128 protein-coding genes and 1 tRNA gene (2 of these 129 cut by a window edge) are annotated in these 112243 nt (G+C 37.7%); 64 read left to right on the forward strand and 65 right to left on the reverse strand.

Annotated elements, in window-relative coordinates:
- The 10 genes in view from gatC to pyk are tightly spaced (at most 49 nt apart) and all read left to right on the forward strand, a layout consistent with a single transcriptional unit that may run on beyond the window.
- A protein-coding gene (gene gatC / locus CCAL_RS02110) for an Asp-tRNA(Asn)/Glu-tRNA(Gln) amidotransferase subunit GatC (protein WP_170016191.1) crosses the window boundary here: on the forward strand, nt 1-218 show its 3' portion. Its footprint begins 70 nt before the window's first position; the window shows 218 of its 288 coding nt (coding positions 71-288); its start codon lies beyond the left edge, outside the window; it ends in the stop codon at nt 216-218.
- A gap of 7 nt (nt 219-225) precedes the next feature.
- Nucleotides 226-1299, forward strand: a complete 1074-nt coding sequence (locus CCAL_RS02115; protein ID WP_169936098.1) for a type IV pilus twitching motility protein PilT — start codon at nt 226-228, stop codon at nt 1297-1299.
- A gap of 1 nt (nt 1300) precedes the next feature.
- The gene (locus tag CCAL_RS02120) at nt 1301-1912 is read left to right on the forward strand and encodes a CvpA family protein (RefSeq protein ID WP_170016193.1); all 612 of its coding nucleotides are present in this window, start codon (nt 1301-1303) and stop codon (nt 1910-1912) included.
- Between the two features lies 1 nt (nt 1913).
- Nucleotides 1914-2381, forward strand: a complete 468-nt coding sequence (locus CCAL_RS02125) for a Fur family transcriptional regulator (RefSeq protein ID WP_169936102.1) — start codon at nt 1914-1916, stop codon at nt 2379-2381.
- Nucleotides 2382-2405: 24 nt separating this feature from the next.
- Nucleotides 2406-3917, forward strand: a complete 1512-nt coding sequence (lysS, locus tag CCAL_RS02130; RefSeq protein ID WP_236860498.1) for a lysine--tRNA ligase — start codon at nt 2406-2408, stop codon at nt 3915-3917.
- Nucleotides 3914-5158 (forward strand): serine hydroxymethyltransferase, encoded by a 1245-nt coding sequence (locus CCAL_RS02135; protein ID WP_169999839.1) that lies wholly within the window; start codon nt 3914-3916, stop codon nt 5156-5158. The genes lysS and CCAL_RS02135 overlap by 4 nt, the downstream gene beginning before the upstream one ends.
- A complete protein-coding gene (locus CCAL_RS02140) occupies nt 5158-5700 on the forward strand; it encodes a DUF1882 domain-containing protein (protein WP_170016197.1) in 543 nt (180 codons plus the stop codon). Before CCAL_RS02135 ends, CCAL_RS02140 begins: the two co-directional genes overlap by 1 nt.
- 9 nt (nt 5701-5709) lie before the next feature.
- Complete coding sequence (locus CCAL_RS02145) at nt 5710-6522, forward strand: SPOR domain-containing protein (RefSeq protein ID WP_170016199.1); 813 nt, start codon at nt 5710-5712, stop codon at nt 6520-6522.
- A complete protein-coding gene (locus CCAL_RS02150; RefSeq protein ID WP_170016201.1) occupies nt 6522-7310 on the forward strand; it encodes a shikimate dehydrogenase in 789 nt (262 codons plus the stop codon). The genes CCAL_RS02145 and CCAL_RS02150 overlap by 1 nt, the downstream gene beginning before the upstream one ends.
- A 49-nt stretch (nt 7311-7359) precedes the next feature.
- A complete protein-coding gene (gene pyk, locus CCAL_RS02155) occupies nt 7360-8808 on the forward strand; it encodes a pyruvate kinase (RefSeq protein ID WP_169936113.1) in 1449 nt (482 codons plus the stop codon).
- Between the two features lie 67 nt (nt 8809-8875).
- On the opposite strand, the gene recR is transcribed toward pyk, so the two are convergent.
- The 3 genes from recR to CCAL_RS02170 are packed head-to-tail and all read right to left on the reverse strand — an operon-like array spanning nt 8876 to nt 11369.
- A complete protein-coding gene (gene recR / locus CCAL_RS02160) occupies nt 8876-9448 on the reverse strand; it encodes a recombination mediator RecR (protein ID WP_169936115.1) in 573 nt (190 codons plus the stop codon).
- 5 nt (nt 9449-9453) lie between these two features.
- Complete coding sequence (locus CCAL_RS02165; protein WP_169972099.1) at nt 9454-10701, reverse strand: ArsS family sensor histidine kinase; 1248 nt, start codon at nt 10699-10701, stop codon at nt 9454-9456.
- Nucleotides 10698-11369: a response regulator transcription factor gene (locus tag CCAL_RS02170; protein ID WP_169936119.1), complete on the reverse strand. Its 672-nt coding sequence runs from the start codon at nt 11367-11369 to the stop codon at nt 10698-10700. Before CCAL_RS02170 ends, CCAL_RS02165 begins: the two co-directional genes overlap by 4 nt.
- A 118-nt stretch (nt 11370-11487) precedes the next feature.
- Between CCAL_RS02170 and dnaJ the strand changes: the two genes are divergently transcribed.
- Nucleotides 11488-12603 carry a molecular chaperone DnaJ gene (gene dnaJ, locus CCAL_RS02175; protein ID WP_170016203.1) on the forward strand — a complete coding sequence of 372 codons (1116 nt, stop codon included), beginning with the start codon at nt 11488-11490 and terminating at the stop codon, nt 12601-12603.
- Nucleotides 12604-12653: 50 nt separating this feature from the next.
- Here the strand turns inward: dnaJ and CCAL_RS02180 are convergent, their stop codons facing one another.
- Genes CCAL_RS02180 through CCAL_RS02195 form a run of 4 tightly spaced genes read right to left on the reverse strand, consistent with a single transcriptional unit; the run spans nt 12654 to nt 18574 of the window.
- Entirely contained in the window at nt 12654-15548 is a 2895-nt protein-coding gene (locus tag CCAL_RS02180; RefSeq protein WP_170016205.1) for an ATP-binding response regulator, read from the reverse strand.
- A 1-nt stretch (nt 15549) separates the two neighbouring features.
- Nucleotides 15550-16293, reverse strand: a complete 744-nt coding sequence (locus tag CCAL_RS02185) for a hypothetical protein (RefSeq protein ID WP_170016207.1) — start codon at nt 16291-16293, stop codon at nt 15550-15552.
- Nucleotides 16294-16302: 9 nt separating this feature from the next.
- On the reverse strand, nt 16303-18120 hold the full coding sequence (uvrC, locus tag CCAL_RS02190; RefSeq protein ID WP_170016209.1) for an excinuclease ABC subunit UvrC: 1818 nt from the start codon (nt 18118-18120) through the stop codon (nt 16303-16305).
- Complete coding sequence (locus CCAL_RS02195; RefSeq protein ID WP_170016211.1) at nt 18110-18574, reverse strand: hypothetical protein; 465 nt, start codon at nt 18572-18574, stop codon at nt 18110-18112. The genes uvrC and CCAL_RS02195 overlap by 11 nt, the downstream gene beginning before the upstream one ends.
- A gap of 183 nt (nt 18575-18757) precedes the next feature.
- On the opposite strand from CCAL_RS02195, the gene nhaD reads away from it, so the two are divergent.
- The 11 genes from nhaD (at nt 18758) to CCAL_RS02250 (ending at nt 31907) form a co-directional block, all read left to right on the forward strand.
- Entirely contained in the window at nt 18758-20134 is a 1377-nt protein-coding gene (gene nhaD, locus CCAL_RS02200; RefSeq protein WP_170016213.1) for a sodium:proton antiporter NhaD, read from the forward strand.
- On the forward strand, nt 20134-21669 hold the full coding sequence (gene guaA, locus CCAL_RS02205; RefSeq protein WP_170016215.1) for a glutamine-hydrolyzing GMP synthase: 1536 nt from the start codon (nt 20134-20136) through the stop codon (nt 21667-21669). The genes nhaD and guaA overlap by 1 nt, the downstream gene beginning before the upstream one ends.
- Before the next feature lie 164 nt (nt 21670-21833).
- A protein-coding gene (locus CCAL_RS02210) for an IS3 family transposase (RefSeq protein ID WP_236860491.1) occupies nt 21834-23254 on the forward strand; the annotation gives its coding sequence in 2 pieces (ribosomal slippage) (nt 21834-22320 and nt 22320-23254; 1422 coding nt in all).
- A 69-nt stretch (nt 23255-23323) separates the two neighbouring features.
- Entirely contained in the window at nt 23324-24727 is a 1404-nt protein-coding gene (locus tag CCAL_RS02215) for a relaxase/mobilization nuclease domain-containing protein (RefSeq protein WP_394346909.1), read from the forward strand.
- 149 nt (nt 24728-24876) lie between these two features.
- Entirely contained in the window at nt 24877-25098 is a 222-nt protein-coding gene (locus tag CCAL_RS02220) for a helix-turn-helix domain-containing protein (RefSeq protein ID WP_170016219.1), read from the forward strand.
- A 1-nt stretch (nt 25099) separates the two neighbouring features.
- Nucleotides 25100-26122 carry a DNA cytosine methyltransferase gene (locus tag CCAL_RS02225; protein ID WP_170016221.1) on the forward strand — a complete coding sequence of 341 codons (1023 nt, stop codon included), beginning with the start codon at nt 25100-25102 and terminating at the stop codon, nt 26120-26122.
- 13 nt (nt 26123-26135) lie between these two features.
- Entirely contained in the window at nt 26136-27092 is a 957-nt protein-coding gene (locus CCAL_RS02230) for a HaeIII family restriction endonuclease (protein WP_170016223.1), read from the forward strand.
- A 25-nt stretch (nt 27093-27117) separates the two neighbouring features.
- On the forward strand, nt 27118-27495 hold the full coding sequence (locus CCAL_RS02235) for a TIR domain-containing protein (protein ID WP_147612645.1): 378 nt from the start codon (nt 27118-27120) through the stop codon (nt 27493-27495).
- A gap of 23 nt (nt 27496-27518) precedes the next feature.
- Nucleotides 27519-28508: a caspase family protein gene (locus CCAL_RS02240; protein WP_216656483.1), complete on the forward strand. Its 990-nt coding sequence runs from the start codon at nt 27519-27521 to the stop codon at nt 28506-28508.
- A gap of 508 nt (nt 28509-29016) precedes the next feature.
- Nucleotides 29017-29847 (forward strand): DUF262 domain-containing protein, encoded by an 831-nt coding sequence (locus CCAL_RS02245; protein ID WP_172285036.1) that lies wholly within the window; start codon nt 29017-29019, stop codon nt 29845-29847.
- Between the two features lie 110 nt (nt 29848-29957).
- Nucleotides 29958-31907: an ATP-binding protein gene (locus CCAL_RS02250; RefSeq protein WP_169971915.1), complete on the forward strand. Its 1950-nt coding sequence runs from the start codon at nt 29958-29960 to the stop codon at nt 31905-31907.
- 2 nt (nt 31908-31909) lie between these two features.
- On the opposite strand, the gene CCAL_RS02255 is transcribed toward CCAL_RS02250, so the two are convergent.
- Genes CCAL_RS02255 through CCAL_RS02270 form a run of 4 tightly spaced genes read right to left on the reverse strand, consistent with a single transcriptional unit; the run spans nt 31910 to nt 35744 of the window.
- Nucleotides 31910-32881 carry a phage late control D family protein gene (locus CCAL_RS02255; protein ID WP_169971914.1) on the reverse strand — a complete coding sequence of 324 codons (972 nt, stop codon included), beginning with the start codon at nt 32879-32881 and terminating at the stop codon, nt 31910-31912.
- Nucleotides 32875-33069, reverse strand: a complete 195-nt coding sequence (locus CCAL_RS02260; protein WP_169971913.1) for a tail protein X — start codon at nt 33067-33069, stop codon at nt 32875-32877. Before CCAL_RS02260 ends, CCAL_RS02255 begins: the two co-directional genes overlap by 7 nt.
- Entirely contained in the window at nt 33062-33436 is a 375-nt protein-coding gene (locus CCAL_RS02265) for a phage tail protein (protein ID WP_169971912.1), read from the reverse strand. Before CCAL_RS02265 ends, CCAL_RS02260 begins: the two co-directional genes overlap by 8 nt.
- Before the next feature lie 10 nt (nt 33437-33446).
- Nucleotides 33447-35744, reverse strand: coding sequence for a phage tail tape measure protein (locus CCAL_RS02270; RefSeq protein WP_172285037.1), 2298 nt, complete (start codon nt 35742-35744; stop codon nt 33447-33449).
- 74 nt (nt 35745-35818) lie between these two features.
- Between CCAL_RS02270 and CCAL_RS02275 the strand changes: the two genes are divergently transcribed.
- On the forward strand, nt 35819-36079 hold the full coding sequence (locus CCAL_RS02275) for a hypothetical protein (RefSeq protein ID WP_172285038.1): 261 nt from the start codon (nt 35819-35821) through the stop codon (nt 36077-36079).
- Nucleotides 36080-36379: 300 nt separating this feature from the next.
- On the opposite strand, the gene CCAL_RS02280 is transcribed toward CCAL_RS02275, so the two are convergent.
- The 17 genes from CCAL_RS02280 to CCAL_RS02360 are packed head-to-tail and all read right to left on the reverse strand — an operon-like array spanning nt 36380 to nt 46296.
- Nucleotides 36380-36634, reverse strand: coding sequence for a phage tail assembly protein (locus CCAL_RS02280; RefSeq protein ID WP_169938951.1), 255 nt, complete (start codon nt 36632-36634; stop codon nt 36380-36382).
- A gap of 1 nt (nt 36635) precedes the next feature.
- Nucleotides 36636-37151 carry a phage major tail tube protein gene (locus CCAL_RS02285; protein WP_169971909.1) on the reverse strand — a complete coding sequence of 172 codons (516 nt, stop codon included), beginning with the start codon at nt 37149-37151 and terminating at the stop codon, nt 36636-36638.
- 12 nt (nt 37152-37163) lie between these two features.
- Nucleotides 37164-38321: a phage tail sheath family protein gene (locus CCAL_RS02290; protein WP_172285039.1), complete on the reverse strand. Its 1158-nt coding sequence runs from the start codon at nt 38319-38321 to the stop codon at nt 37164-37166.
- A 55-nt stretch (nt 38322-38376) separates the two neighbouring features.
- Nucleotides 38377-38748, reverse strand: coding sequence for a DUF1353 domain-containing protein (locus CCAL_RS02295; protein WP_172285040.1), 372 nt, complete (start codon nt 38746-38748; stop codon nt 38377-38379).
- Entirely contained in the window at nt 38741-39268 is a 528-nt protein-coding gene (locus CCAL_RS02300; protein ID WP_169971906.1) for a hypothetical protein, read from the reverse strand. The genes CCAL_RS02295 and CCAL_RS02300 overlap by 8 nt, the downstream gene beginning before the upstream one ends.
- Before the next feature lie 10 nt (nt 39269-39278).
- Entirely contained in the window at nt 39279-40514 is a 1236-nt protein-coding gene (locus tag CCAL_RS02305; RefSeq protein ID WP_170015079.1) for a tail fiber protein, read from the reverse strand.
- Nucleotides 40515-40560: 46 nt separating this feature from the next.
- Nucleotides 40561-41109 (reverse strand): phage tail protein, encoded by a 549-nt coding sequence (locus CCAL_RS02310; RefSeq protein ID WP_169971904.1) that lies wholly within the window; start codon nt 41107-41109, stop codon nt 40561-40563.
- The gene (locus CCAL_RS02315) at nt 41106-42191 is read right to left on the reverse strand and encodes a baseplate assembly protein (protein ID WP_169971903.1); all 1086 of its coding nucleotides are present in this window, start codon (nt 42189-42191) and stop codon (nt 41106-41108) included. Before CCAL_RS02315 ends, CCAL_RS02310 begins: the two co-directional genes overlap by 4 nt.
- The gene (locus tag CCAL_RS02320; RefSeq protein WP_169971902.1) at nt 42184-42471 is read right to left on the reverse strand and encodes a GPW/gp25 family protein; all 288 of its coding nucleotides are present in this window, start codon (nt 42469-42471) and stop codon (nt 42184-42186) included. The genes CCAL_RS02315 and CCAL_RS02320 overlap by 8 nt, the downstream gene beginning before the upstream one ends.
- Nucleotide 42472: 1 nt before the next feature.
- Nucleotides 42473-43096 (reverse strand): phage baseplate assembly protein V, encoded by a 624-nt coding sequence (locus CCAL_RS02325; protein ID WP_169971901.1) that lies wholly within the window; start codon nt 43094-43096, stop codon nt 42473-42475.
- Nucleotides 43077-43469, reverse strand: coding sequence for a hypothetical protein (locus CCAL_RS02330; RefSeq protein WP_169971900.1), 393 nt, complete (start codon nt 43467-43469; stop codon nt 43077-43079). Before CCAL_RS02330 ends, CCAL_RS02325 begins: the two co-directional genes overlap by 20 nt.
- A gap of 1 nt (nt 43470) precedes the next feature.
- The gene (locus CCAL_RS02335; protein WP_169971899.1) at nt 43471-43704 is read right to left on the reverse strand and encodes a hypothetical protein; all 234 of its coding nucleotides are present in this window, start codon (nt 43702-43704) and stop codon (nt 43471-43473) included.
- On the reverse strand, nt 43701-44057 hold the full coding sequence (locus CCAL_RS02340; protein WP_169971898.1) for a hypothetical protein: 357 nt from the start codon (nt 44055-44057) through the stop codon (nt 43701-43703). Before CCAL_RS02340 ends, CCAL_RS02335 begins: the two co-directional genes overlap by 4 nt.
- 1 nt (nt 44058) lies before the next feature.
- Entirely contained in the window at nt 44059-44484 is a 426-nt protein-coding gene (locus CCAL_RS02345; protein WP_169971897.1) for a DUF5675 family protein, read from the reverse strand.
- The gene (locus tag CCAL_RS02350) at nt 44468-44632 is read right to left on the reverse strand and encodes a hypothetical protein (protein WP_169971896.1); all 165 of its coding nucleotides are present in this window, start codon (nt 44630-44632) and stop codon (nt 44468-44470) included. Before CCAL_RS02350 ends, CCAL_RS02345 begins: the two co-directional genes overlap by 17 nt.
- A gap of 12 nt (nt 44633-44644) precedes the next feature.
- Nucleotides 44645-45538: a phage capsid protein gene (locus CCAL_RS02355; protein ID WP_169971895.1), complete on the reverse strand. Its 894-nt coding sequence runs from the start codon at nt 45536-45538 to the stop codon at nt 44645-44647.
- Nucleotides 45538-46296: an XkdF-like putative serine protease domain-containing protein gene (locus CCAL_RS02360; RefSeq protein WP_170015081.1), complete on the reverse strand. Its 759-nt coding sequence runs from the start codon at nt 46294-46296 to the stop codon at nt 45538-45540. The genes CCAL_RS02355 and CCAL_RS02360 overlap by 1 nt, the downstream gene beginning before the upstream one ends.
- A gap of 149 nt (nt 46297-46445) precedes the next feature.
- Here CCAL_RS02360 and CCAL_RS02365 point away from each other — a divergent pair, with 149 nt between their 5' ends.
- The 4 genes from CCAL_RS02365 to CCAL_RS02380 all read left to right on the forward strand — a co-directional run bounded on the left by CCAL_RS02365 (nt 46446) and on the right by CCAL_RS02380 (nt 49791).
- A complete protein-coding gene (locus tag CCAL_RS02365) occupies nt 46446-47459 on the forward strand; it encodes a phage portal protein (protein ID WP_172285041.1) in 1014 nt (337 codons plus the stop codon).
- A gap of 128 nt (nt 47460-47587) precedes the next feature.
- Nucleotides 47588-47914, forward strand: a complete 327-nt coding sequence (locus CCAL_RS02370; RefSeq protein WP_172285042.1) for a competence protein CoiA — start codon at nt 47588-47590, stop codon at nt 47912-47914.
- 9 nt (nt 47915-47923) lie between these two features.
- Nucleotides 47924-48235 carry a hypothetical protein gene (locus tag CCAL_RS02375; protein ID WP_172285043.1) on the forward strand — a complete coding sequence of 104 codons (312 nt, stop codon included), beginning with the start codon at nt 47924-47926 and terminating at the stop codon, nt 48233-48235.
- On the forward strand, nt 48235-49791 hold the full coding sequence (locus CCAL_RS02380; RefSeq protein WP_172285044.1) for a terminase large subunit domain-containing protein: 1557 nt from the start codon (nt 48235-48237) through the stop codon (nt 49789-49791). The genes CCAL_RS02375 and CCAL_RS02380 overlap by 1 nt, the downstream gene beginning before the upstream one ends.
- 36 nt (nt 49792-49827) lie before the next feature.
- Here the strand turns inward: CCAL_RS02380 and CCAL_RS02385 are convergent, their stop codons facing one another.
- The 17 genes from CCAL_RS02385 to CCAL_RS02460 form a co-directional block, all read right to left on the reverse strand.
- Nucleotides 49828-50142, reverse strand: coding sequence for a thermonuclease family protein (locus CCAL_RS02385; RefSeq protein ID WP_236860492.1), 315 nt, complete (start codon nt 50140-50142; stop codon nt 49828-49830).
- Nucleotides 50143-50224: 82 nt separating this feature from the next.
- Nucleotides 50225-50776, reverse strand: coding sequence for a PH domain-containing protein (locus CCAL_RS02390; RefSeq protein WP_169971888.1), 552 nt, complete (start codon nt 50774-50776; stop codon nt 50225-50227).
- Nucleotides 50777-50863: 87 nt separating this feature from the next.
- Complete coding sequence (locus CCAL_RS02395) at nt 50864-51313, reverse strand: hypothetical protein (RefSeq protein ID WP_169971887.1); 450 nt, start codon at nt 51311-51313, stop codon at nt 50864-50866.
- A gap of 52 nt (nt 51314-51365) precedes the next feature.
- Complete coding sequence (locus tag CCAL_RS02400) at nt 51366-51803, reverse strand: HK97 gp10 family phage protein (protein ID WP_169971886.1); 438 nt, start codon at nt 51801-51803, stop codon at nt 51366-51368.
- A 1-nt stretch (nt 51804) separates the two neighbouring features.
- Nucleotides 51805-52131, reverse strand: coding sequence for a hypothetical protein (locus CCAL_RS02405; RefSeq protein WP_169971885.1), 327 nt, complete (start codon nt 52129-52131; stop codon nt 51805-51807).
- Nucleotides 52128-53330: a structural protein gene (locus CCAL_RS02410; protein ID WP_172285045.1), complete on the reverse strand. Its 1203-nt coding sequence runs from the start codon at nt 53328-53330 to the stop codon at nt 52128-52130. The genes CCAL_RS02405 and CCAL_RS02410 overlap by 4 nt, the downstream gene beginning before the upstream one ends.
- Nucleotides 53327-53512 (reverse strand): hypothetical protein, encoded by a 186-nt coding sequence (locus CCAL_RS02415; RefSeq protein WP_170015087.1) that lies wholly within the window; start codon nt 53510-53512, stop codon nt 53327-53329. Before CCAL_RS02415 ends, CCAL_RS02410 begins: the two co-directional genes overlap by 4 nt.
- Nucleotide 53513: 1 nt before the next feature.
- Complete coding sequence (locus CCAL_RS02420) at nt 53514-53912, reverse strand: phage protein GemA/Gp16 family protein (protein WP_170015089.1); 399 nt, start codon at nt 53910-53912, stop codon at nt 53514-53516.
- On the reverse strand, nt 53913-54128 hold the full coding sequence (locus CCAL_RS02425) for a hypothetical protein (RefSeq protein WP_169971881.1): 216 nt from the start codon (nt 54126-54128) through the stop codon (nt 53913-53915).
- A gap of 13 nt (nt 54129-54141) precedes the next feature.
- A complete protein-coding gene (locus CCAL_RS02430; protein ID WP_169971880.1) occupies nt 54142-54510 on the reverse strand; it encodes a hypothetical protein in 369 nt (122 codons plus the stop codon).
- A 165-nt stretch (nt 54511-54675) separates the two neighbouring features.
- A complete protein-coding gene (locus CCAL_RS02435; RefSeq protein WP_172285046.1) occupies nt 54676-55164 on the reverse strand; it encodes a host-nuclease inhibitor Gam family protein in 489 nt (162 codons plus the stop codon).
- A complete protein-coding gene (locus CCAL_RS09435) occupies nt 55151-55279 on the reverse strand; it encodes a hypothetical protein (protein WP_257792143.1) in 129 nt (42 codons plus the stop codon). The genes CCAL_RS02435 and CCAL_RS09435 overlap by 14 nt, the downstream gene beginning before the upstream one ends.
- Entirely contained in the window at nt 55280-55642 is a 363-nt protein-coding gene (locus tag CCAL_RS02440; protein ID WP_169938895.1) for a DUF7768 domain-containing protein, read from the reverse strand.
- A 64-nt stretch (nt 55643-55706) separates the two neighbouring features.
- Complete coding sequence (locus tag CCAL_RS02445) at nt 55707-55925, reverse strand: hypothetical protein (RefSeq protein WP_170015091.1); 219 nt, start codon at nt 55923-55925, stop codon at nt 55707-55709.
- A 2-nt stretch (nt 55926-55927) separates the two neighbouring features.
- Nucleotides 55928-56827: an ATP-binding protein gene (locus tag CCAL_RS02450; protein ID WP_169971878.1), complete on the reverse strand. Its 900-nt coding sequence runs from the start codon at nt 56825-56827 to the stop codon at nt 55928-55930.
- A gap of 162 nt (nt 56828-56989) precedes the next feature.
- Complete coding sequence (locus CCAL_RS02455) at nt 56990-58984, reverse strand: Mu transposase C-terminal domain-containing protein (RefSeq protein WP_172285047.1); 1995 nt, start codon at nt 58982-58984, stop codon at nt 56990-56992.
- 10 nt (nt 58985-58994) lie between these two features.
- On the reverse strand, nt 58995-59162 hold the full coding sequence (locus CCAL_RS02460) for a hypothetical protein (RefSeq protein ID WP_169971876.1): 168 nt from the start codon (nt 59160-59162) through the stop codon (nt 58995-58997).
- A 107-nt stretch (nt 59163-59269) separates the two neighbouring features.
- Between CCAL_RS02460 and CCAL_RS02465 the strand changes: the two genes are divergently transcribed.
- Complete coding sequence (locus CCAL_RS02465; protein ID WP_169971875.1) at nt 59270-59470, forward strand: hypothetical protein; 201 nt, start codon at nt 59270-59272, stop codon at nt 59468-59470.
- On the opposite strand, the gene CCAL_RS02470 is transcribed toward CCAL_RS02465, so the two are convergent.
- The gene (locus CCAL_RS02470; RefSeq protein ID WP_169971874.1) at nt 59427-59624 is read right to left on the reverse strand and encodes a hypothetical protein; all 198 of its coding nucleotides are present in this window, start codon (nt 59622-59624) and stop codon (nt 59427-59429) included. The genes CCAL_RS02465 and CCAL_RS02470 overlap by 44 nt on opposite strands.
- A 141-nt stretch (nt 59625-59765) precedes the next feature.
- On the opposite strand from CCAL_RS02470, the gene CCAL_RS02475 reads away from it, so the two are divergent.
- The 14 genes from CCAL_RS02475 to CCAL_RS02540 all read left to right on the forward strand — a co-directional run bounded on the left by CCAL_RS02475 (nt 59766) and on the right by CCAL_RS02540 (nt 73421).
- Nucleotides 59766-60503 carry an XRE family transcriptional regulator gene (locus tag CCAL_RS02475; RefSeq protein WP_169971873.1) on the forward strand — a complete coding sequence of 246 codons (738 nt, stop codon included), beginning with the start codon at nt 59766-59768 and terminating at the stop codon, nt 60501-60503.
- Nucleotides 60504-60788: 285 nt separating this feature from the next.
- Entirely contained in the window at nt 60789-61199 is a 411-nt protein-coding gene (locus CCAL_RS02480) for a hypothetical protein (RefSeq protein ID WP_172285048.1), read from the forward strand.
- Nucleotides 61186-61899 (forward strand): hypothetical protein, encoded by a 714-nt coding sequence (locus CCAL_RS02485; RefSeq protein ID WP_170016229.1) that lies wholly within the window; start codon nt 61186-61188, stop codon nt 61897-61899. Before CCAL_RS02480 ends, CCAL_RS02485 begins: the two co-directional genes overlap by 14 nt.
- A 135-nt stretch (nt 61900-62034) precedes the next feature.
- A complete protein-coding gene (locus CCAL_RS02490; protein ID WP_169999830.1) occupies nt 62035-62673 on the forward strand; it encodes a cupin domain-containing protein in 639 nt (212 codons plus the stop codon).
- A gap of 50 nt (nt 62674-62723) precedes the next feature.
- Nucleotides 62724-63125, forward strand: coding sequence for an MmcQ/YjbR family DNA-binding protein (locus CCAL_RS02495; protein ID WP_170016231.1), 402 nt, complete (start codon nt 62724-62726; stop codon nt 63123-63125).
- Complete coding sequence (locus CCAL_RS02500) at nt 63112-63615, forward strand: DNA-deoxyinosine glycosylase (RefSeq protein WP_170016233.1); 504 nt, start codon at nt 63112-63114, stop codon at nt 63613-63615. The genes CCAL_RS02495 and CCAL_RS02500 overlap by 14 nt, the downstream gene beginning before the upstream one ends.
- Nucleotides 63616-63680: 65 nt before the next feature.
- Nucleotides 63681-64859, forward strand: coding sequence for a multidrug effflux MFS transporter (locus CCAL_RS02505; protein ID WP_170016235.1), 1179 nt, complete (start codon nt 63681-63683; stop codon nt 64857-64859).
- Between the two features lie 56 nt (nt 64860-64915).
- On the forward strand, nt 64916-65551 hold the full coding sequence (locus tag CCAL_RS02510) for a uroporphyrinogen-III synthase (RefSeq protein ID WP_170016237.1): 636 nt from the start codon (nt 64916-64918) through the stop codon (nt 65549-65551).
- A 230-nt stretch (nt 65552-65781) separates the two neighbouring features.
- A complete protein-coding gene (gene purD / locus CCAL_RS02515) occupies nt 65782-67029 on the forward strand; it encodes a phosphoribosylamine--glycine ligase (protein ID WP_170016239.1) in 1248 nt (415 codons plus the stop codon).
- Nucleotides 67026-67481 carry an RDD family protein gene (locus CCAL_RS02520; protein ID WP_170016241.1) on the forward strand — a complete coding sequence of 152 codons (456 nt, stop codon included), beginning with the start codon at nt 67026-67028 and terminating at the stop codon, nt 67479-67481. The genes purD and CCAL_RS02520 overlap by 4 nt, the downstream gene beginning before the upstream one ends.
- A complete protein-coding gene (locus CCAL_RS02525) occupies nt 67471-69651 on the forward strand; it encodes an LPS-assembly protein LptD (protein ID WP_170016243.1) in 2181 nt (726 codons plus the stop codon). Before CCAL_RS02520 ends, CCAL_RS02525 begins: the two co-directional genes overlap by 11 nt.
- Nucleotides 69651-70355 carry a phosphoribosyltransferase family protein gene (locus CCAL_RS02530; protein WP_170016245.1) on the forward strand — a complete coding sequence of 235 codons (705 nt, stop codon included), beginning with the start codon at nt 69651-69653 and terminating at the stop codon, nt 70353-70355. The genes CCAL_RS02525 and CCAL_RS02530 overlap by 1 nt, the downstream gene beginning before the upstream one ends.
- Entirely contained in the window at nt 70345-72549 is a 2205-nt protein-coding gene (locus CCAL_RS02535) for a polyribonucleotide nucleotidyltransferase (RefSeq protein WP_169972086.1), read from the forward strand. The genes CCAL_RS02530 and CCAL_RS02535 overlap by 11 nt, the downstream gene beginning before the upstream one ends.
- 20 nt (nt 72550-72569) lie before the next feature.
- The gene (locus CCAL_RS02540) at nt 72570-73421 is read left to right on the forward strand and encodes a universal stress protein (protein ID WP_169936159.1); all 852 of its coding nucleotides are present in this window, start codon (nt 72570-72572) and stop codon (nt 73419-73421) included.
- Nucleotides 73422-73551: 130 nt separating this feature from the next.
- On the opposite strand, the gene CCAL_RS02545 is transcribed toward CCAL_RS02540, so the two are convergent.
- Nucleotides 73552-73636 (reverse strand) — tRNA-Leu (locus tag CCAL_RS02545).
- Between the two features lie 62 nt (nt 73637-73698).
- Nucleotides 73699-74001: a F0F1 ATP synthase subunit C gene (locus tag CCAL_RS02550; protein ID WP_169936161.1), complete on the reverse strand. Its 303-nt coding sequence runs from the start codon at nt 73999-74001 to the stop codon at nt 73699-73701.
- Between the two features lie 238 nt (nt 74002-74239).
- Here CCAL_RS02550 and CCAL_RS02555 point away from each other — a divergent pair, with 238 nt between their 5' ends.
- The 9 genes from CCAL_RS02555 to CCAL_RS02595 all read left to right on the forward strand — a co-directional run bounded on the left by CCAL_RS02555 (nt 74240) and on the right by CCAL_RS02595 (nt 85586).
- Nucleotides 74240-75586, forward strand: coding sequence for a sodium-dependent transporter (locus CCAL_RS02555; RefSeq protein WP_170016247.1), 1347 nt, complete (start codon nt 74240-74242; stop codon nt 75584-75586).
- Between the two features lies 1 nt (nt 75587).
- Nucleotides 75588-76919, forward strand: a complete 1332-nt coding sequence (locus tag CCAL_RS02560) for a sodium-dependent transporter (RefSeq protein ID WP_170016249.1) — start codon at nt 75588-75590, stop codon at nt 76917-76919.
- Complete coding sequence (locus CCAL_RS02565) at nt 76919-78262, forward strand: sodium-dependent transporter (protein WP_169936167.1); 1344 nt, start codon at nt 76919-76921, stop codon at nt 78260-78262. Before CCAL_RS02560 ends, CCAL_RS02565 begins: the two co-directional genes overlap by 1 nt.
- Before the next feature lie 150 nt (nt 78263-78412).
- Entirely contained in the window at nt 78413-78658 is a 246-nt protein-coding gene (locus tag CCAL_RS02570; protein ID WP_170016253.1) for an OadG family transporter subunit, read from the forward strand.
- A 3-nt stretch (nt 78659-78661) separates the two neighbouring features.
- On the forward strand, nt 78662-80467 hold the full coding sequence (locus CCAL_RS02575; RefSeq protein ID WP_170016255.1) for a biotin/lipoyl-containing protein: 1806 nt from the start codon (nt 78662-78664) through the stop codon (nt 80465-80467).
- 5 nt (nt 80468-80472) lie between these two features.
- Nucleotides 80473-81783, forward strand: a complete 1311-nt coding sequence (locus CCAL_RS02580; RefSeq protein WP_170016257.1) for a sodium ion-translocating decarboxylase subunit beta — start codon at nt 80473-80475, stop codon at nt 81781-81783.
- 17 nt (nt 81784-81800) lie between these two features.
- Nucleotides 81801-83378, forward strand: coding sequence for a phosphoenolpyruvate carboxykinase (ATP) (gene pckA / locus CCAL_RS02585; RefSeq protein WP_194239112.1), 1578 nt, complete (start codon nt 81801-81803; stop codon nt 83376-83378).
- A 226-nt stretch (nt 83379-83604) separates the two neighbouring features.
- The gene (locus CCAL_RS02590; RefSeq protein WP_169936174.1) at nt 83605-84897 is read left to right on the forward strand and encodes a dicarboxylate/amino acid:cation symporter; all 1293 of its coding nucleotides are present in this window, start codon (nt 83605-83607) and stop codon (nt 84895-84897) included.
- A complete protein-coding gene (locus CCAL_RS02595; protein ID WP_170016258.1) occupies nt 84894-85586 on the forward strand; it encodes a cysteate racemase in 693 nt (230 codons plus the stop codon). The genes CCAL_RS02590 and CCAL_RS02595 overlap by 4 nt, the downstream gene beginning before the upstream one ends.
- A gap of 87 nt (nt 85587-85673) precedes the next feature.
- On the opposite strand, the gene CCAL_RS02600 is transcribed toward CCAL_RS02595, so the two are convergent.
- From CCAL_RS02600 to CCAL_RS02610, 3 genes are read right to left on the reverse strand one after another with little or no spacing between them, the layout of a single operon-like run.
- Nucleotides 85674-86945, reverse strand: coding sequence for a cation:dicarboxylate symporter family transporter (locus CCAL_RS02600; protein WP_169936582.1), 1272 nt, complete (start codon nt 86943-86945; stop codon nt 85674-85676).
- A 52-nt stretch (nt 86946-86997) separates the two neighbouring features.
- Entirely contained in the window at nt 86998-87492 is a 495-nt protein-coding gene (locus CCAL_RS02605; RefSeq protein WP_170016260.1) for a peptidylprolyl isomerase, read from the reverse strand.
- A 17-nt stretch (nt 87493-87509) separates the two neighbouring features.
- Nucleotides 87510-88217, reverse strand: coding sequence for a YebC/PmpR family DNA-binding transcriptional regulator (locus tag CCAL_RS02610; protein WP_169972080.1), 708 nt, complete (start codon nt 88215-88217; stop codon nt 87510-87512).
- A 119-nt stretch (nt 88218-88336) separates the two neighbouring features.
- Here CCAL_RS02610 and CCAL_RS02615 point away from each other — a divergent pair, with 119 nt between their 5' ends.
- From CCAL_RS02615 to CCAL_RS02630, 4 genes are read left to right on the forward strand one after another with little or no spacing between them, the layout of a single operon-like run.
- Entirely contained in the window at nt 88337-88891 is a 555-nt protein-coding gene (locus CCAL_RS02615; protein WP_169936183.1) for a GNAT family N-acetyltransferase, read from the forward strand.
- Nucleotides 88888-89091 carry a heavy-metal-associated domain-containing protein gene (locus tag CCAL_RS02620; protein WP_170016262.1) on the forward strand — a complete coding sequence of 68 codons (204 nt, stop codon included), beginning with the start codon at nt 88888-88890 and terminating at the stop codon, nt 89089-89091. Before CCAL_RS02615 ends, CCAL_RS02620 begins: the two co-directional genes overlap by 4 nt.
- Nucleotides 89091-91265 (forward strand): heavy metal translocating P-type ATPase, encoded by a 2175-nt coding sequence (locus CCAL_RS02625; protein ID WP_170016264.1) that lies wholly within the window; start codon nt 89091-89093, stop codon nt 91263-91265. The genes CCAL_RS02620 and CCAL_RS02625 overlap by 1 nt, the downstream gene beginning before the upstream one ends.
- Before the next feature lie 2 nt (nt 91266-91267).
- Nucleotides 91268-91816, forward strand: coding sequence for a hypothetical protein (locus CCAL_RS02630; RefSeq protein WP_169972077.1), 549 nt, complete (start codon nt 91268-91270; stop codon nt 91814-91816).
- Between the two features lie 403 nt (nt 91817-92219).
- Here CCAL_RS02630 and CCAL_RS02635 read toward each other — a convergent pair whose 3' ends face one another.
- The 6 genes from CCAL_RS02635 to mscL form a co-directional block, all read right to left on the reverse strand.
- Nucleotides 92220-93026 (reverse strand): phosphatidylserine decarboxylase, encoded by an 807-nt coding sequence (locus CCAL_RS02635; RefSeq protein ID WP_169936190.1) that lies wholly within the window; start codon nt 93024-93026, stop codon nt 92220-92222.
- Nucleotides 93027-93095: 69 nt separating this feature from the next.
- On the reverse strand, nt 93096-94211 hold the full coding sequence (locus CCAL_RS02640) for a metallophosphoesterase (protein WP_170016266.1): 1116 nt from the start codon (nt 94209-94211) through the stop codon (nt 93096-93098).
- 112 nt (nt 94212-94323) lie between these two features.
- On the reverse strand, nt 94324-95688 hold the full coding sequence (locus CCAL_RS02645) for a multiheme c-type cytochrome (RefSeq protein ID WP_169936193.1): 1365 nt from the start codon (nt 95686-95688) through the stop codon (nt 94324-94326).
- 11 nt (nt 95689-95699) lie between these two features.
- Nucleotides 95700-96266: a cytochrome c3 family protein gene (locus CCAL_RS02650; protein ID WP_169972075.1), complete on the reverse strand. Its 567-nt coding sequence runs from the start codon at nt 96264-96266 to the stop codon at nt 95700-95702.
- A 133-nt stretch (nt 96267-96399) separates the two neighbouring features.
- Complete coding sequence (locus CCAL_RS02655; RefSeq protein WP_170016268.1) at nt 96400-97038, reverse strand: Crp/Fnr family transcriptional regulator; 639 nt, start codon at nt 97036-97038, stop codon at nt 96400-96402.
- Between the two features lie 91 nt (nt 97039-97129).
- The gene (gene mscL / locus CCAL_RS02660; protein WP_169936199.1) at nt 97130-97528 is read right to left on the reverse strand and encodes a large-conductance mechanosensitive channel protein MscL; all 399 of its coding nucleotides are present in this window, start codon (nt 97526-97528) and stop codon (nt 97130-97132) included.
- Nucleotides 97529-97668: 140 nt separating this feature from the next.
- On the opposite strand from mscL, the gene gltX reads away from it, so the two are divergent.
- Genes gltX through CCAL_RS02675 form a run of 3 tightly spaced genes read left to right on the forward strand, consistent with a single transcriptional unit; the run spans nt 97669 to nt 100869 of the window.
- Nucleotides 97669-98964: a glutamate--tRNA ligase gene (gltX, locus tag CCAL_RS02665; RefSeq protein WP_169999809.1), complete on the forward strand. Its 1296-nt coding sequence runs from the start codon at nt 97669-97671 to the stop codon at nt 98962-98964.
- Complete coding sequence (locus CCAL_RS02670) at nt 98961-99254, forward strand: YggT family protein (RefSeq protein WP_169936203.1); 294 nt, start codon at nt 98961-98963, stop codon at nt 99252-99254. The genes gltX and CCAL_RS02670 overlap by 4 nt, the downstream gene beginning before the upstream one ends.
- Nucleotides 99232-100869, forward strand: coding sequence for a lytic transglycosylase domain-containing protein (locus CCAL_RS02675; RefSeq protein WP_170016270.1), 1638 nt, complete (start codon nt 99232-99234; stop codon nt 100867-100869). The genes CCAL_RS02670 and CCAL_RS02675 overlap by 23 nt, the downstream gene beginning before the upstream one ends.
- Here the strand turns inward: CCAL_RS02675 and CCAL_RS02680 are convergent.
- Nucleotides 100790-101272: a hypothetical protein gene (locus CCAL_RS02680; RefSeq protein ID WP_170016272.1), complete on the reverse strand. Its 483-nt coding sequence runs from the start codon at nt 101270-101272 to the stop codon at nt 100790-100792. The genes CCAL_RS02675 and CCAL_RS02680 overlap by 80 nt on opposite strands.
- Before the next feature lie 109 nt (nt 101273-101381).
- Between CCAL_RS02680 and mobB the strand changes: the two genes are divergently transcribed.
- From mobB to CCAL_RS02705, 5 genes are read left to right on the forward strand one after another with little or no spacing between them, the layout of a single operon-like run.
- The gene (gene mobB, locus CCAL_RS02685) at nt 101382-101861 is read left to right on the forward strand and encodes a molybdopterin-guanine dinucleotide biosynthesis protein B (RefSeq protein ID WP_170016274.1); all 480 of its coding nucleotides are present in this window, start codon (nt 101382-101384) and stop codon (nt 101859-101861) included.
- Nucleotides 101861-102718 carry a class 1 fructose-bisphosphatase gene (locus CCAL_RS02690; RefSeq protein WP_170016276.1) on the forward strand — a complete coding sequence of 286 codons (858 nt, stop codon included), beginning with the start codon at nt 101861-101863 and terminating at the stop codon, nt 102716-102718. The genes mobB and CCAL_RS02690 overlap by 1 nt, the downstream gene beginning before the upstream one ends.
- Nucleotides 102719-102723: 5 nt before the next feature.
- The gene (locus CCAL_RS02695; RefSeq protein WP_169936213.1) at nt 102724-102933 is read left to right on the forward strand and encodes a hypothetical protein; all 210 of its coding nucleotides are present in this window, start codon (nt 102724-102726) and stop codon (nt 102931-102933) included.
- Nucleotides 102934-102950: 17 nt separating this feature from the next.
- Nucleotides 102951-104870, forward strand: coding sequence for a methionine--tRNA ligase (gene metG, locus CCAL_RS02700; RefSeq protein WP_169936215.1), 1920 nt, complete (start codon nt 102951-102953; stop codon nt 104868-104870).
- Complete coding sequence (locus tag CCAL_RS02705; protein ID WP_169972070.1) at nt 104870-105853, forward strand: ferrochelatase; 984 nt, start codon at nt 104870-104872, stop codon at nt 105851-105853. The genes metG and CCAL_RS02705 overlap by 1 nt, the downstream gene beginning before the upstream one ends.
- 38 nt (nt 105854-105891) lie before the next feature.
- Here CCAL_RS02705 and hcp read toward each other — a convergent pair whose 3' ends face one another.
- The 3 genes from hcp to queC form a co-directional block, all read right to left on the reverse strand.
- Nucleotides 105892-107250, reverse strand: a complete 1359-nt coding sequence (gene hcp / locus CCAL_RS02710) for a hydroxylamine reductase (RefSeq protein ID WP_169936219.1) — start codon at nt 107248-107250, stop codon at nt 105892-105894.
- Nucleotides 107251-107460: 210 nt separating this feature from the next.
- Entirely contained in the window at nt 107461-108204 is a 744-nt protein-coding gene (locus tag CCAL_RS02715; protein WP_170016280.1) for a hypothetical protein, read from the reverse strand.
- Between the two features lie 53 nt (nt 108205-108257).
- On the reverse strand, nt 108258-108926 hold the full coding sequence (gene queC, locus CCAL_RS02720; RefSeq protein WP_169936223.1) for a 7-cyano-7-deazaguanine synthase QueC: 669 nt from the start codon (nt 108924-108926) through the stop codon (nt 108258-108260).
- A gap of 124 nt (nt 108927-109050) precedes the next feature.
- On the opposite strand from queC, the gene ybeY reads away from it, so the two are divergent.
- Nucleotides 109051-109455 carry an rRNA maturation RNase YbeY gene (gene ybeY / locus CCAL_RS02725; protein ID WP_169972067.1) on the forward strand — a complete coding sequence of 135 codons (405 nt, stop codon included), beginning with the start codon at nt 109051-109053 and terminating at the stop codon, nt 109453-109455.
- On the opposite strand, the gene mrdA is transcribed toward ybeY, so the two are convergent.
- The 4 genes in view from mrdA to yihA are tightly spaced (at most 3 nt apart) and all read right to left on the reverse strand, a layout consistent with a single transcriptional unit that may run on beyond the window.
- Nucleotides 109452-111257, reverse strand: a complete 1806-nt coding sequence (gene mrdA, locus CCAL_RS02730) for a penicillin-binding protein 2 (RefSeq protein ID WP_170016282.1) — start codon at nt 111255-111257, stop codon at nt 109452-109454. The genes ybeY and mrdA overlap by 4 nt on opposite strands.
- Nucleotides 111254-111760: a hypothetical protein gene (locus CCAL_RS02735; protein ID WP_228026737.1), complete on the reverse strand. Its 507-nt coding sequence runs from the start codon at nt 111758-111760 to the stop codon at nt 111254-111256. Before CCAL_RS02735 ends, mrdA begins: the two co-directional genes overlap by 4 nt.
- A complete protein-coding gene (locus CCAL_RS02740) occupies nt 111709-112167 on the reverse strand; it encodes an N-acetyltransferase (RefSeq protein ID WP_170016284.1) in 459 nt (152 codons plus the stop codon). The genes CCAL_RS02735 and CCAL_RS02740 overlap by 52 nt, the downstream gene beginning before the upstream one ends.
- A gap of 3 nt (nt 112168-112170) precedes the next feature.
- On the reverse strand, nt 112171-112243 hold the 3' portion of the coding sequence (gene yihA / locus CCAL_RS02745) for a ribosome biogenesis GTP-binding protein YihA/YsxC (RefSeq protein ID WP_170016286.1). The gene runs 536 nt beyond the window's last position; only the last 73 of its 609 coding nucleotides appear in the window; its start codon lies off the right edge, out of view; the stop codon is at nt 112171-112173.

The raw sequence follows: 112243 nt of genomic DNA on the forward strand, positions 1-112243 counted from the left end.
GTATGCAGATAAAGCAACAGCTTAGTGAGATCGTAAATTTCGTAGAAGTTTTAAATGAGCTTGATCTTAGCAATGATAATGCCGTAGTTAGCTCGATAAATGGCGGAACTTTACTTAGAGAAGATATTGCAAAAGACAGCCATGTGATAGACGATATACTAAAAAATGCACCTGCAAGAGAAGGAAATTTTTTTGTCGTTCCAAAGATTATAGAGTAGAGTTAAGATGCAGATAAAAACGGACATAGAGGCTTTATTAAAGACGGTTGTTTTTAATAAAGCAAGCGACTTGCACCTAGTATCAAGGGCTGAGCCGCAAATTCGTATAGACGGAGCTTTAAGACCGCTTGAGCTTGGAGTTTTAAGCGGCAAAGATATAGAAGATATCTGCTATACGCTTATAACTGACGCTCAAAAAAGTGAACTAGAAAACAACAAAGAGCTTGACTTTGCCGTTGACTTGCCAAATATCGGCAGATTTAGAGGAAACTACTATTATACTACAAACGGCGATTTAGCGGCCGCCTTTCGTGTCATACCGATCAATATCCCGTCGCTTGATGACCTTAGAAGCCCGCTGATATTTAAAGAGCTTATAAAACGTGAAAAAGGTCTTATCCTGGTTACCGGACCAACAGGAAGCGGCAAGTCAACAACTCTTGCAGCTATGCTAAATGAGATAAATTTAAATTTCAGAAAACATATCATCACAGTTGAAGATCCTGTGGAATTTGTCCATCCTAACAACAAATCACTTTTTTCTCATAGAAACGTAGGCACAGATACTCGCTCATATGCAAAAGCGTTAAAATACTCATTAAGAGAAGATCCGGATGTGATCCTTGTAGGAGAGATGAGAGATAGCGAGACGATATCTACCGCGATAACAGCGGCAGAGACAGGACACTTGGTCTTTGGCACACTTCATACAAACTCGTCTATACAAACTATAAACAGGATAGTAGATAGCTTTGACGGTGGAGAGCAACTTCAAGTAAGAAATATGCTTAGCTCTTCACTAACTGCCATCATTTCTCAAAGTTTACTTCCAAAAGCTGGCGGCGGAAGATACGCCGTGCATGAAATTTTAATTAACAACCCGGCTATTGCAAACTTGATACGCGAAAATAGAATTCATCAAATTTATTCGCAAATGCAGTTAAATCAACAGCAAAGCGGGATGAGTACTCAAACTCAAGCGTTGGTAAAAGCCATAAAAGCAGGACAGATCACAAAAGATACTGCCATGCGTTTTGCTACAAACCAACAAGAACTTTTAAACTCTATAGGAGCAATTTAATATGGATTTTGTGGCGTGGTTTGACATCATAATCGTTGCAGCGATTTTAATGCTTGGCATAAAAGGAATTTTAAACGGACTTATAAAAGAGGTCTTTGGACTCATAGGGCTTGTAGGTGGCTTGGTTGTAGCGACTAGGTTTTCTGAAGTAGCTGAGAAATTTATAAATGAAAATATATATAAATTTAATAACGCTTCTATGCTTCAGTTTGTCGGCTTTATCGCACTTTGGATAGTGTTTTGGTTTTTATGTATATTAATCGGCAAATTTATGTCAAAACTTGTTGCACTTAGTGGACTTGGATTTTTAGATAGATTTGGCGGGTTTGTAGCAGGAAGCGGTAAAATTTTTCTTGTTTTAGCTGCCGTTTGTGCGGTTTTAGCCGGAACAAATTTAAATAGCAAAGTTGCGCCGTATTTTCAAAATAGTAAAGTTTATCCTATCTTAATGAGTGCGGGTAATTGGATAATCAATGTCGATATAAAAAATATCAAAAACGAGATGGATGACCTTGGTATAAAAAGAGTCGAGCCTAATAAAACGGATATTTTTATCACAACTGATGAAAACGCAAGTAATGAAATTGAAGTAAATGCAACAAAAGGAGAGTGATATGATAGAGAATTTAGAGTATGATGCACTGCTTGATAGATTTAAAAAAGTTCTTAGAGATAACGGACTTAAGTATACAAAACAACGTGAAGTTTTACTAAAAACACTTTATAATAACGACGAACACTTCACTCCGGAAAGACTCTATCTCTTTATCAAAGAGAACTATCCTGAGTTAAATGTTGGTATCGCAACAGTATATAGGACCTTAAATTTACTTGAAGAGTCCGAGATGGTAACTTCTATTAGTTTTGGTGCACAAGGTAAAAAATTTGAGCTTGCTACAAAGCCTCACCATGATCACATGATATGCAGAAGATGCGGTTTGATAATAGAATTTGAAGATGCAACTATAGAAAAACGTCAAATCGGTATCGCAAAAGAACACGGTTTTAAACTAACCGGACATATGATGCAACTTTACGGAATTTGTGAAAAATGCAATAAAGACAATATAAAGGGAAAATAATTAAGAGAGGTAAAAGATAAGGTGATATTTGATAATCAATTAGAACAACAAAGGCTACAAAGAGCGGATGATCTGCGTGAAATGGGAGTTAATCCATACCCTCATTTCTTAAGACGTGATATGGATATTTCTAAATTTAGACTTAAATTTAATCATATAAAAGATACGGAAGATGAAAAAGCCGAGGGGCAATTCGTAAGTCTTGCGGGTCGCATTAAGCTGATACGCGACGCAGGTAAGGCGATATTTGCAAATATCGAAGATGAAGACGGAAATTTACAAATTTATTTTAGTAACAAAACACTTGACGCAGAGTGGTTTAAGGTTGTTAAGAAAAATATCGAAGTAGGTGATATCATCTTTGTTCGCGGATATGCTTTTGTTACTAAAACGGGCGAATTTTCTATGCATGTTAGCGAGCTAACACTTGCTTCAAAAGCGATATCCCCACTACCTGAAAAATACCACGGCTTGGTTGACATAGAGACAAGATATCGTCAGCGCTATCTTGATATGATAATGAACCCTGAAGTTAGAAATGACTTTAAAAAGCGCTCGATCATTGTTTCTACGATTAGAAGATTTTTTGAAGATAAAAATTTCTTAGAGGTTGAAACCCCGATGATGCACCCGATCGCGGGTGGTGCAAATGCTAAGCCTTTTGTTACTTTTCATAATGCACTAGGTGTTGATCGTTATCTAAGGATAGCACCGGAGCTATATCTAAAACGCTTGATCGTGGGTGGCTTTGAGGCTGTTTATGAGATGAATAGAAATTTCCGTAACGAGGGCATGGACTTAACGCACAATCCCGAGTTTACAAGCATAGAATTTTACTGGGCGTATCATACTTATCATGATTTGATGGGCATAACAGAAGAGCTTTTTAACGTCCTTCTCGATAAACTTGAGATGGAAAAGGTCATAGAATTTGACGGTATGAAGATCGACTTTTCAAAGCCATTTGCTAGGATAAATTATAAAAAAGCACTTGTTGAGATAGGCGGCATCGATCCTAGTATCATAGAAGATAAAGAGCAAATTTTAGCCAAGCTTAAAAAAGATGAATTTGAGGCAAACGACAAGCTTGATCTAGGGCATCTTCAAGCGGAACTTTTTGATAACTATGTCGAAGAAAAGCTTATAAATCCTACATTTATAATTGACTTTCCGATCTCCATATCTCCGCTATCAAGAAGAAGTGATAAAAACCCTAATGTGGCAGAGAGATTTGAGTTGTTTATTGCAGGTCGCGAGCTTGCAAACGGCTTTAATGAATTAAACGATCCAATAGATCAATACAACCGCTTTTCCGGTCAAATAGAAGCTAAAAACGCAGGAGATGACGAGGCGCATGAGATGGACGAGGACTATGTCCGTGCTCTTGGATATGCTATGCCTCCAACAGCTGGCGAGGGCATAGGTATCGACCGTCTTGTTATGCTACTTACCGATAAAAAGTCGATTCGTGATGTTGTGTTATTCCCCGCTATGAGACCGTTAAAAAATGAAAACCAAACAAAGGAGAGCAAATGAGTTTAGAAAATTACGATAAGTCAATATTTGATCTAGTGCAACTTGAGTTAAAAAGACAGTGTGATCACCTTGAGATGATCGCTAGTGAAAATTTCACATATCCTGAAGTAATGGAAGTAATGGGCTCGATCCTAACAAACAAATACGCAGAAGGCTATCCTGGCAAGCGTTACTATGGCGGATGTGAATTTGTTGATCAAATAGAACAGATTGCAATTGACAGATGTAAAGAGCTTTTTGGATGTGAATTTGCAAATGTTCAACCAAACTCAGGCTCTCAAGCCAACCAAGGTGTATACGGCGCACTTTTAAACCCTGGCGATAAAATTTTAGGTATGGACTTAAGTCATGGCGGGCACCTAACTCACGGCGCTAAAGTAAGTAGCTCAGGCAAGATGTATGAGAGCTTTTTTTACGGTGTAGAGCTTGACGGACGTATCAATTACGAGCGTGTTTTAGATATCGCTAGGATCGTAAAACCAAAGATGATAGTTTGCGGCGCAAGCGCTTACACAAGAGAGATCGACTTTAAAAAATTTAGAGAGATAGCCGATGAGGTTGGAGCTATACTTTTTGCCGATATAGCCCATATCGCAGGTCTTGTTGTAGCGGGCGAGCATATGCATCCATTTCCGCACTGCGATGTCGTAAGCTCAACTACTCATAAAACTCTTCGCGGACCAAGAGGCGGTATCATTATGACAAATAATGAAGAGTATGCAAAGAAAATCAACTCTTCAATCTTCCCTGGAATTCAAGGCGGACCACTTGTACATGTCATAGCAGGCAAAGCAGTAGGCTTTAAGCATAACCTATCACCTGAATGGAAAGTTTATGCAAAACAAGTTAAAGCAAATGCTAAAAAGCTTGGAGAAGTGTTAATGGGACGTGGTTTTGACCTAGTAAGCGGTGGTACTGACAACCATCTTATCTTGATGAGCTTTTTAAATAGAGAATTTAGCGGTAAAGATGCTGATATCGCACTAGGAAATGCAGGCATAACTGTCAATAAAAATACGGTTCCTGGCGAGATAAGAAGTCCGTTTGTAACAAGCGGTATTCGCGTAGGCTCACCTGCTCTTACTGCACGCGGTATGAAAGAGGCCGAATTTGAGCTAATAGCAAATAAAATCGCAGATGTGCTTAGCGACATAAATAACACATCTATCCAGGAAAAAACAAAGGCCGAACTAAAAGAACTAGCGCATAAATTTATAATATACGACAGGGCGATGTTTTAATGCAAAGTATCGATACTGCACTTATCAAGATGATAACATCGCATTATTTTATAAAACGCGACGTTATAGTTAATAAAATAGAACATAAAGGCAGGTTGTTTTTTGATAAATTTGAGCGTGTTAATGAGCTTTTAAACTATAAAGTCATACAAGATCATGACGCAGGAAGGATTATTGCCGCTCACCCTTTGATAAACGCAAACGACAAAGTTGAGAATATCGTTTTTGACTATAACGGTAGAACGCCTGAACGTTTTTGGCATCGTGCACAGTTGCTTTTGCGAGAGGAAGGTTTTATAAATTTTACCGCATATAAAAGCAAGACCGAGGGACATTTACATCTATATGTTCACAAAGGTCATACGACATTTCACGAGGCTTGCCAGCTAGCTAATATGATAAGCATGAAGCTGTCTCAGCGTCTTGCTAAAGAGTGGAGAATGTTTCCTAATACCGATATGCCAAGAGAATTTAATATATTGGCTTTGCCTTATGAGCTTTATCAAAAAGAGCGAGGGGCGAGCTGGTCGAAACACATGTAAGGAAAAGATATGCAAACAGATAATGAGCTAAAAGATATACTTTTGGATAACGACGATGAGATAAAAAGTGCAAAGATAAAGCGACTTTTAGTCTTTGTTGCGGCTCTTGTGATTTTATTTTTAATTATCGTTATGGCGATAAAAATGCTAAATTCCAGTGATGTTCCTCAAGCTCAAAATGATATAGATTCAAGGCTTGTTTTGCCACCTGTACCAACTCAAACGCCCAAAGATAACAATATCGTAGCTCAGCAGCCATCTCTTCCTATAAATGACAAAAAAGACGATCAGTTGTTTGAGCAAGTACCTATTGTTCCTGAAAGCAAGAGTAATGACGAATTTGAAGATATGGTAAAAAGGCTAAAGGAAAAAGAGAGCAATAAAATAGCCGCAGCAAATGAAGCTAAAAAAGAGGAGCTTAAGTCTGAAGTCGTAGTTGCCAAAGAGCAACCAAAGGCTCAATCAACAACTAGCACAAAAACTCAAAACGAGACAAAAGCGGCTGATAAAAAACAAGAGGTAAAACAACCTCAAGCTGCAAAACCGACTCAAACCCCGGTTGCTAAAACTCAACCAACTAAGCCTACTACTCAGGCTAGCACAGGAGGCTCTTATGTGCAAGTTTTTGCAGGACTTAAGTATAATCCAAATGCGGACTATCTTAAAAAATTGCAAGCCAAAGGCTATAAATACCAAACTGTAAAAGTTGGAGAGTTAACTAAAGTTATCGTCGGTCCTTTTGGGGCAAACGAGCTTAAAAACGCACTTGCTGATATTAGGAAAGATGTAAACAAAGACGCATTTGTATATAAGGCAAAGTAATGCAAACCTTCGCACTTTTCGGAGATCCTGTCGCTCACTCTATCTCTCCAAGGCTTCACAATAAAGCCTTGAGGGATTTGGGTCTTGATGCGCTTTATACTCGTGTTTTACTAAAAGATGGAAGCGAGTTAATGTCTAAATTTCGCTCCTTAAAGCTTGATGGGGCAAATGTCACGGTTCCTCATAAAGAGCATGCTTTAAATTTAGCCGATGTTGCTTCGCCGACTGCCACTTGTGCAGGCTCGGCAAATACATTGGTTTTAAAAAATGATAAAATTTATGCCTATAACACCGATACTTTGGGCTTTATGCGAGCTATTGCGCCGTTTGGCGATATTAAAACAGCTCTTATAATAGGAGCCGGTGGCACAGCAAAGGCGCTTGCGTATGTTTTACAAAACAACGGAGTTGAGGTTGAAATTTTAAACCGAAGCAAAGAGCGTATTCAAAATTTAAGTCAAAATTTTAACTGCTTTAGCTGGGACGAATTTAGACCAAAAGGTTATGACCTTGTTGTAAATTCAACTTCTGCAGGTTTAAAAGACGATATTTTATGTGCTCCGGTTGAAATTTTACTTCCTGTGATAAAAGGTTCAAATTTTGCATTTGACGTGATATATAATAGAGCAACCCCGTTTTTAAATTTAGCTCAACAGCATAACCTTACATGTAAAAATGGTGCGGATATGTTGCTTTTTCAAGCTGTTTTTGCGTTGAATTTATTTTATGACTCAAGTTTGGACGAGACAAAGATAGAAAAATCAATGCGTGAGGTTTTTCGTCTTTAAACTAACCTCTTAATGTGATATAATCATCAAAATCAAAAAAGGTATAAAAATGATAAAAAAGACAAAAATCGTAGCCACCTTAGGGCCTGCAAGCGACGACATATCCGTGATGGAAGAGATGGTGAAAGCAGGCGTAAATGTCTTTCGCTTAAATTTTAGCCACGGAACACACGAATACCATAAATCAAACATCGACAAAATTCGTGAAGTAGAGAAAAAGCTTAATATTCGTATAGGAATTTTACAAGATATCTGCGGTCCAAAAGTCCGTATTGGCAAGCTTGAGGTGCCATTTGAGCTAAAAACTGGCGATAGGCTTGATATATATGCTGATGAAATTTTGGGTGTTAAAGTTGATGAAAATCACTATAAAACTTGCCTAAATCAACCTCAAATTTTGGCAATGTTAAAACCTGACGAATACGTCTATCTTTATGATGGCAACATCCGTGCAAAGGTTGTTGAAGCAAGTGCAAAAGTTGTCCAAACTAGGATAGAAAACGACGGCACTTTAAGCTCAAACAAGGGCGTAAATTTCCCAAATACCAAAATAGGTATAGAGGTTATAACTCCAAAAGATCGAAGTGATATGGAATTTGGTGCTAAGTGTGGGGTGAGTTTTGTTGCGATTAGTTTTGTTCAAAATGCAGATGATGTGCGAAAAGCAAAAGAAATTTTAAGAGGATTTGGCTCAAAAGCGAGTGTACTTTCTAAGATAGAGAAATTTGACGCTGTTGAAAATATAGACGAGATCATCAAAGAAAGTGACGGTATCATGGTGGCAAGAGGCGATCTTGGTATAGAAGTCCCATACTACCGTGTGCCTACTATACAAAAACTTATAATCAAAAAAGCAAATGCAGCTAGCAAGCCTGTCATCACTGCAACACAAATGATGTTAAGTATGGCAGAACATGAAACCGCTACGCGTGCAGAGATAAGTGACGTTGCAAATGCCGTTTTGGACGGAACGGACGCTGTTATGTTAAGCGAGGAGAGTGCGATAGGCAAAAATCCTGTTGCCGTCGTTGAGGCGATGAGCAATACAATCGTGCAAACACAGAGTATATATCCGTATAATAAATTTGATGAATTTGAGTTTATGGATGAAACTGATGTAGTCTCTTCAAGTGCAGCCGCTCTTGCCGTTAGGTTAAAGCTAGATGGTATAATATCTATAACATCGTCTGGTAAATCAGCCATAAAACTTGCTAGAAATCGCCCAAATATCGACATCTATGCAGTAGCCCACGATGAAGCTACGGCGCATTCGCTAACCTTATCTTGGGGTATAACTCCTGCGCTTGTTGTTGCTAAAAATAAACTTGGTGATCTTTTGGCTGACACTATACAAAAAGCAGTAGAAGGTGGTTTTGTGGATCATGAAAAGGGGTATTTGGTAACTGCGGGACATCCGACTGGAGTTGAGGGAAGCACAAACTTTTTAAGAATTCTAAGACGCGACCAGATTGATTATTATCTATCTCAAAAGATATAAATTTACAACCTTCAAGCTGTTTTGCCAGCTTGAAGGGTTTTTAATCTATCCTAAAATAAATAAAATATCAAGTTTTTGTTCTGCTTTCAAATGCTTTTAAAAGTGATAACATATCGACATTTTCAAGGCTTACTCCGGTAGGAACACCTTGGGCTAGTTTGCTAAATTTGATGTCTGGGTTTTTTATCTTGTCTTCTATATAGATCATAAGCGCATCGGAATTTAGTCCAGGAGTAAAGGCAAAGATGACTTCGGTTGTTTGGTTTATGGTTATTGTTTTTTTTAGCTTGTTTATAACCTCTTCATTTACTTCTTCCATTACGAAGTAAAATCCATCGTATATGCCGTTTTGTTCAAAGGTTAAAATGTCTTTTGGGCTTTCAACTATAGTTAATAGACTACTATCTCTTGTCGTATCGGCACAGATATCGCAAATTTCATTCTCGCTAAGTCCTCCACATCTTTCGCAACGCTTGATAAATCTAACCGCATCTTCTATGCATTGGGCCAGCTTTAGTCCGCCAAATGTATCTTGCAAGCTTACAAAATAAGCAAATCTAGTAGCTGACTTCTTGCCTATGCCAGGCAGTTTGTTAAACGCCTCTACTAATTCGTTAAATTTCTCTAAGTCTTTTTTCATTGTGATTATTTTTTAGTGGTAGATGGAGAAATTTTAAAGCAGTGATAGCCATCTTCGTATGCATAGTTTAATTCAAATTTTTGCATTTGACAAATTTGCTCTATGATGTAAAGTCCAAGACCCATGCCTGCACTGGTGTTTTTATCGCCTCTTACGAAGGCTTGCATGTAGTGTTCTATCGGATGAGCTAGAGGGTTGCCTAAATTTTTAACAGTTATTCTGTTGCTTTCGCATATCACGATAGCCTTTTTGTCGTTGGCGTATTTTAGGGCATTGTCTATTAAATTTTTGATCGCAAGAGAAAACAGCTGGAAATCAACTCTTAAAAGCATATCCTCTTTTATCTCGCAAGTTACTTTTTCGTGAAATTTATCAAGCATAAGCATGTCTTCGACTTGTTCGAGTATCAGTGAAAAATGACACTCTTGATAGTTTAGTGCGTAGCTTTTTGATAGAAGTTGCTCGACTTTGCTAAATTCATTAATTAGCATTTCAAGGCGCTCAAAGACATTTATGAGGCGTGATTTTTGCGTATCGTTTGACACCATTTCAGAGACTATGCGACCCTTGCCTATGGGTGTTTTTAACTCGTGCATTATAGCTCGCAAAAACAACTGTCTTGAGCGTATGAGCTCTCTTATCTTGCAAACTGCGTTATCAAATTCAAGCGCGACTTGCGATATTTCATCTTGGGCTTTTGCGTTAGGTAGAGGGCAGATAACCGTGTCCATGTTTCCAGCGGCAAATCTTCTTATGTCTTTACTTAACTTTTTAAGCGGTAAAAGACTTTTTAGTACCGACACATAAAGTGATATAAGCAATGCGGAAATAACAAAAAATCCCATCCAAAGCGGGTCATTTACATGCCTTACGTCATTGCTTTCAAGTAGTAGCTGAAAGGATGGGTTTTTAATAAGCAAATAAAGGTCGTTTTTATAAAGTATGGATTGCACAAGTCCTAGCGGGGTATGTCTTGCAAAGATATGCTCTCCGTTATCCACAACTGCGTTTGCTAAATTTTTATTACCGACGTATTCAAGCCCGAAATTTTTAAAGTAGTGCTCCAGATCTTTTGGTGGATTAGCTCTTTCGTAAAGCGTTAAAAGATAACTTATGGCACTTACTTGTTTGCTTCGAAGTTTGTCCACGGCGTTGTCTCGCTGAATGTTTGCAAAAGTTAAAAACAGCAAACACATCAGCGAAAACGCGATGGCAAATATTATCGTAATTTTCGTGGTGATAGAGTATTTCATCCGATGAGTTTATATCCTATGCCGCGAACTGAAAATATATGTTTAGGTGATTTTGAGCTATCACCTATTTTTGTTCTAAGACGACCTATAATAACGTCTAAGCTTTTTGAGTCCTTATCTTTTAGACTCTTGCAGTTATAGACAAGTTGCTCGCGAGATACTGAAAAGCTGTGTTGTTTGATAAGATAATTTAGTATCTCATACTCAGCAGGAGTGAGTGTTAAAGCTTCGTTGTTAAAGTAAATTTCATGACGTTTTTCATCTACTCTAAATGCACTGTCTATAACTTCTTCTTGAACCTCGTTTGTTTTTTTGTATCTACGGATAAGACTTGTTATGCGAGCATACATCTCTTTTGGATCGTATGGCTTTGGTAGATAGTCGTCAGCACCTATTTGAAGTCCTACAACCTTATCGCTTATGTCGGAGCGAGCAGAGCTTATGATGATAGGTATGTCATATTTTTGTCTGATCTCTTTACATACTTCAAGTCCGTCTATGCCAGGCAAAGTAAGGTCAAGTATAAGTAGGTCGAAATTTTTGATGCCGGCGCTAAGACCTAAATACGGATCTTCGAAATTTGTTACTTTTATATTAAAATTATCAAGATACTCAGAGAGAATTTGTGCAAATTCCGGATCGTCTTCAATCATTAAAACATTAACCATTATTGTATCCTTATGTTAAAAATTTGTATGATTATACGCAAAAAAGATAAATTTATTTCTAAATTTTATAAAATATTAGATAGAATAACGGATTTTAATAATAAATTTAGGAAATGTTGTGGAAGTTAGTTATTATGAAATATTAGAAATTTCTCAGAGCGCAAATGCGGATGAGATAAAAAAAGCTTACAGAAAACTTGCTTTAAAATACCACCCGGACAGAAATGCCGGAGATAAAGAAGCTGAAGATAAATTTAAGTTAGTTAATGAGGCCTATCAAGTCTTAAGCGATGAAAAAAAGCGTGAAATTTACGATAGATACGGCAAAGATGGCTTAAATGGATCGGGTGGTTTTGGAGGAGGTTTTGGTGCCGACTTTGATATATCAGATATCTTTAGCTCGTTTTTTGGCGACTTTGGTTCTTCAAGGACACGTCGTAGAAATACCGATAAATACTCGGTTGATCTTGAAGTACCTATAGATATAAAATTTCATGAGGCTGTTTTTGGTTGCGAAAAAGAGATAAGTTACAAGATTAAAGTCCCTTGTGACGAGTGTAAATCAACCGGAAGCAAAGATGGCAAAACCCATACATGCCAGTATTGTAGAGGAACGGGAAGAATTTCTCAAAACAGAGGCTTTATGAGTCTTGTTCAAGAGTGTCCTTACTGCCATGGTAGCGGTCAAACTATCAGCGAAAAATGCCCTAGTTGCAATGGAAACGGCTTTAAAGAAGAGTCAAAAACTATCAAGATAAGCATTCCGGAGGGTGTTGATAGCGGCATGAGAATGAGGGTTTCCGGTAAAGGAAACATAAGTTCAAGAGGCGAGAGTGGAGATCTTTATGTAAATATAAATGTGGCCGAGGATGATTATTTTATTAGACATAATGATGATATTTATGTTGATTTTCCTGTGTTTTTTACCCAAGCGATACTCGGAGAAAGTATAACGATACCTACACTTCGTGGCAAAACAGAGCTAAAACTACCTGTCGGAGCAAAAGACAAACAGCAGTTTATATTTGAAAACGAGGGTGTAAAAAATGTAAATTCAAAGCGTATCGGTCGCTTGATAGTTCAAATTTCGATACAAAATCCACAAAAATTAACCGATGAGCAAACAGAACTGCTTACGAAACTCCAAGAAAGCTTTGATATAAAAAGTGGCACCGCGATACACGACAACGACAGCGTCTTTGATAAGATAAAAAGTTGGTTTAAAAAGTCTTAAACCAGGCTAAGAATTTACTTGCTTGTTTTTATTAACAAGCAAGTAGTGTTTTATAGGTGAGTGTCCACGGCTCCTCTTGGCCCATGTCCTAACTCTTGCCTGATAGCGTTTGCAAGCTGAATTTTGCCGATGTGTGGCGAGAACTCTTTTATGTATGATTTGCTTTTTTGCTCTTGTATCTTTTTGTTGCTAAATACAAATAGCTTTGCGTCTATTTTATGCTCTTCAATAGCCGTTTCCATAAAATTTGATAATGTTTCTATGTTAAATCCCTCTATCTCTTCATCAACCAAAACAAGACCATATATCTTATCTCTTAGATGTTGCACTACCTCGTCAAAGCTACTTGCAACAGTTAGCTTGTCGTTAAATTCTTCAAGTGCACTTACAAAAATTTTATTTTCGATAGGCGACTTTTTACAAAGTAAAATTTCCCTATTTTTTGCAAGATCGTTCTCTTTTTTTACGAAATTTTTAAAATTCGGTATAAATTTGTATAAAAGCATCTTTAAGGTTTCTGTATTAAACGGCTTTTTGATGTGAGCGTCAAATAGACTTTCGATGTCTTTTTCTGATGCGGAACTCGTGTTTGAAAGCATGCCGATAACCGGAGTTTTGGCGTTTAGAGTTAGTGCTTTAAATCTATCATACTCTTTCATTGTGGCGGTTATATCGCCGTGAAGTTGCGCTGTTATAAAAATGATGTCAAAGTAGATATTTTTAGTCATTTCAAGCATGGCTTCGTAGTTGTTTTTTAACACTATATCAACACCGTAAGCCTCAAATGCCGTAGCACACATATTTAAGACGATAGAGTTGTTGTCATATATAAGCACTTGAGGTCTATTTAGGCTAAAATCTTGCGCGTAATGCGCCAAATAATCATGCTTTAATTTGCTTAAAATGCCGATTGGAGTAAGCGGGTCTTTTACCATTGCTAAATTTTTGATATTTGTTTGTATCTCTTTGTCTTCGCGCATGAGGATCATGTTGTATTTTTTAGGGTCGTTTATCCTTGATAAATTTGACACCGTTTGAAAGTCTATGCCAAAATCTTTTAAAATCTGGGTAAAAAAGCTATTGTATTTTGCATTTATGTCATTTACAAAACACACTTGTAAATTTTTATTATACTTAGGGATGTCAGGTTTGTCGGTGGTTCTAAGCTTTATCGTATATCTAAATTCGTTACCTATGCCACCGGTGGCATTGGCGGCATTTATAAAAATTTTACTATTCATAAGCTCAAGATACATATTTGCAACTGCTATCCAAAACTCCGTATCCTCTTGGTAGTTTTGCAAATTTGCATCTGAGTTTAAAAGAGTGTGTATCTGTGACTGGGTTAAGGTGTTGGCGTCATTTTGCACACTTACGCTTAAATTTACAAACTCGCTTCCTAGCTCTTGAGGGAGGGTTTTTATTTCGACTGTGATATTTGCGTATTGGTTACATTGTGATATGGCACTTGAGATGATGTTTGAAGTGATAATTTTGATCTTATTATCATCTCCGACTAGGTATTTGTCAAGTTTCGGATCGATAAAAGTTATAAAATTTATCTTTTTATCTCTAACATCACCCATCTTGCTCTCAAGGATATTTTTAAATAAAATTTGCGGATCAAATTCCTCGTTGTTAAGGACAAAATCACTTGACTCTATATCAAGGATATTTTTGATATTTTCAAAATTTGCATATGTCAAAGTTGTGTTTTCATCAAGGGTATTTATGGCTTTTGTTTTATCTGCAGACAGGAACGACCTCTTTAAAAATGCTATACTTTGGGCATTTTGTTTATGTTTGTTTTTATGTGTTTTTATAAGTTTGTTTAGATATATATTTTTTATCCCATTAAACATCTTGTTACGGTTATACTTATCAGACAGGTTTCTATGGGTTGCTACTAGCTCTTTTAGCACGGCTTCTGGGGTGATATCTTTCTTTATCATATATTCTTTTATGTAAGATAGATCCTCGTTTAGTTCATTAAGTAGTCTTAACCTAGCAAACAGCACAATCACCGAATACACCAAAAAGCCGGTAAGTGCTAAAAATGCTATAAATTTAGAGTGCGCCTGGGAGTAAAATATACTTGCATCACGTATCAGCTTGTTTTCGACAAGATCTGAAAACTCAAGCAAGATACTAAATTTATAGTATTCGAATTGATCTATCTTTTTTATATCATCAGATGAAATTTCATGCGCTTTAGATGATACGATGTTAAGATATAGATCTGAAAATTCACTTAGCATATCTATGGTTTGCTTACTGTTTATAAGCTTTTCTATCTGGGCTTTTACTTCGTTTTGTGGCAAGAGGTTGATTTGGGATTGCTCTAAAATTTCATCATTTAGCCATCTCATGATATTTTCTTGCGTTACGATTTGGTGGTTTGACAGTGCTTCGGAAATATAACTGCGGGATTCGTTTATGAGCCCTAAATTTGAGTAAATTTTATTTAAGATCGTGATATAAATTTTTAAGTCCAAGTTGATGTCTGAATTTTGAGCTGTTAAGTAACTCTCTATCATTGAGCTATTTATGCGTTGAAAAAAGTATAAAAACGCAGTCGAATACTTTTGCTTAGCATCTTGTATGTTTTCTCTTAGAAATTTTATATTTTGTATGAGATCGGCTTTGTATTCTGGCATGTCTTCAAAAAGTTTTGAAATTTCATCGGTGATTTTTTTACTTTTTGCGTGTAGGTTATTAAAGTCTTCTTCGTTTTTAGGGGTTGGATTATTTATAAAATTTAATGCACTTCTACGTTCTTGTATGAGGGTTTGAGTCATCTGTTTAAGCAGGGTTTGCTTTTTGATGTTTGAGATTAGCTCGTTTGAGATGGTGGCTTTTTGCATGTATTCGTAACTTGTGTAGGCGCTAAACATTATCGCCACTATAATCGAGATCAAAAGTGTGTAGTCTTTAAAAAATTTCATATTATACTTTTCTACCGTATTTTCTTATTAGTCTATTTAGGCTTTTTAGGCTGTTGCGGATATTTAGTATAAACGCACCGAGGTCTATTGCATTGTCGTTTTGAGCCGACTCATAAATTTTAACAAGAGGCGTTATGTGTAAATTTACGGCAGGTTCTTTTAGTATGGAGATTATCTTTGCTACATGCGTCGTGTCGTGCGACATCAAGGCGTTATGCAAAGCTATGCTGTTTTTATTTACCCCTTTTACCAAGACATTTAGGTATGAGGCGAATTCTTCATGGCTGATGTTTAGAAATTTGCTCGTTCTTTCAAACCAAGTATCATCAAACATGGTGTTTGAAATTTTACTTTGTTCGTTCATGCTTAGGTACCTAAAAACAGGAAGTCTAAGTGCAGGAAGTTCGTCGTCGTATGTTATATTAGCAACTGGAAGTAAGTCCTCGTCTAAGAGTAAAACAACCTCATACATACTCTCGCCGCTAGCAAGGCTTAGCTGTAAAACCTTGGCGGTTGCTTCTATTTTTTTATTGTCTTTGGTGCGTAAAGTAATTGCTTTTGTGCTTTTTGGGGACTTTAAGATATCTTGAACAAAGCTTAAGTTGTCTTCTTTTTTATAGTTTTCACAAATATCGTCAAGATCGTTGTTTCTAGCCATAAAGTCATCAAAACTGTCGTAATGTAAAATTCTAAGGCTTTTATCGCCCATGCCGAAAATTTTATAAGAACTATCATAGAGTATCACAAGCTTCCTTTATGTTTCGGATTGCCTAAGGCTGTCGATCTTTCGCGCAACGCTTTTATTTGTAACGTTTGCTATTTCGTCCAAATTTGCCGTATAGATTTTATCGAAACTTCCATAAAAATTTAATAACTTCACAATCTGTCCCGCCGAAATCCCGGCTTGTGCGAGTTTTGAGTTTTGCATGTCTTGTTTTTGTTTTGTTTTACGGTGGAAATTTATAACAAAACGGTGGCTTTCATCGCGTAGCTTTTGGAAAAATTGTAGTTTTTTATCATCTGTGCCAAGGCTAAATTTGCCTTTTAATGTATAAATTTTATCTTTTGCCGAGCCTTTTGCGCGGTATGCTTTTGCGTCTACTTTTTCTTTTGAAATGGCGATAACGTCGATATTTGTCCCACTACTTGCTAAAATTTCGCAAGCTAGATTAAGTATAGCCTCTCCGCCGTCAAGCACCCAAAGATCGGGCGGGGAAAGTTTGTCAAATCTAAGCGCTCGAGCACTTAGGCTCTCTTTCATCTGGTCGTAGTCGTTTTTAGCACTTAAATGCATGTGGCGGTAGTTTTGTTTTGTCCATTCACCGTTTTCATAACGCACCATAGCACCAACTGTTGCCTCTCCAAATAAATGTGAGTTATCAAAAGCTTCGATAACATAAGGTGTCGTGCTAAGTTCAAAGTAGTTTGCGATCTCTTCAAGTAGCTCGCTTTGTGTTGTTTTAAGATATTTTTCTATGCTTATGTGGGCATTTTTGGCGGCGATCTCGCAAATTTTACGTTTTTCGCCGATTTTTGGCGTTTGTATGCTAAATTTCCTAGTAGAGTGCCTCTCGTTTAAAATTTTCTCAACCAGCGCTGCATCTTCAAATTCATCAAGGGTATAAATTTTAGTGCTTATAAATGGCTGATCAGGCGCGAAGCTTTCAAGGATAATGTGTTTATAAGCTTCGTTTATCGTGCTTTCATCGCTATCTTTTGCATTTGCGATAGATGTTTTTACTCCGTTTATCTTACCGTTTTGAACACTAAATCTAATCGCACAAAGCAAAGAGTGCGAAGCAACTACTGCGTAAGCTTCAAAGTCTTCAAGCTTGGCAAGATCGACTTCGACTTTTATCTGCATGTTTTTTAGCGTCTCTATCTGATCTCTAACAGCTGCGGCTTGTTCGTAGTTTTGGGTTTGCGCATAGCTTAACATGACTTTTGATAGGCGCTCAATGAGCAAATTTGGATTTTGCAAAGCATGCATGGCTTCCTTTACGATTAAAGCATAGTCGCTTGCTGAAATTTTAGCCTCGCAAGGTGCTTTACAGCGACCCAGTTGATAAAACAAACACGCCTTTTTGCTTTTAAGGCATGACTTTTTTTGCACAAGAGCAAAATTTAAGTAAATAGCGTCAAGTAGTTCTCTAGCTCCACTGAAATATGGTCCAAAATAGCGTATATTTGAACCTTTTACTATCTTTCGTGTTATCTCAAACCTAGGAAAATCATCATTTAAATTTATAAATATATAAGGGTAAGTCTTGTCGTCTCTTAACAAGATGTTATATTTTGGCTTAAGTTGCTTGATAAAGGAGTTTTCAAGGATTAATGCGTCAGCTTCGCTTGACGTTACGATGTATTCAAGGTGGACGGTTTCGCTTAACATCTTATGTATGCGTGGGCTTACTTTTGGGCTTGGCAAAAGTCCGTTATAAAAGCTAAAGTAGCTTCTGACACGATTTTTCAAAATTTTAGCCTTGCCTACGTATAAAAGGCGGTTTGCACTATCAAAATACTGATAGACGCCAGGTTCGTTTGGTAGAGTTTTTATCTCGTCAATTAGCATTAAATTTATCGTTTCTAGCTTGCAAAATAGCTCTTATCTCTTCAAATTTGGCGTGTATTTTTTCATCTTTGGCTAAATTTGCAAATTTTCCTTTGCTTTTTGGGCATAAAATTTTTAACTCGTTTTGTGTTGGCTGCAAAAATATAAGACTTTTTGTAACAAAAAATTTTATATCCTCTACTGAGCCTAAGTTGCTCTCTTTTTTGATGCTTGAATGCGCTTTTAATAAGCCTTTTATCATATTTATACTACTATCTCGCCTAAGTTCTTGCAGGGCTAGAGGATGTTTAAGAGCAAAGTAAAGTGTGGTGTGTTTTAGGTAGCAAAAGGCTATTAAACTTTGATGCGTTTTACTCATAAGCAAGACTAGCTCTCTGCAGTCATTGGCTTTGTGTAAATTTTTATATAGAGGATTTTTATAGATATGTTCAATCAAATTTTTAGCATCTTTCATAAGACCATTTTATCATTTTTTATTTTAAGTTTCCTAATGGGGTGCGGTTACAAGGCGGATCCGTTTTATGGAGATAAGCCTGTGAAAGAGAGCAAAACTCAAACCTTTAAATAAAATTTAAATAAATTTTATGTAGTTTTAAGTAAAATACATCGTTTTTAAAACCAAAAATAGGAGAAATTTATGAAAATTCTTTCATTAATGTTGCTGATGCTTTGTTCGCTATTTGCAAGCGGTGCAGAGTCAGCCGGTGCGGAGCACATCGACCTTAGCACGACATGGGTCGGAATACTTTGCTTAATTATATTCGTCGTCGGTTATTATTTTATCGCCGCCGAGGAAAAATACCACGTAAATAAAGCAAAGCCCGCGCTTTTTATAGGTACGTTTATGTTTATGCTAATTGGCATCTACATGGTTATCCATGGCATGGATGTCCATCCGTTAAATAACGAAGTAAATCACCTTATCTTAGAGATCGCGCAGATTGTATTTTTCTTAACAGTTGCGATGACTTATATAGAAGCACTTATCGACAGAGACGTATTTAATACCCTTAAATACAACCTTGTTTCAAAAGGTTACACGTATAAAAAATTATTTTGGCTAACAGGTGTTATTGCATTTTTCTTAAGCCCGGTTGCCGATAACCTAACTACCGCGCTTATCCTTTCAACTGTTCTTTTGACAATAGATAGAACCAACAAGCCATTTTTGGTTGCAGGCGCTATAAATATCGTTGTAGCGGCTAATGCCGGCGGTGCTTGGAGCCCATTTGGTGATATCACTACGCTTATGGTTTGGGCTGCAGGCAAAGCTCCTTTTGTGGACTTCTTGTCTTTATTTCCGGCTTCTATCATCGGTTGGCTTGTTACCGCTCTTTTACTTGTTAAGAGCGTTCCGGAAGGAAGCCCGCACTTTGACCCTGAGAACGAGCCTAAATTTTCAATTAAAAAGGGCGGTAAAGTTATCATATATCTTGGTGTATTTACGATAGTTTCGGCGGTTCTTGGACATCAGCTTTTCCATCTTCCTGCGATGTTTGGTATGATGTTTGGTATGTCACTTTTAGGAATTTACACATACATCTTTAAGAAAGTAAATAAAACCGAAGAGCCTATAGGCTTATTTCACTTTATGTCAAAGATAGAAAATGATACGTTGATATTTTTCTTTGGTATCCTTTCAGCCGTCGGCGCGCTTCACTTCCTTGGTTTCTTGGATTATCTTATCAAACTTTATGATGTATTCGGTCTTAGCGCGATCAACATCGCGGTCGGTTTCGTTTCGGCTATCGTTGATAATGTTCCGGTAATGTCTGCGGTTCTTAAATCAAACCCTAGTATGGGTCTAGATCAGTGGTTGCTTGTTACGTTAACAGCAGGTATCGGTGGCTCTATGATAAGCTTTGGATCTGCTGCTGGTGTAGGCGTAATGGGAAAACTAAAAGGCATTTACACATTTGGCGCACATATGAGCCAGGCATGGAAAATAGTTGTCGGATATGTTGTTTCGATCGCTATTTGGTATGTCCAGTTTGAAATTTTAGGGATTTATTAATGAAAACATCTGACATTATTGTTTTGGATTTTGGCTCGCAGTATACTCAGCTAATCGCTCGTCGTTTAAGAGAGCAGGGTGTTTATACGGAAATTTTACCGTTTAACGCCAAGCTTGACGATATAAAGGCAAAAGAGCCAAAAGGTATAATACTAAGTGGAGGTCCTGCAAGTGTATATGCGGCCGATGCTTATTTTTGCGATGAGGGAGTTTTTAGCTTAGGTCTTCCGATACTTGGAATTTGCTACGGCATGCAACTTCTAGCTCATAACTTCGGAGCAAAGGTTGCTGCGGCAAATAAAAAAGAGTATGGTAAGGCAGAGCTAAATGTAGTAAAAGAGCATGTTTTGTTTGCCGATACTCCAAATTCTCAAATAGCATGGATGAGCCACTCTGATATAGTTGAAAATTTACCGCAAGGGTTTGAGCCTTTGGCGACTAGCGAAAATTCACCGTTTTGTGTGTTTGGTGATGATGTGCGTAAATTTTATGCCATGCAGTTTCACCCGGAGGTCCAGCACAGCGAGTTTGGCTCTCAAATTTTAAAGAATTTTGCTAAGCATATTTGTGGTTGTGAAAGCACTTGGAATATGGGAAGCTTTGCTAAAATGCAAATGGAGCGTATAAAGGCTAAAGTAGGCGATGACAAGGTGCTTTGTGCAGTTAGCGGTGGTGTTGATAGCTCTGTCGTGGCGGCACTTTTGGCACATTGTATAAAAGATAATTTAATAGTTGTTTTTGTTGATAACGGTCTACTTCGCACAAATGAGCGTGAGCAAGTTGAGGCTACATTTAGAACTCGTCTAGGCGTTGATTTGATAGTTATTGATGCGAGTGAAATGTTTTTAAGTCGTTTAGCAGGAGTTACCGATCCTGAGAAGAAACGTAAAATAATCGGCGAGACGTTTATCGAGGTGTTTGACGCTGAAGCCAAAAAGCACACAAATGTAAAATACCTAGCACAAGGCACACTTTACACCGATATCATCGAGAGTTCGGTTGTTGGTGCTAGTAAAACGATAAAAAGTCATCATAATGTCGGTGGTTTGCCTGACTGGATGAAATTTGAGCTTATCGAGCCGTTACGTGAAATTTTTAAAGATGAGGTTAGACAGCTTGGCCTTGAGCTAGGACTTTCTCGCGATCTTGTCTTCCGTCATCCGTTCCCGGGACCAGGACTTGCTATACGCATAATGGGTGAAGTAAATGTGCCTAGCTTGGAGCTTCTTCGTAAAGCCGATGTGATACTTCGCGATGAGCTAAAAAGCACAGGCTGGTATAACAAAACATGGCAAGCATTTTGCGTGCTTTTAAATGTAAATTCCGTAGGCGTAATGGGTGATAACCGCACTTATGAAAACGCTGTTTGTATCCGTGTAGTAGATGCTAGTGATGGCATGACGGCAAGCTTTTCAAGACTTCCTTATGACCTGCTTGAAAATGTATCACGTCGTATAATTAACGAGGTTGAGGGAATAAACCGCGTAGTTTATGATATAAGCTCAAAACCACCTGCAACGATCGAGTGGGAGTAGTTAAAAACAGGCTCTAAAGCCTTATAAATAGCTGTTTTGTGAGCGTTGTGCTTGCAAAATGCTTGCAAATTTTATTATTACATGTAAAAACGCTAATCGGTATATATGTACCGACCCCCAAAAGTTAGACCAAAAAATCTAACGATTGGGAGGTCGGTATTTTTATGGCAAAATATAATTTTGAATTCAAGAAGAAAGTTGTTTTAGAATATTTGGATGGTAAAGGAGGAACGCCATATCTTTCTAAAAAATATGGATTAGGTTCTGACTCTCAGCTACGCAAATGGATTAATACATACAAAGCGTTCGGTGATGAAGGATTAATGCGTTCTCGTAAGCAAACAAAATACTCTTTCGAAAAGAAGATTTCTGTTGTAGAATCATATCTATCAAGTGAGATTTCATATCAAGACTTGGCGATTCAAGAAGGTATAACAAATCCAAGTATGATTACTAACTGGGTTAATCGCTTTCGTGTTGCAGGTCCTGATGCTTTGAGACCTCGCAAGAAAGGTAGAAAGAAAACATTGGATAAACCTAAGATAGATAACAAACCAATAACTCAAGAAAACAGCGTTGTCGACACCAGTGCCGAACACGTAAAAGAATTAGAGGATGAACTGCTTAAGCTAAGAATTGAGAATGCCTTTTTAAAAGAACTGAGGAGGCTGCGCTTAGAGGACGAGGCAAAAATGAGAGAACGGCGCTCGTCATCAACAGCCTCCGAGGAGAATTCAAACTAAAAGACCTTCTCTCTTATGTAGGCATGCCTAAGGCAACATATATGTACTGGCGGAAAAGATTTGATAGAGAAAACCCTGACAAAGAAATCGAGGAGAAGATTCTTGAAATCAGAGTGACTCACAAGGATTATGGTTATCGTCGAATGGTTGGAGAATTAAGAAATCAAGGCTACAGTGGAAACAAAAAGAAAGTACAACGTATAATGCAGAAACTAGGTTTACAGGTTACATCATTCACTCGTAAAAATCGGAAATACAGCTCATACAATGGAAAAGTCGGAACGGTTGCTCCTAATCGTATAAAGAGACGATTTAACACGCATATTCCTCATCAGAAGATTACTACGGATACTACTGAGTTTAAGTATTATGAGATTGATGTGAAAGGTCATATGACCATGCACAAGCTGTATCTAGATCCATTTATGGATATGTGTAATGGTGAAATTATCAGCTTTGGAATAGCAAGGCAACCATCAGCTAAAAATGTTATGGATGCATTAGAACAGGCAATTGCAACAACCTCTGATTGTCCATATCGAAGAACATTCCACTCAGATCAAGGTTGGGCATATCAGATGAAGGTATACACTCATCGCCTTAAGAAAAATCGGATTTTCCAAAGTATGTCACGCAAAGGAAACTGCCATGACAACTCTGTTATGGAGAACTTCTTTGGTCTGCTTAAACAGGAAATCTATCATGGTGTAGTTTACTATAGTTATGAAGAATTAAAGTCAGAAATTGAACGATACATTAAGTATTACAACGAGCAAAGAATAAAAGAAAAACTAGGATGGATGAGTCCTGTGCAATACAGACTTAGTCTCTTAGCTGCATAAAAATTGCGTAACAGATTCTAATATCTGTTACGCAATAAAAGTCTAACTTTTGGGGGTCACATCAACTATATCTGTAACGAAGATAAAACCGACAATGAAATCTATGTTACAACTCACCTGTGCAGCAGAGAAAATGCTCATAAAGAATTTGAACTTACCAAGAAACAATTTGGTTCAAAAACCAAGACCTTAGCCCATCATTTAATCCAATCCTTTGTTCCGGAAGAAGTGAGCTTTGAAGAAGCTCATCAGGTAGGAATTGAACTTTGTGAAAAGATTTTAGGCGGGAAATATGAGTATGTTTTAGCGACACATATCGACAAAGACCATATACACAATCACATCATTTTTAATTCCATAGATGTAGATGAGGGCAAGGTTTATCATTCTTATTGCGGCTCTTATATGAACATCAGAAATCAAAGCGACAGACTTTGCAAGGAGCATAATTTATCTGTAATTGACCAAGAAACACAAAAGGAAATCAACGAGATTAGGCGAAGAAAATATGTGAATTGGTATGACTGGAATGAGGATAAAAAAGGGAATAGCTATAAATCAAGGCTTCAGTTTGATATTGATAGAACTATAAAACAGTCAATCAACTGGCAAGACTTTTTAGCTAAAATGGAAAACTGCGGTTATAAAATTAAACAAGGAAAACACACAGCTTTCAGGACTAAAAATCAGCAGAGATTTACCAGAACAAAGACCATAGGAGCTAACTATACCGAAGAAAGAATTAAGGAACGAATCCTGAATAAAGATAGAGAGATTGGCAATATCGTAGATATTAAGAACAACGATAAAGCAAAGTCAAGTAGAGGATATGAACGTTGGGCGACAAAGCATAATCTTCAAACAGCGGCTTCAACGCTGGTTGAAATCAGAAATAAAGGTTTTAATTCAATGGAAGAATTAGGGCGTGGCATCAGTAGAATCTCTATTGAAAAGAACGACTTAAAGCGAGAATTTGATAAGCTGTCATTGGAGCAAAAAAGGATAAAAGAAGTAGTAAAGCATATTCAAATCTGCATCAGCAAGCGAGAACATTATGAAGGCTATCGTAAAAATCCGAACGATAAAATTTATATGATGATGAATCGAAAAGATGTAGAAGCCTATCAGAAGTCTTATGAGGAAATAGATATTTTCCTTAAGCAATTTCCACACTTAAGACATATTGTAGTAGGAGAGTTAAAGACAAAATCTGAAAAAAATCTTTTCAGAAAATTAAATGAGCATTCTAAAGAATTACGAGCTAAGCAAGAGGAGATTGCGAAGAAACATAATTCATTAGCAGCGCAGTATGAGGAATTGGAGCATCTGAAGGTTAATATGAATGATTATCTTGGTAGGGATAGAACGGAGAAGAAAAAAGATTCGGTTATTTGCGCGATTAAGAAGTATAAGGCTGAAGAGAAGGGAAATCATAAGAGAAAGAATAAAATATCGAAAGAAGCTGAAAGATAATTTTATGGTCGGTGTGGTTTTAGGATTGCACCGATTAGTCTTTGTGTAATTATGTTTGAGAAAACGGAATATAATACTGTTATAAGTTTGATTTATATGGTATAATAGAATCGATATGATATTAAGACGGATAGGACTGGAGGATAATCATGTCGAAACTTAGCTATAAAAAATTATTCAAAAGATTGATAGATATAGAAATGAAGAATACAGAGCTTATGGATAAAGCTAAAGTGAGTAGAAGTACATTTTACAAGATAAAAAATGGTGAAAATGTCACTACAGATGTGTTGTTGAGGATATGTGATGTATTGGGATGTGATATTTCTGAGATTGTAGAATGTGTTAATGATTCTTCGGAGGTAATATAGGATGAATTTAGTTAGCTTGTTTTCGGGAGCTGGTGGATTAGATTTAGGTTTTGAAAGAGCTGGATTTAATGTGGTTGCGGCAAACGAATATGATAAAACGATATGGGAAACATATGAAAAAAATCATAAAACTAAACTTATAAAAGGAGATATTTGTAGAATTCCTTCAGATATGTTCCCTGACTGTGATGGAATTATAGGAGGACCGCCATGTCAATCATGGAGTGAAGCAGGTTCTTTAAAGGGGATCAATGACCCGCGAGGACAATTATTTTATCAGTATATACGTATTTTGAAGGATAAAAACCCTAAGTTTTTCCTTGCCGAAAATGTTAAGGGGATGATGGCAAGACGACATAATGATGCCGTTGAGAATATAGTTTCTCAATTTGAAGAAGCTGGTTATGATGTCTTTATTCACTTGTTAAATGCAAGTGACTATGGTGTTCCACAAGATAGAAAAAGAGTTTTTTATGTGGGATTTAGGAAAGATTTGAAGGTTAAATTTGAACCACCCAAACCATATAAAAACAAATTAACTTTTAAAGATGCTATTTTGGACTTGAAGGATTCTGCAATACCGGCATTAGAGAGAAATAAAACTAATGGTAATAATTGCAAAGTTATGAATCATGAATACTTTGTCGGTGCGTACTCACCTATTTTTATGAGTAGAAATAGAGTTAGACGATGGGATGAACAGGCATTTACAGTTCAAGCTTCAGGAAGACAATGTCAGCTACATCCACAAGCACCAGTGATGCCTAAAGTAAAAAAAAATAAAAATATATTCGAACCTGGTAAGGAAGCACTATACAGAAGATTAACAGTGAGAGAGTGTGCAAGAATACAAGGGTTTCCAGATGATTTTAAATTCTATTATACGAATTTAAATGATGCCTATAAAATGATTGGTAATGCTGTGCCAGTAAATCTTGCATTTGAAATGGCTAAAGCAATTTCATCTACTTTAGATAATTCAAGTGTAAATAGTAATCTATTAAAAACTGGTACAGATAATTAATTGGAGGTTAGTCATGAGCAATAAAAGTAATAATCAAGGAAGAGCATATGAGTTCTCCTATTTAATTACATTATTTGATGAAATATCTAAAGTAAGACCGGCAAAGATAGAAAAAAATAGTAGTTACTTTGCAGCAGAAAGAGCGTGGAATACTTTAGCTGACTCTGAAAAAACAATATATAAAGTTAGTGCCTTGGCAGGAGTTAACACTATATTTGACCTTGAACCTTTGATTTTAGATGATGGGGATGATGAGCTTGAATTAAAAATTCAATCGGATGATAAAGGGAAGGAAGGCGATGTAAGAGATGTCTTGATTATTAGACGAGGGATTGAATGGGAAATAGGTTTAAGTGTTAAGCATAATCATTTTGCTGTTAAGCATAGTAGGCTGTCAAAGAACTTAGATTTTGGCAGAAAATGGTATGGTATCGATTGTTCCGAACAATATTGGAAAGAGATTAAACCTATATTTGAATATCTTGACGTTGAGAAACAAAAGGACTCTAAGTGGAGCGATTTACCTAATAAAGAAGATGATGTATATATTCCATTGTTAAATGCTTTCAAAGGCGAATTGGAAAGGCAAAATCATTTGTTTGGAAAAGACATACCAAAACTTATGGTGGAGTACTTACTTGGAGAATTTGATTTTTATAAAGTTATTGGAATTGATAATAAACGAACAACTCAAATTCAAAGTTATAATTTAAGAGGCACTTTAAATAAGCAGGGGAATAAGAAAAAGAGAAGCATTGAATTACCAATATCGACACTTCCAACACGAATTGTAAGTTTAGAATATAAACCGGGTAGTAAAAACACCTTGGAATTATATCTTGATGGTGGTTGGCAATTTAGTTTCAGAATTCATAATGCTTCGACTAAAGTAGAATCAAGTTTGAAGTTTGATATACAAATTATAGGGATGCCTACGACTATTATTTCAATAGATTGTAGATGGAAGTAATGGCTGTTAAAATAGGAGGATAAAAATGAAAAGAATATTTATTAGTTTTGCAATTGAGGATGAAAGATTAAGAGATTTTTTGAAAGGACAATCTAAAAATGCAAATAGTCCATTTGAATTTGTTGATATGTCAGTGAAACAACCATGGGATTCACAATGGAAAACAAATTGTAGAAGCAGAATAAAAGGATGTGATGGTGTGATTTCTATTATTACAACAAATACAAAAAATGCTAGTGGACAAATATGGGAAATGAAGTGTGCAAAGGACGAAAATATACCAATAGTTGGAATTTATGGAAATGACAATCATGCAGGTGTTAAGGTGCCAGATGAGTGTGGATATATCAGACTAATGGATTGGACATGGTCAAATATTTCAAATTGGATTAATAATATTTAATTTGCTTGGAGGGAAAAACGGTGGTGAATAATAAAGCTTTAGTAGTTGGAATAAATGATTATCCTACTTGTCCATTAGCAGGTTGTGTAAATGATGCAGAAGAAATTGGAAAGATTCTTTCTGAAAATGGTGATGGAAGTCCAAACTTTGAAGTTAAATATGCATTGGATATTAAAACGAAAGCAGAGTTATATAATCATGTAAACGCATTATTTAATGAAGGGGAAGCCGATATAGCATTATTTTATTTTTCAGGTCATGGTACGGATTTAGTTGATGGGAAGCTAGTGACTCCAGATTTTACTGGAATGGATGCTGGAATTCCTATGAGTGAAATTTTATCGATGGCAAATAAGTCGAAAAGCAAAAACAAAATTATAATTTTAGATTGTTGTTTTTCCGGAAGGTTTGGAGAGAATAGCATTTCTAATTCTACGGAATCTGTTTTAGCAAATGGAGTTACTATAATTACTGCAAGTAATAGGGATGAATATTCTATGGAGGTATCGGGTGATGATGGAATACCTGGACATGGAGTATTTACTGAACTACTAATACAAGGATTAAAAGGTGGAGCTGCCGATGTTGGTGGTAATATAACTCCAGCAAGTCTATATTCGTTTGTTGACCAGTCTTTAGGCTTGTGGGAGCAACGTCCTTTGTTCAAGACTAACATTTCCAGATTTTTACCAATAAGGACGATTGAACCAAAAGTTTCAAAGAAAACATTGAGGAAACTGAGTACATATTTTGAAAATGCTGATTCTGAATTTAAATTAGATCCTTCTTTTGAATTCACGAATTCACCAAATGAGACTCATGAAATTAAACAACCATATGCTCAAGAAGATAATGTGAAAATATTTAAGGATTTACAACTTTTTGAAAGTATTGGATTAATTGAACCAGTTGGAGAGGATCATATGTACTTTGCAGCTATGAATAGTAAAACATGCAAATTAACACCTTTAGGGTTACATTATTGGAAATTATCAAGAGATAAAAGATTTTAATGCTACAGGTTGTTGTAAAATTGGGAACAATTTGTTTTATATCCATGCTTGCAATATGCTTGCAAAAAATCGGATAAACAGAAATAAAACGGATAATAAGGCTAAAGCTGATAACAAAAACATTGATTTTATGCCATTTATACAAAACGATATCAATGGACATATTGAGTGGGAATAAGCTATTATTAAATAAAAAGCATTTAAGCAACTAGGGTTAAATTGTGTTATTTGTAAAAATAATACAGTGCAATCCTGGTTGTTTTAAAATAAAATATAAAATTACATAAATTTATTAAAAATTTTAAAAGTGGTTTTTAGTGGCATGTGCTATTGATGCAAGCCATCGTTAAAACCAATGCCATAAACAAAATTATACATCGAATGTTTAAAAATATATAATTGATGAAAATCTATTTTCTATAACCCATTGCAAAAAAGACAAATATTAAGATAAGATTGTAATAACAAGTCAAATAAGTAATTGTAATCTTTAAACAAAGGAAAGATTGTGGATAATAAAATTTATTACGGTGAGTATTCATTAAAGCATTGGATAAATTTAATTTTAAAAAGAAATATTATTTTGCCAGAATACCAGAGATATTTTGTTTGGAAACAAGAAAAAACAAAAGAACTTATAAAAGCTTTTAAAGAAAAACAATTTATTCCGCCTATAACGATAGGAAGTTTTGAAGAAGATGGAAAAAATGTTAATTTAATTTTGGATGGACAGCAACGCCTAACAAGTATATTGCTGGCATATCTTGGATTGTTTCCCGACAAAAAATCTTTTGCTAGCAAGGAGCAAATTGGTTTTGCGGACGAAGATGATAATCCTATAGACGAAGGGCTTATGGATAATATTTTAGAGTGGAATTTTAATAGTCTTGTCAAAAAAGGAAGAGAGAAGAACGAAATTAAAAATAATATAATTGACGGTAATTATGCAAATATAGATTATGAGGTTGATGATGATTTTTTTAATAATAATTTCTTAGGTTTTTCATATCTAGTTCCTAATACAAACGACCAAAAACAACAACAAAATTTTTATTCCAAAGTATTTAGAAATATAAATATGCAGGGTGAAACATTATTGCCTCAAGAAAGTAGATCTGCGTTGTATTACTTAAACAAAGATTTGACAAAATATTTTAAGCCTGAATTTGTCAACAAAATATTTGTCAATGATGCCAAGATGGATTTTGTAAGATATCTTGCCTTGTTGTCTCAATTATCCTTTCTCACTTTTTTCGTAAAAAATTTTCTCGTTTTTCACCAAAACGTAAAAAATGAGAATTTCACCCCTCAAACTCCATATCGATCATATAAAAGATAGCTTACGAACACTCTTTTGTTTTGTCGTTTTTAATGCCGATAAAAAGCTTTTAAAATGTTTATTATGTTTTATTTGTTATGATTCGATACCATTATTGTAAGGCATTAATCATGAAAAGCTTTGATACAAAAGTCACATTTCAATCAATCAAAAATGACTTTAAGCCATCCGATTCTGCTATTATAGAAGCAGTTGCGAATGCTATTGATGCCAAAAGTAAAAATGTTTATGTAAAACTATATGAAGACACTGATAATAGCGGAATGTTTCCATATAATTATTACAGTATTGATGTAGCAGATGATGGAATTGGAATACCAACAAGCGATAATGTGTTTGAGGAAGTTTTTTGCCAATATAAAGTCTCAACAAAGCACGATAAAGTCAATTATGGCAAAAGAGGCAGAGGTAGATACACCTATCTTAAAATAACCAAAGACCCTAGCGATATTAGTATATTTGTCGTAAAAGATGGTCAAAAATCTAAAATTTCATTTGAGTGCAAAGACCGACAAAGCGTCGCGATTTTAAAGGATGATTTTAACAGTCAAATAGATACAAAAATTAAGAAAAATTTCACAACGCTTATACAATTTAAAAATATCTCAACTGATTATTTTGAGACAAATGAACAAAGTTGCAATGCCTATGTAGAGTACATCAAAAATGAGCTTGTATCGTATTTTGCAGACAGGATAGCATCAAATAGTATTAATATATACGTTAATGATGAGCTTTTAGAAATTAAAAATTTTATAGAAAAACAAATGCACGAAACAGTTACTGTTTTAAACGATGATTTGAAATATAGCTTCAATGTTGATTTTTATATATGGAACGATAGAGTGAGCTTAAAATCTGACAGACAAAAACATATATTATTTTTAGATGTTAATGGATCATTAAAAGGCATAGCTCCATCTGGCAAGTCTAAACTAATGTTTCCGGGCTTTAAACAAAATCACTCCATTATAGTCAAGTCACAATATTTTAATGATAGAGATTATATTGACTGTCAAGATGACTACGATAACGTTTTTACGGATATTGTTATAAAAAATCTACGAAACCAAATAGCCGTGCGACTTGAAAGCATATTGTTTGGCATTTATAAAGACAATATTGGAAAAATTTCAAAAGAATATTTAAAATTTTTAGAGCTACGCAAAGATGAGATCGTAGAAAATACATATCAAGCGATAATATTCCCTTTTTTAGAAAAACTTGGAAATAAAAAAATATCTGAAGATGCCAAACAAATTATCGTAAGACTTATAGATGTTTTGCTTAAACAATCTCCCGATAACTATATAGACAACATAATGACTGTGTTAAATTTAAAGCCAAAAGATAGCGATAAGCTGAGATATATTGAGGCAAATTATGGCATAATCAAAGCCATATCAGAAAAAGAAAAATATATCGCTAGGCTTGATTTTTTAGAAAAACTCTCAGAGTTAGTAAATGGCAAAAATAGTAAAAAAGTAAAAGAAAGAACAATGTTGCACCATGTCGTAGATAAGCATCTTTGGATATTTGGTGAGCTGTTTGATGGCATTGATAGAGATAAATACGCCAGTGATGTGTCACTAAAAACGATACTAGAAAGTGATAAATTTTTTCAATTTGATTCAGATGAATTAGATCTCATTTCTAGGGAGCATAATTTAAAAAAAATACCAGATATTTTTATACCAGTTTTTGCAAATGATACCATTTATATTATAGAACTTAAAAAACCAGGTGTGACTATAGACCAAAAAATTCTACAAGAAATTATGAATAAATACGTAAAAACACTAAAAGAAATTAGCAAAAGATATGATAACCAGACAAGAAAAAGGATTTATGCTATAGCCGTTTCTGACACCAAAGCACCAAGTGCCTACACAGTAGGCAACATTGATAACGATGGATTTATGATAATTCCAAAAAGTTGGGATGAGATTATTTATGATGCCAAAAAACGATGCAATGAAAAAATTTCTGATATAAATAATAAAATAAAAACTAGCAAATGGAAGGATCTTGAAAGCTTTATTTTAGAGCATAATCAATAACCTTACCCCTCAAACTCCACATCCACCATATAACTTTTAGTGTTTAGATTGTGTGATACTGACTTTATACTAAACTCCACGCCATTAAGTCCATTGACGCCTAAAACTTTCAGCTTTCCGCCGGCTCTTAATTCTCTACCCGTAGCCGTAAGCGAGCCGTTTATTCCGCCGCGTTGCAGCTCATTTAGCTTTACTTCGCCTTTTTTAAAGGCTTCGTTATCGCTCTTTGGCTCGGGGATATTTAGCTTATAGGTTTGCTCTCCACTGCCTACTTTAGCCTGTTTATCTTTGCCCTCTTTGCTATCGTGCCACTGCACTATTACGGCCGTATAGCTGTTGCGATTCGCCTCTGTTATACTTAGGCTTTCACACTCGCTTAGCTCGATACTAAATTTTGGTAAATTCTCATTTTTGGCTGTATTTGACGTCTGCGTATCATCGCCCTTAGCATCTTTGCTAGTTATTATCACGGTGTTATTTGCTACTTTCATTATATAGCCATACTCAAAGCAAATTCCATATAAAAAATCAAGATCGCTAATATCGTTTTGCAGAACGGAGGCGATAGGCTGATCCGTTCCGCTTGTTTTTACGTTTAGCTTATTTTCAGCGGCTATTTTTGATGCTATGGCAAACAAGCTAGTATTTTCCCAGCTTCTACGTTTGGCGAGCTTTTGAGGACTTGCGAAATTTACGGCAGTAGCCCTAACTTCGGTTGTATTTGCCTTGTAATCACGCGTGGCTGTTTGCACGCTAAATTTGCCGCAATGGTAAAGATTATCTTCATACCCAAGCCAAAGCTCTAAATTATCGCCGAACATCGGTTTAGCGTATATGCCGTTTACTACAAACGCTATCTCATCACTTTCGCTTCCCTCTTTATCCTCGTAGCTTAGGCTTATGAGATTTGATTTGATTTTGGCTGTTATGTCGTTGCCTTTGGCTAGGAGTTTAAAATTTGGCACTCTTACCATAAACTACGCTCCTTTTTTACCACCTCTGTCTTTATCTCAGGTAAAAACACTCTATCTCCAGCCCTTGAAATAGCGTTTAAATGACTATTAAAGGCTAAAATTTCGGCAAAGTTCTCTAAAGTGCCGTAATGTTTATAAATGATAGTATCTAAACGCTCATTGTCGCTAACTATATAAATTTTATCCATCATAATCCCTTTTAAGCTCTAAACTAAATCCTTGCGTAAAAAATAGCCCGTCGTTTGTAAAAATCGCTTGGCTCTCGCTTATCTTTGCTATTACAAATTTGCCTAAATACTTGCCGTATCCAGTTACTAGCGGATAGCTTTGTCCTGTACCGGCTAGAGCATAAAGCTCTTTTAGAGCCTCTTGCTTGTCGCCTTGATACGGCAAGGTGTGTCCGTCTATCTTTATACTCTCATCTCCTAAATTCGCACGAAACAAAGCCGGATAGTTTCCTATCCTGTCATTAGAGCTTATGCCAAATTCGCTTTCACGGCTTATGCCGCCCATTTGCTTCCAATTAAATTTAAATCCACCTAACGATAAGACCATTTTTAGCCCCTTATTGTCCTATAATGCTTCTATTTTTGGCATTCATCTCATCAGTTTTTAAAGCCCTTTTTACGCTACTTACTAGCTGTCTTTCAAACTCGCTCATATCAAATTTGCCGTTGTTTGTGGCAATATTTATACCGCCACTAAAATTTACATTTATTGTGGCTCCGCTTGCAGTCATGGCTGCTGCCTGATATTGTGCGGCAGGGCTAAAGCTAGATGATATTAGTCCGCCGCCGCTACTAAATCCGCCATTTGGCGTATCATAGCTTTGCTCATCGCCACCAAGCCTCACCCAGCCAAGAGCTGTTTTAACTCCGCTTTTTATACCATCAAGTGCAGAGCCAACCCAGCTAAATTTCTCTGCCAGCCAGTTAAATAGCGGCTCAAATAGCCCCTTTATCCATTCTACGGGCTCTTGAAATACTGTTGCCATAAAATCAGCCACGCCGCTAAATATTGCTTTCCACCCATCGGTTATAAAGCTAAAAAATGAGCCGACCTCGTTCCAAATCTGCTTTATGCCGTTGATTGTCGGCTCCCAAATGGGACGTAACCACTCTATAAATGCCATAAACCACGCCTTTACCTTATCCCAGTTTGCAATGATTATTCCTGCGACTACTACGATACTGCCTAATATCAAACCCAAAGGATTAGCCATCATCGCCGCACTGATCGCTCTTATGCCGATAGCTAGAAATTTAAACGCTTTGCTTGCTGCACCGACTGTAAATTTAAGAGTGTTTAGCGCTACGTTGTAAGCTAAAACAAGTGCTTTCCCTGCAACCCAAAAGGCACCTTTTATGAATTTACCCAAAGCTTTCATAGCAGAAGTTAGTAGCTTTGTCGTGGCCGTAAGTGCTTTCATTGCTTTGTCTTTTAGCCAAAGAGCAGCCGTTAGCCTCTTTAATTTTATAGTAGCCAGCGAGGCCTCAATCTTTAAGAGCAAAAACACGTTTTTAAGCCTTAATAGCCCGCCGCTTACAAAAGCCGCTGCGTAACCTACGGCAGGTAAAATCACGGCAAAGCCCATTATAGCTACGCCAAGTCCGCTTATAATTTTACTTACGATAGGGCTTTTTTCGGTTAATTCGCTTAACCAATTTGACACCTTAGCCAGTCCGTCTGCTAGAGTAGCAAGCGGCGGCAATAAAACGCTACCGATATTTACGCCTAAATTTTTAAGCGAATTTATAAGGCGCTCTAGACTACTTTTTGTGGTTTTTAGTTTAAGCTTTAATGCCTCATCTAGACTCTTGCTGCTATCTTGCTTTATAAGATTAAAGGCATTGTTTAAAATGTCTTTATTGACGGCTAGTGAGCCCAGATCGTCGCTAAATTGTTTGCCGAACATATCGGTTAATACGCCCATTTGCTCATCGCCTTTTACGTTGCTAATGGCTAAAATAAACTCTTGCAAGGCGGTTGCGGCATCTTTTTTAAGGGCATTTTTTAGATATTGCGCGTCCATTCCCATCTTGTTTAAGGCTTTATGAAATTTCTCGTCCTGCCCGTCCAAATTCGCTAATGCGTTAAACATTGAATTTAGTGCAGTAGAGGCTACTTCTGGGGCTTTTCCTACGCTTAATAAACTAGCTCCAAGTGCTGCCGTGCTATCCGCACTGAGCCCTAAAATATTAGCATTTGATGAAGTTCTATTTAGGATATTAAATAGCTCATTTGCTTTTACCATTGACATTTTATCGTCTAAAAAGTTCATCTGGTTTCCAAGCTTTTCAAGCTCTTTTACGCTTAGTTTAAAGTTATTCATTACATAAGCTGCCGCATCGCCTGCGTCCTTACCGCTCATATCAAAAGCTACGCCTAGCTTTGTTACAAGCTTAGTGTAATCCATTATTTCATTAGCCTTTAAACCTTGTTGGCCTCCACTAGCGGCTATGTCGGCAATCTCTGTAAAACCAACTCCAAGATGAGATGATAGCTGCTTAATTTCGCTTCCAATTTGCTTAAATTGCTCTTCGCTCTCAAACTCAATGTATTTTTTAACATTGACCATGGCACTCTCGTAATCAATGGCAAATTTTACCGGCATTGCTAGGCTTACGGCTGTAGCGGCTCGCTCCATCACTTGCGATTTAAAGCCGTCCATCTGCCTTTTGATGCCGTCAAGTCTAAGGTTATTTTCTTTTATCTGCTTTAACTCTTTCATCAAATAGCGCGCCTCTTTGCCCGCTCCTTTAATAGAAAGTGCAAGCTTTTTCATAGAAGCACCGCACATATCGATATTAGCAAGCCCTTTAACTGCTAAATTTAAAGCTATGCCTACTGACGTATCAGCCATTTTTTGATCCTTTTTTGTTTTTATGTGCCATTGTCAAAAAAATATTGTATAATCTGCCAAAAAGAGAGGATAAGATGAATAGAATAAACGCCCAGCTTAATGCCGATATGTTTTTAAATAAAGCCTTTGCCGTGCTTATCGGTTTTGTTTTGCTATTTGCTTTTATAGACGAGCCTTATGCACTGCTTTACTCTCTTATCGGTGCTCCGTTTGCGGCACTTATTCTTTTTCCTTTAACCATCCCCCTATCGATACTTTGTTCTTTTATTTTTAAAAATCTATTTAAGGGCTCATATAAAACCCTAACAAAGCTGTTTTTCATAACACGCTCTTAGCCTTTAAAATCTCTTGCGAGATTTTTACAAATTGCAAAAATTCGCTAATTTCCGTATCTAAAATTTCGTTATAACCGAAATTTAGGATATGGGCCACGAGGGCGCCGCCTGCTCTGTTTTAAACATCGCTACAGGCGTATTTACAAAAAAATAACCCCTACTCAGCCATATTTTTAGCCTTAACAATCTCCACGGCACGTTTTAAAAACTCCTCATATTCATCTAAGTAAAAATTCATAATTTCACTATATGAAAAATGTAAAATATGAGCGATTATTGCAACCCCATCATAAGTCGGGGCTATGCTAAAAAACTACTCACCTCTTTTAAAATGGTCGCACAATCATTCGCTTCTAGCTCGTCAAGCTCAGCTTCGCTTAGGCAAGTTAAGCTACTTGCTAACCTAAATGTTAGCGTTGCTTCATCGCTCTTTGCCCCACTCATGGCAAACCTTAAATCTCTGCCTTTTGGATAGCGAATTTTTATCTCTTTACCATCGCTTAGCTTGATGACGCTATATTTATTACCTTTTTCTTCTATGATTTTCTTTTGCATATCACTCTCCTAAATTTGATCTAACTTTTGCCATGTAATCAACGCCTGAAATAAGGCATATCATGTTTTCAACATCCTTAACTACCATTGGCACGTTATCTATGTTTATATCTAAAAAATGAGCCGAAAGCTTTACACTTACTTCAACCTCTTTACCGCTTTCAAACTCGCTAACCTCCCAGCTTATGATATCGCCTGTTGCTGCCATTGAAAATGGCACAGGGTCGCCCTTACCACTTCTAAAAATAGAGGCTTTAAATAAAAATGGGATACGATCGGTAAATGAATTTAGTCCGATAGATACAAACTGGTTTTTATCAATCTTTGAAATTTTAAACTCAAGCTCGGTAGCTTTTAGCATACCAGTTGAGTAGTTTGTGCTTAAAGCACCTTTTGCCTCAACGGTTTCAAACTCAAGTGTTGGCACCTTTAAATTCTTTGTAACACCTAAATAGCCTTGTCCGTTAATAAAAACGTTGGCTTCTTGAATAACGTCCGGGATTTGTCGTTTTGTCATTTTTTATCTCCTTTATTTATTTAAATCATCCATTAGCCGGCTCGAGTAGCTATCCACATAGATAAAATCTAGCGTTAGCTGTTTAAGTATCGGATTATTTTGCATTCTTACGTCTAGATAGAATTTACCTGCCGTAACCGTTGCATCCGTATTCTTTTCGCTCCAAGATAGCTCATATCCAAGCAATACCTTTGCACCTACAAGCTGACGTAAAAGCTCCTCGACGCTTCTTTTTGCGTGATAGAGTTGATCTGCCTTGCGGTCGATCGCAAAGAATACTCCCTTTTGAGCCGCCTGTGAAATGCGGTCAAATATCCTAACACGGGCTAGATCCTGCCAAATGGTATCTTGGTCTGATGTTTCACCACCCCAAGTTCTAAAGCCGCTCTCTCTAATGATAGTTGAGATATGAGCCGCCCTAAGCTCATCCGCCGTGCAAGTCTCACCCGGCTCATAATCTATATCATCGGCTAGTCCTACGACTCCGCCCATTACTCGGTTTGAGTAAGAGTCTGAATAGCCAAACTCGCTTGATCCGTCGGTATAAGCTATCATGCCGGCTATTCGTGCCGATTGCGGCGCGTAAGCATAATCGTTTGTTTCATCATCCCAAATTTTAACGTTTGGATAGGCTGCGATCAGGCGATTTGTGCCAAAGTCTTTCATCTTAACTATCGCTTCGCTTGCATTGTTTGCTTTTATATCTACGATACCCGTAGCCTTTAAGCGTTTTGCTACACTTTCAAGCTTTGCTTTTATCGCATCTTCGCCCGAAAACTCAGGGGCTATAATAATATTTGGGCGGTAGCCCGTTTGCACTTTAGCTTTTTCAAATAGTCCGATCGCATTTACGCAAGCTGAAATTTCATCATTTCCATCTTCGTCCTCATCTTTTGTAAAAACAGATAGGATAATCTGTGTATTTACAGCTTGATCTGAAATGGCACGTAGGGCTCTATAAATTGAGCCTTTTTTCTTGCTTTTATTCTCATCTTTTTTATAAAGCTCGTTTAATGCGTCTATCGCTTTATCTGTTGTCATAAAAAAGTGAAGTCCGTTTTCAAGCAGTTCTTCATGTCCGGCAATCCCGATAGGCGTCGTGCTTTCAACCTGAATCGGTCTTGCTGCCTCTGCGCTGATGGTTACGTTTACTCCAAATTTTGCGCTCATAGTTTTTCTCCTTTGTTTCGGTTTATTGTTAAATTTCTCATTTTTTACTCCTTTATTATTTGTATTTTATGATGTGCCACGTACGGCATGCTAAGTAAAATACATACGCCTTCCACTTTGCTACGCCGAGTGCCGTCATCATCTCACGCAGGGTTTCGTCGGCTGTTTTAAAAAGCCTCTTTGCTGGCTCTAAAGAGCCCAGTTCAAAGATGAGTTCAGCTTCATCGCAAAGCCAGTCGTGCACCACTATCGCCGAAAGATACTCAGGGCTATTTGGTGGAAATATGCTCCAAAGAATTCTAGGTACATTCGCTCCGTTTGTCTTGTATGCTGCTGGAACTACGATATTGCCGTACTCGTATGACTCGACTAACTCAAATCGGTCTTTTGAAAAGGGTTTAAGTATCGGTCTTTTAATCTCATTCATTGCTTGCTCCTAAATCAATTTCTATAACGTCGTAAAAGACTATCGCCTCAAGCTCGTCTTTATCGTTTGCACTTGCTATTCTTGCTTCATACTCCCATTTTATAGAGTGAAGTTTTATGCCCGCTAATTCAATAGCTCTTTTAATAGCCTTAAGTCCGTTTAGGTCGATAGGTTTAAAACTATCGTCCCACATTCTAAATACTTTTTGAGGCAAAAGTTCATAGTTTTCTACCATCGCAGAGGCGTTTAGTAGGTATTTATAGCCTCCGTCTATTATTCCAAAGCCCTTAAAGTCTATTTTTGATTTGTTTTTCATTGTTTCAAACCAAAGTTCAAGTGAGCTTAGTTTGGCTTGTTTTAGCTCTTCAAGGCTAGGTTCTTTTGGTTTACTTAGTTCTTGCTCCTCTTTTTTACTTAGTTTTTTTAAGCCGAGCTCGGCTATTTTCACGTTTAGAAATTCATCGCTTACATCGTCATCGTAAGCATAGATTTGGTTTTGTTTATCTTTGTAGTATTTCATTGTTTGCTCCTTATCTTAGTTCAAGCCATAAAGGTATTGTTCCCGTATTGACTGTGGCGGAGTAGGTAGAGCCAGGCGGTATGATTCCGCAAAGAGTGATTACTTCTGATGAAGATGTTGCAAAATACTGAATCATCTTTCCATCTACCGTGAGATACCCTCCGCAGCTACCGGTTAGCGCAGATGTTCTTATTGAGACGTAAATAGATCTGCCCGTCGTGTTTGTGTATGTTATACCCCGTTTTCTTTGGCTTGTCATATCTTGCCAAGTTTGATTTATGCCTAGTGGTGTTGGTATGGCTCTTAAAACATCACTCACAGCTTTTTCAGTTACCGCTACGTCTTCAGCGTTACCCGTTATGCTGTTTTTTAATTTTGTGATGCCCGCTTTCGTTTCGGTAGCGTATATACTATCGTCTATTTGGTTTGCGTTCGGCTCTTTAACGTCTTTAGTTTTTATAAGCACGACTACGCTTATATTGTAGGGGCGGTTTTCATTTGCGGTCGGGACTACCCTAGAGGCGTCAAAATTCACGTTTGATAGTTGTCCGGGACCGCCGGTAAAATTGCCCGCACTCCCATCTACAGCAAATGCGCCTATTATTGGATTGGTGGAGCCGTCATTTCTTACTCCGCCTGAGGTTCCGGTGATATTCCTTATAGCATCTTGTTGAGCCTCTCCGATAGGTGCGGCATTTCCACCGACAGAGCGAAAGAATTTACCGTCGCTGAAATTCGGTATATTGAAATTCTCTTCACTTCCGCCATATGTATACCCAATAACCGCAAAGAGTTCTGCATACTCTGATTTTACAAGGCTTCGTCCGTCGCAAACAAGAAAACCCGAGGGCGTATGGCTTTCAGAACTCCAAAGCAGGTATGAGCCAATTTTTAGCCCGTCTGAGATTTCTGATTTTAGAGCGTATTTGTCGGCTGCTACTCCGCCGAGTTTTTGGCTATCGGCAGCCGTTTCATTTTCGCCAAGCTTAACATTTATCAGCTCATCAATCTGCGTTTTTGAGTAACTATCATTTATGTTGCGTTTTTTAGCTAGTTGGGCGTTTATATCGTTTGAACTGTTTTCAATCTGCTCCTTAAGATAGCTCGTGCGATTTGCTAGCTGTTTTGCTTGTTTGTTGCTTATGCCGTCCGCTCCGCCTACTACGGGATCGGTGGTTTCTAGCTGATAAATTCCCTCTTCCCAAGTATTTGTCTCTTTTAAGTTTGCCATTACGCTACGCTCCATTTAGAAATCTTTTTGCTTCGCAAAAAACGTTTTACTGATTTTGCCATTAATAAACTCCGTAATTGAATTGATCGTTGTATCTTATAGATCCGTCATAGGTTAAATTTGCCGCTCTACTATCGATGGTTGTTAATACGCATCTAACGGGTGCAGCGCTTTTAGCCGCATCGCTTATGCGTTTTGCTTTCTCACGAGATAGCGGAATACTTGAGATAACGCTATACTCCGCCCAGTGATCGTTGCTACCGTAAAATCTAGCCCCGCCGTGCAGTATGGAGCCGTCATATTTTTGCCCTAAATTTCCCTCTATTATCAAAGCTCCGCTATCTATCGCCTGCACCGCTTTTTTAACAGCGTAAAAGGTGCCTGAGTAGTAGTGAATAGCAAATGCGTTTTTTATCAGCTCGCGTGCGGCTATCTCGCTAAGCCCCTCTATATCCACGTCAAACGAAGCGGCTAAAATAGGCAAAAGGGATACCGGACAACTATCCGCCAGAGTGTTAATCACGCCTATATCAAACTCATCGAAACGGATGCCAAAAAGCTCGTCAAATTTCTTATCAAATTTGCTTTTATGGTTTGGAAGCAAGGTCATAGGCTAGCCTTTTTATAGCTTAGATTAAAGCTTATCCTTGCAAAGCTATCATCGCCTACCTTTGTATCAATCGTAGGAGTTTGCAAATTCACTCTATACACTCCATTTTTATGAAGCACGGAGTAGATATAACTTAAATTTAGATTTTCTCCTATCTTTAGAGTGCTTGGAGTGGCTTTTATTGCTTTATCTATCTCATCTTGCATAAACATATCGGTTAGCTCAAGTTCTGCTTTTATCTCGATATTTATAATATTTGCATTTGTTACTATCACGCTATCGGTTAGCGGTCTTACTTTTTCATCATTTAGATAGTCCGCTACGCTAGTCCTTGTCTCCTCGCTCATATCAGCTGTTTTTAGATACACTTTTACTATGCCCGCACCGCCGTTTAGCACGCTAACTTCTAGTACCTTTATATTTGCCGACATCGCTTGATAGATATAGGCTTTAGCGCTTCCTGCCGTGCTAAATCTCTCTAAGCTAAGCACGGCTCTCTCGCGCAGTCTATCGTCGCTTTCACGCTCTGCTCCGCCTAAAAATTCGCTCTCTTGCTTTGCCGTAAGCACAAAAGGAAGCGGTGTTTGAATGAGCTCACATTTAATTAGGCTTGATTTCACGTAGCTATCAAGCACGCTTACACCTATTATCTCTTTATTACCGGCTTTTATAACTAGGCTATTTTTTAGTGTGGCAGTGTCGCCGTCTTTGCTTACGAGCGTAAGTCCGGCAGGGATATAAACATCATAACCAAGCGTAGTACTTAGACTAAATTTAACGTTTGCCGTAGGTTTTTCGCCCTTTAATCTTTCTATGCCGTATATTGCTACTACGTTATCAAGGTCGCTTCCCGTCGCAAAAGGAAGTAGCATTGATTTTACGCTTTGATTTATCCTAGCTCGAAGTAGTAACTCGCGGTAAGCTAGCGTCTCAAGCAAAGCCGAGTAGCTGTCGCTCTCCAAAAGCGCGATCTCGTCATCGGTTAAATACTCTTTAAAGACGTTTTTAACGCTATTTAAAATTTCATCATAATTAAGCGTTTCGATAACATTCGGATAAGGCAAAGCTTTTAAATCAAGCATAAGCTACCTCCATACTATCGCCGCTTTCAAAGGTTATTTTAAATTTAAGGCTGTTGTTTTGCAGGCTGATTAGCCTTACTTCATCGATTTTTATGCGTTTTTCCCATTTTTCTACCGCTTCTATGACATACCAAGCAAGATCGGCTCTAAAGCTATCATCGATGCGGCGATCGATTAGCTCAAACAGACGGCTGCCGTATTCGGGCAGCATAACCCTTGAACCAAGCGGCGTTAAAAGTATGTCTTTTATGCTCTGTTCTATGCTTACTAAGTGTTTCATATTAATCTCTCGCTAGTCCGTTATTTGTGTGGTTTGTTAAATCGCCCCTGCTGTCGCTTATGCTTCCGCCAAAGCTTGCATTACCTCCGGTTGTGATTGAGCCGGTTATATTTACGTCCCCGTTGATTGAAAAACTTCCGCTACCGCCGCCTGAACCCGCCGTAGTGATAGCACCTTGTATTAGCGTATTACCTAGTAGCTTGATATTTGGGCTTTTTACGGTCGTGTCGTTTGCTTTTACGTTTACACTTTGAGCGGTCAAATTTGCATTATCGCAGGCTATATTTATCTCTTTTGGAGTGGAGATAACAAGAGTGCTATTTACCGTGTTATAGCTTATTTGCACGCCGTCCTCGTAAATACAAATTTGCTCTTTTTCGTTTGTGTCGGGAGCCGAGTGCACTTCTTGATATACCGAGCGAAGTATTACGCCGCTATTTAGACTGCCGCGAATCGGCAAGACGATTACCTGCTCGCCCACGCGAATCGGCGTAAAAGCTCTTGCGAAAGAATTTGCCAAAGCAAGCACAGGCAGAAAGTCGGTTACCATATCTCCTATAGCAACCCTTGCACGATCCGCTCTTACTTCGCTAATAATGCCGATTTCAATAAATTCCGTCTTCATATTCGCTCTCTTTTATGTGTTCGCCAAAATTTTTATTTTTACGTTTGACATTAAATTTGATCTCTTTAACATCTTCGTGAATGTCGTTAAGTTTTTGGCGACTTTCTACGCGGTCGATCTTTAGAGTTTCGATTAGGGCTCTTGTCGCGTCCGCGTTGTTGTTAAAAGCTTCGTTTGTCTTTGTGGTTACTTCGATTATCTTTTGTGAGTTTGCATTTGCGTTTTTGCTAAGTAGCCAAAAGATTATGACAAAGGCTACAAAGCCAAAAATCACCATAAAGACTAAAAACTCATTTGACCCCCAGCTTCCTGCAGAAGTGATAAGCCCGGTAGTCTCTTTTATTTCATCGCTAAAATTTAGACTATTTTCCATACTATTCCTTTATACCAAGACATTGTTTTAGCAGGTTTTCGCAATCTCGGTAGTAGATCATTTTTGCTTTGTCCGCTTCAAACGTGCCGTCGTTTTTTGGTTTTACAGGCATTAGTGCGTTACACCTTACAGGCATTAGCTTTTCTTTATATATGATATGAGGCTCTACCGCTTGTTTATCCGCACAGCCTGCGAAAAGCAAAGCAAGTAACACAAAAGCAGCTAAATTTCTCATTTAAACAACTCCTTATAAGCCTTTAGCTCCGCTTCGCAGCTTTTATCCTTGACGAAAATTTTCTTTATTCGCTCTATCTCTTTTGGCGGAGTGTTGTCGATCTTTACTGCTGCTGTTTTTATGGCTTCATTTTGCAAGGCAAGAGTAGCGTCGCAGTTAGTTAAATTTGCTTTTAGCGTAGCCTTATCAGTCGTTAGTTCGTCCGCTTTTTTGGTTAGCTCTTTGTTGCTATCTTTTAGAATTTCATTTGCAGCCGCAAGCGAGCTTATTTTTAGCCCCGTGCCGATGAGCGATATAGCCAAAAAACCGCACACGCAAAGAGCGTAAAGAAAAGGCTTGCTAAAAATACCCATCTTATACCCCTTGTAAATTTATAATCTCAACCGTAAGCGGCTTATCTTTGGTTATTTTTAAAAACGCCTCAAGTGTCTTTTTACCCTCGTAAACGCCTTTATCATCATACTTTTGTCCTAGCAAGATACATCCAAGAGTATGTTTTGGATAGTTACCTGCATGGATTAAAATTCTACGTGCCTTTATAACATTCTCATTAAAAAGTGTCGGTAAAACTCGCCCAAAACGCGGGCTATACTCCCACGCGACGTCGTATTTTCCTTGTGGAATGCGTAAATCTCTACCAGGCGTAACGCAATCATCGCCCGCAGGCTCAAGCGTGTAACCGCTAAGCAATACCCGCTCATCGGTTTGTCCTACGCAAAGTTCAAATTTACCCAGTGTGCCGTCATGTATATTTTTAAATCGCCTAATCGTCAGCTTCATCTTCTTTGTTTTCGTCCGTAGCGGGGAGAAAATCTATCATCCCCTCGTCTAAATATACGCTCGCCTCTTCAGGCTCAAGTCGCACGATCTCGCCCTCTTTTACAAAACCACCTTTTACGCAGATGTTTTTAGTCGCGATATACTCCATTTTTTTACCTTTTTAAGCTTGTTTCATATAGCTAACCCATTTTTTGATGACTATCTCGTAATCAACGTATAGGTCAAAGACGTATTTTAGTGCGCGCTCCTCCGCGTCATACCATCTGTTGCGGCGAATATCAAGCACCGTGCCTAAAACTAAATTTTTAAGCGGAGTGGCTAGATACTCTCCTTTTGGCATTAAAGGCGTTACCTCAAGCGGCACTCCTAAAATTTTATCCGCTCCGCCTTGTATTAGATGAGTCGGAGAATTTAACGCGGCAAGCTCTTTGTTATACTCCTGTGCGTCGGCCGGGCTGATAAGGATCACCGCTTGGCTTAAAATATCGGGGTGCAAAGAAGCTACAAGCGCACTTAGCCTATCTTTTACTTTCTCGTTTGACGCATAGGTTAGTTTTGTGGTCTCGCTAGAGTCTTTCGCTACGGCAACCCAGCCTTTATGAAGAGTCTTAAAGCTGCCGTCATACGTATCGCTCTCGCCGATAAAGCCAAGGAGCGCAAGGTCGTTGCCGAAAGCCTTTGCAAAGCTCTCAAACGTTTCGCTTTCAAATTTAGGGTTTGATTTGTTATCCTCTAGCGCGTCTTGAAGTATGCGAGCGAAGAGCTGAACGCTTTTTGCGTCAAGCTTTGCGCCGACTTTATTAAGTGCGGCTCTTTGGCTCTCGCTTGGCTTGTCTCCGCTTGGCACGCGCACCAAAATACCCTTAGCTACGTCCCACGCGTCAAGCTCTTTGGTTAATCTACCCATCTTTTCGGTGTGAATTTTTTGCAAAAAGCCGTTATTTTGCTTGATAACATCGACAAAGTTATGCGCTTGCTCGGGCGTTAGCGCGCCTGAAAGCGTAACGTTAGTCGCATTCATACTTGTTTTTAAAATTTCGTCTAATCCGCTCATTATAATATCCCTCCGCTAAGTGAATTTTCTTGTTTTTTGATCGTCTCGTCTTGTTTTGATTTGCTAAGCTCACTCGTGATAGCCTCAAGCTTTGCGGTTAGTTCGCCTACTGATTTTTCAAGCGCCTCAAGTTTTGCTTCGCTTGCGCTTATGCCCGCTTTTACAAGCTCTGCCACCTTGTTTTCATCCATCGTCTCTCCTTTGTTGTTTGAAGTTTGTTTTTTTAAATTTTCGCTTGAGCCGAAAAACTCTTTTAGCGCCGCCATTACGCCGCCTTTGGTAATGCCCTCATCGGCATTTTTTATAACGCCGCTTCCATACATCGATAATCCCGTTATCGCTCCGTTTTTTACCATCTGTTTTAGATCTTCATCCTCTAGCTTTATACCGACCGCCCATGCTCCGACCTCGCTAAAAAACTCATCTTTGCTTTTTACTATCCAGCTTTCGCATATATAGGCGTTTGCGATGTTAAAATCGTGATTTACGTCAACGCAGTATCCAAGATCCGCCCTTTTCATAAAGTTGTAAGCGGCCCTTTTTATTTCGTTTGCATTTGCAAAATCTCCTTGCGTATCGACTTCATCGGGCGCATACACGATCCCGTAAACTACGCCTTGCTCGTCATCGCTCTTTTTAAAATTGACTCGTAAAAGCTCGTTAAAATTCTCATTTTTGTAAATGATCTTTTTATTATTCGCTCCCGCGCTAACAAGCGAGATTAGTTTTATTTGCATATTTGTGATCTCTTTGCTCATCTATTACGCTCCTTTAAAATATTGCGTGCATTTTGACAAAAAATAAAATTTTAAAAAACCTAGATACGACATATATGTCGTATCTAGCTAGAAAGTAAAAAATTTTTATCATAAAATGGCGTTTTTGAAATAAATGTTTTAGGATATATATGCAAGTGATTTTTAAAAGTGTAGCGGGTAGCGTTCAATTAACCGATGAGAGCAAAGACGGCAGCGGACTTGTCGAGCCGTTTTTCGGCTTTGATAGGATGCTTGATCTGTTTTATGCAAACACCTATCATCGTCGCGCCATACAGCTAAAAGCCTCTCTTCTTTCAAATATAGAGGACGGCTCGAAGCTTGAAGGGCAAGGCATGACGCCGAAAGATTTTTTATACGCTTTTATACTAAATCTTGAAATTTTCGGTAACGCCTTTATGGAGATCGCCGGTAAAAACATCTATCTTTTGCCGAGCATCGAAGGGCGCGTAAATGAAAACAGAGAGGTTTTTCAACTAAAAGACGGCCGTAAAATAGCGCTAAACGCAAGACATCTATACTACTATTCGCCGCGCAGTAGGTATTACGGCGAGCCCGATTACTTAGGCACTCTTTTACCGCTTTTAACCAATCAAAAAGCCGACAGCTTTAATAATGCGTTTTTTGACAACTCGGCACGCGCGGACACCGCCGTTATTTTTGAGAACTCAGAGCCCGACGAGATGCAGCTAAACGCTTTTAAAGAGTTTTTCGGCTCAAATTTCAGGGGTGCGAACAATGCTCACAAAACGCTTATACTAACCGCAAACGGAGAAAACGCAAAGGTTCGCATCGAAGATTTAAGCAAGGTGCAAGATATTAGCTTTGAAAAGCTTAAAAATTTAAACCGAGACGAGATCATCGCCGCTCACGGAGTGCCGCCGAGAATGATGGGCGTAATAAGCTCTGGCCAACTTGGCGGCGGAAGCGAAGTTATAGGTCAGCTTCATAGCTTTAACGAGCTAACTATCATACCAAAGCAAGAGCAAATAGAGTGGTTTTTCGATAGCATCGGCTTTCCTATAAAGCTAAAACCTCTTGACGTAAGCAGCTTTAAAGACGACGGAGAGCTGGTAACTTCGCTGGTGCAAAGCGGCATTTTAAGCCTAGCCGAAGCGCGCGGGATATTAGGCTATGCAAAATAAAGCGTTTTAAGGCGTTTTGGCATTAAGGACGATAAAAGATATTAATAAAATGTTTTCGTCGTTTTTGAAGCCGTTTTGAAGCGTTTTGAAGGTGGTTTTAAAATATAAGTAAAGGAACAAAAAGCAAGATGGATGAAATTTTAACCGAAATTCGCAGATATAATAAACTCAAAATGATAGAGGATGATGAGATTATCCCATACGTTGAGATGGCCGATATGCAGATAGCGAATTTTAGCGTGGATCCTAAAAACCTGCTAAAAGCGAGGGCTTTTTACACCATCGCGCTTTTAGGGCAAAAGCTTTGGCTAAAAATTCAGCAGCGAGCAAACGAATACGACGAAAGCCTAGACACCTTTAAAGACGTTAAGCAATGGGAGGAGTATTGGATGGATAAATTTTATAAGCTTACTACAAAGAAAAATACCGGCGGATATTTTTACGCCGCAGTTTAAGGAGAGAGTATGCAAGTAGAAAATATCACGACCGAAAAAGAGTTAATAGCTCTTTGCGAGAGTCTAGTTTTAAAGCACGACGATGATTTTAAGCTGTTTATATCCGAGCGAAACGCGCTTAATCACGTAGAGTATAGAGCCGTTTTAACGGCTATCGTACCTATAGTAAGTGGTGAGGCGGTATTAAAAGAGCTTATGAGCTTAACCCCGCTTTTAAATTTTAAATCCTCAAGTGTGGACGCCACCGACGAGAGAGGCGTAGATATATTAAATTTTGATTTTACGCTTTGCTATTTTAACTCCGTTTGCATGGATGAGTGATGGCATATTCAAAACAGACCAAAGAGCTTATTTTAAATTTACTTAGCAGCGGCTACTGCGCCGTAGAAATTTCAAAAGAATACGGCATAAACGGCGCTACTCTCTCACGCTGGAAAAAAGAGCTAAAAAAGGAGGACGCCCCTACGATCCAAAATTTAAAGGCTCAAATCTCGCAACTTTCAAAAGGTAAAAGCAGCGACTCCAAAGCCAAGCAAATCGCTATGCTTAGCGCATCTCTTTCAAGACTTGAAGGGATAAAAGCAAAAGAGCGAAAGGTAAAAAATAAGAAAAAGCCGTTAATCCTAATGAATGCGGACTATGAGAGCCTAAAACAAAAGGCGTTAAGCGAAGGCGGGCTTTACGGGTATCAAAAGGATTTTATAAACGATACCTCGCAGTTTCGTATCGTGCTAAAATCTCGTCAAATAGGTTTTTCATACGCTTCAAGCCTTGATGCGCTGCTTGGAGCTGTCGCGGGTCGTAATCAGCTGTTTTTGAGCGCGAGCGAAGAGCAGGCTAGAATTTTAATGAACTATCTTGACGGCTGGGCGGCGAAATTTAACATAGCTTTCGCTAAAAATAGCGAGTATGAAAAAAGCCTTGATAACGGTGCGGTTATCCGCGCAATGCCTCATAACTTTAGAACCGTGCAGGGCTTTACCGGCGATATTTGGATGGATGAGTTCGCATGGTATCCAAACCAAAAGCGTATCTGGCACGCATTCGTCCCAAGTATCGGAGCGGTAGCGGGTCGCCTCACTATTCTATCTACGCCGTTTGAAGAGAATTCGCTATTTCACGAGCTATTTGACAACGAAACGAAATACTATATGTTTTCAAGGCATAGAGTAGATATTTATAGAGCTATCGAGGACGGGCTAAATTTCGATCTTGAAACTATGCGCGATCTTTTTGACGCCGATACGTGGGCGAGTGCGTATGAGTGCCAATTTATAGACGACGAAAACGCGCTTTTAAGCGTGGAACTTATAAAAAGTTGTATAAAAGACTATGCGCCGGCACTTCCAGCTAAAAGCGTCCCGCAATATGCGGGATTTGACGTAGGGCGCACAAAGGATAGAAGCGCTCACATAGCGGTTTTTGATGAAAACGGAGTTAAAAAGCTAAGCGTGCTTGACGTCATCGCTAAAGCAAGCTTTGAGGCGCAAGAAAATCTACTCATAGACTTTTTGCGCCTAAACCCTTTGGCTATGCAAAAGATAGATAAAACGGGTATAGGTATGAGCGTAGCCGAAAAGGTAAAAAGGCGCTTCCCTTCAAGAGTGCAAGGGGTCTATTTTACGCAAAGCAGTAAAGAAGCTATGGCTTTAAATTTAAAAAAGCACTTTGAGGATAAAAGTATAATCATCCCAAACGACCCCGCATTAATCGCCGATCTTCACGCCGTAAAGCGAAAAGCCGGCGCAAAAAGCTTCACATACGATAGCGACCGAAACGAACACGGCCACGCGGATAGGTTTTGGGCGCTCGCGCTTGCATTAAGCTATTTTGAAAAAGTTAGGGATAAAAGGGGCAAGGCGTATATAATAGGGTAGGTGGATTTATATTGAGTGCGATTCCAAAACCATGATTTATTGGGCTTTATTCCAAAGCCCTAATTTTTTATTTTTTGCATAATTTTCATCTCTTATATAGTCTTTTGAATACTTTCTAAAAGCGATGGCGTGACCATTTTTTACCATAAATTTAGAAATATCCTTGTTTCTTAAAAATACTTTTGAAACAGACCTTTTATACTTGTCGTAGTATAAATGTTCTATTTCTACTTTTTTACGGTTAATTTTTTTAGTAAGAATTTGTTTTGATTTGCCAAAATACGGTTCTTTTTTCTCCGGTGCATTTATTCCAAAAAGGCGTATTGTTTGCTCTTTATTTTTATAAAGCACCTTTATGGTATCGCCGTCAATTATTTTTAGAACCTTTGCTTCATATCCAAGACAAAGGCTTACAAGCGTAAAAAATAAGAAACTAAATTTCACTTATTATTTTTTTCTTTTGTATATCAAACTCTTCTTGGGTTAAAAATCCACCCTCTAAAAGTTTGCTAAGTTTTTCCAATCTTTCTATTTGACTATCAATACCTCCGCTTGATTGCTTAGGTTCAGTCGTTTCTTTCGGAGCTTCTTTTTTTGACCCATTGTTTGCAATATACGCCCTTAAAAATTCAGCCATCTCTCTAGCCATACTTTTTTCCATATGGGTTATTTTAGCTCTATTGCCGGATGTATAAATAGTAATCTCACCCATAAGAATGCCCGTTTCATATTCAATAGAGCTTATTTTTGAGTAGTCAAAATTTTCTACCCTTAGTTTAATAAAACCCTTATCAATAAAAATAAGTCTTGAGTTAGTAGCGACTAAAATTCCAATACCATTGTTATAAGCACCATTCGTAATTTTTTCTATTTTTTCATCTTCCCAAAGCATGTGCGGCAACTCTTTGATTTCTTTTTTGGTCATAAAAGTATTTGCATTTGAAAAACATGATATTTGACTTTGTATCTCTTCTAGGCTTGGCATAGTTTAACTCCAAAATATTTTTTTGATGCATTATATCTAAAAATTTACTATTAGATACTGATTAAAAAAACAAAAGAATAAAGGCTTTTATGCCAGCTCCATCCTGCTTAATCCATAACTAAAAAGAGCATTTACCGCTATTTTTAGACTCTCGTTTGCTCCGGCACGTGATAGCTCTTTTAGACTCTCGCCGATACTTTTGCGCTCATTATCTACGCTTTTTGGCACTACTTTTAAAAGCCTTAAGCCCTTCATCGTAAGCCTTGCGTCATAATATACTCCAAAGCCCGATTTCTTGGCCGTTATTATCTCATTTTCCATTAGCCATGTTACGGTAGCTTCTAAAAATTCAAGCTCTTTCATGTCGCCCATAGTGCCGTCAGGCGTATCTAAAAACTCTGGTCTTGTATCTTTTATGCCAAAGTCCTCAGGCACCAACTCACACTTTATAGGAAACTCCGCATAAAGTTTTGCTAAAATTTTACCTATTAAAATATCAAATTTGTCTATATTATTTCTCATTACGCTACGCTCCATTTAGAAATCTTTTTTGCTACGCAAAAAAACGTTTTACTGATTTTCTCATTTTTTACCCTTTTAGAGTTATTTTTATCTCTTTTGCGATCTCTTCGCCTACGTTTGCCGCTAGCTCGCTACTTGCACGCTTTAAACCGCCGTCTTTATATATATTCCACGCATTTATCAGGTATGGATTTGCCTTTATGCCGGGATGATTTACCTTTTTGCCAAATATTATGCCGGCTTTTTTATTGGCTAAAGCCTTTTTGTTTTTAGGTTTTATGGCATAAGGCTTTGTGCCGTTATGGACAAATTTGGCATATTTTACCTGTGCCGTATTACCTACTTTAACCTCGCTGGAAGTCGCACTAAAAACCTTGATATTTCGTTTTAAGGTGCCGCGCGTCTTTAAATTTGAGATCGGCGCGGTCTTTTCTTTGGCTACTTGCACTACTCCTGATCCTACTCTATAAAGGAAGTTTTTTAAAAATTTATCCAAATCTTTCATCTTACGCCTTAAAGTTATCTTTTATATAGTTTAATGCGTCTATGAAAGTGCCTTGAAAATTAGCCCGCTCTTTGCCGTCTGCGGTATGGACAAACTCACAAATTTCGCTAAATTCTTTGTGCTTTTTGACCTCATTCATATCTTTGTCTTTTGGTGTAAAAACATCAAAAACATAGGCTATTTTCTTATCTGCCGTCGCTTTTAAAACAGCAAAAAATTTGTAGCCCAATTGCTTCATGTCATTATAGTCATCAAGCCCATTTAATCTTATCTCCCAATCAAACGCTACATTTTTATGAAAGCCGATATTAATGTTAAATTTTCTCATATTTGCCACCATGATTTAATTATCTCTTGTTTTAATGTTACGCTGTTATCTTTAAAATATTCTTTTAAATCGCGACTCGGTCTAAAGGCCGTTACTATCTCATCTCCGTCAAAAATCATAAAAATTCCGTTATCGCTCATTGCGTTTGTGTAGTTTTGTTTTAGATTATTGGGGGCGATTTTGTTTATTGAGTTTAATGCCTTAACTATGTCGCTTTTTGTAATATCTTTATGTTTATTAAAAATATGTGTATTGCCTATTTTTAATACTCTCTCCACGCCCGTTTTATCGATATGTTTTACGATCTCATCATCGTAAAGAGGCTGTGTATTTCGCATCTTTACGCCGCCTATCTCTTCTTCATCGACCCATACCGGGATCGCTTCGGTGCGGCACCTAAAATGATACGGCGGTAAGCCAAAGTCGCTATCCATCTTATCGCTTTTTCCTAGATACGCCTTACTTTGCCACACGGCGGCGGCTTTTTTATCCGCTAGGCTTTTAGCGTTTAAAATTTTACCCGCTTGTTTTTCAAGGTGCTTTGCCGGTATTATGCGCCCGTGCATAGACCGGCATATATCAGTCGTCCTCGCGTCCATCATAGCTAAAATTTTATAATACTCCACCCCGTATTTAGCCCCCTGCGTTACGACGGCGACGTTTTGCGCCTGAAGCGTGATATGATCGCTTACGCCTTTAAAATAGCCCTCATTGGCGCTTATTATCGCGCCAAACTCTTTTTTTAGCTCTGCGCCGATGTTATCAAGCTCTATCTCACCTTTAAAAACCTGCTCGATCTTATCTTTTAATCTATTTTGTAAATTTTCATTATACTCTTTGCCCATCCAGTAAAAGCCTTTTCTCATGGCTTCCACCGCGTCCGCATCTACTTCGTCAAAGATAAATTTAAGCTCCTTACCCATGCTTTTTGCCACTTTTTGCAGCGCCTTTTTAGCCAGTATGACGTATAAACTCTCAAGCTCGCTTGGTACTACCTCTATATTTGCGGCTTTTGCCTTGTTTAAAAGCATCTTTTCAAGCGTCTGCTTGTCCGTTTTTTCGGTTGAAACGGCTAAAATTTCAGCTATTATATCCTCAAGCCGCTCTATTTGCGCAGCGGTATAGTTTTGTAGTAAAATTTGCTCGTTCCCGCTTGATTTTAGCAGCTTATATCTAGTTACGGCTTTTAAAAATCTCATTTTTTACCCTCTATTTGCTCGATATACTCGGCATATTCGATTAGCTCCTGATCTTTTAGCGGTTTTTCTTCGGTCATCCAGCTATATCCGCATGTACCGCATTTTCTCATTCTGATATTTTTTAGCCCCTTTAAGGTCTTGATGACAAATGTCTTTTCGTTAGCGCATTTGGGACACAGCATGTCAGGCGTTCTCCATCTTTTTAAGCACTATTAGCACCTTTGAAGCCTCTTTTTTCTTAAGATGCTCCACTTTTAGATATAAATTTTTAGTTACTTTTTTTATAAAAAATATCAAAGCTCGCTCGCTTGTATCTTTTGCCACCTTTTGCCAAATACTCTCTATGGCGTATATCTGAGATCTTGTGGCAAACAAGCTATCTTTTGGCTTTGGGTGCTCTTTGCCGTCCATAACGGCTATTAAATTTATAAGCTCTTTAATACCTAGCTTAGCGCAGCTTTCTGCGCCCCATGCGCTTAAAAAATCACCCCAAGCCTCGTTAGCTTTAGCGTGTTTATAAAACGGATGAGTGTGGATGATCGCTAGTAGCTGCTTTCTATAAATCTCTTGAGCCTTGGTCATTTATAGCCCCTTAAACCACAAATATTTAGTTAAAAAACTACGACTTAAGCCGCTACATCTAGCCATTTTTGAGATATTTAGCTTTCCATTTTTAAATCGGTAGAAGCTTAAGTCGTAATTTATTATGTTATTAAGCCTTGCTTGATACAAAGCTTTTTTATTAGCTGCCAGATTGTCTATGTGAATTTTTTGCTTAGTCATTAATTTTTTTACCATATTAAATCCTTTTTTACCAGTGAAAATTCAAACTGCAAATTTCATCATCTGTATATATAGGCTCTTGTTTGCCATTTGCTTGTGCAAAGGGATTAATAGATAACTCACCACGAAATTCGTTAAATTTCTTTTTGCAATATTGTTTAAATTCATACTCATTGGATAGAACAAAACCATCTGTTTTGTATCCTAATACATGAGCGTGTTCTATAAAACAATCTTTTCTTATAATTTTATCTTGGTTGTAATCTAGCGTAAAACTAGGCATAAAATAATGGATGCTCGTTCCGTCTAATTCTTCATCAAATTTATGTCTTTTAATACATATCAAAAACTCTCCATTGCTATCAGGTATTTTTAAATATTCATATTTACTTGCCATTTTAAATCCTTTTTAAAGTATCTTTAAAAGATATTTTAAAAAGGGCTTAAAGCCCCTTAACACGAATTCTTAGCTTCGCTCGCCTTACAAATCTAGGCAAAAGCCTGTTCTTGTCATCTTTTAAACTATTAAAATTACGCCATAGTCTTTGAAATACACTCTCTTTCATTTTCCTACCTCCAAACTCTCAATCTTTGGCACTATTCTAAAGTTGTCTTTTACCACTCTTTTTAGTCCAAGCTTTACCAAGTCCTCGTCTTTTAGCTCGGCAAGAGCTTCTTTGTTTGGAACTTCGCTATAGGTTATGCACTCTTTGGCCAGTCCAAACGCCTTTATAGAGCTGATTAGGCTTTCAAGCTTTGCCTTTACTTTAGGTATACTTACGCTCTTGCTTATGCGATAACCGATCTCGCCAAATGTGAATTCTTTACTTCTTTTTTCGGCAAATTCGGCTTTATTATCCTCACAAAATATAGTGATTTGTTGCTCGATAAAGTTCTTTTCGCTCTCAAGCCTTTCAACCTCGCTCTTTCTAGCCTCTTTTATTCTGTTACATTCAAGCGTTACTTCACCGTTGATTTTTTCGATCCCTACGCTTACTTCGCATAATCTTTTTAAAGCGACATCTACGTCGCTAAAACTATTTATTTGCATTTTTTACTTCCCTTTCTACTTTAAATTTCTTGATATGTCTTGCCTTTAAGACATATCCGTATTTTAGGCAGATAGCTAAATTTCTACTAGCTTTTTTAACTATCCGCAAAGCCATTTAAAAGCCAAACCCGCCGTCTAAATCAAGCTCGGTTATGCCAAGCTCTCTTGCGTATTCTCGTTCTTTTTTCATACCTTCGCTAAGATGACTATCTGGATGCAAGTCATAAAAATACGCATAAGAGCAGTGGCTAAGCAGCTCAAGCCCGGCTTCAAGCACTTGCTCTCTATCTTTTTGCTCGTCAAATATCTCGCTAAAAGCCAGTATAGGGCTAATAGGCATATATCCAGCTTCTCTTACTCTTTTGCAAGTATCTCTAGCTATGCGTTTTGCTAAGAATGGGCGATTTAATTCGCTTACACCGCGCAATCCCGCATAAGGCGTAGCTACATAGACAAGCCTCATAGTTGTTTTACTCATTTATTATCCTTTCTTAAAAATTTGATTTTATGAGACGCTCCAAGAAGCGCCCGAAAAATCAAATCTAAGCTGCGGTATCCACAATCTTGCCGTCGAATTTTCTGATGATATATCTGCCTATTTGCCTAAAAAGCGAACTTGAGTAGTCTGCCTTGTTTCCTTTTATCATTTTTCCTAGCCTTACGCCCGTTATCTCGCCTTTTGCATTTATGCTCATCTTAAAGCCCTTATCCTCGAAATTCTTTACGATCTGCCTAAGTCCCTCTGCCTGATCAACTCTCATCTTTATCTCCTTACTTGATATACTAGGTTTGCGGCCGCTCGCTCTTCGTAGCCTATCGCCATATTTAGCGCCGTTTTTTCAAAAAAGCGCGCGTTATCGCCCCCGGCTAAAAACTCGCATACATCGCTACCAAGCCCCGACATCTCGCCTATTTTTAAAAGCTCATCACGGCTTAACGTCATCTCTGGCGAATAGGTTAAACGGCTTTGCAAATATCCGCCAAGCTTATCAATTCGCTTTTTAAGCACGCTAAGTCCTACGGCTATTACCGTTATGCCAAGCTCTTTGCGTTTAGCATATTCGTAAATTTCTCTTAAAAGCTCAAATTTTCGCTCAAATGTCAAATCATTATCTCGCACGAACAAATCCGCCTCGTCTATTACGATTAGACGCGTTTTATTCGCACTTATGACCTCGCAAAAACGCTCAAATTTATCATCCGTGTTTCCGTGACCCGGCTTTTCGCCCACCGCTCTTAAAAGCAGGCTCATAAATGCGCTTGCGCTTAGGCTTTTGCGTGCTTTTACATATATGCCGCCAAGTTCGCACGTTACCGTTTCTAGCAAGTATGTTTTACCCATACCGCTTTCGCCTAAAATCAACTCAAAAAAGCTGTAATTTGTGGCATTCATCTTAAAAATCCTATCTCTGATTTTTTCTTGAGCCAGACTTAGCCAAACTTCGCTTTTAGGCACACACACGTCATTTGTAGGCGTGTTTTTAGCGATTATTTTGTCCAAAAACGCTTCGATTGATGCCCTGTAAAGCTCTGCATTCGCCGAATCGTATTTCTCGTTTAAAATACCGCTTACGGTGCCTTCTCCCTTGCCGATATGCTTTGCTAAAACTGCGTTTGTTACGCCGTAAGCCTTGCACGCTTCAAATTTCTCTTTTAAATTCATGACTGCGTTTCCTTTCTAAAAACGTTATATCTGCCAAATATCTTTTTTTTTGACACATAAAGCATTTTTTAGGTGTGCGGCTTCGTATCGCTTTGCGATATACTCCGCCTTTTCGAGAAGACACGGACGCAAAGCAGTTTGCATCCTACTTCGTGCCTTCTCTCACATTGCATTTAAAAGCTCCTCGTTGCTCATCGCTATTTTTTTATTGATTTTTCTAGTTTTCTCATTTTTCACTTTGGTTTCGTGTGCTAGGCCGCTGTAAGGCGTGATGGTATTTGTGCGTTTATATAGATTTGAGTAGTAGCTAAACGCCTCACGGACGGCTCTTACCACGCTTTCGTTTCTTGCGATTATCGCACGGACTTTTTCGTGATCTCTAGGATCGACCCTATCCATTAGTGCTGCTTCGCAGATTAGTTTATGCTTATCAATATCTACGATATTTACGTGCTCGTAGTCTTTTTCGTTTATCCTTACTTCCACGCTCTCGCCGTTTAATTTGCTTAGTTTTGGATGACTATAAGTTCGTCTTTCATTCATTATCATTAGGCTTACCGAGCTATTTTTTACCTTTATGCTTCTACGCTCGCTAAATATAAAATCAAGCGTAGTTTCGTCAAACACCGCCTTTGGTTTGCGTTCTAGTTTTTCTAAAAACGATGCCATAGGATAGATCTTGCGGTTTGCGTTATAGTGTTCGTTCCACCATCTGACCGCTTTTTCAAAATAAGCTATAAACGCCTCGAAATCAAGCGGATTTTCCTTCATATATTTTTTTAAAATTTCTTGATTTTCGCGTTTATCTTTGTGATAGCTCACCCCACCGCCGCACTCTGATATGATCATTTCAGCCATTCGACGTTGGACGTGGTTAAATATATTTTCTATCGGTTTTGCCCTCGAGTTGCCCGGCTTTGCTTTTTTGTGGCGCATATTTGGCGCTAAGTCGTCAAAGTCCTTAAATTTTATGCCGCTTAGCTGACTTCGCACCTGCTCGATGTAGTTACTTAGCTCGGGTTTGCCGTTATCGGTATATATCGCATCCGCCACCCCAAAGCGCAGAGCCATCTTTAGGCTATTTCCCACGCTTAGACGGTTATACTTGCCAAAAACTACGTCCACGCCTATTATCGCTCCGCTTCCCATATCTATCCACACGTATGCGTTTGGATTTACTACCTCTCCGTCGGGGCTTATCGCGTTAAAGTCAAACACTATCTGATCTCCGCAGACTAGCTCCATGCTCTCGTAGCAGTTTAGATCGCGTATCAAAAACGAAGCTATCTCGTTTCTGACCCCTCTATCGCCTGCGGTTGCACGAAGTAGCATGGCTTTTATCTCGGGAGTTGCGATAAGACGCGCAAAGCTCTTGTAAGAGCCTATTTTCAGGTTGTTTTTGCGTGCGTAAATTTCAAGTTGCTCGTATGTGAATGTCTTTGAGCTTAGCGGGTTATGCAGCATAAATCCCACCGCCCACTCTAAAGCGCTCATCTCAAAGCTAGAGCTTTTAAAACTAGCCTTAAAATCAATGCTTAACTCATCGTCGCTTACTTGCACTTCATCTATTTTTTGCTCTTTAGCCCACGCGTAAAGCGTCTTTAGGCTCACGCCGTATTTTTCCGCCACGCCTTTGCCCCATAGCGTTTTACTCATACCTTTTGGACAGGCGTTTAGTTCGGCTACGGCTTTTGCTTTGTTCATGTTTTCTAAATCCTTGATTTTTATGTTTATGGGGGCTTTGGTTTCGTTTTTTACCGCTAATTTTTTGCTATCTTGTGCGCATACGCAAACATTTTTATCCCCGCCAAACTCCCTATCTCGCACATTTTCCAAACAAAAGCGCTCATCATATCTAGCGTCCACGCCGCCGTCAGAGTCGGTGCGACTATCGCTATTAGTATTAACCACGCTATCCATTGCGCTAAGACCGCTTTCATTGATATTTTCCTTTTTTATATTGCTATTTTCATCGTCGATCCAGATTTGGAGGACTTTGCCGCCACGACCGATGCCATCGGTGTATGAATACGAAAAATATTTCGTATCAATAGTTAAAATTTTTTGACAGCTATTTTGGGCTTTAACTACACATCTTTGTAGTTTTCTTAAATTCACGCCCAAAATCGCCGCCGCCTCTTTGCTATTTACCCACATATTTGTCGCCTTACGCTACTTTTATCCCGTCTTTTTCAAGCACTTTTTTAGCTTTTTTGCTAATGTAGCCCTTATAAAAGCTACTTAGACTAAGCCCGCGCATCTCGCAGTAGTCTTTTAGATCGTATTTCATCTTTTGCTTTACCGCCTTTGCGACAGGCGTTACTCTCTTTCCCATCTTTTACTCCTTTACTAGAAATTTCATTACTAAACCAAATTTCCACTTTAAAGACCCCTTTGATATAATTATGCTACCAACAAATTTCACACAAAGGAGTCGTTAAAATGGAAAAATTAAGCCAAAACGCTAAAGAGCGACTGGCTCTAAATATATTAGAGAAACTTGGATGCTTTAAAGAGGCTAAACGTATAGCCTCCAAGTCAAACTTAAAATCTCACGGGCTACCCGAAGATAGCGTGAAATATCTCACAAATCGCTATATTACCGCTCTTGAGATGATTGACGAAGTTTGCGAAGCTCGTTAGCTAAAAGTATGACTACAGGGGTTAAATCATACCCCTGCAAAGCTCTTTTTTCTCTACAAAGCACGACCTCGGCATCCTCTTCTAAGAACATCTTAGCGATCAGCTCATCTCTTTGCTTAGACTGCTCTGTTCTAAGCTCGCTTATTTTACTCATACCTGCTCCTTTAAAGTTTTTTGGTTTAACAATGAAATTTAAAAGAACTCAGTTAAGAAATTTTTTGCCTTTTATAAGGTATTATTTCTTAAGTGGTTTTGAAATTATACGAAAATATTTTCGTTTTGTCAAGGGATAAAAATGGTTTTAGGAAAAAAAATTCGTTTAATAAGAGAAGAGCAAGGGTTGAACCAATCTGAATTGGCAGATAAGTTAAGTATTACAAGTCGAACTCTACAAAATTATGAATATGGCACCAGTATCCCAGACATAAAATTGATGCAAAAAATGGCTCAAATTTTTCAAGTGCCTATTGGGTATTTTTTAGATGACAATTTTGACGTTAGTAGCATAAAAAATGACGTAAGTCGTGTCGTAAGTAATGACGTTAGTCTAAAAAAAGCAGAAAAGCTGCAACACTTAAAAAACACCATAAGCGAACAAGAAAATAAGCTTATAAATTTACGCTTTTTCCCTAGCGTTAGTGCAGCCGCTGGATACGGTGCAAATAACGACAATGAGAGCTTTAAAAACATACCGATTACAGCTTCTTTTTTAACAGATGTATTACGTATACCGGCTAGACAATACGACGTTATAAATGTGCTTGGTAACAGCATGGAACCGTTTTTAAAAGACGGCGATATGGTGCTTGTCTTGCCTACGCACGAGGCCAGCAACGGCGAGATAGTCATAGCAAACCTCGGTGGTGATCTATATGTCAAAAAGCTACTTAAAGACCCGATAAAAAAGCGTATTCGTCTAACTTCCATGAATGAGCTTTATGAAGATATAGTAGTAGAGGACGACGAGCTAGACCAGCTTAAAATCGTGGGCGTAGTTAAAAAAGTGCTTCCATCAGGTGTAATCTCGGCATAAGCCCTATTTTACGTAACTTTGAAATAATTTTTGAAGTTTTGAAGCGATTTTTGAAGCAGTTTGAAGCTTAACTTTCAAAATATGAAAAAAATGCGTAAATTTTGCAAATTTTGCATTTTAGTTTCTCATTTTTTACCTTATGTCTCTAAGTCATAAAACACCGACCATTACGCTATTTGCTCCATATTTTTTACCATTCTCACTTTTTTACCTTTTGCATAAGATTTATCACAATATCAAAAAGATGGCAGTCAAGATGGTCTAGCTAAAGGATTTGCTAGAAAAATGGAAAAATATTATGAAGAGTATATTTATTCTTTAGTGGGAGAAAATACGTCTAATTTATTTGTGTCATATTATGATATTTTTAAAGATACAAATCATGAATTTGTATTTAATAGTATAGAAAAAACTTTATCTGAGCTTGGTTTATTTGCAAAATATGAATCAATTATTGATATGGACGTTAAGTTGTTTGGGTTGATCTATTTTATTATGTTTAAAAAATTTAAAATAGAACTTGAAAAGAAAGATGAGTTGCTTGGCGAGTTAAATCAAGAAATTGCAAAGTTTAAAAATGTGTATTTACATAAAAAAAATCCAAGCGCAATTAAATATCTTAAATCAAGGATCGGCAGTTCCATAGAGATATACAGCAAATATGCTATAAGGGATGTAACATATGAGCAAGTATGATGATTTTATTTTAACATCAATGTCGGTTATTTTAAAAGAGACTATTATTGCCAGTTCAGGTATAGGCGCAGGTGTGGAAACATACCCGCTATGCGACTATATAATGCAGTCTACTTTTCTAAAAATGACAGGTTATCAAGAACAAAAAATGAAATGCATAATATGGGAAATCGCAACCAACGACTTTGAATTTAGAAGAGATTTCTTAAGTAATAAATTTCAACTAGGAGAGTGCTCAACATATAAGGCAAAGAATGATATATACAAATCACTATGTAAGCAAATAAAAGATTTAAATCTTTTTGATAATGCAGATATTAAAAAAAGAGTAAAAGAGGGTTCGTTTCAATTTGTAAAGAGCGTTTTTGAAAATACAAATTTAGCAATATGGGACCAATGCTCTTTTGAAAATTTTTCTAAAAGTAATATTATAAAAGAAAATCAATATTTAAAAAATAAAAATAATTTAGTGGAAAATACAATTCAAGATAAATACGAGTTGTTATACAGTCAAAGAAACAGAATCGCACACAATACACTATCTTACCAGCAAAATTTACCAGATTTGACTGTGCTGAAGAATCAAGATGAGCATGCAAGAAATTATTTTTTATGGTTTTCTATTTTATTATTGATCGATAATATTTTTATTGAATTATATAAAATTTATCAAAAGGAATTAGAAGAAAGAATTTGGTAAAAATGATATAAATTTGAGCCAATATAAAGAAAATAATCATTAATATTTTATCTACTCCCTTGACCCTTGACCTACATCTATAAAAACATTTTTAAATCATACTATAATTATCCGAAATAAATAAAAAGGATAAAAATGGCAAAAATTTATAATTTCACCAATGATATCTTGATGGAGCATGCTAGCATAGTTAGTCAAAGATTATTTATAAATAAAATTTTACACACAGATATCTACGCTCTTGATGAAGGTGAGGAGATCGATAAAGAAAAGCTTTTTTCAGACTGCCTTGCATGGGTAGTGCACGGTGAAATTTTGCTTACCTATGACACTCGGGAAGTTATGCTAAAAACGGGCGAGAGCTGTCTTATAGAAAATGGTGTTTGGCGTAAATTTGTTGCAAAAAAGCAGAGTAAATTGATTTTGATAACTTTTAAGGAGAATGTAATGATAGAGCATTTAGATAAGGCGGCTGTATTTAGCCTAGTCCAAGCGGTAGGATATCAAGATGGCAAGGTGGTAAGTAAAACTCTTGTTAAAAACGATAAAGCAACTGTGACTTTGATGAGTTTTGGTGCAAATACACAACTTTCTACGCATGCAGCACCAGGAGACGCACTTTTGGTTGCGCTTGACGGAGAGCTTGATCTTACCATAGGTGATGAGAAATTTAACATAAAAGAGGGCGATAGTATCGTGATGCCCGGTAAAGTTCCACATGGACTAAAGGTGATGGATAAATTTAAGATGCTTTTGATCGTTACAAGGGATTAAAATAAATTTGAGGTAAAATACATTTTGTGATTATCTTAAAAGGGAAAAGTATGAGTCTAAAAGAAAGTATCGCAAGCCACATAAAAGATAAATTTGATATAAAGGGCGAAAGGGTGTTTGAAAAATACCCTAAAATCAATGTTTTTAGACATAAGGACAACCAAAAATGGTTTGCTATCATACTATCGGCAGATGCTAAAAGTCTTGATTTTAGCGATGAGGCAAGGCAGAAATTTAAAGGCGAAGTCGAACTTTTAAATTTAAAGTGCGATCCATCTCTTGCTTATCTTTTGCACGATCAAATTCGTATAATCCCGGCGTATCATATGAGTAAAAAGCACTGGGTAAGCATAAATTTAAACAGCGATATCTCAAAAGAACAAGTTTTTGACCTCATAGACGAGAGCTTTACATTAAGCGCTAAAAAGAGCAAGCGAAGTGAAAAGCGCTAGTTATACTCATCCTTTTGAGCCGATTTTTGATAAAAATTCGCAAATTTTAATACTCGGCTCATTTCCGTCAGTTATCTCACGTGAGGCCGGATTTTATTATTCACATCCTCAAAATCGCTTTTATAAAGTTCTTGCTTCACTTTTTAACGAGCAAATTCCAAAAGAGACAAATGGCAAGATAGAGTTTTTGCTAAAACATAAGATCGCCCTTTATGACGCCGCTTTGATGTGCGAGATAAAGGGTTCAAGTGACGCTGATATGAGGCGGATAATTCCTGTAAATTTAAGTCCGATTTTTGATACGGCAAAGATCAGGCAAGTTTATGCAAACGGCGGTAAAGCTTATGAAATTTGCAACAAATTTTTAAAAGACGAAATTTTACAAGCAACGGGCAAAAACGTCACGCCTCTTCCTTCGACAAGCCCTAGAAATGCCAAATTTAGCCTCGAAAGACTTATAAAAGAGTATGCGGTTATACTAAATAAGTGAAATCCAAATTTCATTTAAATTCAGTTTGAAATAGTATAATCGCCCCTTTAAAATTTGAGGAAATCATGAAACGCAAACATAATTCAAAAATATTTTTATTGCTCTTTTTGGGTGCACTTTCCGCATTTGGACCATTTGTCATCGACCTTTATCTTCCAGCACTTCCGTCTATCTCGCATTGGTTTAACGCCTCAACCTCGCTTACGCAACTCACCCTTACCACAAGTATGGCAGGACTTGCGATCGGACAGTTGTTAATCGGTCCTATAAGTGATAAATTCGGACGAAAACTGCCTCTTACGATATCGCTTATCATCTATACTATAAGCACGATTTGTATATTTTTTACCGCAAGTATCGAGATGTTTATCTTTATGAGGGTTATCCAAGGACTCTCAAGTGCGGGCAGCGTAGTTATCGCTCGTGCGGTAGTAGGTGATCTTTACAGCGGTCATGAGATGACTAAATTTTTCTCACTCATGATGGTTATAAATTCGCTAGCACCCATTCTTTCTCCTATCGGCGGATCGTTCCTGCTTAAAGTTACAGACTGGCGCGGGATTTTTGTTGTACTTAGCGTGATAGGTATTGTGCTTTTTATCGCAAATTTTAACTTCAAAGAGAGCCTTGTTTCGCATCGCCGCATGAGCGTGCCGTTGCTTGAGACATACGGTATTTACAAAAAGATAATACTTTATAAAAAATTTATGCTTTTTGTTGCGATTTTAACATTTGCGCTTGGCGGAATGTTTGCGTATATCGCTTCAAGTGCGTTTATACTACAAGAGGTATTTGGTCTTAGTGAAGTTGAGTATGCACTTTGTTTTGGTGCAAACGGCTTTGCTTTAAGCGTTGGTGCCGGTATCTCAAGCAAGCTTAAAGAAAGGCGCTCTCTTTATGTCGGAGTTATAGGACTTTTTGTTTCATGCGTGTATCTTAGCGTGGTTTTTGGGTTAAGACTTGATGTTTGGTTTGTGGTGTCTTGCTTTTTTGTCCAGATGTTTTTTACGGGCTTTTTACTGCCGATATCTTCGGCACTTGCGATGAATTGTGGCAGAGAGTATGCGGGCTCGGCATCTGCTATGCTTGGTTTTTGCCCGTTTTTCCTAGGTGGTATAGTTTCGCCACTTGTTGGGCTTGGAGATATATTTGTCAGCACGACTATAGTGATATGCTTGTGTTTTTTAGGTGTGCTTATATCGTTCGTGATGGTAAATAAATTTGGATATTTAAAGGCAAGATAGCTAAATTTATAGAAATTTAAATAAATACGTTAAAATGAGCCGACAAAAGGATGAAAATGATCTATCTAGTCGGTTCTGATTTAAAATTTGAAGGTGTTAAAACACTTGTTTTAAACGAAATTTCTTTTTTAAAATTTGATGTAAATTTAAATAATTACGACGCTCTTATTATAACTTCAAAAAACAGCATAAATGCTTTAAAATTTAATGAAATTTTACCAGTTGAAAATTTGCAAATTTACTCCATAGGTAAGGCGACAAGTAAGGCTGCGATGGAGTTTGGCTTTAATAAAATTTATACTGCCAAAAATGCTCACGGAAATGAATTTGCGCATGAAATTTTGCCGTTTTTGGCTGCGAAAAAAGTTGTTTTTTTAAGAGCCAAAACCACCGCTTCAAATATCTTTGAAATTTTAAAAAACGATGGCGTTAGCATAGATCAGATCATAGCTTATGAAAATTTATACAAGCCATTAAAAGACGAGCAGAGACCGCCAAATGGTAGCGTGATAATCTTTACCGCTCCATCTGCTGTTAGAAATTTTATCAACAATTTTGGCTTTGACGAGAGTTATAAGGTGGTTGCTATCGGTAAAACTACTGCAAACGAGCTTAAATTTGCTAAAAATTTAAAAATATCACAGCTTCAAAGCGTAAATGAATGTATCAACATAGCCAAAACGTTAGTTTAAGTAAATTTTTTATATAATTTCTAAGCCTGAGTGAAGCGAGTAAGCATTTTAACGGGGTCCAACACTATTGTATTAGCGAAGATGTATGGTTGTCTTGTGATGTGGCTTCGTTTGAGCACATTGGGTGCGAGAAGTTGCAACCGTTTGTCAGTCATCTATTTGCAAGATTGGCTTGATTTTGGGCCACTCTTTTATGCGACGCTCACTCGGGTTTTTAAAACGGAGAAGACATGAAAATCCTTATCATCGGCAACGGTGGCAGAGAATACGCCATCGGTTTAAAACTACAAAGCGAAACAAATGTTGAAAAGATCTATTTTGCTCCCGGTAACGGCGCAACTTCAAAAATCGGCGAAAATGTCTTAACGTCTGATTTTGAACAACTGGCCAAATTTGCCATAGATAACGCCATAGACCTTACTATAGTAGGGCCTGAAGCCCCGCTTAGTGCCGGCGTAGTAGATGTGTTTAAAGCACATGGGCTGGCTGTATTTGGACCAAGCAAAGCTGCGGCTAGACTTGAAGGTAGCAAGGCATACATGAAGGACTTTTTGGCTAAAAATAATATAAAAACCGCGCAGTACCTAAATACGGACAATAAGAAAGAGGCATTTAAATTTATAGATACATTAGGGCTTCCTGTCGTTGTTAAGGCTGATGGGCTATGTGCGGGTAAAGGCGTTATTATCGCTCAAACTCACGAAGAGGCAAAAGATGCGGTTAGTGATATGCTTAGTGGAGATAGCTTTGGCGATGCCGGAAAACGAGTTGTCGTCGAGGAGTATTTGGACGGATTTGAATTAAGCTTTTTTGCTATTTGCGATGGAGAAAATTTTGTAAGCTTGCCTGTAGCTCAAGATCATAAGCGTCTTCTTGATAACGACAAAGGTCCAAATACCGGCGGAATGGGCGCATATGCCCCAAGTCCATTGGCTGGTGCAAATTTGATAAAACGTCTTGAGGATGAGGTTGTAAAACCGACTTTAAAAGGTATGCAAAATGAGGGCGCGCCTTTTTGCGGAGTGCTCTTTGTAGGTGTTATGGTGGTTGGCGATGAGCCTTATGTGCTTGAATTTAATGTGAGATTTGGCGATCCTGAGTGCGAAGTGTTAATGCCTTTAATAGACGGAAACTTGAGTGAAATTTTACTAAATGCGGCAAATGGTAAGCTTGAAGCGGTTAAGCTAAAAGCACAATGTGCTGTCGGTGTTGTGATATCAAGCGAAAATTACCCTTATAAAAATTCACCAAAAGCAAAGATAAGCGTTAAGCAAATTCCTGAAAATTCACATTTAGTTTATGCAGGAGTTAGTGAAAAAGATGGTGAAATTTATGCTAGCGGTGGACGTGTTTTGGTCTGTGTAGGTCTTGGAGATAGTATAAAAAATGCGCAAGAAAGAGCATATGAGCTTTGTAAAAATGTAGAATTTAAAGGCATGCAATACCGCAAAGATATAGCTTGGCAGGCTCTTAGATGAGCGCAGATACGATAATCCAAAAGCTTGAACGAGAAAATATCTCTTTGGCAAGTTTTGCAAGACGAATTTATGCGTTTTGCATAGATGAGGTGCTTATAAGCATTTTGTTTATGGTGATTTACTGGGATAAATTTGCGCAAGTGACCACATATGAAGAGACGGTTTTATTGGCCTCGGCGCTTGTCTTTCAGATGGTGGTTTTAAAGATAATATACCAGACATTTTTTACTTGGTATTATGGTGCCAGTATCGGTAAAATCATGATGAAAATAATTTGCATAGATGTTGATGTCCTTGATAAGCCAAATTTGGCGGCTAGTCTTTCAAGGGCGGCTATGAGAGTGTTTGGCGAGATGTCTTTTTATCTTGGATTTGTATGGGCATTTGGCAACTCGGCTCGTCAAACATGGCATGATAAGTTAGCAAAGACGGTCGTAGTAAATGTTGCGTAAAGTTTTACCGCTTACATTAGCTTGCTGCTTAAATTCTTTTGCCGATATCCAAAATGTCCAGCTTTTAGCCGATAACGTAAGCCAAGAAGCCGGTGTAATAACTGCCGAAAAAAACGTTGTTGTCTACTCTCAAACATACCTTGTTACGGCTGACCGTGCTATTTATGATCAAAATAATTCCATAATAGAACTCTTTGGCAATGTAAACATGATGAAAGGTGTTGGAGAAATTTCACGCTCAAGTTATGCAAAGATAAATCTAAAAAACAACGAAAGTAGTTTTGAAGCGCTTTTTATGATGGATAAAGAGATGGAAGTCTGGATGAAGAGCGACGAAAGTAGCTCTGATGATGAGTATTACCGCACAAAAAGAGCTTTAGTATCAAGTTGTAATGTGCAAGATCCGGACTGGAGTATATCTTCAAGCTCTGCCATGTTAAATAAAGAAAGCAAATTTTTGCATATGTTTAACCCGGTTTTTACCGTCGATCTACCATTTGTCGGCGATACTCCGGTGTTTTACCTTCCGTATTTTGGATTTCCAACAGATACTACTAGAAGAACCGGACTTTTGCCGCCTGATATGGGATATAGTGCAGGCGAGGGGGTTTATTTTAAACAGCCTGTTTATTTTGCCCCGTATAACGAGTGGGACTTGCAGCTTGACCCACAAATACGAACCAAAAGAGGTGCTGGACTTTATGGTTCGTTTAGATTTGTTGATTCGCCTGATTCAAGAGGAGAGTTTAGTTTTGGAGCCTTTAGAGACCGTGAGAGTTACCGCGAAAGAGAGGCAAATAAAAACACAAAAGAGCTAAGTCTAAAAAATAAAACTCACAAAGGTATTAGCTTTGAGTATGAGCGCGATAAACTTGTAAAATACCTAACTGACGCACCTTTACAAGAGGGTTTGTGGATAAATGCTACTGATTTAAATGACATAGACTATTTAAATTTAAAGGGAAGAGAAGACGACTTTGACTCGTTGGTGACTTCTAAATTTAACTATTTTATAGCAAATGAAAAGCACTTTTTGGGAGCTTACACGAAGTATTATATAGATACTGAAAAAGTAGGTAGCAGATATGAAAACAAAACCACCCTTCAAGAGCTACCAAGTCTTCAGTATCATAAATTTACCGACACTTTAGTATTGCCAAATTTGCTTTACTCTGTTGATGTTCAGTCGCATAGATACGACCGTCATATCGGTGTAACGGCGACTCAGTATGAGTTAAATGTTCCTGTTTCATTTCACTTGCCGGTATTCGACGAAGCTGCGACATTTTCTTTTTATGAAAATTTCTATGCAAGCCGTATAGATTATAATAGAAAAGCAATCTCTGCGATTGATTTAAGCGAGGACAAGAGCGATATTTATGTAAATAATTATCACAGACTAGCGCTTCACACAGACCTTGCTAAGCCTTATGATGACTTCTTTCATGCTATAAATTTTGGTGTCGAATATATCAAAAAAGGCTATAATAGGGGTGATCTAAGTGATGAGTATATTTACTCGGGTACCGTATATGCAGGGCTTAAAAACCAATACGAAAATTTCTTAGCACAAGAAAAAACAAAAGATGAATTTTTAGCATATGCGACTCAGTATTTTTACAACTCAGAAGGCAGAAAAATTATAAGGCATACCATTTCTCAAGGATACTATACCGGCGAAGACGAGTATGGAAATTTAAAAAATACCATCGCACTATATCCGACTAAAAATTTATCTTTTTACAACAAGCTTGAGTATTCTCATGTAGATAATGAATTTAAAAAGCTTCAAAGCGGAGCAAGATACTCAAATGATAGATTTGGTGCGAGCATTATGCATACTATGTTAAAAAAAGGAAATTCTGATAAGGACAGCTATTTAACTAGCTATACATCTATAAATTTGCCTCGTCAGTATAAATTAACAGGCGCTTGGCAATATAACCTTGAGCGGGATTATACGAAGACATGGAGTGTTGGCGTGCTACATCATAGAAAATGTTGGAACTACGGTCTTATATACAAAAAAGACATAGAGCCTGTAACTACAACCGATGGTTCAGCTACAAGAAAAGTAAACGGCTTTTTATTTACTGTAAATTTTTACCCTATGGGCGGTATTAATTATGATTTCTCAGTAGAGTCTGACCCTAGCACCGGAAGTAGCTAATGGCTGAAAATATAGATAAATTTAAAGACCAGCTCGATGCGGCGGCGAAACTACTTGAAATTTTACCAAAAAAGGAGCTCGTCGACAGAAAGACCATAGTGGTTTGTATGTCGCTTGATTCTGTTTTGCTGACGGATTTTATATGCAAAGGTCTGGGGCTTAGCTACGAGATGCTGTTTAGCGAACAGATATTTGCGCCAAATAACCCGGAGTGTAGCATAGGCATAGTAAGTGAAACCGAAGATATTGTTTTAGATGATGCCTTGATAAGAGCTTTTAATATAAGTTATGACTTTGTATACGGCGAAGCACATAGAAAATATGAAGAGAAAATTTTAAAAAACGTATACAAGTATAGAAAAGGAAATTTACTTGGCAAGCTAAAAGATAGAAATATCTTGCTTATAGATGAAGGCTGCGAAACAGGGCTTACCGCATCAGTTTGCATAAAGACTTTAATGGGCTTAAAAGTAAAATCAATCGCGTATGCCACACCCGTCATAGCAACCGATGTGGCTGCTAGCTTAAATGATTTAGTAGATGAAATTTATATGATAAATAAAATAGCCGACTTTATAGATGTGGATAGTTATTATACTAAAAAGATAGCCGTAACAAGTGAAAGTATAATGTCTATTTTAGAAGAGAGTCCTTACTATTTACCGTTACAAAAACAACAAGGAGAGAAAAATAATGCAATATAGTATAGAAGTAAATAATCAGGTTGAAATTTTCGACCTAAATAAAGTTGCAAAACAAGCAGCTGGGGCGGTTTTACTACGTGTTAAAAACACGGTTGTCTTGGCTACGGTGGCTAGGGAAGATACGCAAGTTAGCGAGGACTTTTTACCGCTTACCGTCCAATATATAGAAAAAGCTTACGCCGCAGGAAGGATACCTGGTGGTTATGTAAAGCGTGAAACTAAGCCGGGTGATTTTGAAACATTAACAGCGCGTATTATTGACCGCTCTTTAAGACCACTTTTTCCTAAAGGCTACGCCTATCCTACACAAATAGTTGTTATGGTGCTATCGGCAGATCCAGAGGTTGATTTGCAAGTTGTAGGACTTAATGCGGCTTCGGTTGCACTTTATCTAAGTGATATACCGGTTAATCGTCCTGTTTGCGGTGTTAGGGTTGGATATATAGATGATGAATTCGTCATAAATCCAAGCAATTCTAAATTAAAAGAGAGCGCGCTTGATCTTTACGTGGCAGGTACAAAAGATGAACTTTTGATGATAGAGATGAGAAGCCTCCCTCAACAAAGTGCACAGATAATACCTATCGCGGCTATTGATCCGATAATGAGTCCTAGCCTTGAAGATAACATTATCGACAAACAAAGCATGAATGAATTTAGTGAAGATAAAATGGTCGAGGCGATAGACTTTGCGGCTAAGGCGATACTTCGCGCGAGCAATGCCTACGAAGAGGCATTTAAAGAACATAAAAAAGATGACGCAGTCCTTGAGCTAAAACCTGAAATAGAAAATGAAAACATAGCTGTTTATATCGATAAATTTTATAAAAACGATGTTAAAAATGCTATCAACCAAATGGCAAAAAGCGAGCGTGCAAGCGAGCTTACAAAGATAGCCAAGCAAATTTTAAGCGACGAAATAGCCCAGCAAGAAGGATGGGAAGAGGGCGTTATCTCAAATGTTCTTGGTAAATTTAAGAAAAAAATCGTCCGCGAACAAATCATCAACGAAGGAATTCGTGCTGACGGCAGAAGACTTGACGAGGTTCGTCCAATAAGCATTGAAACAAATGTCCTGCCAAATGCACATGGCTCATGTTTGTTTACTCGCGGTCAGACACAAGCCTTGGTTGTTGCTACGCTAGGAACTGACAGTGATGCACAGATGTATGATATCTTAACAGAAAAAACAGCTCTTGTAGAAAAATTTATGTTTAACTATAACTTCCCTGGATTTAGCGTTGGCGAAGCAAGCCCTCTTAAGGCACCGGGCAGACGTGAACTAGGACATGGCAACCTTGCAAAACGTGCACTAACTCCAAGTATAGATGTAAATTCCCCATATACAATGCGTGTTGTTTCTGAAATTTTAGAAAGTAACGGCTCAAGCTCTATGGCAAGTGTTTGTGGTGGCTCTTTGGCGCTTCGTGCAGCTGGTGTAGACACGCAAAAGTTAGTTGCGGGAGTTGCGATGGGTCTTGTGTTTGAAGGCGACAAGCATGCTGTTTTAACCGATATTATGGGGCTTGAAGACCATGATGGCGATATGGACTTTAAGGTCGCTGGAAGTCGTGACGGTATAACTGCGCTTCAGATGGATATAAAACTTGGCGGAATTAGCCTTGAAGTTCTTAAAGAGGCGCTTGAACAGGCAAAACGCGGTCGCGAGCATATCTTAAATTTAATGGAAGAAGCAGACAATGCGATCGTTGTTAATGAAGAAATTTTGCCAAAGCTTGAACTCTTTAGTGTTGATCCGGGTAAGATAGTAGATATCATCGGACAAGCCGGCAAAACCATAAAAGAGATAATCGAACGCTTTGAAGTATCAATTGATCTTGATAGAGAAAAAGGTGAGGTTAAAATAGCCGGTGGTGCTAAGAGAAATGTTGATGCGGCAAAAGATTATATTATAGAAATCACGTCAAAAGATAACTCAAGAGGTTTTTCTAAAAAACCACACGGACGCGACCGTGATAAAGATAGAGCAAAACCTACGTTTAATATCGGAGATAAATTTCAAGGTGCTGTAAAAAATGTTGTCGATTTTGGTGTTTTTGTCGAGTTAAAAGATGGTGTAGACGGGCTTTTACATATATCTAAAATAAAAACTCCACTAAAAGTAGGCGATGTTGTAGAGGTTGTAGTTAGCGAACAAAAAGGTAATAAAATTTCGCTATCTTTAGCAGAGTAAAATTTCACAAAGGATCTGATATGAAGTATAAAAAGATTTTATTTCCAATAGGCGCAGGTGATGATATAGAGCAACGCGTTTATGGTGCTTTAAAAGTTGCAAAGTGGTTTCATTCACACATGGAGATCATGGCTTGCCAGCTTGATCCTAGTATTGTTTATAACATGAAAATGACGTTAAGAGGCGGAGTTTTGTTTGAGGAATTTTTAAAGTCGGCAAAGGCGGACATGAAAGAAGAACACGAGCAAAATGAAGCGATGTTTAAACGAATTTGCAAAGAGCTTGATATTAAAATCAGTGACAAGTCAATAGATGGCATGTGCACTGCAAATTTCGTAACACATCAAGGAAAGCGTAGCGCGATAGTAGAGCAAGAGTCTAAATTTTGTGATATGGTTGTTGCTGCCGTTCCTTTAAACGGTAAGATAACCGGGACTTTTGAAGCCGCTGTTATAAAAAGTGGCAAAAACGTGATAGCTATACCAAGAAATTTAAAAGAATTTAGTGCAAATAATATCCTTGTAAGCTGGACGGCTACTCCACAAAGTTCACGTGCGTTAACTAGTTCACTAGATCTTTTAAAACGTGCCCAAAATGTCCATTGCGTAACATCTAAGGCAAGCCTTGGAGAAAATGCGGAGATTAATCTTAAAAAGCTTGAAGAGTATTTTGGTCTTCACGGCATAAAAGCTACTTTTGATGTCGTAGATACAACTTCTATACCGGGCGAAGCTCTTCTTAAGGTGGCAAATGAAGCAAATGCCGACCTTATAGTAGCCGGAAGACACGGAGAAAATGGCTTAATGGAAATGGTGCTTGGCGGAACATCAAGATTTTTCCTAGAGCATACAAATATCCCTGTATTTATGTAATCCACGCAAAACGGCACTCTTGCCGTTTTGTCCTCTTTTATAAAATTTTATAAATCACAAAGTCAATAAATATTTTTAACAGTTGAGCCTAATTATATAAGATATGTAAGACGGTTTAAATTTAAGTGTATGGTGCGATCAGCGAGACTCGAACTCGCACACCTGCTGGCACTACCCCCTCAAGATAGCGTGTCTACCAATTCCACCATGATCGCAAAAATAATTTTTAAGAAAGAACAAAAGCCCCAAGAATGGGGCTAAATTTAACGTCTAGCGCTTAGCCAAGCATTGGGTTTGCGTAAAGAACGATAAGTGTAATAACAAGTGCGTAAATAACTTGTGCTTCGATCATCGCAAGTGCGATAAACATTGTGGTCATAAGTTTTGAACCTACGCCAGGGTTTCTAGCTGTACCGCTAATAGTTGCTGCAGCTGTGTTACCCATACCGATAGCGCCGCCAAGAGCAGCAAGACCAAGACCGATACCGGCTGCGATAACAGAATAAGATCTAACCATCTCGCCGTCTGCGCCAAATGCAAAACCAGCAAGAGCTAACATTAAAAATACGACTTTTTTCATCGTAACTCCTTGTGAAATTTTTAAAAGCTTTCGGATCTGTCCCCTACTTGACTTTTGAAGTCGTATGATACAAAAATAAAGCTTTGATTTTCTTAAAGTTTTATGCTGTGTTTCAAATAAAAACATAAGCTTTTTAAAACAGTGTAAAATTTCTTAAAGTTATTCAAAAATAAAAGTTTTTTTATGATTTTTATGGTATCGTTTGATTTATTTAAAAAAAATTTAAAATAGGCTACAAATGTTAAATGATAAGTTTTCAAAAATAGGATTTGTTTTGGCGATGGCAGGCTCTGCCGTAGGACTTGGTAATGCTTGGAAATTTCCAACTATGGTTGGAAATAACGGAGGCTCTGCCTTCATAGTGCTTTATCTGGCTCTTACCTTTGGTGTTGCTTTTGTTGCTTTTTTGGCTGAATTGAGCATAGGAAAATTAGGTGAGACGGATATAGTAAATTCCATGTATAAATTAGCACCAAAACACAAAAAAGCATGGTCACTTACAGGGTTTTTTATGATAACGGCTGTTTTGATAGCTTCGTTTTATATGGTTGTTATCGGCTGGATCCTATACTATATATACATAAGCTTTACTGCGCTTCCTAAAGATGTGTCAGAGGCCGGAGCGATATTTGGCCTGCTTTTAAGCGGCGATGTCTTTAGTGCTTTAATCTGTTTTAGTGTCGTGTTTTTTATTGTATTTTTTGTAGTTTCAAAAGGCATAAAGGGCGGTATAGAAAAGCTAAATATATGGATGATGCCGACACTTTTTGTTTTGCTGGTTTTAATGCTGTTTTATTCGTTCTCAATGGCTGATGGATTTTTAAAAGCGGCTGAATTTTTATTTGTTCCAAATTTTGGTGCTATAACTGCAGATACAGTCTTGATGGCTCTTGGTCTTGCGTTTTTTTCACTATCCATGGGCGTTTGCACTGTTCCTACATACGCTGCAAATCTCTCTGACGGAACAAATTTGGTAAAAGCTACGCTTTCTATCATATTTATAAATATCTTAATCGGTATCATGATGGGGCTTGTCGTGTTTACCTTTGTTTTTGCTTACGGCGGAGACACTACACAGGCTGGACCAGGACTTATCTTTGTATCTTTAACGACTCTTTTTGCAAAGCTTGGAATAGTGGGTAACATCTTATCGGTTGCATTTTTTACATCACTTTTGTTTGCAGGTGTTACAAGTGCGGTTTCCATGATAGAGCCATTTGTCTTTTATCTTGTAAATAAATTTAAAATAACTCGTCTAAATGCTTTGATTTATATCGGTATGGTCGTATACGTCTTGGGTGCATTTTGTATATTTTCTTACTATAAGCCGACATCTGAGAGTTTTACATTTTTAGGTAAGCCGATGTTTGACTTTCTTGACTATGCTACTTCAAACGTCTTAATGCCGTTTGGTGCCATTGTATTTAGCTTTTTTGTTGGATTTATGCTTAAAAAAGAGGCTTTACTTACACTTTTTGGATCATTTATGAATGAGAAAGTGTTTGAAATTTGGTATTTTTTACTTCGTTATATTACTCCGCTTGCGATAATTGCTATCATGCTTTATCAAATTTTTGGCAGTTGATATGAGTGAAAAATTTAGCAAAATAGGCTTTATTTTATCTATCGTCGGAGCAGCTATAGGGCTTGGAAATGCGTGGAAATTTCCTTATCTAGTAGGCATAAACGGCGGTTCGGCATTTGTTTTATTATATCTGTTTTTCGCCATTGTCGTTGGGCTTAGTATATTTTTTGCCGAGATGGCTATGGGTAAAATTTCACTTAGCGATACGGTAAATGCATTTAAAAAGCTAGCCCCTTCTCATTCTAAAGAGTGGGGATTTGCCGGCGTTATTATGATCACTGGTTTATTTGTCGCCTCTTTTTATACGCTTATTATCGGTTGGGTCATAAGATATAGCGTCGTTGCGCTTTCAAAGCTACCTGCCGATATTGAGACTTCGACAAATTTGTTTGGAAATTTTATCTCAACTAACGCTTGGGAACAAATTTTGTATTTTTCCATAGCATTTTTTGCTTACTTTTTTATACTTACAAAGGGTATTAAAAGTGGCATAGAGCGTATAAATTTATGGCTTATACCGATACTCTTTGTCCTACTTTTATTAATGCTTGCTTATTCTACAAGCATGAATGGATTTGATAAGGCGGCGGAGTTTTTGCTTGTCCCTGACTTTTCTAAGATAAATTCAGATAGTATTTTTATGGCGCTTGGGCTTGCGTTTTTTACCATGTGCATCGGTATAGGGGCGGTTTTAACATACTCTTCAAGTCTTGATGATAATACAAATTTATTTACCTCTTCTTTATATGTAGTTTTTTTAAATATCATAACTAGCATTATCATCGGTCTGATCGTGTTTACCTTTGTGTTTGAATTTGATGCCCAGCCGTCTCAAGGTGTCGGTCTTGCCTTTATCTCGCTTCCTACACTTTTTGCTAAGCTGGGAGTGCTTGGTAATGTGCTTTGTTTTACGTTTTTTATAACACTTGTCTTTGCGGGACTTACATCTGCCATTTCAATGGTGGAGCCATGCATCTTCTATCTAAATAGAAATTTTGGCTTAAGTCGCGTAAGATCAATTCTTATAGTAGGTAGCGTAGTTTATGTTTTGGGTGTACTTTGTGCGCTTTCAAATATAAACGAGGTTAAGGAGATACTCAAATTTTTTGATAAAAGTTTTTTTGATTGTCTTGATTATCTAAGCTCAAACATCATGCTTCCTCTTGGTGGTATAGTTATATCGATTTTTGTCGGATACTTCATGCAAGTTAATACATTAAAAAAATTATTTGTACCATATATGGGAGAAAGGGTCTTTAAAATTTGGTATTTTCTAGTCCGATACATTGCTCCCGTGTGTGTATTTATAGTTTTAGTGAAAGGAATTTTATAGTGCAAAAAGAACAGTTTAGTAGGATAGGTTATGTTCTTGCAGTGGCAGGCTCTGCCGTAGGACTTGGTGCGATATGGAAATTTCCTTATGTCGTAGGAGAAAATGGTGGCTCAGCCTTTGTTATGCTTTATATTTTGATCTGCTGTTTAGTAGCGATACCGGTTTTTTTAGCAGAATTAAGCATAGGTAAGCTTAGTGAAAGTGATAGTGTAAACGCCTTTAGAAAATTAGCGTTTAAAAACAAAAAATTCTGGGGTTATGTCGGCGGTCTTACTATGGTTACTGCGGCTGTTATCGCTAGTTATTATCTAGTGATTATAGGTTGGGTATTTAAGTATCTTACGCTCTCTTTTACATCTTTGCCTAAAAATATCGAAAGCTCTAAGGATTATTTTCTTGAGTTTTTAACAAAAGATTCGTTGGGGCAGTTTGTATTTTTTGCTTTAGCGTTTGCTACTTGCTTGCTTATCCTTTCTCGCGGTGTTAAAAGCGGTATAGAAAAGATAAGTGTATGGATGATGCCTGCTCTGTTTTTGATGCTTTTATTTATGTTATTTTACTCATGCACCATGGATGGATTTATAAAAGCTGCACAGTTTTTACTTGTTCCTGATTTTAGCAAAATAACATTAGCTTCGTTTTTTTCAGCACTTGGACTTGCATTTTTTACTATGTCGTTAGGTATGGCAGTTATTATTACTTACTCGGCTTCACTCTCTGATGATGCAAATTTATTTAGGTCTACAATAAGCGTTGTCGGTATAAATATCCTCATAGCTATCATAGCAGGACTTGTGATATTTACATTTGTATTTGAATTTGATGCAGAACCGTCTCAAGGTGTTGGGCTGGTATTTATGTCGCTTCCTACACTCTTTGCAAATTTAGGCTTTACGGGCAATATTCTTGCGATCATGTTCTTTACGGCGCTTAGTTTTGCGGCACTAACCTCTGCGATATCTATCATTGAACCTTTTGTATTTTTCCTTATACGTGAATTTGATATAAGTCGTGCAAAGTCGCTAGCTATCGTTGGCGGTGGAATTTTTGCTCTTGGTATACTTTGTATATTTGCAAATATCGAAGGAGTTGGTGACAAATACATGGTGTTTGGCAAAGATTTCTTTAGTTTCCTTGATTTTACGGCTGAGAAAATTTTACTTCCACTTGGTGGTATAGGCGGGGCTATATTTGCCGGATATATTATCAAAAAAGAGGCGCTATATACGTTATTTAGCCCATATATGACTGATTTTATGTTTGATGTTTGGTATATTCTGGTTAGATACGTATCGCCTATTTTCGTGCTAGCTATTATGATAAATATGTTGTTTTTTAGCTGATAGACAAACGGCATCTTTTTGGTTTTAAAGGTGCCGTTTTCTGATTGCTACACTTTTAAATTTTTTGATATATTTTTAGTGTAGACAAACTCTTTTTTAGTTGTTTTTTGATATATTTTTAGAAAATTTGAGATCTTAAAGGAAATTTTTATGCAAGTAAATCTAGTTGCTGAAGGTTTTAGATTTATGATCCTTGGCATGAGTAGTGTATTTTTATTTCTCATGCTAATGGTTCTTGTGCTTAAGATTCAGGCTAAAATTTTTGAACGCTTTGCAAGTATGCCTGATGTTTTACCACCCCCATCCAAACCAAATCAAACTTCGATAAACAATAACGAGTTGGTGGCAGTCATAGGCGCCGCTATAAATCAATACAAGAAAAACACAAGAAGGTAAAAAATGGCAAAGAAATTTATTGACATTATGGACACGACTTTTCGTGACGGTTTTCAGTCGGTTTATGGTGCACGCGTGCTTATGAATGACTTTTTCCCGGCTCTTGAGGCTGCAAAAGATGCCGGCATAACTCACTTTGAATTTGGCGGAGGCGCACGTTTTCAAAGTTTGTATTTTTATCTAAACGAAGACGCCTTTGAGATGATGGATAAATTTAGATCTATCGTGGGAAAAGATGCAAATTTACAAACACTCGCACGCGGTGTAAATACCGTTATGCTTGACACTGGAAGTAGAGAGCTTATCGACCTGCACGCAAAAATGTTTAAAAAACACGGCACAACTACGATACGAAATTTCGATGCCTTAAATGATGTTGAAAATTTAAAATACTCTGGCGAAAGGATAGTTCATCACGGACTCAAACACGAAGTCGTCGTTACGATGATGGATCTACCGCCAAACTGTGTTGGTGCTCACGATGTTGCTTTTTATGAGAGAATTTTGCGTGAAATTTTAGATGCAGGCATACCTTATGATAGTGTTTGCTTTAAAGACGCAAGCGGTACAAGTAGCCCCCAAAAAGTATACGAAACCATAAAAATGGCTAGAAGACTACTGCCTGAAGGCACTCATGTGCGACTTCATACTCATGAGACGGCTGGCGTGAGCGTGTCATGTTACTTGGCTGCACTTGAAGCAGGGGCTGACGGTATAGACCTGGCTGCCGCGCCTCTTAGCGGCGGAACATCTCAGCCTGATATCCTAACTATGCTTCATGCTGTTAAAGGTAAGGATTATGATCTTGGCGGTCTTGATGTAGAGAAAATTTTAAAATACGAAGATGTGTTAAAAGGTTGCTTGAGTGATTATTTCACTCCGCCTGAGGCAACACAAGTAAGTCCTTTGATACCATTTTCTCCTATGCCTGGCGGCGCACTTACGGCAAACACTCAAATGATGCGAGATAATAACATACTTGATAAATTTCCTCAAGTAATTGACGCCATGCGCGAAGTCGTTGAAAAGGGTGGGTATGGCACAAGTGTAACGCCTGTTAGTCAGTTTTATTTCCAGCAAGCATTTAATAACGTAATGTTTGGAAAATGGAAAAAGATCGCCGAAGGGTATGGCAAAATGGTTCTTGGTTACTTCGGCAAAACCCCTTGCGCTCCAGACAGTGAAGTCGTAAAATTAGCTGCCGAGCAATTAAAATTAGAACCTACCACGCAAAAAGCGCTTGATATAGCAGATCGTGACGAAAGTAAATCTTTGGCTCATACAAGAGAAATTTTAACCAAAGAGGGCATTGAGATAAATGATGAGAATTTATTTATAGCCGCCGCCTGTAAAGAAAAAGGTATCGCATTTTTAAAAGGTGAAGCAAAGGTTAATGTTCGCAAGATAAGTCAAATGCAAAAAACAAAAGAGGTTGTTTCAAATCAAGTTGCAAGCTCAAATAATGGAAAATACAGCGTAGTTGTAAATGGCACGACCTATAATGTCGAAGTTAAAGAGGGCTTTAGTGATGGTGTCGAGGTAAAAAGTATAACTCCTGTGTCTGCGCCACAAGTCCAGACTTCATCTAAAACTTCAACCGGAGAAGCGATACTTAGTAGCCTGCCAGGTACTGTTAGTAAAATTTTAGTCAAAGTGGGCGATAGTGTTAAAAAAGGACAAACTGTTGTTATTTTAGAAGCAATGAAGATGGAGATCGAAGTTCCTGCTGCAAATGATGGAGTAATAAGCGTCATTGAAGTGATACAGGGTCAAAATGTCCAAAATGGACAAGTCTTAGCTAGGATGTAAAATTTATGAAAAAAATTTTACTTTATATGATGCTTGTTGCTTTCGCATCGATATTTTGTTATGCAGATACTGTTCAAGCCGCTCCTAGTGCGCCAAAGGTTGAGTATAAAGAAAAAAGCATAGGCGATCTTTTTAGGGGTTTTTACAAGACTACCGGCATAAATGCTTTTTTAAATCCGACCGATGGGCTAAAAGATAGTTCGGGACATGAGTTAAGCAAATTTACTCAAAGCTGGGGCAGGATCATAATGTTTTTTGTCTGCTTTTTGCTTTTTTATTTAGCGATTAAAAAAGGATTTGAGCCGCTTTTGTTGCTTCCTATCGGATTTGGTGGACTACTGGCAAATATCCCGATTGCCGAAATCGCTGGTCCAAACGGATTTTTGGGTATTATTTACGGTTTTGGTATAGAAAGCGGACTTTTTCCTCTTATCATTTTCATGGGTGTCGGAGCGATGACTGACTTTGGACCACTTCTAGCTAATCCAAAAACAGCTATGCTAGGAGGCGCGGCACAGTTTGGAATTTTTGCAACACTTATTGGCGCATTGGCTCTTAGCCAACATACTTCCATTTTTAATTTTTCTTTAGCGGATGCCGCTGCGATTGGTATTATAGGTGGAGCGGATGGTCCTACGGCGATATTTTTAGCTTCCAGACTTGCGCCTGATTTGCTTGGAGCTATAGCCGTTGCAGCATACTCGTATATGGCGTTAGTTCCGATTATACAACCACCGATCATGAGAGTGCTTACGACAAAAGAAGAGCGTAAAATTCGCATGGTGCAGTTGCGAGAGGTAAGCAAGCGTGAAAAGATCATCTTCCCTATTACGATTTTGATGCTTTGTGTCCTTGTGCTTCCTGATGCAACTCCGCTTATCGGCGCACTTGCTTTTGGAAATTTGGTGCGTGAATGTGGCGTAGTTCAGCGCTTGAGCGATACCATGCAAAACGCTCTTATAAATATCGTAACGATATTTTTGGGACTTTCTGTTGGCTCTAAATTGGCCGCTGAAAAATTTCTTGTACCAAACACGCTAGGTATTTTAATGCTAGGTCTTGTTGCATTTTCTATAGGAACTGCAGCTGGTATTATAATGGCTAAAATTATGAATAAATTTAGCAAAGACAAGATAAATCCACTTATAGGTGCAGCCGGTGTTAGCGCTGTTCCGATGGCGGCTAGAGTTGCTAATAAAGAGGGTATTAAGGAAGATTGCACTAACATTTTGCTTATGCATGCTATGGGACCAAATGTTTCGGGTGTTATCGGCTCTGCGGTCGCAGCCGGTGTGCTTTTATCCATATTTAAATAAATTTATAAGGAAATGTTATGATCAGTGAACTTGCAAAGCTTGGACTAAACGGTGTGAAAGAAATTTTTCACAACATAAGCTACGATGAGCTTTTTGAACACGAAAAGCGCAACGGCGAAGGCAGAGTAAGCGACAACGGTACTTTTATGGTGGATACTGGAATTTTTACAGGTAGAAGTCCAAAAGATAAATACTTCGTGAAACAAGACGAAAGCCAAAAATACATTGCATGGGGTAAGATAAACCAACCTATCACAAAAGAACTTTTTGATAAGCTTTTAGCTAAAGCAAAAAAACAATTGAGCGGAAGCGACCTTTATGTTCAAGATGCTTATTGTGGTGCAAGTGCCAAATCAAAACGCTTGGTTCGCTTTGTAACTCAAGTTGCATGGCAAGCTCATTTTGTAAAAAATATGTTTATCCGTCCAAGCCAACAAGAGCTTAAAAATTTTAAACCTGATTTTGTTGTTTTTAACGCTTGTAAATGCGTAAATGATAGCTTTAAAGAAGATGGACTAAATTCCGAAGTTTTTGTTATATTTAATGTCGAAGAAAACATCGCTGTTATCGGCGGAACGTGGTATGGCGGCGAGATGAAAAAAGGAATTTTTTCCATGATGAATTACTGGCTTCCGCTTGAAGGAAAGCTTAGTATGCACTGTTCGGCAAATGTCGGCAAAGACGGAGATACTGCACTGTTTTTTGGACTAAGCGGAACAGGCAAAACAACACTTTCAACCGATCCGCACCGCAAGCTAATAGGAGATGACGAGCACGGCTGGGATGATGATGGTGTGTTTAACTTTGAGGGCGGCTGTTATGCAAAGTGTATAAACCTTGACCCATCTAGTGAGCCTGAAATTTACGGCGCTATCAAACGTAATGCTCTGCTTGAAAATGTTGTAGCAGATGAAAACGGCGTTGTTGATTACAAAGATGGTAGTAAAACAGAAAATACTCGCGTAAGCTATCCTATCGAACATATCCAAAACCATGAGCCAAGTCTAAGCGCAGGTCATCCTAAAAATATTATCTTCCTAACTGCAGATGCATTTGGCGTACTACCTCCTGTTTCAAAGCTTACAAAAGAACAAGCAATGTATTATTTCTTAAGTGGTTATACTGCAAAAGTAGCAGGAACAGAGCGTGGTATAACAGAGCCGGTAGCTACATTTAGCGCATGTTTTGGTGAGCCTTTCATGCCTTTGCATCCAACCGTTTATGCCAAACTTCTTGGCGAAAAGATCGATAAGCACGGTGTAAATGTTTATCTTGTAAATACCGGCTGGAGTGGCGGAGCATACGGTGTAGGCAAGAGAATGAGCATAAAAGCTACTCGTGCTTGCATAAATGCTATCTTGGATGGAAGTATAACAAAGTGTGAATTTGAAAATTTTGATAAATTTAATCTAGCTATACCAAAGGCACTTGATGGCGTTGAAACAAAACTTCTTAATCCTATAAATACATGGGCAAATGCTGATGAATACCGTGTAACTCGTGATAAGCTTGCTGCTATGTTTGAGGCAAATTTTAAGCGTTATGAAGATGTTAAAGAGGGTATCGAGTACGCAAAAGCAGGTCCAAAAAACTAATATTTTAAGCGATGAGCAAGTCTCATCGCTCTTCTTCTTTTGTTAATTTTCACACAAAAATTTAAAATCATCTTAAAATAAATTTTTACCTTTTTTAATTATGGGTAAAATTTAAACACTTTTTGAATAAAAATATCAAGATAGTATATTTTTTTTAAATTTAAAAAAAATTTTTGCTTTTAGGGAGTAAGATAATAATGAACTAAATCACAATTAGGAGCTTGATATGAGTGAGAACAAAGGCGGGATATTTTCCCTATATTTTAGAACAAACCTTCTTGTTAGAATTCTGGTAGGTCTTATTTTGGGTGCAATTTTTGGTATTGTTTTTCAAAAAGCAAATGGAGCGATTGAATTTTTAGCACCATTTGGCGATCTATTTATTAGATTGTTAAAAATGATAATGGTGCCGGTGATAGTTTGCACGCTTATAGTAGGAACTAGTTCTATTGCGCCATCACATCTTGGCAAGGTCGGCTTAAAGGTTATTGTATTTTATATGTTTACCTCGCTATGCGCTATCATTATAGGTCTTTTAGTTGGTGTAGTCTTATCTCCTGGAGAGGGGCTTGAACTTGCTAATATTTCAGGTGTGGCAAAAGAAGCCAAAGCGCCTACTCTTGTTGAAATTTTACTAAATATCATCCCTACAAATCCATTTGGATCAATTGCAAAAGGTGATGTTTTGCCTATCATTTGTTTTTGTATATTTTTTGGTATCGCTCTTGCATTTAGTAGAGATAGTAAAGAAGAGAACATAAAAAAAGCTGCCGATACGGTTTATGCCTTTTTTGAAGGTATGAGCGATGTTATGTTTAGAGTTGTTGGCTGGGTTATGCAGTATGCTCCGATAGGTGTTTTTGCTCTTATTTTCATCGTATTTTCCAAAAATGGCGCGGAGGCGTTTGGACCGCTTGCTAATGTAACGATCAGTGTTTATATTGGTTTGGTATTGCAAATTGTGCTTGTTTACTGTGCTATTTGCTTTTTCTGTAAACTAAGTCCTATGACTTTTCTTAAAAAGGTAAGACCGCCGATGATTACGGCATTTGTTACTCGTTCATCGGGTGCAACGATACCTGTATCTATGGAAACAGCAGAAAAAAGCATGGGTGTTCCAAGAAGTATATTTGGCTTTACTCTTCCTGTTGGTGCTACTATAAATATGGACGGAACAACGATATATCTTGGAGTCTGTGCGATATTTGTAGCAAACGTGGTCGGTTCTCCGCTTGATTTATCACAGCAGCTTACCGTTGTTCTAACAGCTGTTTTGGCCTCTATAGGAACAGCCGGAGTACCTGGAGCTGGAGCCATTATGCTACTTATGGTACTTGAGTCAGTAGGATTAAAAGTAGAGGCAGGTAGCGTAGTAGCTATCGCTTACGGCATGATACTTGGCATAGATGCTATACTTGATATGGGTAGAACATCTATGAACGTAGTTGGAGATATGATGGGCGCGGTTGTTATCGCAAAAAGTGAAAACGAACTTAATGAAAAGGTGTGGAATTCATGAAACAGCTAGGTATAATAGGCGGTATGGGACCCCTTGCTACGGCGGATTTATATAAAAAAATCATAGATCTAACCCCGGCTACTTGTGACCAGGAACATCTACATATAGTCATAGACAGTTTCGCACAGATCGAGGATAGAACAAAATTTATAATGGGAGAGGGCGTGAGTCCTCTTGCTAAATTAGTCCAGAGCGCTAAAAGATTAAAGGAGGCGGGTTGCGAGGCTATGCTTATGGCTTGCAACACGGCGCATTTCTTTGCTCCTGATGTAGAAAAAGAAGCCGGTGTAAAAATTTTACATATCGCAAAAGTTGCCGTAGATGCAATAAAGAAGCGCTATCCAAATGCAAAAGATATCGCTGTTATAGCAACTAGCGGAACAAAGAAAGCCGGAGTTTACGACAATATTCTTAAAGAATATGGTTTAAACAGCGTTGGTTTTAGCAAAGAGCAACAAGACGGACTTATGGACTGTATATATAAGGGAGTAAAAGCCGGTAAAACGCAAGAATTTGTGCCTAAATTTAACCAAATAATAAGCGAGATTAAGGCAGATGTTTATATCGCTGCATGCACTGAAATTCCTATGTTTTTACCTTATTTGGATGGGGATTATAAATTTATAGACGCTACTCTTGAGCTTGCTAAAGTCGGTGTCGAGTTTGGTATTGAAAGAGAGATATTTTAAATTAAGCGGCTATGGTATAAATTTTATACCCAAACCATAGCCCAAATTTGTTTTTAGATGAATTTAGGGCGGATAATCGCCCTAAATTCAAGCATGAAAGTGAAATTCTTCAGGATGATCGATAGCATATCTGAATTTTTCCATATCGACCTTTTTATCCCAAATCGATACGATCAGACATCCTACGGCATTGCCGCATAGGTTTCCAACGGCACGCATTTCTGACATAAATTTATCAACTCCCAGTAAGACTGCAACTGTTACAACCGGGATACCTGTTGAAGGAAGAGCTGCTAGAGTTCCTGCTAATACGATAAATCCAGAACCTGTAACACCAACCGCGCCTTTGCTTGTTATCATTAGCACGATAAGTATGCTGATTAGATGTTCGAAGCTTAACGGTATGTTAAAGGCTTGTGCTAGGAATATAATACTTAAGCTTAGATAGATGTTTGTGCAATCTAAGTTAAAAGAGTATCCTGTAGGTATGATAAGTCCTACTGCGCCTCTGTGGATACCGGCGGCTTCTAGCTTTTGCATAAGCGGTGCAAGAGCGGTTTCGCTTGAGCTTGTTGCAAATACAACCAAAACCTCTTTTGATATAAAGCGCATAAATTTAAAGACATTGACTTTTGCAAAGTAGCAGATAATGCCAAGTATGACAAATATAAAAAAGCAGCTAGCAAGTGCCATTACTGCAAGAAGCTCCATCATGCCAAAAAGTGAGCTAAGGCCGAATTTGCCGATTAGATACGCCATTGCTGAAAATGCAGCCGCAGGGCTAAATAACATAAGCCAAGTAAGTAGCTTAAGCACATAATGTTGAACGAATTCAAGTGGTCTTAGACATGCTTTTTTATAGTCATGCTTTAAAAACGAAAGAACGATCGCTACAACAAGAGCCATAAAAAGCACTTGAAGAGTGTTTGAATTTATAAACGGACTTATCGGGTCGCTTGGAACAGCACTTTTTAATATCGACCACATTGAGCCTACATCGCGATCAACGTGAGTGTATTTATCGACACTACTTGGGTCAAGCGTTGTATAGTCAAGATTCATGCCATGACCAGGTCGTAAAACTTCGCCAAAAAATATACCTGAAGCCAAAGCTAGAGTGCTTACCACTTCAAAGTATATAAATGCTTTTAGTCCTATACTTCCTAGGTCTTTTAAACTCTCAAGTCCGACTATGCCAGAAACTATCGTTAAAAATATAATAGGACCTATTAAAATTTTAAGAGCTTTGATAAAATAATCAATACCAGGCTTACTTGCCACACCAAGATCTGGTGCAAAAACGCCAACTAAAATACCGCCTACGATACCTACTACGACCCAAAAGGCTAAATTTGTCATTAGCCTGATCGCTAAAGGTTTTTTTGCTTGTGTTGTTGTCAAGGCTTATCCTTTAGAGGTTTTCTTTAACACTAGCCGAATTTATCTTATCTCCCGCTCTTATGCTATCAAGCACTTTTAAGCTCTCATCGTCTACACATTTGCCAAACACGGTATGCACGCCGTCAAGGTGTGGCTGTGCGCTGTGGCAGATAAAAAATTGACTTCCGCCCGTATCACGTCCGGCATGAGCCATACTAAGACTTCCGCGTTCATGGCGCACATTTTGATCGTCACATTCGCATATTATTCTCCAGCCTGGACCGCCGGTACCTGTGCCGTGAGGGCATCCGCCTTGGATAACGAAATTTGGTATAACACGGTGGAAATTTAGCCCATTATAAAAGCCGCTTTTTATAAGCTCAACAAAATTTGCCACTGTTTGAGGCGCTTCATCTGCAAAAAGTTCAAGTTTTATCTCTCCCTTGTCTGTGTCTAAAATTACAAATTTAGCCTCACTTAATTCATCCATGTTTGGTTCGTAAATTTTTAATTCGTCAAAACGCATATTTTTCCTTTTTAAATTTATTCTATATTTGTATAAACAGCTTGAACGTCATCATCATCTTCTAACTTATCAAGAAGTTTTTCTACTTCAGACATCTCTTCTTCGTTTAAAGATATGCTTGATGTAGGGATGTATTCAAGTCTTGCTTTTTTAACTTCAAGCCCCAGCTTTTCTATACCTTCGCTAAGTGTACCAAAGCTTGTATAGTCGCCGTAGACATAAAGTGACTCACCTTCAAGTTCTATCTCTTCAAGCCCAAAATCAATCAACTCAAGCTCAAGCTCTTCGATATCTTTGGTAGGTTTTTCAAGCTCAAAAACGCTCTTTCTTGAAAACATAAAACTAAGACTTCCGCTTGGTAAAATTTCACCTCCGTTCTTGTGAAATATCGCTTTGACGTTTGCCACGGTTCGTGTCGGGTTATCCGTAGCGCACTCTACGATGATTTGTGTTCCATGTGCTGCTTTTCCGTCGTAAAATATAGTTTTGATATCTGCGCTATCTTTTCCGTTTGCGCGTTTTATAGCAGCGTCTATGTTGTCTTTTGGCATATTCTCGGCTTTTGCCGCAGAGATAGCCGCACGAAGTTTTGGGTTCATATCAGGGTCTATTCCGCCCTCTTTAGCTGCGACAGTGATAGCTTTGGCAAGTTTTGGAAAAACTTTGCTCATTTTATCCCAGCGTGCTTCTTTGGCGGCTCTTCTGTATTCAAATGCTCGTCCCATAAGTTTCCTTTGCGAATATTTAAAATAAAAAGACATATTATACAAAAGGCTTACTTAAAAAGAGTGAGATTTATGCGGTGTTTGCAAAAAATTTAAGCTAAAAAGCTTATAATTTGCGAATGATTTTTAAAGCCAAAAAAGAAGAAGCAAGCAGATGTATAGCCTTACTTAGGCTTGCTATGGAAGATGCCGCTTATTATCTTGCGGGGACCGACAATGATTTGCTTTGCGATGAAATTTTAGTTAAATTTTTTCAAAGTGAAGTAAACAGAGTAAGTTATAATAATGTCTATGTTTTTAAAATTTCAGACGAAATCGTAGGTGCGATTTGCGTGTATTTTGGCGGTGATTTAGAGTCGCTGGATGCTCAAATTTTAAAAAACTATAGCAATAAAAATAGTAAATTTACTCTTGCTGACGAATGCGAAGAGGATGAGTTTTATATCGACAGTATCGCCGTTAGCAAAGAATTTAGAGGGCAGGGCATCGCCACAAAGCTCATAGAATATGTTTGCAAGGTTGCAAAAGAGAGAAATTTTAGTAAAATTTCACTCATTGTTGATGAAGATAAGCCAAAAACACTGCTGTTTTATGAGAGCTTGGGTTTTAAATTTAATAAGAAAAAGATGATTTACGGTCATGAGTACAACCATTTGATTAAGGAGATAATATGAGAAAATTTAAAGTTGAAAACGTTCATTGTTCTAATTGTGCAAATACTATAAAAAATGCACTAGAGGATGATTTTGGAGTGATTGAAGTTGATTTAAGCGTTGAGCCTAGAGTGATTAGTCTTGAAATTTCAGACGAAAAAGTTGCAAATTTTAAATCGGAAATGAGCGATTTAGGATTTGATGTTATAGAAGAAATTTAATGCAAAAAATTAAGCTAAATATAGCAGGAATGACTTGCGTAAATTGCTCAAATGCAATTGAGAGAGTTGCTAAAAAGATCGAAGGAGTAAGCTTTGCAAAGGTAAATTTTGCAAATGGCTTGGGTGAATTTGAAGTATCAAACGCCCAGGTGCAGGCTTTGCTTGAAAACAAGATAAAAAAATTAGGATATGACATCGCTTTTGACGCTGATGAATTTGAGCAAAAACGAAAGCGTCATATAGCCTCTTTGCGAGACCGTTTTATAGCAGCCATAGTTATAAGCGCCGTCATTATGGTGCTTGAAATGTTTGGCGAGCCTAGTTTTATTATAAATTTAGCCATGATCTTGCTTGCGTTATTTGTTCTTTGCTTTAGCGGACGAAGCTTTTACGTCCATGCTTGGGGTGCTGTGAGAAATAAAAATTACGACATGAACGTCCTTGTGGCACTTGGTACGGCAAGCGCATTTTTGTATTCGTTATTTGTATTTTTATTTCCAGACTTTCTACCTAGCGATCTTAGAAACATGTATGTTTCAGGATCTGCTATGATAATTTCTTTTGTGCTTTTGGGTAAGTATTTAGAGGAGCGTTCAAAGGCAAAAGCGGGGGATTATCTAAAAACATTGCTTAAAATTTCACCAAAAACCGCACTTGTGATAAAGCCTGACGGTCAAAATATACAAGTTGATATAAATGAGCTAAATATCGGCGATATCGTAGTCGTTAAAAGCGGATATAACATCCCGTGTGACGGTGTTATCGTGCAAGGCGGAGCCGAGATAGACACCTCGATGTTAACAGGAGAGAGCTTGCCTGTTTATAGGGCGGTTGGCGATAATGTATTTGCCGGGACGTTAAATACAAACGGTTATCTTAGTATAAAAACCGCCAAAAAACCTACTCAAACGCTTCTTTCGCAGATCGTAGCTCTTTTAAGCGATGCAAGCACTAAAAAAATGCCTATTTCCAGACTTGCAGATCGTGTGGCAAATATTTTCGTGCCAAGCGTTATTTTGATCTCGATTGCTACATTTTTAGTTTGGTATCTAGTTGGTAAAAATTTTGATTACGCTATCTCAAATGCGATTTGCGTGCTGATCATCTCTTGTCCTTGCGCCCTTGGGCTTGCTACTCCTATAGGGATAATATCTGCATTAGCACGTGGTGCAAAGGGCGGAATTTTGATTAAAAATCCAGAAGTATTAGAGATTATCAAAGATGTAAAATTTGCTGTTTTTGATAAAACAGGAACGCTTAGCAAGGGTAAAATTGCCGTTAAAAAGCACTCTTTAAGCGAGCATCATCTATCTCTTGTAGCTTGCGTGGAAAATTTAAGCGAACACCTTATTTCAAAGGCTGTAGTTGAATACGCAAAACAAAATAATATCAAAATAAAAAAACTTACCGGAAATTTTAAAACCATAGTAGGTCACGGTGTGGCATACTATGATGATGAAAATTCGGTCATCGTAGGCAACGAAAAACTTTTAAGAGATGAAGGTATAGAGATAGATGCGCAGCAAAGAGCCGAGATGGCTGAGATCGTAAAAGACGGAAGCGGAATTATACTTGTTGCGATAGATCAAAAATTTGCAGGCTTTATAACTCTTGGCGATGAGCTAAGAGACGAGAGTGTGCATGTTATCTCGACACTAAAAGAACACGGCATAAAAACCGTAATGCTCTCTGGTGATAATGAGAGCGTGGTTAGTGCATCAGCTCTTGCACTTGGTGTTGATGAGTATTATGCAAATGCGCTTCCAAGCGATAAATTTGAGCTTATATCACAGCTTGGAAAGCAAGGCAGGGTTATCTTTGTCGGAGATGGTATAAACGACTCTCCGTCACTAAAACAAGCTGATGTAGGCATAGCGATGAACTCCGGCTCTGATATAGCAAAAGGCGCAGGAGATATCGTGCTTGTTAAAAATGACTTAAGAAGCGTTTTGTATGTTATAGAGCTTGGTAAAAGCACGATGAGAACGATAAAAGAAAATTTATTTTGGGCTTTTGTGTATAATATCATTTGTATCCCAATCGCTGCCGGTGTGCTTTATCCTGTATTTGGACTACTTTTAAATCCAATATACGGCGCCATAGCTATGTGTTTTAGTTCGGTTACGGTTGTGTTAAATTCAATTAGACTTAGATTTTTAAAATTTAGAGGTTAAATGTGAGAGTTGGTGAAATTTATGGTGTTTTAGCTATCGCGTTGGCTAATCACTTTAACAAAATTTTAGATGTAACGCAGTTTATGCAGATAAAAAAGTCAAAAACTTGGCTCGTGCAAAATGATACTCAGGCTTCTCGTGCAGGATCGGCACTTTATAGCGAATTTTTACAAAATGAAAGTAGCGCGGCGCTTTGTGATGATTTTGTTATTTTAGAGCCGTATTTTAAGGCGCGATATTATTTTAACGCAGCTGATGAGGATCTGGCTAAATTTTATAAAAGCATAAATTTTACTCCTAAAATGGGTGAAGTAGATAGTATATCAAACCAGCTTGTTTTTATCGCTGCTGTGCTAAAAAACGAACTAAACGAAAACTCGGAGAAAATTTTAAAAGCGTTTTTAACCGGGTTTTTCTTACCTTATGCTACGGCCCTAAGCCAAGATATAAAAGCTAAAGCGCAGAGTAAATTTTATGGTGCTATGGGATATTTTTTAGAGGACTTTTGTAAAAATTTACAAGATATTTTTGGTATAAAACAAAGAGCATAAAGGCAGCTTCTTGCTTTTATGCCGTGCTAAATTTTCATGCCTTTATAAGCTTGGCTGCAGGTTTATGATCTGCGCTATTATATTTGATTGAGCTGCATTTAGATATAAGCTTTTGTGTTGATGTTTTATCTTTTTCTGTGCAAGTTGTGCTATTTGTTTTCTTATCTTATTTAGCTTCTGGTGTAGCTTTTGTAACTGCTTTTTATATCTCTGTGTCAGTGCTTAAACTGTTGGTTTTGGTTGTTTGATTTGTTTTTAGTGCGATAGTGCTTTTAAATTTTGGATTATGAATTTGGTTTGAATTTTCAATGCTTTGTGGTTTTAGGTTTTAAGACGAATGTCGTTTAGATCACTTATCTGCGTTTTATGCCTTTGCTTTTAGCGGTATTGCAATCTAAATCATTTACTTGATTATACCTATACTATCTCCAAATTTTAGCTCTTTTTCTTCAAATAAATTATACTCTATCGCGTCTTTTTCACCAATAATCAAGATGGTTGAACCAAGCTCGAAATTTCCAAGCCTTTCGCCTTTTTTAACATATAAATTTTCATAACCGTAAATTTGTGTAAAGTCCGCCTTGGCATTTGTTTGTATACGCTCATCAAAGCTAAATTTCATCTTGCCGACATTTAGTGCACCTACAAATACAAGCCATAAAATTTTATTATCTCGTATTTTGCATTTTAAGGCAACGCGTTCGTTTTTGGCATAAAGTTCGTCTACTTTTTTTAGCCAGCTTCTAGCCACGCTATAAAGCTTACCCGGGATATATGTGGCTGATAAAATTTGCATATCACAAGGAGCGTGATAATGGTGATAGTCGCGTGGGCTAAGGTAGATGTTTGCAAAGTCATACTGGAGACTTAGCTCTTTGTTGCTTATGGCTGTTCCAAGAAGCTCTTTTAGGCTGTATTTCATACCTTTAACGCTAAATGCCATGCCCTGGCTTGTGCTTCCCGAGCTTAAACATGTGCCGTCGCAAGGACTTATGAAGATTTGTTCGTCTTCGTCAAATTTACGAGGCAAAAGCAGTGAACGCGTGAAAAGCTCGTTTAGGCTATTGTATTTTTCAGGTTTTTCAAATTCACTCATGTTGATGTTAAAAAATTTAACGTATTGGTTGTTTATGAAATTTTGTATAAATTTCGGTAGCTTTAAGCCGCCTATTATGCCAAATATTTTGGAAAAATTCTTATCAAAGTTCATCATCGTCTCCGAATTTAAATTTAAGCTTTTTATTTTATCATTTCGTTCTTAAACCAAGGCCTTAAGGATCTACAAGTCGGGCTTTAAGTCAAGAACCGCGATCTCGCTTGGAGCAAATATCCTAACAGGCGGACCCCAAAAGCCGGCTCCTGAGCTAACATAAACTTGCATTTTGTCATTATGCGTGTATAGCCCGTGCAGATAGCCTTGATCGATAAGCACAAGGGCTTGAAAAGGAAAAATTTGCCCTGCGTGCGTGTGCCCGCAAAGCACTAGATCAACATCTTGCGTCATTGTTTTTATAAATTTTGGCTGGTGTGAGAGTAAGACGGTTGGTAAATTTTTATCCGTGCCCTCTAGCGCCTTGTCTAAATCAGGCTCTAAATGTTTAAACCTAAAACCTGCTATATCATAAACACCGGCTAAATTTATCCCATCTATTTTGATGTTTGCGTTGCCTAAAATTTTAACTCCTGTTTGACTTATCTTTGCTAAAATTCCATCTATCCCGTGATAGTATTCGTGATTTCCAGGGACATAAAAGATACCATGTTTTGACTTTATGTCCTTTAATGGATCTAAAAAGTCTCCGATGTGCTCGCTGCTAAAATCTATCATATCACCAACTATCACGACAAGATCTGGTTTTGTGCTGTTTATCTGATAAACAAGCGATGCTAAAAATTCTTTCTGTAAAAATTCTCCTATATGAACATCTGTAATCATAGCTATACGCATAGGCTCTTTTAAATTTTTAAGCTTTATTTGTGTGTGACGTATCACAGGTGGAGTTAGGGCGTTAAACATGCCTTTAAAAAAGTAGCTAAAAAGCAGTATGAAAAATGTTAAATCAAAGCAAAGCTTTATAAATTTGCGCCTATTTGAGTCAAATTTTGTTTTTTTAAACAGCACTCTTAGAATATCATAGACAAAGCTTACGGCAAACAAAAATAGCGAAAATCCTATAAGCGTTCCTGTAAAAATATACATTTCAATGTTAAAGAAATGAAATAGAATTTGTAAAACAAAGCCAAATTCAAGTATCGAAATAACATAAAAAAAGATACGAATATAACGCAAGTAAGGCCTTAAAAAGCCGATATTTTTTACAAAACGTTTGTAAGAGTATAAATTTATAAGTGCGGAGAAAATAATACCGCCGATAATAATACGCAATAAACCCATTTGTTTTCCAGAAGTTAAATTTAAATGAAAGATTATATAAGAAAAATATGAATAAAAATTAGATGAAATTTAAAAAGGGCGGAAAGTTCCGCCCTGTTACTAGAAGAGTATCTTAATGAACCTTGCCGGTTTCGATTCTCTCTTTGTAGATTTTGCGAAGTTTTCTGATGTCGTTTTTGACCTCAAATACACCATGCCAGTGAGCATAGTCAGGCGCATTCATCGCAGCACCTTGTCTCATACGACGACCTTCGTGATGCCATAGGTGATAGAACACATCTTGGAATTCATCAGCCCACATATCATCAAGCAATAAATTTTTAGCTTTTAGATCGTCAAGCATTTTCTTGGCTTCATCGTAGTATACGTTGTAAAGTTGGATATGCTTATCAGCCATAATAAAGAAGTTCTCTGTATTATGTGTTGTATGGCAAGCTTTACATACTTGTTTCATTTCGGCTCTTGCAGCCTCAGGACCCTCAGGGTGTCCGGCAAGTGGTGTTCCTACGTTTATTTTGCCTGTTTTTTCAAATGTCTCTACAGCTTTATCGTATCCGCCTGTTCTTAGCTCTGTTCTTGGAGCCCATAAGTTCCATTTTAGACGTTTAGAAACGTTGTGAGTCATGCTTGTTTCGCCTACGCCGCTCATGTGGCAAGCCGCACAAGTTGGAGCTCTAAAGTCAGGTACGTCCCAAGTATCAGGAGCTGCGTCGTATTTCCATGTATGACCCTCTGCGTTATAGATATGACCGTGTTTTGAGTTGTTAAAGATCTCAATATCCGGATGATCAGGTCCAAGGTGGCAAGATGCACAAGCCGCAGGTTTTCTGGCTTCAGCTATGCTAAATTTATGCATAGTATGGCAAGATTTACAACCGCCTACGCTTCCGTCAGGATATACGTTTGCTATACCGTAGTTAGGGTATGTTTCAGGTGTTGGCTTGTGGTTAGCATCAAGTTTGATGATAGAGCCGTGGCATTGCGCACAACCTGTAATATCCGGAGACATTTTGAACTCAGGATGATCGGCACCCTCGTAGTGATACATTAGTTTAACCATTGCAGGGTTGGCATACATCTGCATACCGCCTCTAGCGTGGCCACTTTGAGTATACTCTTTGTATGCGTCTTCGTGGCATTTAGCACAGGTTTTAGGGCTAACTAGCATAGAAACGTGTGTATCTGAACCTTTTGGGTGAACCTCTACAGAAGCCATTGGGTTGTCAGCGTTTACAGCGTGGCAGTCCATACAGCTAACACCAACGTGGGCGTGGCGACTTTCTTTCCAGTCAGCAACGACACCAGGTGTTTTTTCTGCGTGGCATTCAACACAGGCTTTTGACTCTTTAGTCATTTTGTGATTTACCTTGATATTTTTAACAAGGTTTATCTTGACGTCAGAGCTTTGATTCGCATCAGTGTTTGCAAAAGCAACAGATGCGACAAAGGCTAGTAATATAGCGACTTTTTTAAACATCTCTTTCCTCCTTATTTGGTTTTATCTTCTAATTTTTTTGCTTCAAATTTATCAATGTGAAAGCCTAAATTTTTATGTCCTACATTTTTATGGCAATCAACACAGCTTTTTTCGGCTTTGTTTCCAAGCACAAAATAATCGCGGTGTGGTAAAAATGATGGGCCTGAGGTTATAACATCTTTTAGGTTAGAGTGACAGGTTAAACAACCACTGTCGTATGTAAAATGCGAAGCGTGTTCGCGTTTTTTACGCCAGTCGATCTTGTCTGTATCTGTAAAAAACGTTTTATATCCGTCATTGATCGAGACTTTGATTTTTGTTAAGACATAGGTATAAGCACTTGTGTGGTCAAGGTGACAGGCTGAACATTCAGCTTTTATGCCAAGTTTGTTATTTCCCCCGTGTACGTCTTCATGATATGCGGCATTCATAGGATCCATAGTGTGACACATAGTGCAAACAAAGCCGCTTCCGGTTGCGTGTAGTGCATCGGAAATTCCCATCGAGGCTATAAGACCTACGACTATACCGATAACAACCGAAGACCAAACAAAAAATTTCTTTTTAACGTTTGCCAAAATATCCTCCTAGCTTTTATTAATAAACTCATTTAATTTGTTTAAGTTTTTAATAAATTTTAAACGGATATTATCATAAATTAAATAAAAAACTCTTGATGTAGATCAATTAATATTTATTTGATATTAACTATCAGAACGAATAAATCTCCGTTAGCTTATCTACATTTTTCTCGAGTATTTCGTTCTTTTCGCTAAGTTTTATTATCTCCAATGTTTTAAATTTATTTAAAATTCTTGAGAACGTTTCCGGGGTTATGTTTAAGATGGATGCGATTTTTGTATGTTTTAATTCATTAAATAAATCTTCGTGCATCAGTATAAATTTAGCAACCTTTGCCTCAGAGTTTAAAATTAACTCTTGATGGAGTAAATTACTTGTGATCCTTAGCTTTTCGGACATTGATTTTATTAAATTCATGCAAATTTTTGGATCATTTAAAAATTTGGCTTTAAATTTTTCGTAATCTATCTTTAAAACTTCGCCAGATACCACAAATATCGCACTTGCAGGATACGGTATATTTTCAAAATTTACCATCTCCGCAACAAAATTCATAGGTGGCAGTTGATGAAGAAAAATTTCTTTTCCGCTTTGTGTCGTTTTGTAAAGTTTTATTGAACCGCTAAGTAGATATATGAGCCATTTTGGCTCCTCGCCTTCGATAAATAAAAATTCGCCTTTTTTATATTTTTTGACTAAAGTTATCTCCTCAAGCTCTTCTAGTTGCTCTTTGCTTAGGTTTTTAAATATGGAAATTTTATCTAGCACCTTATCTCTCCGAAATTTATTTTGAGGATATTTTAGTGATTTAAACTTAATGAGAGTGAAATTTTGAAGAGACTAAGCTCTTCAAAAGGGATTATTTTTTAAGTAGGTCGCGAATTTGTGTTAAAAGTTCGATGTCGGCAGGCACGCTAGCAGGAGCTTCTGGCGCCGGCTCTTCTTTGCGTTTTAGCGAATTTAAAGCTTTAATAGCACAAAAAATACAAAATGCAATGATCAAGAAATCAACCGCAGTTTGGATAAAATTTCCGTAGTTTATCGTGACCGCAGGCGCTTGATCAACCGCTTCTTTTAGTGTGATTTTAAAGTCTGTAAAATTTACTCCCCCAGTTAAAACGCCTACAACAGGCATGATAACATCACTAACTAATGACGAAACGATCTTTCCAAACGCTCCGCCGATGACAACACCGACTGCCATATCGATGACGTTTCCACGCATCGCGAATTCTTTAAATTCCTTAATGAAACTCATCTTTGTCTCCTTTGTTTTTTAAGAATTAGGGATTGTATTTAAAATTTACTTTATAACGTCTAAAAGAAAAAATCTAACTTTAAATTTATTAAGCAGATGATATAATCTCCGTTCTAAATTTAATGTAAGGAAGACTATAAATGTATCGTTTTGCTCCGTCGCCAACGGGTGATATGCATATAGGAAATCTACGCGCAGCGATATTTAACTACATCTGCTCTTTGCAAGATAAAAGCGGGTTTATACTTCGCATAGAAGACACTGACAATGAACGAAATATTGACGGTAAGGAGAAAGAGATCGTAGAAATTTTAGCAAAATTTGGTATAACGCCAAAACAAATTTATATACAAAGCGAAAATTTAAAATTCCATCGACAGTTAGCTTCAAAACTTCTCATAGACAAAAAGGCTTTTGCTTGTTTTTGCACGCAAGAAGAGCTTGAAGCAAAAAAGGAGCAGGCTAAAAACGAGGGCAGGGCATACAGATATGATGGCACTTGTGAGCGCATGAGTGATGAGGAAGTCTTAGCTTGCGAAAAGCCGTTTGTCATACGTATGAAAAAGCCAAAAAACACGATGAAATTTACAGATGCTATAAAGGGCGAACTTAGTTTTGAACCCGAAGCGGTAGATAGTTTTGTCATTATGAGAGCCGATAAGACGCCTACTTATAACTTTGCTTGCGCGGTTGATGATATGCTTGAGGGAGTGACATTTGTTATACGTGGCGAAGATCACGTGAGCAATACCCCAAAACAAGACCTTATACGTGAGGGACTTGGCTATACGCAGACGATGAACTATGCGCACTTGCCTATTATCTTAAACGAAGAAGGTAAAAAGATGAGCAAGCGCGATGACGCAAGTAGTGTTAAATGGATGCTTCAAAGCGGATTTATGCCAGAAGCTATAGCTAACTATCTTATCTTGCTTGGCAACAAAACTCCGGTTGAAATTTTTACCATTACACAAGCGGCGCAGTGGTTTGATATAAGTAAAATTTCACGCTCTCCTGCTAAATTTGATATGAATATGCTAAAACACGTTAATCGCGAGCATATAAAACTCGCATCGCCAAAACGCTTGAGCGAGCTTACCGGACTTGACGAAAACAGGGCGGAGCTTATTAAATTTTACACCCAAGAGAGCTCTTTGTTGCCTGAGATAAAAGAAAAGATAGAAAAAATTTTCAGTCAAAAAGTCGCACCTAGCGAATACGAAGATGAGTTTGAGATTTTAAAAAATAGTATTAAAATTTTAAAAGATTGCCAAACGTATGATGAGTTTAAAAACGAGCTAATGCAATCAAGCGGTCTAAAGGGTAAGAAATTTTTCATGCCTTTACGCGCGCTCTTAACAGGTGAACTGCATGGGCCGGAGCTTAGCGAGCTCTATCCGCTTATAAAAACAAATTTAAAAGAGATAGCAAAATGATAGTTTCAACCTTTATTTCGGCGATAGCCACGATCTTGCATACGGTTATAAACATCTACATCTGGGTCATAATCGCAGCTGCGATAGTAAGCTGGGTAAGACCTGACCCATATAATCAAATTGTCCAGCTACTTTACAGGGTAACCGAGCCGGCTTATGCCTTTGTTAGACGTTTTATACCGACTGTTTTTGGAGGTATTGATATAGCTCCGATTATTATTTTACTTGCACTTCAGTTTTTGGATCTGTTTTTAGTAAGGCTTTTGCTTGAATTTGCTTCGTCTATTTAGTGTATTTGCTTTGTTTTTGCTCTGTTTAGACGCAAAAATTTTAAGTTATGAGGAGCTAAAAGGCAAACCAAAAGGTCTTGCAAAAGACTACTATATAAACCGTCTTATCAACGACGGAAATTACACAAAAAAGCAAATTTTGGATCTTTCAAACGATGTTTTTCGTAAAAGTGGCTTGGTTCAAAAAAATATCGATAAAATTTTACCGCCTGCTCAAAAAGAAGATCCTTGTAATGGTGTGGGCGTTAAAAATATCCTTGATGCAAACGCTACTTGTCAAAATATTCGAACAACGATAGCCTTTAGCCTAAAGCTCTCTCCTCAAACACGCGAGCAAATAGCACAAAATCTTGCTCAAACTCATCCAAACAAGGCTGAAATTCTAAATATCCTAAATCAAAAAAATCCTGCAAAAAAATTTGCGGATAAATTTTTAACATCACATTTTATGGCACTTTTTAACGCAAGCGAACAAGATAAAAAAGAGGAGCTTTTCTCGCAGAAATTCTCGGCTGAATTCATGGATAAGCTTTATGACGAAAAGGGCTTTTCGGCATTTTTAAATTCGCTTGTTTTGGAGAGAAAATTTGATAAATTTAGGCAAAATTTCCTAAAAATAACTCCCGAAAAGACTTCGCAAAACGACGCATTTTTTTTAGCTTTAAACGCTGTCACGCTTAATGATGAAAAGAGTGCGATTAAATTTTTTACACGCGCAAAAGACAGCTTTGAGAGGCAGTGGCAAAAAGATAATGCAACGCACTGGCTGTATCTTGTAACAAGAGATGATGAGTTTTTAACCCAGCTTTCAAAGAGCAAAGATGCAAATATCTACTCGTTATACGCTAGGGATTTTATCAAAAGCGAGCCACTTGAAGTTATCGTCCCTAAACCAAACAAGCAAAAAATAAGCGGTTTTGACGTCAGCGATCCGTTTTTATGGCAAGAAACTGTTTTAAAAGCTAAAAATATGACACCACAGCAGCTACAAGAATACGCAAAAAAATTTTATACAAATGAAAGTCTTGGTGCATATGCATACTTTATGCAGATGGCAAACGGTTGGGATGAGCAGTATTTTGTGATGCCAAAAAGTGTGGAGCTTGAGGATGTAAATATAGCAAGAAAGTCGCTTATATTCGCACTTGCTAGGCAAGAGAGCCTTTTTATCCCGGCTGTAATTTCAACTTCTTATGCGCTAGGAACTATGCAGTTTATGCCGTTTCTTGCTAATGCTATCGGTAAAAAAGAGTTAAAGATAGAAAATTTTGATCAAGATGACATGTTTAAGCCGGATATCGCCTATCGTTTTGCAAATCACCACTTAAACTATCTTGAGAAATTTCTATATCATCCACTTTTTATTGCTTATGCCTATAACGGCGGCATAGGTTTTACTAAAAAGCTTATAACTAGGGATGATATGTTTAAAGAGGGCAGATACGAGCCATTTTTATCGCTCGAGTTAGTTCCTGTGACAGAAACTAGAAATTACGGTAAAAAAGTGCTTTCAAACTATGTTATTTACCGCTCGCTTATGGGTTCCAGTATAAAGATTTCGACACTTTTCGAAAGTCTAACTCTACCTGATTTGACGGATAAATTTCGAAAGTAAGTTTTAGGTTGTCACTATCTTTTGTGGGCGATGAAATTTCATAATACCCGGCCCAAGGCATGTTAAATCCTGTAAGTTCTAAGAGCTCGTCACTTGGCTCAAGCTCTCTTGCCACGATTGTGTTTGCGTCGTTATTTACTTTTATACTTGTTAAATTTATGGCGTTTTCTTTAGGACTTACGGCTACTAGAAATTTTTCTTCGTTGTTGATTGAAATTTTACTTTGATAGATCGGGTTTAGGTAGGTTGCTATGATTAAAATGTGGTTTTGCTCGTCTATGATCTCAGCCTTGCTTGTATAAGCCAAAAGTTCGTTTTTAAGCGGTTCGTGGACTACGATTTTTTTATCATAACAGCCGATAAAAAATAGTGCGAGACATAAAAATATTATAGTTTTTTTCATATTTTGCCTTTTAAATTTAATCGTATTTTAGCATTTTATTTTATAATCACTCATTAAATTTAAAGCCAAATTTAGCTATAATCACGTGAAAAAGTACAAAAAGGCGACAATGAAACGACTTGCTATCGCGTTTTCCGGTCCATCAAATAGCGGCAAAACTACAACAATCTTAAAAGTTTTAGAAAATTTTATCAAGCAAAACCTAAAATGCGTAGTTATCAAGCACGATCCGGGCGACAAGGCTTGTTTTGACGTAGAAGGTAAAGATAGCTTTAAATTTAGCCAGACAGGAGCTGATGTTGTGGTGCTTAGCCCAACAAGAACGACGTATTTTAGCAAAGATAAGTCGGATCTTGATGATGTTATAAATATGATCGGAGAGTTTGATATACTGCTTGTTGAAGGCTTAAAAACGCTTCCTCTTCCTCGTATTAGCATTTTTAAAGATGAGATTGATGAAAGCTATCTTGGCTTTTCAGACGCCATAGCTAGTTACAAAACTGATTTAAATTATAAAATAGAAAATATAAATTTAGACGATATAGACGCGATTTGCGCGTGGATATTAAAACATGCGAAGGCTGTATAATGACACAATTAGAGCAAATTTTTAAGGCTATAAAAGAAGTAGCGATACGCATTAGTGAAGAGATAAAGTATGCCGATCTAGGCTATACGGCGCATGAGAACGCTACCGGCGATACGCAGCTAAAGCTTGATGTTTTAAGCGATGAGATCATCACCGCGAAATTTAAAGAGCTAGAGTGTGTAAAAGCATTGGTTAGTGAAGAAAAAGACGATGCTTTAAATTTAAATGAAAATTCAAAATATATAATCGCTTATGATCCGCTTGACGGCTCAAGTCTTGTTGATGTAAATTTCGCTGTCGGCTCGATATTTGGAATTTATGAAAACGAGTTAAATCCTCAAAATTTAGTTGCTGCCGTTTATAGCATATATGGTCCTCGCTTAGAGCTTGTGATAAATGACAAAAAGGGCTCTTTGCCATCTCTTTATAGGCTGGCAAAAGACGGAGAGTTTAAATTTGTAAAAGAATTAAAACTAAACGAAAAAGGTAAGCTAAATGCTACCGGAGCCACGCAAAAAGGCTGGAGCGAGAAGCATATTAAATTTATAAGAGAGCTATTTTTACAAGGTCACAGACTTCGCTATTCAGGAGCTATGGTTAGCGACTTACATCAAATTTTATTAAAAGGCGGCGGTCTTTTTAGCTACCCTGCAACCAGCGACGCGCCAAATGGCAAGCTTAGAGTGCTTTTTGAAGTGCTACCTTTTGCATTTATATATGAAAATGCCGGTGGAGCAACAAGTAGTGGTGTAAACGATAGTCTGTTTGATATAACGATAAGTAAAACTCACCAGACTACACCTTGCTTTTTCGGCTCTAAATTTGAGATAAATCTTATGCATAAATTTTATGAGTAAGTAAAATGAGTGAATCCTCGCAAAATCTTGACAAATTTGAACTTGCCTTAAAGCAGTATTCTGAAATTTTACTTTCATGCCAAAGTCAAAAGGGTTTGATGAGCTGCATGAAATGTAGTGAATTTTTTGAATGTGAAACGCGAAAAAATTATGTGGATAGTGCTTATAAATCGATGTCAAAAAGCGATACCGACGAAGGCGGATTTGATTTTTAAATTTAAAGGAATAAATAATGAAAGAAAAAAAATATATAACCACACCGATTTATTATGTAAATGACGTCCCTCATATAGGACACGCTTACACCACTATAATAGCCGATACTTTAGCACGCTTTAGGCGTTTGCAAGGATATGATACATTTTTTATGACAGGGACTGATGAGCACGGGCAAAAGATCGAGCAAGCAGCCCTTGTTCGTAATAAAACACCGCAAGAGTATGCTGATGAGATAAGCGGCAAATTTCGCTCGTTGTGGGATGAATTTGAGATAAGTTATGATCATTTTATCCGCACAACAGATGCCGATCACAAACTTACCGTGCAAAATGCCTTTGAAAAAATGCAAAAAAACGGCGACATTTACAAGGGTGAGTATGAGGGGTTTTATTGCGTTAGCTGTGAGACGTTTTTTACGCAAACACAGCTTGTTGATGAGGAGTGCTGTCCTGATTGCGGACGCAAAACAAGCATTGTAAAAGAGGAGAGCTACTTTTTTAAACTATCAAAATACCAAGATGCGCTTATTAAATGGTATGAAGAAAATGAACGTTGTATAATGCCAAAAGGAAAGAAAAACGAGGTAATTAGCTTTGTAAAAGGCGGGCTTAAAGATCTTTCTATAACACGCACAAGTTTTGACTGGGGTATAAAACTACCCGCAAGTTCAAACGATCCAAAGCATGTTATGTATGTTTGGCTTGATGCACTTTTAAACTATCTAACCACTCTTGGCTACACTCGCGGCGATGACAAAATGGAATTTTGGCAAGATACTACTCATATCGTCGGAAAAGATATTTTGCGCTTTCACGCGATTTACTGGCCGGCGTTTTTGATGAGCTTAAATCTCCCTTTGCCAAAACATGTCGCAGCGCATGGTTGGTGGACGAGAGATGGTGAGAAAATGAGTAAAAGCAAAGGCAATGTCGTAAATCCTCACGAGGTAGCAAGTGCTTACGGTCTTGAAAATTTTAGATATTTTTTACTTCGTGAAGTTCCATTTGGTCAAGATGGCGACTTTAGTCAAAAGGCTCTAATCGAGCGGATAAATTCCGAGCTTGGAAACGGACTTGGTAACCTTTTGAGTAGAATAATCGGCATGAGCTCAAAGTATAGCGAGTATAAAATCAACTCCATGCAAACTGCTAAATTTTACGAAGCCGAACTAAACGAAGCGCACGAGTACCTTAAAAATGCTATTGAAAATTTAGAAAATTTTGCGACAAATCGCTACTTAGAAGAGATATGGAAAGTTGTAGCGCTTGCAAACGGTGCCGTTGCCAAGTATGAGCCATGGGCCATGATAAAAGCAGGAAAGAGCGAAGAGGCAAACACTCTCGTTGCTCTTTGTGCGAATTTGCTTGCTAAAATAGCAGTGATACTAAGTCCTGCTATGCCGCATACTTGCGATAAGATAGCGCAGGCTTTAGGTTTTGAAATTTCAACTGAAATTTATAATAAAATAATTTTACAAAATGAGCTTTTAAATTTTATAGCCAAACCTACGCAACCGCTGTTTCCTCGCATAGAAACAGAGCTTATGGCAAGACCGAGTGAGCCTGAAGCTGCTTTAAAAGAAGAGCCAAAAGATGGCTGTGATGAAAGCATTATTACGATTGATGATTTTAAAAAGATCGTTATAAAAGTAGGAACTGTGCTTGAGTGCGAAAAGGTCGAAGGAAGTGATAAGCTGCTTAAATTTCAAATAGACTTGGGCGAGGAAAAACCGCGTCAAATTTTATCAGGCATAGCTAAATTTTACGATCCGAGCACGCTTGTTGGTAGACAAGTTTGTGTGTTAGCAAATTTAAAAGAGAGAACTATGATGAAAAAATACGTCTCTCAAGGCATGATCTTAAGCGCAGAAGATGGCTCTCTCTCGCTTCTTAGCACCGATGCAAAAGTTAAAAACGGCTCGATAGTAGGCTAATGACAATAGAAAATTTGGTTCGTCTTATCAACGGACAAACACTAAATAAGCCTAGCGTTTCTAGCGTTTTAGGTTTTGCTTTCGAGGCAAAAAACGTTAAGCGTGGTTTTGCCTTTATGGCTGTTGATGCAGACCAAAAAGAGATAGAACTAGCCGTAAAACACGGTGCATATGCTGTTATAAGCGACGAGGAGATAACGCCTAGCGATACTGAGATAGCATACATTAAAGTAGATAATTTTCAAACTGCTCTTATTAGACTTATGCGGTTTGAAGCTACACATAAGAATTTGAAATTTTGCTCGGTAAATGCTGTGCAAATGGCTATTTTGGAACATTCTAGCCTTGGTAAAAATGCAGCTATCATACCAAAAAATTTAACCGAATTGTTTTACAAGATCATGTCGTCAAAAAACGGTGACATCTTTTTTGGAGATGAAATTCGAATTTTACAGCGCATAACTCCGCTTTATGATACTGTTTGGACTGATACTAAAGCACAAGCGTTAAATCCTAGCTCGATATTTTTTACTACGATGATATGCGATGATGTTTATTATCAAAATTTAAATATACCTCGTGTTTTTATCGGAGCTTTATGCGGACTGCTTCATTATCTTAAACAAAACAATATCTCTTTTAAGCTAAATGATACTCGCTCGCTTGGGCATTTTGAGCCTATTTTTATAGATAAAAATTTCCATCAAGCGCCATTTGGATCAAGTTTTCGCGCGATAATTATTGAAAATGACGAAGAGCTTTTTGCCATCGAAGCCTTGTATCTAAAGAAAAATTTTGATCCTTCAGAAGTCGTTATATGTTTGCCAAAAGATAGCTTGTTGCAGGTTGATAATGCTGTGAGGTTTGAAAATTTATGTGAGATAAAAGAGCTTAAAAATTTCCGCTATATGCTTGTTTTGTCTCAAAAGAGTGAAATTTTAAATTTATTAAGCGAAAGCGAAATTCAAGATTCGCTTTTTTAAATTTTCGGACAGAGATCTGCTCTCCATCCGCTTTGTGCTTATGCTTTTATTTTATTAGGATCCTCTCCCTCGCCAAGGAAAAATTTCATGTCTGCTTTCGCATCACCGCTAATTAGGCGAAGATTAAAATTCTCAACCAAGAAATTTACTATCGCTTCGTTAAAAAACTGTGGCACACTTGGTCCTATATTTATATTTTTTACACCCAGGCTAAATAACGCGAGTAGGATTATTACCGCTTTTTGCTCCATCCACATAAGTACGATAGATATCGGCAGATCGTTTATGGCGATACCTGTTGCTTCGCTTAAGGCGATAGCTATCTTAACCGCTCCGTTACTGTCGTTGCACTGACCAAGATCGAGGTAGCGTGGGACTTGAGTGCCTGGCACTAGACCAAAGTCAATGTCATTAAATCTAAATTTGCCACAGCTTGATGTTAGTATCACGCAATCACTTGGTAAATTTTGAGCCAACTCACGGTAGTATTCACGTCCTTTGCCAGGCGCGTCACAACCTGCTATCACAAAGAAACGGCGAATTTTACCAGTGTTTATGGCATCTAAAATTTGTGGCGCTAAACCTAAAATTGTCTTATAATGTGCTCCTGTTACTAGCGTATCATCACTGTCAAATCCACTTACGTCACCGCAAGCAAGCGCACACTCTATGAGAGGCGCAAAGTCGTCATTTTCTATCTGCGCTATGCCGTTTGTGCCGGCTATTTGGTAGCCAAACAAACGCTCTTGGTATGTGCAGTTTGAGCGAAGTGGCACGATACAATTGGTTGTCATCAATATCGCACCTTTAAATTCATTAAAAAGTTTAGTCTGATCAAACCATGCCTTGCCGACATTGCCTTTTAAGTGGGAGTATTTGCGAAGTTCAGGATAGCCGTGTGCAGGAAGCATTTCTGAGTGAGTATAGATATTTATGCCTTTGCCGTCGGTTTGTTTTAGTAGTAATTCAAGCGCTCTTAGGTTGTGACCGCTTACAAGTATCGCTTTGCCTTCAACCTTGTTTTGACTAACTTTTACTGGTGTCGGTACTCCAAATTTTGCCGTATGAGCCTCACTTAGTAGGTTCATGCATTCAACTCCGGCGCTTCCTACGGCAAGGAGTTGTTTAATATGTTCATTAAAATTAAAATTTGAGTTTGTTAGCGTAAAATAAAGCGTATCAGCCATAACGCGGTCAACATTGTTTGTATCAGCACCTAGCTCTGCGGCATGATGGCGATATGCACTAAGTCCTTTTAGCCCAAAAACCATTGTATCTTGCAAGCGTGCCAAAGTCGCGTCTTTGCCACAGGTTCCCATAGGCTGACCCTTTGAGCCACAGCCATTATCCATACTCATTTCACACTGATGACAAAACATTTGTAATTCTTTGCTCATTTAATTTCCTTATTTTTAGTTAAACGGTAAGTGCGATTTTACGTAAATTTTAAAAATAAGTAATTGATAGTAATCAAGATAAAATATATCCTAATAAGAGGCAAGATTATTTTTGAAAGATAAATTTATGGCATGAGACAAGAGCGTATCTCTTGTCTGTCTTGGATTAAAAATTTTATAAATTAAAATAAAATTAGGCGTGAATAGCTTTTATTGATAATCCTTGTTTAGTAAAATTTTAAGCGACTCTTCCGCTTTTTTTGCGTGTTCTGCGATTTGCTTGTAAGCGTCTTGATTAAATTCATATGTGCTAACAAGTCGTCCGCCGTGAGTGCTAAAACTCACGCCATCTTTTCTTTGTGAAATTTGCAAAAGCATATCATTATATGGTGCGAAGCATTTTTTAAATTCGCTCAATTCTTGTCTGTATACTCGTGGCAAATGGGTGGCAACATATAGTCGGTTGTATTTTTCTCCGTCTGCGTAGTAGCATGACTTTGGTCTAAGTTGTGACGGGTGGTTTAGTATCTTTGTTAAGCCTTGTGTCTTAACAACGCTTTTATTTTCATAACTCAGCTTGGCCGATCGATAAAACTCGGATAAAAAGCCCATCATGGCAGAGTATTTGTATATGCATTCTTTTTCGATGTAGTGAAACTTTTGAAGCTCATTTATAGACGCCCAAAACTCCGTATGCTCTTGTTTTGAGATTTTACCTGTTTTAACGACACTTGAAAGGATTTCATAAAATTTTACTTCCGCCTTTGCATATTGCTTTGTTGTGTTATTTTGGTATTCGTGAGAGATACTATCTCCAAGTAAAGCACGAGAAAATGCATAAAATTCGTTGCAGTAACGCTGCTCGTCATCCAAGTTTAAAAGGTTGTTGTTGCTACTAATCGCACATCCGTTAAATGTAAAAATCAAGATTAAAATAGTAATTAAATTTTTCATAAAACCAACCTTTATAAAAATATATATTATTATACTACCACATGGATGTTTGCTTAACTTATGTATTTTATCGGGTCTTTTGCTCCTGCTTTTTCAAAGCCGTTTAGTCTTAAGCGGCAGCTATCGCATAATCCACATGCTTCGTTTTCATTCTCATAACAACTCCATGTTAACTCAAGCGGAGAGCCTATCTCTAGGGATTTTGCTACGATTTGAGCTTTGCTTAAATTTACTAGCGGAGTGATGATCTTGGTTTTAAAGCTTGGTGCTGTTCCATGGTTGATAGCTAGGTTTATCTGTTTTATAAATTCGTGCGTGCAGTCGGGATACCCGCTACTATCTTCTTCAACTACACCGATAAATATCGCTTCGGCACCGTTTTTTTCGGCAACGGCTGCGGCTATGGAGATAAAAATTCCATTCCTAAACGGTACATAGGTATTTGGCACATCATCGCTTAAACCGGTTTTTGGCACCGATAGGCTTTTGTCTGTTAGTGAATTTCCGCCTATATCAGCTATAAAATTTGCGTTTAAATTTAGTCTTTTTTGAATGCCTAATTTATCGCAAATTTCATTAAATGCGCGCTTTTCTCGCTTCATCGTGCGTTGGTCGTAGTCAAAGTGAAGCGCGATAACTTCATATCCTTCATTAACGGCTATCGTGGCACAAAGCGTGCTATCCATGCCACCTGACATTATGACAACGGCTTTTTTACTCATGTGATTTCCTTTTTTGTGTATCAAATTTATATCGCCAGCATAAAGAGGCTGTTTGTTGAAAGTTTTATGTCTTAAATTTTAAAATTTCGCTAGAATTATACGAAAATTTAACTGAAAGAGAAAAATGATACTTTGTGATGAGGCGTATCCTCAAATTTTAGATGAAATTTGTTCTTATTTGACAATTGGAGAGGTCGAGCTTAGTTTTGTTCGTAGCGATGAGATGAGAGAAATAAATTTATCTCAAAGAAATATAGACAAGACAACTGATGTTTTAAGCTTTCCCTTTGAAACAGTCTTGCATGCACCGCTTGGCTGTATAGTTATAAATTTAGACCTAGTAGAACAAAAAGCAACCGAACTAGGCCATGGTAATGATGAGGAAACAGCCTTGCTTTTTACGCATGGGCTTTTGCATGTTTTAGGTTTTGACCATGAGAAGGACGAAGGTGAGATGAGGGAAAAAGAGTGCGAGGTCATAGAGAAATTTAACCTACCTAAAAGCTTGATAGTCAGAACTATGGACTAGGGCTTTTGCGCTGATTGTTCTAGGTTTATATATCCCATTTCGATTAGTTTTTTATAAATTTCAACTATCTTTGGACCAGCGGCGCTTCCGCCGTGTCCGCCATGCTCGATAACCATTGAGACGACATATTGTGGGTTATCATATGGTGCATAAGTCGTCATCCACGCATGCGAACGTTGTAAGTAAGCCATATCTTCTTCTTTTATACGTTTTTTGTCAGCTTGAGATATACCTACGACTTGTGCTGTTCCGGTCTTTGCTGCTACCTTTATCGTTGATGAAGTAAAGTGTCTACTTGCCGTGCCTCTTGGGTGATTTGCTACCTCATACATAGCATGTCTAATGGCTGGTAATTGAGCCTTTTCAAAGTCTGTGAAAATGTCATCTTTTGGTTCAAATTTTACATCTTTGGAGTCGATGCTCTTTAGAAAGTGAGGCGTGACATTTAGTCCTGTGGCAAGCATCGCCGTGTGTCTTGCTATTTGCATAGGGGTTACTAGAAAATTTCCTTGACCGATGGATGTTATGAGTGTTTCTCCTTGAAACCAGGCTTTGCCGTATTTTCTCATTTTCCATTCACGACTAGGGAGCGTTCCTATAAATTCGTTTGGTAGGTCAACCCCTGTTTTTACGCCAAAACCTATCCTTTCAAGTATGGGTGCGATAGCGTCTATGCCGATCTTTTGGCTGGCTTTGTAAAAATAGTCATCACAGCTCTCTCTTATGGCGGTGTTCATGTTTACGTTACCGTGACCGTATGAGTTCCAGCAACGGAATTTGCGTCCGCCAAGCTCATATGAGCTAGAGCAAAAGAAGCTATCGTTCTTGCTCATGCCATTATCTAAAAATGCCAAAGCCATACCCATCTTAACTACAGACCCGGGAGGATAAAGACCGTTTACTAGCTTGTTTGTAAACGGGTGATCAAGGTCTTTTATAAGTTTATCCCACTCGTCTTTGCTTATGCCTGATACAAATGGGTTTAGGTTGTATTCAGGAAAGCTTCCGGCTGCTAGTATAGCGCCATCGTGCACGTTCATAACAACAACGCTTCCTGCGTCCTTGTCAAAAATATCCATTACAAATTTTTGAAGCTCAAGGTCTATGCTTAGCTTTATGTCTTTGCTTTTTGGGGCATTGAAATTTATCTGCTCTATCTCTTCGTTTAGGGCATTTACTTTTATGCGTTTTGAGCCCTCGCTGCCTTGCAAAACAGAGTTGTAATACCTCTCAACTCCGCTTCGTCCGATGTAGTTTGTTAGCTTAGTTAGCGGGTCGTTATCCATATCTTTTTGATTTGCTCTTCCTACATAACCGATGACGTGCGAGGCTAGATTGTCATATGGATAGTGACGTTTGCTTGTTGGATTTACCTTTAAATTTTCCCTTAAAGATAGCGTGGCAAAGTGTGGTAAAAAGCTATCATAGTCGATAAACTCCACGACGCTTATAAATTCTTGGTTATATGGTGAGTCGTTTTTTATATACTCTTTTTTAAGTTTTGTGGCATTTAGATCGGGAAAATACCTTACGATCTCGTCTATCTCACTATCTAATGTGCCGTTTTTTCTATTAAGATGAGGTTTTAAAAGTATGGAAAAGCCTAGTCTGTTTATCGCCATCGGACGATCTTTCGCATCAAAGATGATGCCTCTAACGGGAGGAAGATATATCGTTTTTACGGCATTTTGTTCGGCTATGCTTTCGTAGTATTCGTTTGAATTTACGCTTAGATGATAAATTCTGCTTAGTAAAATTATCCAAAATAAAGCGATGATGGTAAAAACTATACGAAGTCTCATAGTGCTCGCTCTTTTAGAAATACAACCGCTAAAGCACTTTCGCTAATAATATAAAACAGGCACTCTATATCAAAATTTAAAAATTGTGCATTTTGCGTGTAGGCTATGATGTTATTTATTAAAAATGTTGTAGCATATCCGCTTGCAACAAACACAACTAGGAGCAAATTTCGTAATTTAAGCGTTAAAATAAGCCAGTCAACTACAAAATGAAAAAATAGTAAGAATGCTACGATACTTGAAAAAAGATAAAATCCATGAATTTGTTCGGTAAAAAGTAACAATGCAAGGCAAAAATACCACGATATGTCAAAATTTTCGTATGATTTTTGTTTTTTATTGTATTCAAGTATTAAAAATGTAAAAAAAAGTCCAAGCAGGGGCGGTAAAAAACCAAATTGAGTCGTTGCGATCTCATATAAAAATAAAAACGCAACGCTTGATATTTTGGTTATAAATTGTGAATTAGTGCTATTTCGTCGCATACGGGAAAGTGTTTGCATTTGATGCAGTCCGCCCAAATTTTTTGTGCAGGTAGTTCGCTTTTAGGTATTTCTTTAAAGCCTAATTTTTCAAAAAAACGCCTTTGGTATGTTAAGGTAAAAACTCGTGAAATTTCATACTCTTTAGCTTCTTTTAAAAGAGCATTTACCATCATAGAGCCGATCCCACTACCTCGTAAATTTTTATCCACTATAAGACTTCTTATCTCGGCAAGATCTGGAGCATGGATGTGAAGAGCGCAAAAGCCGACTATCTTGTCACCATCTTTTGCTATGATGTATGAGCGGATATTTGTGCTGATCTCGTCGTCACTTCTAGGAAGTATCACTCCGCTTGCCACTTCGGGAGCTACAAGCTCTTGCATATTTTTTATGTCTTTTGGTTTTGGCTTTACTAGTGTTATCACGGGCTATTCCCTGCCTAGGGCTAAATTTATGATCTTATCCCTTGCTTTGTCTATGTTGTTTTTATTAAGCGTTGAG

Origin of the sequence: Campylobacter sp. RM6914 (assembly GCF_004803835.1) — a bacterium.
Lineage (GTDB): Bacteria > Campylobacterota > Campylobacteria > Campylobacterales > Campylobacteraceae > Campylobacter_A > Campylobacter_A californiensis.

What these genes read in the sequence shown, in the direction of transcription:
- CCAL_RS02115 (WP_169936098.1), top strand. Translation starts at nt 226, where the DNA reads ATGCAGATAAAAACGGACATAGAGGCTTTATTAAAGACGGTTGTTTTT.
- CCAL_RS02120 (WP_170016193.1), top strand. Translation starts at nt 1,301, where the DNA reads ATGGATTTTGTGGCGTGGTTTGACATCATAATCGTTGCAGCGATTTTA.
- CCAL_RS02125 (WP_169936102.1), top strand. Translation starts at nt 1,914, where the DNA reads ATGATAGAGAATTTAGAGTATGATGCACTGCTTGATAGATTTAAAAAA.
- CCAL_RS02135 (WP_169999839.1), top strand. Translation starts at nt 3,914, where the DNA reads ATGAGTTTAGAAAATTACGATAAGTCAATATTTGATCTAGTGCAACTT.
- CCAL_RS02140 (WP_170016197.1), top strand. Translation starts at nt 5,158, where the DNA reads ATGCAAAGTATCGATACTGCACTTATCAAGATGATAACATCGCATTAT.
- CCAL_RS02145 (WP_170016199.1), top strand. Translation starts at nt 5,710, where the DNA reads ATGCAAACAGATAATGAGCTAAAAGATATACTTTTGGATAACGACGAT.
- CCAL_RS02150 (WP_170016201.1), top strand. Translation starts at nt 6,522, where the DNA reads ATGCAAACCTTCGCACTTTTCGGAGATCCTGTCGCTCACTCTATCTCT.
- pyk (WP_169936113.1), top strand. Translation starts at nt 7,360, where the DNA reads ATGATAAAAAAGACAAAAATCGTAGCCACCTTAGGGCCTGCAAGCGAC.
- recR (WP_169936115.1), bottom strand. Translation starts at nt 9,448, where the DNA reads ATGAAAAAAGACTTAGAGAAATTTAACGAATTAGTAGAGGCGTTTAAC.
- CCAL_RS02165 (WP_169972099.1), bottom strand. Translation starts at nt 10,701, where the DNA reads ATGAAATACTCTATCACCACGAAAATTACGATAATATTTGCCATCGCG.
- CCAL_RS02170 (WP_169936119.1), bottom strand. Translation starts at nt 11,369, where the DNA reads ATGGTTAATGTTTTAATGATTGAAGACGATCCGGAATTTGCACAAATT.
- CCAL_RS02180 (WP_170016205.1), bottom strand. Translation starts at nt 15,548, where the DNA reads ATGAAATTTTTTAAAGACTACACACTTTTGATCTCGATTATAGTGGCG.
- uvrC (WP_170016209.1), bottom strand. Translation starts at nt 18,120, where the DNA reads ATGCTAATTGACGAGATAAAAACTCTACCAAACGAACCTGGCGTCTAT.
- CCAL_RS02195 (WP_170016211.1), bottom strand. Translation starts at nt 18,574, where the DNA reads ATGAAAGATGCTAAAAATTTGATTGAACATATCTATAAAAATCCTCTA.
- nhaD (WP_170016213.1), top strand. Translation starts at nt 18,758, where the DNA reads ATGAAAATTCTTTCATTAATGTTGCTGATGCTTTGTTCGCTATTTGCA.
- guaA (WP_170016215.1), top strand. Translation starts at nt 20,134, where the DNA reads ATGAAAACATCTGACATTATTGTTTTGGATTTTGGCTCGCAGTATACT.
- CCAL_RS02220 (WP_170016219.1), top strand. Translation starts at nt 24,877, where the DNA reads ATGTCGAAACTTAGCTATAAAAAATTATTCAAAAGATTGATAGATATA.
- CCAL_RS02225 (WP_170016221.1), top strand. Translation starts at nt 25,100, where the DNA reads ATGAATTTAGTTAGCTTGTTTTCGGGAGCTGGTGGATTAGATTTAGGT.
- CCAL_RS02230 (WP_170016223.1), top strand. Translation starts at nt 26,136, where the DNA reads ATGAGCAATAAAAGTAATAATCAAGGAAGAGCATATGAGTTCTCCTAT.
- CCAL_RS02235 (WP_147612645.1), top strand. Translation starts at nt 27,118, where the DNA reads ATGAAAAGAATATTTATTAGTTTTGCAATTGAGGATGAAAGATTAAGA.
- CCAL_RS02250 (WP_169971915.1), top strand. Translation starts at nt 29,958, where the DNA reads ATGAAAAGCTTTGATACAAAAGTCACATTTCAATCAATCAAAAATGAC.
- CCAL_RS02255 (WP_169971914.1), bottom strand. Translation starts at nt 32,881, where the DNA reads ATGGTAAGAGTGCCAAATTTTAAACTCCTAGCCAAAGGCAACGACATA.
- CCAL_RS02260 (WP_169971913.1), bottom strand. Translation starts at nt 33,069, where the DNA reads ATGGATAAAATTTATATAGTTAGCGACAATGAGCGTTTAGATACTATC.
- CCAL_RS02265 (WP_169971912.1), bottom strand. Translation starts at nt 33,436, where the DNA reads ATGGTCTTATCGTTAGGTGGATTTAAATTTAATTGGAAGCAAATGGGC.
- CCAL_RS02270 (WP_172285037.1), bottom strand. Translation starts at nt 35,744, where the DNA reads ATGGCTGATACGTCAGTAGGCATAGCTTTAAATTTAGCAGTTAAAGGG.
- CCAL_RS02275 (WP_172285038.1), top strand. Translation starts at nt 35,819, where the DNA reads ATGAATAGAATAAACGCCCAGCTTAATGCCGATATGTTTTTAAATAAA.
- CCAL_RS02280 (WP_169938951.1), bottom strand. Translation starts at nt 36,634, where the DNA reads ATGCAAAAGAAAATCATAGAAGAAAAAGGTAATAAATATAGCGTCATC.
- CCAL_RS02285 (WP_169971909.1), bottom strand. Translation starts at nt 37,151, where the DNA reads ATGACAAAACGACAAATCCCGGACGTTATTCAAGAAGCCAACGTTTTT.
- CCAL_RS02290 (WP_172285039.1), bottom strand. Translation starts at nt 38,321, where the DNA reads ATGAGCGCAAAATTTGGAGTAAACGTAACCATCAGCGCAGAGGCAGCA.
- CCAL_RS02295 (WP_172285040.1), bottom strand. Translation starts at nt 38,748, where the DNA reads ATGAATGAGATTAAAAGACCGATACTTAAACCCTTTTCAAAAGACCGA.
- CCAL_RS02300 (WP_169971906.1), bottom strand. Translation starts at nt 39,268, where the DNA reads ATGAAATACTACAAAGATAAACAAAACCAAATCTATGCTTACGATGAC.
- CCAL_RS02305 (WP_170015079.1), bottom strand. Translation starts at nt 40,514, where the DNA reads ATGGAGCGTAGCGTAATGGCAAACTTAAAAGAGACAAATACTTGGGAA.
- CCAL_RS02310 (WP_169971904.1), bottom strand. Translation starts at nt 41,109, where the DNA reads ATGACCTTGCTTCCAAACCATAAAAGCAAATTTGATAAGAAATTTGAC.
- CCAL_RS02315 (WP_169971903.1), bottom strand. Translation starts at nt 42,191, where the DNA reads ATGCTTGATTTAAAAGCTTTGCCTTATCCGAATGTTATCGAAACGCTT.
- CCAL_RS02320 (WP_169971902.1), bottom strand. Translation starts at nt 42,471, where the DNA reads ATGAAACACTTAGTAAGCATAGAACAGAGCATAAAAGACATACTTTTA.
- CCAL_RS02325 (WP_169971901.1), bottom strand. Translation starts at nt 43,096, where the DNA reads ATGAAGACGGAATTTATTGAAATCGGCATTATTAGCGAAGTAAGAGCG.
- CCAL_RS02330 (WP_169971900.1), bottom strand. Translation starts at nt 43,469, where the DNA reads ATGGAAAATAGTCTAAATTTTAGCGATGAAATAAAAGAGACTACCGGG.
- CCAL_RS02335 (WP_169971899.1), bottom strand. Translation starts at nt 43,704, where the DNA reads ATGAGAAATTTAGCTGCTTTTGTGTTACTTGCTTTGCTTTTCGCAGGC.
- CCAL_RS02340 (WP_169971898.1), bottom strand. Translation starts at nt 44,057, where the DNA reads ATGGGTATTTTTAGCAAGCCTTTTCTTTACGCTCTTTGCGTGTGCGGT.
- CCAL_RS02345 (WP_169971897.1), bottom strand. Translation starts at nt 44,484, where the DNA reads ATGAAGCTGACGATTAGGCGATTTAAAAATATACATGACGGCACACTG.
- CCAL_RS02350 (WP_169971896.1), bottom strand. Translation starts at nt 44,632, where the DNA reads ATGGAGTATATCGCGACTAAAAACATCTGCGTAAAAGGTGGTTTTGTA.
- CCAL_RS02355 (WP_169971895.1), bottom strand. Translation starts at nt 45,538, where the DNA reads ATGAGCGGATTAGACGAAATTTTAAAAACAAGTATGAATGCGACTAAC.
- CCAL_RS02360 (WP_170015081.1), bottom strand. Translation starts at nt 46,296, where the DNA reads ATGAGCAAAGAGATCACAAATATGCAAATAAAACTAATCTCGCTTGTT.
- CCAL_RS02365 (WP_172285041.1), top strand. Translation starts at nt 46,446, where the DNA reads ATGCAAGTGATTTTTAAAAGTGTAGCGGGTAGCGTTCAATTAACCGAT.
- CCAL_RS02370 (WP_172285042.1), top strand. Translation starts at nt 47,588, where the DNA reads ATGGATGAAATTTTAACCGAAATTCGCAGATATAATAAACTCAAAATG.
- CCAL_RS02375 (WP_172285043.1), top strand. Translation starts at nt 47,924, where the DNA reads ATGCAAGTAGAAAATATCACGACCGAAAAAGAGTTAATAGCTCTTTGC.
- CCAL_RS02380 (WP_172285044.1), top strand. Translation starts at nt 48,235, where the DNA reads ATGGCATATTCAAAACAGACCAAAGAGCTTATTTTAAATTTACTTAGC.
- CCAL_RS02390 (WP_169971888.1), bottom strand. Translation starts at nt 50,776, where the DNA reads ATGCCAAGCCTAGAAGAGATACAAAGTCAAATATCATGTTTTTCAAAT.
- CCAL_RS02395 (WP_169971887.1), bottom strand. Translation starts at nt 51,313, where the DNA reads ATGGAGCGTAGCGTAATGAGAAATAATATAGACAAATTTGATATTTTA.
- CCAL_RS02400 (WP_169971886.1), bottom strand. Translation starts at nt 51,803, where the DNA reads ATGAAAGATTTGGATAAATTTTTAAAAAACTTCCTTTATAGAGTAGGA.
- CCAL_RS02405 (WP_169971885.1), bottom strand. Translation starts at nt 52,131, where the DNA reads ATGAGAAAATTTAACATTAATATCGGCTTTCATAAAAATGTAGCGTTT.
- CCAL_RS02410 (WP_172285045.1), bottom strand. Translation starts at nt 53,330, where the DNA reads ATGAGATTTTTAAAAGCCGTAACTAGATATAAGCTGCTAAAATCAAGC.
- CCAL_RS02415 (WP_170015087.1), bottom strand. Translation starts at nt 53,512, where the DNA reads ATGCTGTGTCCCAAATGCGCTAACGAAAAGACATTTGTCATCAAGACC.
- CCAL_RS02420 (WP_170015089.1), bottom strand. Translation starts at nt 53,912, where the DNA reads ATGACCAAGGCTCAAGAGATTTATAGAAAGCAGCTACTAGCGATCATC.
- CCAL_RS02425 (WP_169971881.1), bottom strand. Translation starts at nt 54,128, where the DNA reads ATGGTAAAAAAATTAATGACTAAGCAAAAAATTCACATAGACAATCTG.
- CCAL_RS02430 (WP_169971880.1), bottom strand. Translation starts at nt 54,510, where the DNA reads ATGGCAAGTAAATATGAATATTTAAAAATACCTGATAGCAATGGAGAG.
- CCAL_RS02435 (WP_172285046.1), bottom strand. Translation starts at nt 55,164, where the DNA reads ATGCAAATAAATAGTTTTAGCGACGTAGATGTCGCTTTAAAAAGATTA.
- CCAL_RS09435 (WP_257792143.1), bottom strand. Translation starts at nt 55,279, where the DNA reads ATGGCTTTGCGGATAGTTAAAAAAGCTAGTAGAAATTTAGCTATCTGC.
- CCAL_RS02440 (WP_169938895.1), bottom strand. Translation starts at nt 55,642, where the DNA reads ATGAGTAAAACAACTATGAGGCTTGTCTATGTAGCTACGCCTTATGCG.
- CCAL_RS02445 (WP_170015091.1), bottom strand. Translation starts at nt 55,925, where the DNA reads ATGAGAGTTGATCAGGCAGAGGGACTTAGGCAGATCGTAAAGAATTTC.
- CCAL_RS02450 (WP_169971878.1), bottom strand. Translation starts at nt 56,827, where the DNA reads ATGAATTTAAAAGAGAAATTTGAAGCGTGCAAGGCTTACGGCGTAACA.
- CCAL_RS02455 (WP_172285047.1), bottom strand. Translation starts at nt 58,984, where the DNA reads ATGTGGGTAAATAGCAAAGAGGCGGCGGCGATTTTGGGCGTGAATTTA.
- CCAL_RS02460 (WP_169971876.1), bottom strand. Translation starts at nt 59,162, where the DNA reads ATGGGAAAGAGAGTAACGCCTGTCGCAAAGGCGGTAAAGCAAAAGATG.
- CCAL_RS02465 (WP_169971875.1), top strand. Translation starts at nt 59,270, where the DNA reads ATGGAAAAATTAAGCCAAAACGCTAAAGAGCGACTGGCTCTAAATATA.
- CCAL_RS02470 (WP_169971874.1), bottom strand. Translation starts at nt 59,624, where the DNA reads ATGAGTAAAATAAGCGAGCTTAGAACAGAGCAGTCTAAGCAAAGAGAT.
- CCAL_RS02475 (WP_169971873.1), top strand. Translation starts at nt 59,766, where the DNA reads ATGGTTTTAGGAAAAAAAATTCGTTTAATAAGAGAAGAGCAAGGGTTG.
- CCAL_RS02480 (WP_172285048.1), top strand. Translation starts at nt 60,789, where the DNA reads ATGGAAAAATATTATGAAGAGTATATTTATTCTTTAGTGGGAGAAAAT.
- CCAL_RS02485 (WP_170016229.1), top strand. Translation starts at nt 61,186, where the DNA reads ATGAGCAAGTATGATGATTTTATTTTAACATCAATGTCGGTTATTTTA.
- CCAL_RS02490 (WP_169999830.1), top strand. Translation starts at nt 62,035, where the DNA reads ATGGCAAAAATTTATAATTTCACCAATGATATCTTGATGGAGCATGCT.
- CCAL_RS02495 (WP_170016231.1), top strand. Translation starts at nt 62,724, where the DNA reads ATGAGTCTAAAAGAAAGTATCGCAAGCCACATAAAAGATAAATTTGAT.
- CCAL_RS02505 (WP_170016235.1), top strand. Translation starts at nt 63,681, where the DNA reads ATGAAACGCAAACATAATTCAAAAATATTTTTATTGCTCTTTTTGGGT.
- CCAL_RS02510 (WP_170016237.1), top strand. Translation starts at nt 64,916, where the DNA reads ATGATCTATCTAGTCGGTTCTGATTTAAAATTTGAAGGTGTTAAAACA.
- purD (WP_170016239.1), top strand. Translation starts at nt 65,782, where the DNA reads ATGAAAATCCTTATCATCGGCAACGGTGGCAGAGAATACGCCATCGGT.
- CCAL_RS02520 (WP_170016241.1), top strand. Translation starts at nt 67,026, where the DNA reads ATGAGCGCAGATACGATAATCCAAAAGCTTGAACGAGAAAATATCTCT.
- CCAL_RS02525 (WP_170016243.1), top strand. Translation starts at nt 67,471, where the DNA reads ATGTTGCGTAAAGTTTTACCGCTTACATTAGCTTGCTGCTTAAATTCT.
- CCAL_RS02530 (WP_170016245.1), top strand. Translation starts at nt 69,651, where the DNA reads ATGGCTGAAAATATAGATAAATTTAAAGACCAGCTCGATGCGGCGGCG.
- CCAL_RS02535 (WP_169972086.1), top strand. Translation starts at nt 70,345, where the DNA reads ATGCAATATAGTATAGAAGTAAATAATCAGGTTGAAATTTTCGACCTA.
- CCAL_RS02540 (WP_169936159.1), top strand. Translation starts at nt 72,570, where the DNA reads ATGAAGTATAAAAAGATTTTATTTCCAATAGGCGCAGGTGATGATATA.
- CCAL_RS02550 (WP_169936161.1), bottom strand. Translation starts at nt 74,001, where the DNA reads ATGAAAAAAGTCGTATTTTTAATGTTAGCTCTTGCTGGTTTTGCATTT.
- CCAL_RS02555 (WP_170016247.1), top strand. Translation starts at nt 74,240, where the DNA reads ATGTTAAATGATAAGTTTTCAAAAATAGGATTTGTTTTGGCGATGGCA.
- CCAL_RS02560 (WP_170016249.1), top strand. Translation starts at nt 75,588, where the DNA reads ATGAGTGAAAAATTTAGCAAAATAGGCTTTATTTTATCTATCGTCGGA.
- CCAL_RS02570 (WP_170016253.1), top strand. Translation starts at nt 78,413, where the DNA reads ATGCAAGTAAATCTAGTTGCTGAAGGTTTTAGATTTATGATCCTTGGC.
- CCAL_RS02575 (WP_170016255.1), top strand. Translation starts at nt 78,662, where the DNA reads ATGGCAAAGAAATTTATTGACATTATGGACACGACTTTTCGTGACGGT.
- CCAL_RS02580 (WP_170016257.1), top strand. Translation starts at nt 80,473, where the DNA reads ATGAAAAAAATTTTACTTTATATGATGCTTGTTGCTTTCGCATCGATA.
- pckA (WP_194239112.1), top strand. Translation starts at nt 81,801, where the DNA reads ATGATCAGTGAACTTGCAAAGCTTGGACTAAACGGTGTGAAAGAAATT.
- CCAL_RS02590 (WP_169936174.1), top strand. Translation starts at nt 83,605, where the DNA reads ATGAGTGAGAACAAAGGCGGGATATTTTCCCTATATTTTAGAACAAAC.
- CCAL_RS02595 (WP_170016258.1), top strand. Translation starts at nt 84,894, where the DNA reads ATGAAACAGCTAGGTATAATAGGCGGTATGGGACCCCTTGCTACGGCG.
- CCAL_RS02600 (WP_169936582.1), bottom strand. Translation starts at nt 86,945, where the DNA reads ATGACAAATTTAGCCTTTTGGGTCGTAGTAGGTATCGTAGGCGGTATT.
- CCAL_RS02605 (WP_170016260.1), bottom strand. Translation starts at nt 87,492, where the DNA reads ATGCGTTTTGACGAATTAAAAATTTACGAACCAAACATGGATGAATTA.
- CCAL_RS02610 (WP_169972080.1), bottom strand. Translation starts at nt 88,217, where the DNA reads ATGGGACGAGCATTTGAATACAGAAGAGCCGCCAAAGAAGCACGCTGG.
- CCAL_RS02615 (WP_169936183.1), top strand. Translation starts at nt 88,337, where the DNA reads ATGATTTTTAAAGCCAAAAAAGAAGAAGCAAGCAGATGTATAGCCTTA.
- CCAL_RS02620 (WP_170016262.1), top strand. Translation starts at nt 88,888, where the DNA reads ATGAGAAAATTTAAAGTTGAAAACGTTCATTGTTCTAATTGTGCAAAT.
- CCAL_RS02625 (WP_170016264.1), top strand. Translation starts at nt 89,091, where the DNA reads ATGCAAAAAATTAAGCTAAATATAGCAGGAATGACTTGCGTAAATTGC.
- CCAL_RS02635 (WP_169936190.1), bottom strand. Translation starts at nt 93,026, where the DNA reads ATGAACTTTGATAAGAATTTTTCCAAAATATTTGGCATAATAGGCGGC.
- CCAL_RS02640 (WP_170016266.1), bottom strand. Translation starts at nt 94,211, where the DNA reads ATGGGTTTATTGCGTATTATTATCGGCGGTATTATTTTCTCCGCACTT.
- CCAL_RS02645 (WP_169936193.1), bottom strand. Translation starts at nt 95,688, where the DNA reads ATGTTTAAAAAAGTCGCTATATTACTAGCCTTTGTCGCATCTGTTGCT.
- mscL (WP_169936199.1), bottom strand. Translation starts at nt 97,528, where the DNA reads ATGAGTTTCATTAAGGAATTTAAAGAATTCGCGATGCGTGGAAACGTC.
- gltX (WP_169999809.1), top strand. Translation starts at nt 97,669, where the DNA reads ATGTATCGTTTTGCTCCGTCGCCAACGGGTGATATGCATATAGGAAAT.
- CCAL_RS02670 (WP_169936203.1), top strand. Translation starts at nt 98,961, where the DNA reads ATGATAGTTTCAACCTTTATTTCGGCGATAGCCACGATCTTGCATACG.
- CCAL_RS02680 (WP_170016272.1), bottom strand. Translation starts at nt 101,272, where the DNA reads ATGAAAAAAACTATAATATTTTTATGTCTCGCACTATTTTTTATCGGC.
- mobB (WP_170016274.1), top strand. Translation starts at nt 101,382, where the DNA reads ATGAAACGACTTGCTATCGCGTTTTCCGGTCCATCAAATAGCGGCAAA.
- CCAL_RS02690 (WP_170016276.1), top strand. Translation starts at nt 101,861, where the DNA reads ATGACACAATTAGAGCAAATTTTTAAGGCTATAAAAGAAGTAGCGATA.
- CCAL_RS02695 (WP_169936213.1), top strand. Translation starts at nt 102,724, where the DNA reads ATGAGTGAATCCTCGCAAAATCTTGACAAATTTGAACTTGCCTTAAAG.
- metG (WP_169936215.1), top strand. Translation starts at nt 102,951, where the DNA reads ATGAAAGAAAAAAAATATATAACCACACCGATTTATTATGTAAATGAC.
- CCAL_RS02705 (WP_169972070.1), top strand. Translation starts at nt 104,870, where the DNA reads ATGACAATAGAAAATTTGGTTCGTCTTATCAACGGACAAACACTAAAT.
- hcp (WP_169936219.1), bottom strand. Translation starts at nt 107,250, where the DNA reads ATGAGCAAAGAATTACAAATGTTTTGTCATCAGTGTGAAATGAGTATG.
- CCAL_RS02715 (WP_170016280.1), bottom strand. Translation starts at nt 108,204, where the DNA reads ATGAAAAATTTAATTACTATTTTAATCTTGATTTTTACATTTAACGGA.
- queC (WP_169936223.1), bottom strand. Translation starts at nt 108,926, where the DNA reads ATGAGTAAAAAAGCCGTTGTCATAATGTCAGGTGGCATGGATAGCACG.
- ybeY (WP_169972067.1), top strand. Translation starts at nt 109,051, where the DNA reads ATGATACTTTGTGATGAGGCGTATCCTCAAATTTTAGATGAAATTTGT.
- mrdA (WP_170016282.1), bottom strand. Translation starts at nt 111,257, where the DNA reads ATGAGACTTCGTATAGTTTTTACCATCATCGCTTTATTTTGGATAATT.
- CCAL_RS02735 (WP_228026737.1), bottom strand. Translation starts at nt 111,760, where the DNA reads ATGCAAACACTTTCCCGTATGCGACGAAATAGCACTAATTCACAATTT.